Origin of the sequence: Streptomyces sp. NPDC013157 (assembly GCF_042899865.1) — a bacterium.
Lineage (GTDB): Bacteria > Actinomycetota > Actinomycetes > Streptomycetales > Streptomycetaceae > Streptomyces.
The window spans coordinates 1-110,922 of sequence record NZ_JBIBAK010000026.1 but is presented as its reverse complement, the minus strand read 5'-3'; the positions used below and the strand labels follow the sequence as shown (position 1 = coordinate 110,922).

105 protein-coding genes, 2 tRNA genes, 1 pseudogene and 1 riboswitch (1 of these 109 only partly in view) are annotated in these 110,922 nt (G+C 70.8%); of the genes and pseudogenes, 52 read left to right on the top strand and 56 right to left on the bottom strand.

The annotated features are described in order from the left end of the window. Nucleotides 1-391, bottom strand: the 5' portion of a protein-coding gene (locus ACFY6U_RS48245; RefSeq protein ID WP_390048975.1) for a DoxX family protein. The gene continues 143 nt to the left of window position 1, outside the view; the window shows 391 of its 534 coding nt (coding positions 1-391); it begins with the start codon at nt 389-391; the stop codon falls past the left edge of the window. 588 nt (nt 392-979) lie between these two features. Then, complete coding sequence (locus ACFY6U_RS48240; RefSeq protein WP_390048928.1) at nt 980-2,032, bottom strand: Ku protein; 1,053 nt, start codon at nt 2,030-2,032, stop codon at nt 980-982. A gap of 51 nt (nt 2,033-2,083) precedes the next feature. Here ACFY6U_RS48240 and ligD point away from each other — a divergent pair, with 51 nt between their 5' ends. Next, nucleotides 2,084-2,965, top strand: a complete 882-nt coding sequence (gene ligD, locus ACFY6U_RS48235; protein WP_390048926.1) for a non-homologous end-joining DNA ligase — start codon at nt 2,084-2,086, stop codon at nt 2,963-2,965. 15 nt (nt 2,966-2,980) lie between these two features. Here the strand turns inward: ligD and ACFY6U_RS48230 are convergent, their stop codons facing one another. Next, on the bottom strand, nt 2,981-3,784 hold the full coding sequence (locus tag ACFY6U_RS48230) for a nuclease-related domain-containing protein (RefSeq protein ID WP_390048924.1): 804 nt from the start codon (nt 3,782-3,784) through the stop codon (nt 2,981-2,983). Between the two features lie 101 nt (nt 3,785-3,885). On the opposite strand from ACFY6U_RS48230, the gene ACFY6U_RS48225 reads away from it, so the two are divergent. The 7 genes from ACFY6U_RS48225 to ACFY6U_RS48195 all read left to right on the top strand — a co-directional run bounded on the left by ACFY6U_RS48225 (nt 3,886) and on the right by ACFY6U_RS48195 (nt 10,894). Beyond that, complete coding sequence (locus tag ACFY6U_RS48225) at nt 3,886-4,392, top strand: protein phosphatase (protein ID WP_390048922.1); 507 nt, start codon at nt 3,886-3,888, stop codon at nt 4,390-4,392. Between the two features lie 116 nt (nt 4,393-4,508). Then, the gene (locus tag ACFY6U_RS48220; protein ID WP_390048920.1) at nt 4,509-5,231 is read left to right on the top strand and encodes a hypothetical protein; all 723 of its coding nucleotides are present in this window, start codon (nt 4,509-4,511) and stop codon (nt 5,229-5,231) included. Continuing rightward, a complete protein-coding gene (locus ACFY6U_RS48215) occupies nt 5,228-6,457 on the top strand; it encodes an ATP-binding protein (protein ID WP_390048918.1) in 1,230 nt (409 codons plus the stop codon). Before ACFY6U_RS48220 ends, ACFY6U_RS48215 begins: the two co-directional genes overlap by 4 nt. Nucleotides 6,458-6,707: 250 nt before the next feature. Further along, nucleotides 6,708-6,959: a hypothetical protein gene (locus tag ACFY6U_RS48210; RefSeq protein WP_390048916.1), complete on the top strand. Its 252-nt coding sequence runs from the start codon at nt 6,708-6,710 to the stop codon at nt 6,957-6,959. A gap of 43 nt (nt 6,960-7,002) precedes the next feature. Continuing rightward, entirely contained in the window at nt 7,003-8,364 is a 1,362-nt protein-coding gene (locus ACFY6U_RS48205) for an FtsW/RodA/SpoVE family cell cycle protein (RefSeq protein WP_390048914.1), read from the top strand. Between the two features lie 29 nt (nt 8,365-8,393). Continuing rightward, the gene (locus ACFY6U_RS48200; RefSeq protein WP_390048973.1) at nt 8,394-9,851 is read left to right on the top strand and encodes a penicillin-binding transpeptidase domain-containing protein; all 1,458 of its coding nucleotides are present in this window, start codon (nt 8,394-8,396) and stop codon (nt 9,849-9,851) included. A 104-nt stretch (nt 9,852-9,955) separates the two neighbouring features. Further along, nucleotides 9,956-10,894 (top strand): diiron oxygenase, encoded by a 939-nt coding sequence (locus tag ACFY6U_RS48195; RefSeq protein ID WP_089098794.1) that lies wholly within the window; start codon nt 9,956-9,958, stop codon nt 10,892-10,894. Nucleotides 10,895-11,012: 118 nt separating this feature from the next. Here the strand turns inward: ACFY6U_RS48195 and ACFY6U_RS48190 are convergent, their stop codons facing one another. Together ACFY6U_RS48190 and ACFY6U_RS48185 are read right to left on the bottom strand one after the other, a co-directional pair. After that, the gene (locus ACFY6U_RS48190) at nt 11,013-11,840 is read right to left on the bottom strand and encodes a transposase (protein ID WP_390048912.1); all 828 of its coding nucleotides are present in this window, start codon (nt 11,838-11,840) and stop codon (nt 11,013-11,015) included. Nucleotides 11,841-11,917: 77 nt separating this feature from the next. Next, a complete protein-coding gene (locus tag ACFY6U_RS48185; protein ID WP_390048971.1) occupies nt 11,918-12,880 on the bottom strand; it encodes a zinc-binding dehydrogenase in 963 nt (320 codons plus the stop codon). 94 nt (nt 12,881-12,974) lie between these two features. Here ACFY6U_RS48185 and ACFY6U_RS48180 point away from each other — a divergent pair, with 94 nt between their 5' ends. Beyond that, entirely contained in the window at nt 12,975-13,607 is a 633-nt protein-coding gene (locus ACFY6U_RS48180) for a TetR/AcrR family transcriptional regulator (RefSeq protein WP_390048910.1), read from the top strand. A gap of 61 nt (nt 13,608-13,668) precedes the next feature. Here the strand turns inward: ACFY6U_RS48180 and ACFY6U_RS48175 are convergent, their stop codons facing one another. From ACFY6U_RS48175 to ACFY6U_RS48140, 8 genes are all read right to left on the bottom strand, one after another. After that, on the bottom strand, nt 13,669-14,811 hold the full coding sequence (locus ACFY6U_RS48175; protein ID WP_390048908.1) for an NlpC/P60 family protein: 1,143 nt from the start codon (nt 14,809-14,811) through the stop codon (nt 13,669-13,671). Between the two features lie 112 nt (nt 14,812-14,923). Further along, nucleotides 14,924-15,223: a hypothetical protein gene (locus ACFY6U_RS48170; protein ID WP_390048906.1), complete on the bottom strand. Its 300-nt coding sequence runs from the start codon at nt 15,221-15,223 to the stop codon at nt 14,924-14,926. Between the two features lie 10 nt (nt 15,224-15,233). Next, nucleotides 15,234-15,887, bottom strand: a complete 654-nt coding sequence (locus ACFY6U_RS48165; RefSeq protein ID WP_390048905.1) for a TetR/AcrR family transcriptional regulator — start codon at nt 15,885-15,887, stop codon at nt 15,234-15,236. A 210-nt stretch (nt 15,888-16,097) separates the two neighbouring features. Beyond that, the gene (locus ACFY6U_RS48160; RefSeq protein ID WP_390048903.1) at nt 16,098-17,354 is read right to left on the bottom strand and encodes a styrene monooxygenase/indole monooxygenase family protein; all 1,257 of its coding nucleotides are present in this window, start codon (nt 17,352-17,354) and stop codon (nt 16,098-16,100) included. Between the two features lie 42 nt (nt 17,355-17,396). Beyond that, nucleotides 17,397-18,032, bottom strand: coding sequence for an ATP/GTP-binding protein (locus ACFY6U_RS48155; protein WP_390048901.1), 636 nt, complete (start codon nt 18,030-18,032; stop codon nt 17,397-17,399). Next, entirely contained in the window at nt 18,013-18,435 is a 423-nt protein-coding gene (locus ACFY6U_RS48150; protein ID WP_390048899.1) for a DUF742 domain-containing protein, read from the bottom strand. Before ACFY6U_RS48150 ends, ACFY6U_RS48155 begins: the two co-directional genes overlap by 20 nt. Then, nucleotides 18,432-18,935: a roadblock/LC7 domain-containing protein gene (locus ACFY6U_RS48145; RefSeq protein WP_390048897.1), complete on the bottom strand. Its 504-nt coding sequence runs from the start codon at nt 18,933-18,935 to the stop codon at nt 18,432-18,434. The genes ACFY6U_RS48150 and ACFY6U_RS48145 overlap by 4 nt, the downstream gene beginning before the upstream one ends. Continuing rightward, nucleotides 18,932-22,000: a nitrate- and nitrite sensing domain-containing protein gene (locus ACFY6U_RS48140; protein ID WP_390048895.1), complete on the bottom strand. Its 3,069-nt coding sequence runs from the start codon at nt 21,998-22,000 to the stop codon at nt 18,932-18,934. The genes ACFY6U_RS48145 and ACFY6U_RS48140 overlap by 4 nt, the downstream gene beginning before the upstream one ends. A 405-nt stretch (nt 22,001-22,405) precedes the next feature. Between ACFY6U_RS48140 and ACFY6U_RS48135 the strand changes: the two genes are divergently transcribed. Continuing rightward, complete coding sequence (locus tag ACFY6U_RS48135) at nt 22,406-23,194, top strand: hypothetical protein (protein WP_390048893.1); 789 nt, start codon at nt 22,406-22,408, stop codon at nt 23,192-23,194. Nucleotides 23,195-23,230: 36 nt separating this feature from the next. On the opposite strand, the gene ACFY6U_RS48130 is transcribed toward ACFY6U_RS48135, so the two are convergent. After that, entirely contained in the window at nt 23,231-23,722 is a 492-nt protein-coding gene (locus ACFY6U_RS48130) for a MarR family transcriptional regulator (RefSeq protein WP_351502617.1), read from the bottom strand. A gap of 276 nt (nt 23,723-23,998) precedes the next feature. Between ACFY6U_RS48130 and ACFY6U_RS48125 the strand changes: the two genes are divergently transcribed. Then, the gene (locus ACFY6U_RS48125) at nt 23,999-24,814 is read left to right on the top strand and encodes a lysozyme (protein ID WP_390048891.1); all 816 of its coding nucleotides are present in this window, start codon (nt 23,999-24,001) and stop codon (nt 24,812-24,814) included. Between the two features lie 159 nt (nt 24,815-24,973). On the opposite strand, the gene lon is transcribed toward ACFY6U_RS48125, so the two are convergent. Then, nucleotides 24,974-27,394, bottom strand: a complete 2,421-nt coding sequence (lon, locus tag ACFY6U_RS48120; RefSeq protein ID WP_390048889.1) for an endopeptidase La — start codon at nt 27,392-27,394, stop codon at nt 24,974-24,976. A 172-nt stretch (nt 27,395-27,566) separates the two neighbouring features. On the opposite strand from lon, the gene ACFY6U_RS48115 reads away from it, so the two are divergent. From ACFY6U_RS48115 to ACFY6U_RS48105, 3 genes and pseudogenes are all read left to right on the top strand, one after another. Further along, nucleotides 27,567-28,370, top strand: coding sequence for a GNAT family N-acetyltransferase (locus ACFY6U_RS48115; RefSeq protein ID WP_390048887.1), 804 nt, complete (start codon nt 27,567-27,569; stop codon nt 28,368-28,370). A gap of 280 nt (nt 28,371-28,650) precedes the next feature. After that, nucleotides 28,651-29,232 (top strand): annotated as a pseudogene (locus tag ACFY6U_RS48110) (sulfatase-like hydrolase/transferase); the annotation flags it as partial. Continuing rightward, nucleotides 29,184-30,140, top strand: coding sequence for a sulfatase-like hydrolase/transferase (locus ACFY6U_RS48105; protein ID WP_390048885.1), 957 nt, complete (start codon nt 29,184-29,186; stop codon nt 30,138-30,140). The pseudogene ACFY6U_RS48110 and the gene ACFY6U_RS48105, both read left to right, overlap by 49 nt. A 4-nt stretch (nt 30,141-30,144) precedes the next feature. Here the strand turns inward: ACFY6U_RS48105 and ACFY6U_RS48100 are convergent, their stop codons facing one another. Beyond that, nucleotides 30,145-30,924: a rhomboid-like protein gene (locus tag ACFY6U_RS48100; protein WP_390048883.1), complete on the bottom strand. Its 780-nt coding sequence runs from the start codon at nt 30,922-30,924 to the stop codon at nt 30,145-30,147. Between the two features lie 254 nt (nt 30,925-31,178). Here ACFY6U_RS48100 and ACFY6U_RS48095 point away from each other — a divergent pair, with 254 nt between their 5' ends. From ACFY6U_RS48095 to ACFY6U_RS48075, 5 genes are all read left to right on the top strand, one after another. After that, entirely contained in the window at nt 31,179-31,868 is a 690-nt protein-coding gene (locus ACFY6U_RS48095) for a spermidine synthase (RefSeq protein WP_390048881.1), read from the top strand. A 110-nt stretch (nt 31,869-31,978) separates the two neighbouring features. Beyond that, nucleotides 31,979-32,719 (top strand): response regulator transcription factor, encoded by a 741-nt coding sequence (locus tag ACFY6U_RS48090; protein WP_351502809.1) that lies wholly within the window; start codon nt 31,979-31,981, stop codon nt 32,717-32,719. Next, nucleotides 32,716-33,825, top strand: coding sequence for an ATP-binding protein (locus tag ACFY6U_RS48085; RefSeq protein WP_390048879.1), 1,110 nt, complete (start codon nt 32,716-32,718; stop codon nt 33,823-33,825). Before ACFY6U_RS48090 ends, ACFY6U_RS48085 begins: the two co-directional genes overlap by 4 nt. 326 nt (nt 33,826-34,151) lie before the next feature. Beyond that, on the top strand, nt 34,152-37,976 hold the full coding sequence (locus ACFY6U_RS48080; protein ID WP_390048877.1) for a multifunctional oxoglutarate decarboxylase/oxoglutarate dehydrogenase thiamine pyrophosphate-binding subunit/dihydrolipoyllysine-residue succinyltransferase subunit: 3,825 nt from the start codon (nt 34,152-34,154) through the stop codon (nt 37,974-37,976). 161 nt (nt 37,977-38,137) lie between these two features. Continuing rightward, nucleotides 38,138-38,317, top strand: coding sequence for a DUF6104 family protein (locus tag ACFY6U_RS48075; protein WP_023586593.1), 180 nt, complete (start codon nt 38,138-38,140; stop codon nt 38,315-38,317). A 23-nt stretch (nt 38,318-38,340) separates the two neighbouring features. Here the strand turns inward: ACFY6U_RS48075 and ACFY6U_RS48070 are convergent, their stop codons facing one another. After that, entirely contained in the window at nt 38,341-38,565 is a 225-nt protein-coding gene (locus ACFY6U_RS48070) for a hypothetical protein (protein WP_390048876.1), read from the bottom strand. Nucleotides 38,566-38,779: 214 nt separating this feature from the next. On the opposite strand from ACFY6U_RS48070, the gene ACFY6U_RS48065 reads away from it, so the two are divergent. Further along, nucleotides 38,780-39,694 (top strand): DUF4097 domain-containing protein, encoded by a 915-nt coding sequence (locus ACFY6U_RS48065; protein ID WP_390048875.1) that lies wholly within the window; start codon nt 38,780-38,782, stop codon nt 39,692-39,694. A gap of 1 nt (nt 39,695) precedes the next feature. After that, nucleotides 39,696-40,775 (top strand): helix-turn-helix transcriptional regulator, encoded by a 1,080-nt coding sequence (locus ACFY6U_RS48060; RefSeq protein ID WP_390048874.1) that lies wholly within the window; start codon nt 39,696-39,698, stop codon nt 40,773-40,775. Between the two features lie 22 nt (nt 40,776-40,797). Here the strand turns inward: ACFY6U_RS48060 and ACFY6U_RS48055 are convergent, their stop codons facing one another. Continuing rightward, a complete protein-coding gene (locus ACFY6U_RS48055; RefSeq protein WP_390048872.1) occupies nt 40,798-41,763 on the bottom strand; it encodes a zinc-binding dehydrogenase in 966 nt (321 codons plus the stop codon). A gap of 290 nt (nt 41,764-42,053) precedes the next feature. Next, nucleotides 42,054-43,286: an NADP-dependent malic enzyme gene (locus ACFY6U_RS48050; protein WP_351500706.1), complete on the bottom strand. Its 1,233-nt coding sequence runs from the start codon at nt 43,284-43,286 to the stop codon at nt 42,054-42,056. Between the two features lie 583 nt (nt 43,287-43,869). Here ACFY6U_RS48050 and ACFY6U_RS48045 point away from each other — a divergent pair. The 3 genes from ACFY6U_RS48045 to ACFY6U_RS48035 are packed head-to-tail and all read left to right on the top strand — an operon-like array spanning nt 43,870 to nt 46,586. Further along, the gene (locus ACFY6U_RS48045) at nt 43,870-44,829 is read left to right on the top strand and encodes an ABC transporter substrate-binding protein (protein ID WP_390048870.1); all 960 of its coding nucleotides are present in this window, start codon (nt 43,870-43,872) and stop codon (nt 44,827-44,829) included. A 30-nt stretch (nt 44,830-44,859) separates the two neighbouring features. Then, nucleotides 44,860-45,789: an amino acid ABC transporter permease gene (locus ACFY6U_RS48040; RefSeq protein WP_390048869.1), complete on the top strand. Its 930-nt coding sequence runs from the start codon at nt 44,860-44,862 to the stop codon at nt 45,787-45,789. Continuing rightward, the gene (locus tag ACFY6U_RS48035) at nt 45,786-46,586 is read left to right on the top strand and encodes an amino acid ABC transporter ATP-binding protein (RefSeq protein WP_351500700.1); all 801 of its coding nucleotides are present in this window, start codon (nt 45,786-45,788) and stop codon (nt 46,584-46,586) included. The genes ACFY6U_RS48040 and ACFY6U_RS48035 overlap by 4 nt, the downstream gene beginning before the upstream one ends. A 63-nt stretch (nt 46,587-46,649) precedes the next feature. On the opposite strand, the gene ACFY6U_RS48030 is transcribed toward ACFY6U_RS48035, so the two are convergent. Then, nucleotides 46,650-47,420 (bottom strand): class I SAM-dependent methyltransferase, encoded by a 771-nt coding sequence (locus tag ACFY6U_RS48030; protein ID WP_390048866.1) that lies wholly within the window; start codon nt 47,418-47,420, stop codon nt 46,650-46,652. 100 nt (nt 47,421-47,520) lie between these two features. Here ACFY6U_RS48030 and ACFY6U_RS48025 point away from each other — a divergent pair, with 100 nt between their 5' ends. Then, nucleotides 47,521-48,168 (top strand): CGNR zinc finger domain-containing protein, encoded by a 648-nt coding sequence (locus tag ACFY6U_RS48025; protein WP_351500697.1) that lies wholly within the window; start codon nt 47,521-47,523, stop codon nt 48,166-48,168. Here ACFY6U_RS48025 and sodX read toward each other — a convergent pair. Next, complete coding sequence (gene sodX / locus ACFY6U_RS48020) at nt 48,054-48,506, bottom strand: nickel-type superoxide dismutase maturation protease (protein ID WP_390048969.1); 453 nt, start codon at nt 48,504-48,506, stop codon at nt 48,054-48,056. The genes ACFY6U_RS48025 and sodX overlap by 115 nt on opposite strands. A 145-nt stretch (nt 48,507-48,651) precedes the next feature. Between sodX and sodN the strand changes: the two genes are divergently transcribed. After that, on the top strand, nt 48,652-49,047 hold the full coding sequence (gene sodN / locus ACFY6U_RS48015; RefSeq protein ID WP_020130742.1) for a superoxide dismutase, Ni: 396 nt from the start codon (nt 48,652-48,654) through the stop codon (nt 49,045-49,047). 111 nt (nt 49,048-49,158) lie between these two features. Here sodN and ACFY6U_RS48010 read toward each other — a convergent pair whose 3' ends face one another. The 4 genes from ACFY6U_RS48010 to ACFY6U_RS47995 form a co-directional block, all read right to left on the bottom strand. Next, nucleotides 49,159-49,638 (bottom strand): GNAT family N-acetyltransferase, encoded by a 480-nt coding sequence (locus ACFY6U_RS48010; RefSeq protein ID WP_390048864.1) that lies wholly within the window; start codon nt 49,636-49,638, stop codon nt 49,159-49,161. 242 nt (nt 49,639-49,880) lie between these two features. Next, nucleotides 49,881-50,786 carry a polyphosphate kinase 2 gene (ppk2, locus tag ACFY6U_RS48005; RefSeq protein WP_390048862.1) on the bottom strand — a complete coding sequence of 302 codons (906 nt, stop codon included), beginning with the start codon at nt 50,784-50,786 and terminating at the stop codon, nt 49,881-49,883. Between the two features lie 36 nt (nt 50,787-50,822). Beyond that, entirely contained in the window at nt 50,823-51,053 is a 231-nt protein-coding gene (locus ACFY6U_RS48000) for a hypothetical protein (protein WP_390048860.1), read from the bottom strand. A gap of 25 nt (nt 51,054-51,078) precedes the next feature. Further along, nucleotides 51,079-52,233 carry an anion permease gene (locus ACFY6U_RS47995; RefSeq protein WP_390048858.1) on the bottom strand — a complete coding sequence of 385 codons (1,155 nt, stop codon included), beginning with the start codon at nt 52,231-52,233 and terminating at the stop codon, nt 51,079-51,081. A gap of 154 nt (nt 52,234-52,387) precedes the next feature. Here ACFY6U_RS47995 and ACFY6U_RS47990 point away from each other — a divergent pair, with 154 nt between their 5' ends. The 3 genes from ACFY6U_RS47990 to ACFY6U_RS47980 all read left to right on the top strand — a co-directional run bounded on the left by ACFY6U_RS47990 (nt 52,388) and on the right by ACFY6U_RS47980 (nt 53,984). After that, nucleotides 52,388-52,741 carry a helix-turn-helix transcriptional regulator gene (locus ACFY6U_RS47990; RefSeq protein ID WP_351500719.1) on the top strand — a complete coding sequence of 118 codons (354 nt, stop codon included), beginning with the start codon at nt 52,388-52,390 and terminating at the stop codon, nt 52,739-52,741. 65 nt (nt 52,742-52,806) lie between these two features. Further along, nucleotides 52,807-53,217: a VOC family protein gene (locus tag ACFY6U_RS47985; RefSeq protein WP_390048967.1), complete on the top strand. Its 411-nt coding sequence runs from the start codon at nt 52,807-52,809 to the stop codon at nt 53,215-53,217. 26 nt (nt 53,218-53,243) lie between these two features. Then, on the top strand, nt 53,244-53,984 hold the full coding sequence (locus ACFY6U_RS47980; protein ID WP_390048856.1) for a VOC family protein: 741 nt from the start codon (nt 53,244-53,246) through the stop codon (nt 53,982-53,984). A 23-nt stretch (nt 53,985-54,007) separates the two neighbouring features. Here ACFY6U_RS47980 and ACFY6U_RS47975 read toward each other — a convergent pair whose 3' ends face one another. From ACFY6U_RS47975 to ACFY6U_RS47960, 4 genes are all read right to left on the bottom strand, one after another. After that, nucleotides 54,008-54,355 (bottom strand): DUF952 domain-containing protein, encoded by a 348-nt coding sequence (locus ACFY6U_RS47975; protein WP_390048855.1) that lies wholly within the window; start codon nt 54,353-54,355, stop codon nt 54,008-54,010. Nucleotides 54,356-54,364: 9 nt separating this feature from the next. After that, nucleotides 54,365-54,574, bottom strand: coding sequence for a hypothetical protein (locus tag ACFY6U_RS47970; RefSeq protein ID WP_390048853.1), 210 nt, complete (start codon nt 54,572-54,574; stop codon nt 54,365-54,367). A gap of 199 nt (nt 54,575-54,773) precedes the next feature. Continuing rightward, nucleotides 54,774-55,874, bottom strand: a complete 1,101-nt coding sequence (locus ACFY6U_RS47965; protein WP_390048851.1) for a family 2 encapsulin nanocompartment cargo protein polyprenyl transferase — start codon at nt 55,872-55,874, stop codon at nt 54,774-54,776. A gap of 113 nt (nt 55,875-55,987) precedes the next feature. Further along, the gene (locus ACFY6U_RS47960) at nt 55,988-57,394 is read right to left on the bottom strand and encodes a family 2B encapsulin nanocompartment shell protein (RefSeq protein WP_390048849.1); all 1,407 of its coding nucleotides are present in this window, start codon (nt 57,392-57,394) and stop codon (nt 55,988-55,990) included. Between the two features lie 300 nt (nt 57,395-57,694). Between ACFY6U_RS47960 and ACFY6U_RS47955 the strand changes: the two genes are divergently transcribed. Both ACFY6U_RS47955 and ACFY6U_RS47950 read left to right on the top strand, forming a co-directional pair. Next, on the top strand, nt 57,695-58,285 hold the full coding sequence (locus ACFY6U_RS47955) for an N-acetylmuramoyl-L-alanine amidase (protein WP_390048847.1): 591 nt from the start codon (nt 57,695-57,697) through the stop codon (nt 58,283-58,285). A gap of 33 nt (nt 58,286-58,318) precedes the next feature. Continuing rightward, on the top strand, nt 58,319-59,200 hold the full coding sequence (locus ACFY6U_RS47950; RefSeq protein ID WP_390048845.1) for a 1-aminocyclopropane-1-carboxylate deaminase/D-cysteine desulfhydrase: 882 nt from the start codon (nt 58,319-58,321) through the stop codon (nt 59,198-59,200). A 55-nt stretch (nt 59,201-59,255) separates the two neighbouring features. Here ACFY6U_RS47950 and ACFY6U_RS47945 read toward each other — a convergent pair whose 3' ends face one another. Then, nucleotides 59,256-60,851, bottom strand: coding sequence for a Na+/H+ antiporter (locus tag ACFY6U_RS47945; RefSeq protein ID WP_390048844.1), 1,596 nt, complete (start codon nt 60,849-60,851; stop codon nt 59,256-59,258). Nucleotides 60,852-60,912: 61 nt separating this feature from the next. On the opposite strand from ACFY6U_RS47945, the gene ACFY6U_RS47940 reads away from it, so the two are divergent. The 3 genes from ACFY6U_RS47940 (at nt 60,913) to ACFY6U_RS47930 (ending at nt 62,950) form a co-directional block, all read left to right on the top strand. After that, nucleotides 60,913-61,173 carry a UBP-type zinc finger domain-containing protein gene (locus ACFY6U_RS47940; RefSeq protein ID WP_351502256.1) on the top strand — a complete coding sequence of 87 codons (261 nt, stop codon included), beginning with the start codon at nt 60,913-60,915 and terminating at the stop codon, nt 61,171-61,173. A gap of 272 nt (nt 61,174-61,445) precedes the next feature. Next, the gene (locus tag ACFY6U_RS47935) at nt 61,446-61,859 is read left to right on the top strand and encodes an anti-sigma regulatory factor (RefSeq protein WP_004925829.1); all 414 of its coding nucleotides are present in this window, start codon (nt 61,446-61,448) and stop codon (nt 61,857-61,859) included. Between the two features lie 17 nt (nt 61,860-61,876). Beyond that, on the top strand, nt 61,877-62,950 hold the full coding sequence (locus ACFY6U_RS47930) for an RNA polymerase sigma factor SigF (protein WP_390048842.1): 1,074 nt from the start codon (nt 61,877-61,879) through the stop codon (nt 62,948-62,950). A gap of 58 nt (nt 62,951-63,008) precedes the next feature. Here ACFY6U_RS47930 and ACFY6U_RS47925 read toward each other — a convergent pair whose 3' ends face one another. Then, the gene (locus tag ACFY6U_RS47925) at nt 63,009-63,449 is read right to left on the bottom strand and encodes a hypothetical protein (RefSeq protein WP_390048840.1); all 441 of its coding nucleotides are present in this window, start codon (nt 63,447-63,449) and stop codon (nt 63,009-63,011) included. A 116-nt stretch (nt 63,450-63,565) separates the two neighbouring features. On the opposite strand from ACFY6U_RS47925, the gene ACFY6U_RS47920 reads away from it, so the two are divergent. Both ACFY6U_RS47920 and ACFY6U_RS47915 read left to right on the top strand, forming a co-directional pair. Next, nucleotides 63,566-64,534 (top strand): diacylglycerol/lipid kinase family protein, encoded by a 969-nt coding sequence (locus tag ACFY6U_RS47920; protein WP_390048838.1) that lies wholly within the window; start codon nt 63,566-63,568, stop codon nt 64,532-64,534. A gap of 320 nt (nt 64,535-64,854) precedes the next feature. Further along, entirely contained in the window at nt 64,855-65,112 is a 258-nt protein-coding gene (locus ACFY6U_RS47915; protein ID WP_010353616.1) for a WhiB family transcriptional regulator, read from the top strand. 204 nt (nt 65,113-65,316) lie between these two features. Here the strand turns inward: ACFY6U_RS47915 and ACFY6U_RS47910 are convergent, their stop codons facing one another. Continuing rightward, entirely contained in the window at nt 65,317-66,783 is a 1,467-nt protein-coding gene (locus ACFY6U_RS47910) for a sensor histidine kinase (protein WP_390048965.1), read from the bottom strand. 641 nt (nt 66,784-67,424) lie between these two features. On the opposite strand from ACFY6U_RS47910, the gene nagB reads away from it, so the two are divergent. Next, nucleotides 67,425-68,210, top strand: a complete 786-nt coding sequence (nagB, locus tag ACFY6U_RS47905) for a glucosamine-6-phosphate deaminase (protein WP_390048836.1) — start codon at nt 67,425-67,427, stop codon at nt 68,208-68,210. A gap of 100 nt (nt 68,211-68,310) precedes the next feature. Here nagB and ACFY6U_RS47900 read toward each other — a convergent pair whose 3' ends face one another. From ACFY6U_RS47900 to ACFY6U_RS47885, 4 genes are all read right to left on the bottom strand, one after another. Continuing rightward, complete coding sequence (locus tag ACFY6U_RS47900) at nt 68,311-69,801, bottom strand: glycoside hydrolase family 3 protein (RefSeq protein WP_390048834.1); 1,491 nt, start codon at nt 69,799-69,801, stop codon at nt 68,311-68,313. Nucleotides 69,802-69,810: 9 nt separating this feature from the next. Beyond that, on the bottom strand, nt 69,811-70,653 hold the full coding sequence (locus tag ACFY6U_RS47895; RefSeq protein WP_351489561.1) for a carbohydrate ABC transporter permease: 843 nt from the start codon (nt 70,651-70,653) through the stop codon (nt 69,811-69,813). Then, entirely contained in the window at nt 70,650-71,624 is a 975-nt protein-coding gene (locus ACFY6U_RS47890; RefSeq protein WP_390048831.1) for a carbohydrate ABC transporter permease, read from the bottom strand. Before ACFY6U_RS47890 ends, ACFY6U_RS47895 begins: the two co-directional genes overlap by 4 nt. Nucleotides 71,625-71,822: 198 nt before the next feature. Further along, the gene (locus ACFY6U_RS47885; protein WP_390048829.1) at nt 71,823-73,109 is read right to left on the bottom strand and encodes an extracellular solute-binding protein; all 1,287 of its coding nucleotides are present in this window, start codon (nt 73,107-73,109) and stop codon (nt 71,823-71,825) included. A gap of 359 nt (nt 73,110-73,468) precedes the next feature. On the opposite strand from ACFY6U_RS47885, the gene ACFY6U_RS47880 reads away from it, so the two are divergent. The 3 genes from ACFY6U_RS47880 (at nt 73,469) to mctP (ending at nt 76,296) form a co-directional block, all read left to right on the top strand. Then, entirely contained in the window at nt 73,469-74,233 is a 765-nt protein-coding gene (locus ACFY6U_RS47880) for a GntR family transcriptional regulator (RefSeq protein ID WP_093499171.1), read from the top strand. A 174-nt stretch (nt 74,234-74,407) separates the two neighbouring features. Further along, complete coding sequence (locus ACFY6U_RS47875) at nt 74,408-74,689, top strand: DUF3311 domain-containing protein (RefSeq protein ID WP_390048827.1); 282 nt, start codon at nt 74,408-74,410, stop codon at nt 74,687-74,689. After that, nucleotides 74,686-76,296: a monocarboxylate uptake permease MctP gene (gene mctP, locus ACFY6U_RS47870; protein ID WP_390048825.1), complete on the top strand. Its 1,611-nt coding sequence runs from the start codon at nt 74,686-74,688 to the stop codon at nt 76,294-76,296. Before ACFY6U_RS47875 ends, mctP begins: the two co-directional genes overlap by 4 nt. Nucleotides 76,297-76,407: 111 nt before the next feature. On the opposite strand, the gene ACFY6U_RS47865 is transcribed toward mctP, so the two are convergent. Beyond that, a complete protein-coding gene (locus ACFY6U_RS47865) occupies nt 76,408-79,962 on the bottom strand; it encodes an ATP-binding protein (protein ID WP_390048824.1) in 3,555 nt (1,184 codons plus the stop codon). Between the two features lie 165 nt (nt 79,963-80,127). Here ACFY6U_RS47865 and ACFY6U_RS47860 point away from each other — a divergent pair, with 165 nt between their 5' ends. The 3 genes from ACFY6U_RS47860 to ACFY6U_RS47850 all read left to right on the top strand — a co-directional run bounded on the left by ACFY6U_RS47860 (nt 80,128) and on the right by ACFY6U_RS47850 (nt 84,316). Beyond that, a complete protein-coding gene (locus tag ACFY6U_RS47860; RefSeq protein WP_390048823.1) occupies nt 80,128-80,634 on the top strand; it encodes a GNAT family N-acetyltransferase in 507 nt (168 codons plus the stop codon). A 17-nt stretch (nt 80,635-80,651) separates the two neighbouring features. Further along, nucleotides 80,652-80,812: riboswitch (cobalamin riboswitch) on the top strand. A gap of 121 nt (nt 80,813-80,933) precedes the next feature. Beyond that, complete coding sequence (locus ACFY6U_RS47855; RefSeq protein ID WP_390048822.1) at nt 80,934-83,309, top strand: ribonucleoside-diphosphate reductase subunit alpha; 2,376 nt, start codon at nt 80,934-80,936, stop codon at nt 83,307-83,309. Next, on the top strand, nt 83,309-84,316 hold the full coding sequence (locus tag ACFY6U_RS47850; protein ID WP_390048820.1) for a ribonucleotide-diphosphate reductase subunit beta: 1,008 nt from the start codon (nt 83,309-83,311) through the stop codon (nt 84,314-84,316). Before ACFY6U_RS47855 ends, ACFY6U_RS47850 begins: the two co-directional genes overlap by 1 nt. Here ACFY6U_RS47850 and ACFY6U_RS47845 read toward each other — a convergent pair. Then, nucleotides 84,229-84,471: a hypothetical protein gene (locus tag ACFY6U_RS47845; protein WP_351489583.1), complete on the bottom strand. Its 243-nt coding sequence runs from the start codon at nt 84,469-84,471 to the stop codon at nt 84,229-84,231. The two genes, ACFY6U_RS47850 and ACFY6U_RS47845, sit on opposite strands and share 88 nt — an antisense overlap. A gap of 93 nt (nt 84,472-84,564) precedes the next feature. On the opposite strand from ACFY6U_RS47845, the gene ACFY6U_RS47840 reads away from it, so the two are divergent. Then, the gene (locus tag ACFY6U_RS47840; RefSeq protein WP_390048818.1) at nt 84,565-85,530 is read left to right on the top strand and encodes a helix-turn-helix domain-containing protein; all 966 of its coding nucleotides are present in this window, start codon (nt 84,565-84,567) and stop codon (nt 85,528-85,530) included. 39 nt (nt 85,531-85,569) lie between these two features. On the opposite strand, the gene ACFY6U_RS47835 is transcribed toward ACFY6U_RS47840, so the two are convergent. From ACFY6U_RS47835 to ACFY6U_RS47790, 10 genes are all read right to left on the bottom strand, one after another. After that, a complete protein-coding gene (locus tag ACFY6U_RS47835) occupies nt 85,570-86,949 on the bottom strand; it encodes a cytochrome P450 (protein WP_390048816.1) in 1,380 nt (459 codons plus the stop codon). After that, nucleotides 86,946-88,031, bottom strand: a complete 1,086-nt coding sequence (gene cyc1, locus ACFY6U_RS47830; protein WP_390048814.1) for an epi-isozizaene synthase — start codon at nt 88,029-88,031, stop codon at nt 86,946-86,948. Before cyc1 ends, ACFY6U_RS47835 begins: the two co-directional genes overlap by 4 nt. 298 nt (nt 88,032-88,329) lie before the next feature. Next, nucleotides 88,330-88,980 carry a peptide deformylase gene (def, locus tag ACFY6U_RS47825; RefSeq protein WP_390048812.1) on the bottom strand — a complete coding sequence of 217 codons (651 nt, stop codon included), beginning with the start codon at nt 88,978-88,980 and terminating at the stop codon, nt 88,330-88,332. A 128-nt stretch (nt 88,981-89,108) separates the two neighbouring features. Beyond that, a complete protein-coding gene (locus ACFY6U_RS47820) occupies nt 89,109-90,089 on the bottom strand; it encodes a hypothetical protein (protein ID WP_351489718.1) in 981 nt (326 codons plus the stop codon). A gap of 114 nt (nt 90,090-90,203) precedes the next feature. Continuing rightward, nucleotides 90,204-91,415 (bottom strand): HD-GYP domain-containing protein, encoded by a 1,212-nt coding sequence (locus tag ACFY6U_RS47815; RefSeq protein ID WP_390048963.1) that lies wholly within the window; start codon nt 91,413-91,415, stop codon nt 90,204-90,206. Nucleotides 91,416-91,531: 116 nt separating this feature from the next. Continuing rightward, nucleotides 91,532-92,869: an HD-GYP domain-containing protein gene (locus tag ACFY6U_RS47810; RefSeq protein ID WP_390048810.1), complete on the bottom strand. Its 1,338-nt coding sequence runs from the start codon at nt 92,867-92,869 to the stop codon at nt 91,532-91,534. A gap of 153 nt (nt 92,870-93,022) precedes the next feature. Next, the gene (rsrA, locus tag ACFY6U_RS47805; protein WP_390048808.1) at nt 93,023-93,349 is read right to left on the bottom strand and encodes a mycothiol system anti-sigma-R factor; all 327 of its coding nucleotides are present in this window, start codon (nt 93,347-93,349) and stop codon (nt 93,023-93,025) included. Continuing rightward, nucleotides 93,346-94,029, bottom strand: a complete 684-nt coding sequence (gene sigR / locus ACFY6U_RS47800; protein ID WP_189267612.1) for an RNA polymerase sigma factor SigR — start codon at nt 94,027-94,029, stop codon at nt 93,346-93,348. The genes rsrA and sigR overlap by 4 nt, the downstream gene beginning before the upstream one ends. A 256-nt stretch (nt 94,030-94,285) precedes the next feature. Then, the gene (locus tag ACFY6U_RS47795) at nt 94,286-94,912 is read right to left on the bottom strand and encodes an alpha/beta family hydrolase (RefSeq protein ID WP_390048961.1); all 627 of its coding nucleotides are present in this window, start codon (nt 94,910-94,912) and stop codon (nt 94,286-94,288) included. Nucleotides 94,913-94,927: 15 nt separating this feature from the next. After that, a complete protein-coding gene (locus ACFY6U_RS47790) occupies nt 94,928-95,743 on the bottom strand; it encodes an SOS response-associated peptidase (RefSeq protein WP_390048806.1) in 816 nt (271 codons plus the stop codon). Nucleotides 95,744-95,848: 105 nt separating this feature from the next. On the opposite strand from ACFY6U_RS47790, the gene ACFY6U_RS47785 reads away from it, so the two are divergent. The 4 genes from ACFY6U_RS47785 to ACFY6U_RS47770 all read left to right on the top strand — a co-directional run bounded on the left by ACFY6U_RS47785 (nt 95,849) and on the right by ACFY6U_RS47770 (nt 99,479). Beyond that, the gene (locus tag ACFY6U_RS47785) at nt 95,849-96,571 is read left to right on the top strand and encodes a M50 family metallopeptidase (protein ID WP_390048804.1); all 723 of its coding nucleotides are present in this window, start codon (nt 95,849-95,851) and stop codon (nt 96,569-96,571) included. A gap of 157 nt (nt 96,572-96,728) precedes the next feature. Continuing rightward, a complete protein-coding gene (gene aroA / locus ACFY6U_RS47780; RefSeq protein ID WP_390048802.1) occupies nt 96,729-98,057 on the top strand; it encodes a 3-phosphoshikimate 1-carboxyvinyltransferase in 1,329 nt (442 codons plus the stop codon). An 11-nt stretch (nt 98,058-98,068) separates the two neighbouring features. Continuing rightward, complete coding sequence (rsgA, locus tag ACFY6U_RS47775; RefSeq protein ID WP_390048800.1) at nt 98,069-99,079, top strand: ribosome small subunit-dependent GTPase A; 1,011 nt, start codon at nt 98,069-98,071, stop codon at nt 99,077-99,079. Nucleotides 99,080-99,155: 76 nt separating this feature from the next. Continuing rightward, the gene (locus ACFY6U_RS47770) at nt 99,156-99,479 is read left to right on the top strand and encodes a multidrug efflux SMR transporter (protein WP_093499187.1); all 324 of its coding nucleotides are present in this window, start codon (nt 99,156-99,158) and stop codon (nt 99,477-99,479) included. Nucleotides 99,480-99,561: 82 nt separating this feature from the next. On the opposite strand, the gene ACFY6U_RS47765 is transcribed toward ACFY6U_RS47770, so the two are convergent. Further along, nucleotides 99,562-100,170 (bottom strand): TetR/AcrR family transcriptional regulator, encoded by a 609-nt coding sequence (locus ACFY6U_RS47765; RefSeq protein WP_390048960.1) that lies wholly within the window; start codon nt 100,168-100,170, stop codon nt 99,562-99,564. A gap of 219 nt (nt 100,171-100,389) precedes the next feature. Here ACFY6U_RS47765 and hisN point away from each other — a divergent pair, with 219 nt between their 5' ends. From hisN to ACFY6U_RS47750, 3 genes are all read left to right on the top strand, one after another. Then, a complete protein-coding gene (hisN, locus tag ACFY6U_RS47760; RefSeq protein ID WP_390048798.1) occupies nt 100,390-101,190 on the top strand; it encodes a histidinol-phosphatase in 801 nt (266 codons plus the stop codon). A 192-nt stretch (nt 101,191-101,382) separates the two neighbouring features. Further along, complete coding sequence (locus tag ACFY6U_RS47755) at nt 101,383-101,775, top strand: cyclic nucleotide-binding/CBS domain-containing protein (RefSeq protein ID WP_294008774.1); 393 nt, start codon at nt 101,383-101,385, stop codon at nt 101,773-101,775. 207 nt (nt 101,776-101,982) lie between these two features. Further along, the gene (locus ACFY6U_RS47750; protein ID WP_351489614.1) at nt 101,983-102,402 is read left to right on the top strand and encodes a Fur family transcriptional regulator; all 420 of its coding nucleotides are present in this window, start codon (nt 101,983-101,985) and stop codon (nt 102,400-102,402) included. Nucleotides 102,403-102,538: 136 nt separating this feature from the next. On the opposite strand, the gene ACFY6U_RS47745 is transcribed toward ACFY6U_RS47750, so the two are convergent. The 4 genes from ACFY6U_RS47745 to ACFY6U_RS47730 form a co-directional block, all read right to left on the bottom strand. After that, nucleotides 102,539-102,612 (bottom strand) — tRNA-Met (locus ACFY6U_RS47745). Between the two features lie 84 nt (nt 102,613-102,696). Next, nucleotides 102,697-104,541, bottom strand: coding sequence for a sel1 repeat family protein (locus ACFY6U_RS47740; protein ID WP_390048795.1), 1,845 nt, complete (start codon nt 104,539-104,541; stop codon nt 102,697-102,699). A 271-nt stretch (nt 104,542-104,812) separates the two neighbouring features. Next, a tRNA-Met gene (locus tag ACFY6U_RS47735) sits at nt 104,813-104,886 on the bottom strand. A gap of 55 nt (nt 104,887-104,941) precedes the next feature. Continuing rightward, entirely contained in the window at nt 104,942-107,911 is a 2,970-nt protein-coding gene (locus ACFY6U_RS47730) for a UPF0182 family protein (RefSeq protein ID WP_390048959.1), read from the bottom strand. Nucleotides 107,912-108,098: 187 nt separating this feature from the next. On the opposite strand from ACFY6U_RS47730, the gene ACFY6U_RS47725 reads away from it, so the two are divergent. Then, entirely contained in the window at nt 108,099-108,641 is a 543-nt protein-coding gene (locus ACFY6U_RS47725) for a PPA1309 family protein (RefSeq protein WP_390048793.1), read from the top strand. Nucleotides 108,642-108,711: 70 nt separating this feature from the next. On the opposite strand, the gene ACFY6U_RS47720 is transcribed toward ACFY6U_RS47725, so the two are convergent. The 3 genes from ACFY6U_RS47720 to ACFY6U_RS47710 form a co-directional block, all read right to left on the bottom strand. Continuing rightward, a complete protein-coding gene (locus tag ACFY6U_RS47720) occupies nt 108,712-109,809 on the bottom strand; it encodes a PDZ domain-containing protein (protein ID WP_390048791.1) in 1,098 nt (365 codons plus the stop codon). A 70-nt stretch (nt 109,810-109,879) separates the two neighbouring features. Beyond that, the gene (locus tag ACFY6U_RS47715) at nt 109,880-110,044 is read right to left on the bottom strand and encodes a hypothetical protein (protein ID WP_390048789.1); all 165 of its coding nucleotides are present in this window, start codon (nt 110,042-110,044) and stop codon (nt 109,880-109,882) included. A 117-nt stretch (nt 110,045-110,161) separates the two neighbouring features. Continuing rightward, on the bottom strand, nt 110,162-110,623 hold the full coding sequence (locus tag ACFY6U_RS47710) for a molybdenum cofactor biosynthesis protein MoaE (protein WP_390048957.1): 462 nt from the start codon (nt 110,621-110,623) through the stop codon (nt 110,162-110,164). Nucleotides 110,624-110,922 lie beyond the last annotated feature (299 nt).

Here is a 110,922-nt window from a genome sequence, read left to right as displayed (position 1 = left end):
CACAGATGGAGACGCTGTACTCGACTCCGCCGTTCTGGATCCACAGGCCGTGGGCGCCGCTCACGGTCGCCATGGCGTTGATCATCACGCCGACGACGGCCGCGGCCGCGAACGGGGTGAGCAGGCCGACCGCCAGGCCGAGGCCGCCGCAGAGTTCGGAGAGACCGCCGATCACGGCGAAGACCTTGCCCGGGTGGTAGCCGAGGGCGTCGAAGCCTCTGCCGGTGGCCGCCAGGCCCGGCCCCCCGAAGATGCCGAACAGCTTCTGCGCACCGTGGCCGGCCAGCAGCAGGCCGAAGGTCAGCCTGATCAGCAGCAGTCCGCCCTCCGCGGCGGACAGCCCGGTCAGCGCACCGGCGGCACGCGTCCCACCCTGCGGGCCCGAGGTGATCCCGGCCGCCGTATCGGTGGGCCGGCCGGCCTGCACGGAGGCGCGCAGCTGGGTGAGTGACGGGGCGTGGGTTCGGCCGAGGGGGTGGAAATGCAGTGCACGCATGGCAACGCCTTCACGAGCGGGGACAACCTGACTGCCCGCCGTGGAGCGGGCCTCCCCCCGTCCTCCAGCATGGCGCCACGCCTGCGACATATCTACGCAATTATCAGGATATGCGCTATTGCGAGTGATGATAACCGGCCGGTCGACGGGCCCATGGCCACACACCCGGCGGGCATGACGCCGATCGGAGACAGATGCGGGCCGACGCGGGGCTGGTGGGGGCTGGTCGCAGATTCTCCCCCAGCCGTCGGCCGGGGTACCCAGCGCCTCTGAAGGGGCGCTCCAGCCGGCGCTTCTTCTCAGCCGCGGGCAGCCGTGCCGCAGGAGCGGCGCGCATGGGTGTGGGCGGCACCACCCGACAAGCGTCGGCCAGGACATGGCGCGGGGGCCGAGCGGCGGCACGCATGAGCGCGGTGACCGCCCGTCAGGGAACCGAGCGCGTACCGGACACCACGCGGGCCCGTGGCCCGCGATACCGCGTTTTCATGCGGAGCGTCTGCGGGATGAAGCCGTCTTCTTGGCAGCCGTCTTCTTGGCAGCCGTCTTCTTCGCCGGTGTCTTCTTGGCCGCGGACTTGGCGGACGCGGACTTCGTGGCCGCCGCCTTCTTCGTCGCCGCCCTGCCCTCCGCCGCCTTGCCCTCCGCCTTCTTCTTCGCCGCCGTCTTCTTCGCCGTGGACCGCTTCGCCGTCGTGCTCTTCGCCCCGGACGCGGACTTCTTGCCCTGCAGCGAGGTGACCTCCGCCTCCTCGGCCCCCTCCCCTCTGGACTCCTTCGCCGCCCGCACGCTCTTCTCCAGGGCCGCCATCAGGTCGAGGACCTTGCCGCCCTTCGCCGGTTCGGGGGCCTCGGGCGGGGTCTCGCCGGCCGCCTTGGCGGCGATGACCTCCTCCAGCGCCTCCCGGTACTCGTCGTGCAGGTCCTCCAGGTCGACCTCGCCGAGGGTGGCCATCAGGGCGTCCGCGAGGTCGAGTTCCTTGTCGCGGACGGTGACGTCGGCGTCGGGGGCGACCCCCTCCGGCGCGCGGACCTCGTCCGGCCAGAGCAGGCCGTGCATGGCGATGGCCTCGCCGACCACCCGCAGCATGCCAAGGCGCTCGCGGCCGCGCAGCGCGTACTTCGCGATGGCCACCTTGTTGCTGCGCTTGAGGGCTTCGCGCAGCAGGGTGTACGGCTTGGCGGCCGGAGCCCCCGAGGCCGCCAGGTAGTACGCCGCCTCCATCTGGAGCGGGTCGATCCGGTCGGCCGGGACGAACGCGACGATGTCGATGGTGCGGGCGGTGGGGATGGGCAGGTGGGACAGGTCCTCGTCGGTGATCGGGACGATCGTGCCGTCGGCGTCCTCGTACCCCTTGCCGATCTCCGACTGGGTGACCTCGCGGTCCTCCAGCTCGCAGAACTTGCGGTAGCGGATGCGGCCGTTGTCCTCGGTGTGGACCTGGCGGAAGGAGATCGAGTGGCTCTCCGTGGCGTTCACCAGCTTGATCGGGATGCTGACGAGCCCGAAGGAGATCGCGCCGTTCCAGATGGATCGCACGTGCGGCTTCCCTCCGTCCGATGACCGGGATTTGTATGAGATTGTCATCGTATGACGCCGATCACAGAGGTGGACGGGCGGAGGGTCGCGCTCAGCAACCTGGAGAAGGTGCTGTATCCGGCGACCGGGTTCACCAAGGGCGAGCTGCTGCACTACTACGCGACGGCGTCCGGGGTCCTGCTGCCGCACCTGCGGGACCGGCCGGTCTCGTTCCTCCGGTACCCGGACGGCCCCGACGGGCAGGTGTTCTTCGCCAAGAACGTGCCGCCGGGTACGCCCGAGTGGGTCACGACCGCCGAGGTGCGCCGGTCGGAGGGGGCGGCCCGGATGGTGCTGGTGCAGGACCTCGCGAGTCTGATGTGGGCGGCGAACCTGGTCGCCGAGTTCCACACGCACCAGTGGCTGGTGGGGACGCCGGACGAGGCCGACCGGATCGTCTTCGACCTGGACCCCGGTGCGCCGGCGACGGTGGTGCACTGCTGTGAGGTCGCGCTGTGGCTGCGGGAGCGGCTGGCGGCGGACGGGATCGAGGCGTACGCCAAGACGGCCGGGTCGAAGGGGCTGCACCTGCTGGCGGCGGTGCGCGGGGCGTCCAGCGAGCGGGTGAGCGAGTACGCGAAGGGGCTGGCGGTGGAGGCCGAGCGGGCGATGCCCAGGCTGGTGGTGCACCGGATGACGCGGAGTCTGCGCGCGGGGAAGGTGTTCGTGGACTGGAGCCAGAACGCGGGGCGGAAGACGACGGCCACGCCGTACACGGTGCGGGCGCGGCGGGAGCCGACGGTGTCGGCGCCGGTCACGTGGGAGGAGGTCGAACAGTGCCGGGCGGCGGGCCAGCTGGTGTTCCGGGCGGGGGACATCGCGCCGCGCGTCCAGGACCACGGGGACCTGCTGGCCCCGCTGCTGGACGCGGGGCGCGCGGCGACGCTGCCCTGAGGGCCCCCGAGGGGCCTACACCCTCCCCCACGTGTTCCGGTCCCGCGCCATCGCGTGCAGGGCCTCCACGTCCGCCGGCTTGAGGACGCCGCCCAGGCGGGAGAGGGTGTCCAGGTCCCGGTCGCGGAGGATGTGGACCTCGCGCGGCGGGGCGGTCAGCGTGACGTCCGCCGGTTCGGTCAGGGCCAGGACCGGGCGGACCTCGGCCGTGAGGGCGTACGAGGCCCGGTCGGCGTCCGCCCGCAGGCGGCGCAGGAGCGGCCGGGGGTCACGCCGACCCAGTGTGATCATCGGGTCGGCGACCAGGACCTTCTGCTTCCGGGCGTAGAGGGAGTGCACGCAGAACAGGCCGCCCGGCCCGATCAGCAGGTGGTGCAGGCGGTCGCCGCCGGGCAGCGGGACGGAGTGCAGGGCGTGCCAGCCGGCGCCGTCCAGGCGGTCCAGGGCGTCGCCGACGGTCTGTTCCGCGGTCAGGGCGCGGCGGCGCGGGTCGGGGCGCAGGCGGTGGGCCGGGCCGGGGTCCCGGTCGAGGGCGACCAGCAGCGCCTCGCCGGGGCGGTTGGGGGCGAGGTCGTCGTCGGGATGCAGGCTCAGCCGGGCCAGCTCGGCGGGAGTGGGCACGGGCGGCGGGCCGATCGTGACCGGGCCGGTCAGGAACGGCCTCAGGGTCTCCAGTACATCGTCCCGCCGCTCCTCGCTGAGCAGGTTGACCCGGCCCGCCTCCCGGTCGTACCAGGCGATGTTCCGTCCGTCCGTGAGGCATACGTACAGTCGCTCCTGGCCGTGCCGCCAGGCCGGCACGACGCGCAGTCCGCTCATTGCGTCATCACCCCTCGACCATGGGAACAGGCGGGGTGCTCCAGGGGCAAGAACCCCGCTACCTTTGACAGGGGTTGGCGCGCGCAGCGGGGAGGCGCCGGGTGCGGATCCGTGGGGAGCAGTACGACGTACCGGCTCCGGACAGTCCTTGGAGCGAGGTGCTGCCCGGGTTGTGGATGGGCGGTCACGAGTTCCGGGCGCGTTCGGGGCAGCTGGAGGCTGCCGTGGTGCGGGACGAGTTCGATCTCGTGCAGAGCCTGCTCAGGATACCCGGACACGGTCCGGCCGACGGGGTCGAGCACCATGTGTGGCCGATACCGGACGGGCCGCTGGACGGCACCCAGCTCGCCGGGGTGATGCGGCTCGCGCGGGCGGCCAGCGAGGCGCTGGACGCGGGGCGGTCGGTGCTGGTTCGCTGCTACAGCGGGTACAACCGGTCGGGGCTCGTGGTCGCGCAGGCGCTGGTGCACCAGGGGCGTACGGCCGAGGAGGCGATCCGGCTGGTACGGGCCCGGCGCTCGCCCTGGGCGCTGCACAACGAACTGTTCGTGGCCTACCTGAGGGCCGGCCTGTCCACCGCCCGTCTCCTGGAGGACCTCGCCGAGTAGCCTCTCCCGTGCACCGGCGGCCCCAGGCGCAAAAAGGACTTCCCTGCAAAACCGCGAATAAGGTGTACGGGGCCTCCGCACCCATCGACCACCGACCCCGCCGAGCCAGGAGCAGCGTGCCAGCCCGTCGTCCCGTCCGCACCGCCGTGACCGCGGTCGCCGTCGCCCTGCTGGCGCTGACCGCGGCCGGCTGCGGCGACTCCGGCGGGCTGCGCGGGGCCGGGGCGGCACCGACCGCGGTCAGTCCCGCGAAGCTCTGGCCCGACCTGAGGCCGGCGTCCAGCCCGGCCTGGCCCTACGACGAGGGCAGCACGGAGACCGTGAAGGGGATCACGGTTCCCGGCGGCGACATCCGCCGGGTGGATCCGGTGGCCGTCGTACGGGCGGAGATCGCCTCGGACCCGGCGGACTACGGGTCCAAGGGGGTGTACCACGAGACGGCGGAGCGGCTGCAGGAGTGCTCGGCGGGCGGCGGTGGGGCGCGCTGTCCGCTGCTGAAGCCGTACTACCGGGACCTCACCGGGGACGGGCGGGACGAGCTGACGCTCGGCTTCCGGCTGTATCCGACGAACCAGACCGCGCTGCGCGTGTACACCGTCGAGAAGAACCGGCTCGAACAGGTCCTCGACGACGACGACGCGATCATCGGCGTCGAGCTGGCCGGGCGGACGGTGATCGTACGGTCGCCGGCCGGGATCAGCGGGTACGAGTACCGGACGACCTGGGCGTGGGACCCGGAGCGGAAGGCGATGGTGTTCACCCGGGACGAGTTCCTGCGCACCGGCAAGGGGCACCACACCCGCAGACCTGCGCCCTCGGCCTCGGCGGGCACGCGATGAGACTCCCCCGCTGGGCCGGGACGCTGGCGGCGAAGTCGGCCGCGTTCATCACGGTGATGTGCTGTGCGCTGGCCGCGCTGCTCGGCGTCCTGGTGCATGTGTCGGTCACCGACCAGACCGTCGCCCAGGCCCGCGACCAGGCGCTGACCCGGCTCGCGGAGGCGAGGGCCGCGTACGAGGCGGGGGATGCGCTGCCGCGGGGCGCCCGCGTCGACCCGCGGGGACTGCCGGCGCAGCTGCGGGCGCTGGCGCTGGCCGGGGACCGCGGCACGATGGTCGCCCGGGACGACGGTCGGCCCACGATGTGGGCGGCGGGCCCGGCCGACCGTCACCGGGCGCTCGCGGTGGCCGTCGACTACTCCCAGCAGGCCCGCACCATCGCCGGCCTGGACAGCTCCATCCTCTGGTCGTCGGCGCTGGCCATCGGGGCGACGCTGCTGGTCGGGGCGTTCGCGGTGACCCGGGTGACCCGGCGGCTGCACGGCACCGCGCAGGTGGCCCGGCGGATCAGCGCCGGGGACCTGGACGCCCGCGTGCACGATCCCCGTACCAAGGACCCGACCCGCCCGCAGGACGAGGTGGCCGCCGTCGCCGCCGCGCTGGACGGGATGGCCGCGTCGCTGCAGAGCAAGCTGCTGAGCGAGCAGCGGTTCACGGCCGACGTGGCGCACGAGCTGCGGACGCCGCTGACGGGGCTGCACGCGGCGGCGGAACTGCTGCCTCCGGGACGGCCGACGGAGCTGGTGCAGGACCGGGTGGCGGCGCTGCGCACGCTCACCGAGGACCTGCTGGAGATCTCCCGCCTCGACGCGGGCCGGGAACGGCTGGAGACCGACGCGGAGGCGTTGGGCACGCTGGCCGAGCGGGTGGTGCGGGCGTCCGGGACGGAGACCGAGGTGAAGGTCGTACGGGACGTGTGGGTCGAGACCGACCGGCGGCGGCTGGAACGGGTGCTGGGGAACCTGGTCGCCAACGCGCACCGGCACGGGCGGGGGCCCGTGGTGCTGACCGTGGAGGGGAAGGAGGTCACCGTGCGGGATCACGGGGACGGCTACCCCGACTACCTGGTGGCCCACGGCCCGCAGCGGTTCCGGACGGAGGGCGGCGCCAGGGGGCACGGGCTGGGGCTGACGATCGCGGTGGGGCAGGCGGAGGTGCTGGGCGCGCGACTGTCGTTCGCCAACGCGATCGGCGGCGGGGCGGTGGCGACGTTGACGCTCCCGTAGGGGGGTGAGCGGTGGGTTGCGCGGCGGCGGGTGGTGCGTGGCTGGTCGCGCAGTTCCCCGCGCCCCTGAAGGGGCGCTGGGGGTACCCCCGGCCGAAGGTTGGGGGGAACTGCGCGAGCAACCCCCACCGGCCGGCACATGCATCGCTCCCCTCGGCCCCCCTTCGGCTCACTGCAAAGGGCGCCCCCCCTCCGACCCCTCCTAGCGTGGCGAATAGCCAGGTCCGCACCGATCGCCCGCCGGAGGCACCATGTTCCCCCGCCGCACCCTCATAGCCGTCACCGCCGCCCTCGTCACCCTCTGCGGCACCGCGCCCGCGCTCGCCGACGACGGCTGGGCCGGCGCCGACCCGGTGACCGGCCAGTTCGTCGATCCCGACGACGGCCGCCTCGACGGCGTCGGCAACACCGGCGGCACCGGCGGCACCGTTGGCAACGACGACTTCGACTTCCTCGGCCCCGGCGGCCCGGACGACCCCGGCCGTACGCCACGCGGGCACTGACCCGCAGAACACTCAACTCACACTATTTGGGTAAGTTCCGGGCATGACCAAGGCCGGAACCACCCTGGCGGCGACCGCGACCCCCACCTCCGCCGTACGTCTCCCCCGGCGCCGTGGCATCGAACTCTCCCTGATCGTGCTGGCCGTCCTGCTCTCCATGTACGGCTACTGCGCGGTCGGCCTGGCAAAGACCGGCACCGTCCCGCCCGGCGCCGCCGGTTACGGCGCCGGCCTCGGGATCCTCGCGCTCGTCGCCCATCTCGCCGTACGCTTCCGCGCCCCGTACGCCGACCCGCTGCCGCTCCCGATCGGCGTGCTGCTCAACGGACTGGGCCTGGTCCTGATCTACCGGCTTGACCTGCAGACCCCCGGCGACCGCGCGGCCCCCGCCCAGCTCGTCTGGTCCACCCTGGGCGTCGGCCTGTTCATCATGGTCGTGCTGATGCTCCGCGACCACCGCGTGCTCCAGCGCTACGCGTACGTCTGCGTCGCCGCCGCGCTCGTCCTGCTGCTCCTGCCGATCCTCTTCCCGGCCGTCAACGGAGCCCGGATCTGGGTCAGGGCCGCCGGATTCTCCATCCAGCCCAGCGAGTTCGCGAAGGTGCTGCTCGCGGTGTTCTTCGCCGCGTACCTGGCGGCCAACCGCAACACGCTCGCGTACGCGGGCCGCCGGCTGTGGTTCATGCAGTTCCCCACCGGGCGGGTGCTCGGCCCGATCGTCACCATCTGGCTGGTGAGCGTCGGCGTCCTGATCCTCGAACGCGACCTCGGCACCTCGCTGCTCTTCTTCGGCCTCTTCGTCGTCATGCTGTACGTCGCCACCGGGCGCACCGGCTGGATCGCCGTCGGCCTGCTGCTCGCCGTCTTCGGCGCGGTCGCCGTCGGCCGTCTGGAACCGCACGTGCACGGCCGTATCGAGGACTGGCTGCACCCGTTCGCCTCGATCGACGCGGGCCAGGGGCCGAACCAACTCGCCCAGTCGCTCTTCGCGTTCGCGGCCGGCGGGGTCCTCGGCACCGGACTGGGGCTCGGCCACTCCGTCCTCATCGGCTTCGCCGCCAAGTCGGACTTCATCCTGGCCACCGCGGGCGAGGAACTCGGCCTCGCCGGACTCTCCGCGATCTTCCTCCTCTACGGCCTGCTCGTCGAGCGCGGCTACCGGGCCGGCCTCGCCCTGCGCGACCCCTTCGGCCGGCTCCTCGCGGTCGGGCTCGCCTCGATCCTCGCGCTCCAGGTGTTCGTGATCGCGGGCGGGGTGACCGGGCTGATCCCGCTGACCGGCATGGCGATGCCGTTCCTCGCCCAGGGCGGCTCCTCGGTCGTCACCAACTGGGCGATCGTGGCCCTGCTGATCCGGGTGAGCGACTCGGCCCGCCGCCACTACGACGGACAGGTGGCCCCATGAGCACCGGGCATGACCGCCGGCGGGGCGGCATGGCCAGGTACGTCCGGCGGGCCCGCGCCCTCTGCGCCCTGCTGCTGTTCGCCCTCCTCGTCAACGCGGCCCGCGTCCAGGTCGTGAAGGCCCGGGAGTACGACGACAACCCCGCCAACCGCCGCAACTCGATCGCCCGTTACGGCCTCCCCCGCGGCGACATCCTGGTCGGCGGCGCGCCGGTCACCGGCTCCCGGGACAGCGGGGAGCAGCTGCGCTACGAACGCACCTATCCGCAGGGCCCGTTGTACGCCCCGGTCACCGGCTTCGCCTCTCAGCTGTACGGCACCACGTTCCTGGAGCACGCCGAGGACGGGGTGCTCTCCGGGACCGACCCGCTGCTGTCGCCGCTCCCGCTGTGGAACGACACCGGGCGGGCGGTGAACCCGGGCGGAAACGTCGTCACGACCCTGAACCGGTACGCCCAGGAGGCCGCCTTCCGGGGACTCGGCTCGCGCAAGGGCGCGGTCGCCGCGATCGAACCGGCGACCGGCCGGATCCTCGCCCTGGTCTCCACCCCGTCGTACGACCCCTCCGAACTGTCCGGCAACGGCGAGGCGGTGACCTCGGCCTGGGCGCGGCTGAACGACGACCCGGAGAAGCCGATGCTCAACCGGGCGGTGCGGCAGACGTATCCGCCGGGCTCGACCTTCAAGGTGGTCACGGCGGCCGCCGCCCTGGACGCGGGCGTGGTCACCGACCTGGACGCGCCGACCGACTCCCCCGACCCCTACCGGCTGCCGGGCACCACGACCCGGCTGACCAACGAGGGCGACGGCTGCGCGGACGCCTCGCTGCGGGCGGCCTTCGAGTGGTCCTGCAACACGGTCTTCGCGAAGCTGGGCGTGGACGTGGGGGCGGCGAGCATGACGGCGACGGCCCGGGCGTTCGGCTTCAACGACACCCGGTTGCGCATCCCGTTCACCGCCGCGCCGAGCACCTTCGACACGAGCGTGGACAAGGCACAGCTGGCCCTGTCCTCGATCGGGCAGTACAACACCCGGGCCACGCCGCTGCAGATGGCGATGGTCGCGGCGGCGGTGGCCGACGGGGGGCTGGCGCACCCGCCGTACCTGGTGGAGCGGACCGTGCGGCGGACCGGCGAGACGGTCGGCACGGGCGGTGCGGGGCCGGTCCGGCAGGTGATGAGTGCCGCGACGGCCGTGCGCATGAAGGAACTCATGGTGGACGTGGTCGAGGAGGGCACCGGCACGAACGCGGCGATCCGCGGCGCCACGGTCGGCGGCAAGACCGGCACCGCGCAGCACGGCATCGGCAACTCCGGGGTGCCGTACGCCTGGTTCGTGTCCTGGGCGCAGGCGGACGACGACCTGGAGCCGAAGGTCGCGGTGGCGGTGGTGGTCGAGGACGCGGCAGCCGACCGCGGGGAGATCAGCGGCGGCGGCGACGCGGCGCCGATCGCCCGGTCGGTGATGCGGGCGGTGCTCGGGTTCTGAGACGCGGAGTCAGCAAGTCGTGCGCGGGGGATTGACCGTCTTGCTGACAAGCGGTCTCATAAGAGTGGACGACGACTACCCCCGGGTAACGAGGTGAGGGAGCCATGACGACCCTGACGGAAGCCGACGCGGTCGACGGACTGCGGGACGCGCTCGGCCTGCTCAAGGATCGCGAGCAGGTGGCCGAACGGCTGCTCGTCTCCTCCGCGAAGCACTCCTTCGACCCGGACAAGGAGCTGGACTGGGACGCGCCCTTCGAGGAGGGCAAGTGGTTCTGGCCGCCGGAGCTGGTGTCGCTGTACGGCACGCCGATGTGGCAGCGGATGAGCGAGGAACAGCGGATCCTGCTCTCCCAGCACGAGGCCGCCGCGCTGGCCTCGCTGGGGATCTGGTTCGAGCTGATCCTGATGCAGCTGCTGGTCCGGCACATCTACGACAAGGCGGCGACGAGCGCGCACGTGCGTTACGCGCTGACCGAGATCGAGGACGAGTGCCGGCACTCGAAGATGTTCGCGCGGCTGATAGCGCGCGGTGACGCGCCCTGGTACCCGGTGAGCCGCGCCCACCAGAACCTGGGCCGCCTCTTCAAGACGATCTCCACGACCCCCGGGTCCTTCACGGCCACCCTGCTCGGCGAGGAGGTCCTCGACTGGATGCAGCGGCTGACCTTCCCGGACGAGCGGGTCCAGCCGCTCGTCCGCGGGGTCACGCGGATCCACGTGGTCGAGGAGGCCCGGCACGTGCGGTACGCCCGCGAGGAGCTGCGCCGGCAGATGGTGACGGCGCCACGGTGGTCGCAGGAGTTCACGCGGGTCACCTCCGGTGAGTTCGCACGGGTGTTCTCGGTCGCCTTCGTGAATCCGGAGGTCTACACGAACGTGGGGCTGGACCGGCGGGAGGCCGTGGCACAGGTGCGGGCGAGTGGGCATCGGCGGGAGGTCATGCAGACCGGCGCGAAGCGGCTGACCGACTTCCTGGACGACATCGGGGTTCTCCGGGGGGCTGGGCGGCGGTTGTGGAAGAGCTCGGGGCTGCTGGCTTGAGTTTCGGGTGCGGGTGGGTGAGGGCTGGTCGCGCAGTTCCCCGCGCCCCTTCAGGTGGGTGTCCGCACCGCATGCCGAGACAGCCCCACGCCTTGCCTAGATGATCTATTCCAAGGGGTTAGTGGTCGTAGGCGGTCAGTGAGCGTAGGACGGGCTGTCTGGTGTGGTCGTTGTGCCAGATCGCGGCGGCAAGCGCGAGGATGCGCTGCATGACGCGGGCGATGACACCGCCGGGTGTGCGCCCTCGGTGCTGTTCGAGATCGAGTTGGCCCTTGAAGGTCTCGTTGACCGACTCGATGCCCTGCCGCAACGGCCTGAAAAGGGGTGCTTCGGGCCGTTCCGGCTCGCCTTTGCGGGCGGGCCGCAGCAGCCGGATGTCCTGCTCGGCCAGTTCGTGTTCGAAACCCCGGCCGAAGTAGTTCTTGTCTCCGATCAGCGTCTGGCCGGGCCGCGCGGTGACAAGCTCCGGTTCGGCGGCGAGAAGGTCCAGCAGGGTCTCGCACTCGTCGGCCTTGGCCCCGGTCAGGGAGAAGGCGACGGGCAGGCTCTGGAGGGTGCACACCAGGTGCAGTCGCAGGCCCCAGAGAAAGCGGCTGTGGCTGGCGCAGTAGCCGTACTCGGCCCCTACGGAGGTGTCGGCGGCCGGCGGTCGGATGACGCGCCGCAGCAGACCGGCGGCCTTTCGCAGCCGCTTGTTGCAGTCGGGTTGCTTGGGCAGGTACGGGAACAGATGTCGCAGGTGGGAGCGGGCGTGCCGGAGCCACCTGGCCTCGGAGGTGAAGCCGGGCATGGCCTGCATCATCGCCAGGGTCACCAGCTCGGCGTCGCTGAGCTGCGGCGCAATGCCCACGGCCGGCCGCCATGGCCCGAACTGCGGCGAACCCTTCAGCAGATCATCGGTCCTCACGTGGAGCGCGGTCGCGAGGGAGTCCAACTCTGTCTTCACGCACCGACGTTGGACTCCCTCGCGTCGACTGAGCAGGGGGCGTGGCAACGTGGCAATCCCGGCGTGGATACCTTCGACTACGGTGTCAGCACGATCCTGCCGAAGACCTCGCCCGCGTCCATTTTCTGGTGCGCCAGCACGGCTGCGTCCAGCGGCAGCACCTCGTGCACCACTGTTTCGATCTCGCCCCGGCTCGCTGCGGCGAACTGCTCGCTCCGCACGGCACGCCGTTCGGCTGCGGTGACGGTGGCTGCGCTGAAAGCGGCGAAGGACATCGACTTCTGGAACGCCGCCATGATCTTCGTGCCGAAGTCCGCCGGTGGCTGGCCGGCGACAGCGCCCACGGCCACCATGCGGCCGTTCGGGTTGAGCCGGTCGAAGAACGACGGCATGTCCTTGCCGGCCACCACGTCGATGATGACGTCATAGCCCGCGGGAGACGGTTCCCCTCCGTCGCCGGAGCGGTCCAGCACGTGGGTCGCGCCGAGGCGTCGCAGTTGCTCGCCGCGCTCGGCCGAGGAAGTGGTGACCGCCACTGCGGCGGCGGCGCCGCGAGCAGCGAGTTGCACTGTCATGATCCCGATGCTGCCGGCCGCACCACGCACCAGAACCGTCTCCCCGGGAGCGAAGTGGGCGTGGCGGAGCCCGAAGTGGGCCACCACGCCGGAGCTGCCGAGTGTCACCGCATCGACTGCGGACAGGTTCACGGGCAGGGGAACGATCTCCTCGACCGGCGCGAGGGCCTGTTCGACGTAGCCTCCGCCGGTGCCGGTGAAGGCCCACACCCGCCCGCCGATCCACGACGCGTCGACGCCGTCACCGACCGCGGTCACGGTACCCGCCACCTCGCTGCCCGGGATGTGGCCCTCCTTGAAGCCGTAGGCGGCCAGAGCCCCGCTTCTGATCACGGTGTCGACACCACCGACGCCCACCGCCTCGGTGGCTATCAGTACCTGCCCGGCAGCAGGTGCGGGTACCGGCAGGCCGACAACAGCCAGACCGTCAGGACTTCCGAACGTCTGGATCGAGATTGCCTTCAATGTGGTCTCCAGGTTCTCGAACAGCTCAAGCACGAGAGCTTCTACGTCTCGGACGGTAACGGACGCCCCCGTCCGCTTAGGTAAAGTGAGAGTGGTGACCGACCGTTTGCCTCATACGTTGCGTTCCGACGCGCTGGACAACCGCGAACGCATCCTCGACGCGGCCCGAGCGCTGTTCTCCACCGATGGCCTGGACGTGCCGATGCGGGAGGTCGCGCGGCGTGCCGGGGTGGGACCTGCCACCTTGTACCGTCGCTTCCCGACCAAGCAGATGCTGGTCGCCGAGGCCTTCGCGGACCAGCTGAATGCATGTCGCGCCATTGTCGACGAGGGGTGCGCCGATCCTGATCCGTGGCGTGGCCTGTGCCTGGTGATCGAGAGGATCTGTGAGCTGCACGCACGCGATCGGGGATTCACCGAGGCCTTCCTGTCGACCTACCCAGAGGTGAAGGATGTCGCCGCAGGCCGTGAGTACACGGTGAAAGCAGTCGCCGAACTGGCTCAGCGAGCCAAGGAAGCGGGGCACCTGCGGTCCGACTTCGTCCTGGACGACCTGATTCTCATACTCATGGCCAACAAGGGGATCCACGCCACATCGACCGCCAGCCAGGTCAAGGCCTCCCGACGCTTCGCAGGGTTGGCGATCCAGGCGTTCGAAGCCTGTCCTCAGCACGCACCACTACCACCAGCGGCACGGCTGGCATCCGCAGCACCGGACAGCACCTGACCGTGGTCGAGCGGTATTTACGCTCGACGCACGAACCACTGAACCCCTTGGAATAGATCATCTAGGTAGAAGTCGGCGCCGTCGGCGGCAATGTCCCGAAGCCGTCGTCCGGGCCCTCTGTCGCCGTCTTCGGGATCGCCGGGGGCGTGTAGGAGGCCAGGGAGGCCGCCTTCGGATCGGGGCGTACCGCGCCCAGGATCGGGTTGGCGGCGATCGGGGAGACCTTGATCTTCGCGCCGGGGCGGGGGGCCTGGACCACCTTGCCGCCGCCGAGGTAGAGGGCCACGTGGGTGGCCTCGGGGAAGTAGACGACCAGGTCGCCGGGGCGCAGGCGGTTCAGGGGGACGTGGGGCAGGTCGGCCCACTGCTCCTGGCTGGTACGCGGGATCGGGGTGCCGGCGTGGCCCCAGGCCTGGGAGGTCAGGCCCGAGCAGTCGTACGACACCGGGCCCGCCGCTCCCCACTGGTACGGCTTGCCCAGCTGCTGCACGGCGTAGCGCACCGCGCGGTCGCCGGCCGGGGAGGGGGGCGGCGTGGCGGTGCCCAGGGCGCCGGACGCGGTGAGCTTGCGCTGGGCGTCCGCCGTCTTCTCCTTCTCCAGGTCGGCGACCGCGGTGAGCTGGTCGGGGGTGAGGGACACCAGCATGCGCTCCACGTCCAAGAGGCGGGTGCGGACCTCGTCACGCTGCTTCTTCTGCTTCTCGGCGAGGGCGAGCTGGGTGTCGAGCGCCGCGCGGGCCCGGCGGGCCAGGCCGGCCCGGTTGCGCTCGTCGTCGGTCAGCCGGCCCACCGTCTTCGCCCGCTCGCGCGCCAGCTCGCCGATGACATGCCCCTCGTCGAGCGCGTGCTGCGGGTCGCGGGCGAGCAGCAGCCGTACGTACGGGGAGATCGCGCTGCTGTTCTGGTACTGCTGCCGGGCCAGCCGGCCCGCCTCGGTCCTGCTGGTGTGCAGGGAGCGCCGGGCGATGGCCAGCTCGCCGTCCAGGCGGGTCACCTCGGCCCGCTGCCGCTGCAGCCGTTCCGCCGTCGCGTTGTAGGTCTCGGTGGCCTGTTCGGTCTGCCGGTACGCCTGCTGGAGGTCCGTCAGCAGCCCGGCGACCGGTTGCGCCGGGTCGGGTGCGGCGAGGGCGGGCAACGGCGCGAGGACGGCCTGGGCCGCCGCCACCGCGGCCGTACAGGCCAGACGCAGGAACCTTCCTGACACGTCATCACCTCCGATGCGGGACGGTCTCTCCGTTCCACATCGCGATGATCACGTGATTATCAGATGTGTATGCGTGGTCCGCGCGGCGGGTGCGCCGTTCGGCCCAGCCGTGTCACCCGCCGGTGTCGTCGGACCTCCCGGCCGGGTCCTGCTTCGACCACGGCCACTTCGGCCCGCCGCCGGCCCCCTTGCCCATCGGGTCGTACTCGTACTTCCAGCCCTGGGACAGGCCCAAGCGCTTGCTCTGCCCCCGGGACACCCGGCGGTAGACCAGGACGGTGGGCGGGCCGCCCGCCGGGTCCGGGACCGGGATGCGGTACGTCTTCGGGGGGTGGCCGGTCATGCCGAGCAGCACGGGCAGCACCCGCCCGTCCATGGGGCCGCCCTCGAAGGGGGTGTCCTGACTCTTCACGACACCAGTTTCAGCCATCCGCCGCGAGGGCGTCGACGAGGGCCGCGGTCTGCGGGTCGCGGCGCGCGGTCACGCTGAGCACGGCGACGAACTGGTCCACCAGCCAGTCCCGCAACTCCTCCACGGGCGGCTGCTTGTCCTCGTCGAGCCAGATGAGGGAGGCCGCCTCGACGGCGGTGATCCACATCCGGACGGTCATCCGCAGCCGGGGGCCGGGGTCGGCGATGTCCAGGTGGCTGAGAATGTGCTGCGCGGCGGCCCGTCGTACGCCGTCCACGATCGCCGTCGTCCGCGAGGTCTCCACCACGCTGCCGCCCTGGAGCAGGGCGCTGAAGCCGGCGTCGTGCTGGTCGACGAAGGCGAGGTAGCGGTCGAGGGCGCGGGCGAGCCGGGGCAGGAGGGGGCCCTCACGGGGCTCGTCGAAGCAGTGTTCGAGTTCCTCGGCGGCCGACCTGAGGGCGGCCTCGTAGAGCTGCTGCTTGCCGCCGGGGAAGTAGCGGTACACCAGCGGGCGGGAGACCCCGGCCGCCTCCGCCACGTCGTCGAGCGACACCTCCTCCGGCGCGCGGTGCGCGAAGAGGGAGAGGGCCGCGTCGAGCAGCTGGCTGCGCCGCTCCTCGACGGACAGTCTGCGGTAGGCGGGGGTGGCGGCCTGGGGGGTCATGTGTGCAGGGTATGTGTTCCGCCGATGGTGCCGCGATGGGGTGGTGGTCGGGTGCGGCGCCGCCGTGGCTGGTCGCGCAGTTCCCCGCGCCCCTTCGGGGGCGCGTTGCCGCAGCGCCCCGCCAGGGGCGCTGGGGGTACCCCCGGCCGAAGGCTGGGGGAGGAACTGCGCGAGCAGGCACCGCGCACCCGCGGCCGAGAACCTACCTGCTCAGGCGGCGCCCGCCACCGAGGCCAGGTACGCCTCCGTCTTCTCCGGCTCGTAGAAGAAGTTCTCGAAGTCGGCGGGGTCGTTGAAGGCGTTGGCGAAGCGGTCGGCGACCGGCTGGAGCTGGCCCGCCGCGCCGATCAGGTTGAGGATGTGCTCCGGCGGGGGCGCCAGCATGGCGTTCGTCCACTTAGTGACGTGCTGGGCCGTGTTCCAGTAGCGGTCGAACGTCTCCTGCATCCAGGTCTCGTCGAACTCCTTCTCGCCCTGTTCGAGGATCGAGGCGAGGTAGGAGGCCGCGCACTTGGAGGCGGAGTTGGAGCCCTGGCCGGTGATCGGGTCGTTGGCGACGACGACGTCCGCGACGCCGAGGACCAGGCCGCCGCCGGGGAGGCGGCCGATCGGGTTGCGGACGGTGGGGGCGTAGCGGCCGGCGAGGGTGCCGCCGGCGTCGGTCAGTTCGACCTTGGTGGCCCGCGCGTACTCCCAGGGCGTGTACCGCTCCATGAGTTCCAGGGTCAGGGAGAGGTGCTCCGAGGGGTCCTTGACGCCGTTGAAGACGTCCAGCGGACCGCCGGGTATGCCCTCCCAGAAGAGGATGTCGGCGGGTCCGGAGGTGGTCAGGGTCGGCATGACGAAGAGCTCGCCGACGCCGGGGACCAGGTTGCAGCGGACCGCGTAGAAGTCCGGGTGCTCGGGCCGGGGGCCGAGGCCGTGGACGTAGGCGACGGCGAGCGCGCGCTGCGGCTCGCTGTACGGCGAGAGGGAGGCGTCGCGGCCGAACATCTGGACCAGTTCGCCCTTGCCCGCCGAGACCAGCACCAGGTCGTAGGTGCGGGCGAAGTAGTCGAGGTCGCCGACCGCCGCGCCGTGGATGACCAGCTGGCCGCCGCGCTGTGCGAAGGTCTCCATCCAGCCGGCCATCTTGACCCGCTGGTCGACCGACTGCGCGTACCCGTCGAGCCTGCCCACCCAGTCGATGGCACGGGCCGCGGGGCCCTCGCCCCAGGAGCCGGGGGCCGCGACCGAGACGCCGAGTCCTTCGATCTTCGGGGCCTGGGACTCCCAGAAGTTCAGCTGGAGATCGCGCTCGTGCTGCAGTGCCGTGTGGAACATGCACTGCGTCGACATGACCCGGCCGGAGCGGATCTCGTCCGCGGTCCGGTTCGACATCAGGGTGACCTCGTAGCCGTTGGACTGGAGGCCGAGGGCGAGCTGGAGACCGGCCTGGCCGGCCCCCACGACGAGTATCTTCCGCATGCGGTGGTGGCTCCTAAGGGTTCAGAAGATCTACCCGGGGTGCTACTCGGGGGTTTCGTCCAGCGCGTGGGCGACCAGGGACAGCAGCGTCTCGATGGCCGAGACCCGACGGCGGGCGTCCATGATCATTACAGGTATGTGCGGAGGGATCGTCAATGCCTCGCGCACGTCCTCGGGTTCGAAGCGCTCACTGCCGTCGAAGTGGTTGACCGCGACGACGTACGGCAGTCCGCAGCTCTCGAAGTAGTCCAGCGCCGGGAAGCAGTCCTTCAGGCGCCGGGTGTCGGCGAGGACGACGGCGCCGATCGCGCCGCGCACCAGGTCGTCCCACATGAACCAGAACCGCTGCTGGCCCGGCGTGCCGAACAGGTAGAGCACCAGGTCGTCGTCGAGCGTGATGCGGCCGAAGTCCATGGCCACGGTGGTGGTCAGCTTGCCGGGCGTGGCGGTGAGGTCGTCGGTCTCCTCGCTCGCCTCGGTCATCAGCGCCTCGGTCTGCAGGGGCGTGATCTCCGAGACGGCGGTGACCAGCGTGGTCTTGCCGACGCCGAAACCGCCCGCGACGACAATCTTCGTCGCGATGGGGGCCCGGCTGCGGTCCGTCTGCCAGGACCGCGGCTGCTCCTCCTCGTCGAGGAGCGGGTTGACGCCGGTGGCGTCAGAGACGGCGTAGTCCACTCAGCACCCTTTCCAGCAGAGCGCGGTCCGGACGGCCGACGCCGTGTCCGGTACCGGTTCCGTACACACGGATCTTTCCCTGGTCCGCGAGGTCGCTGAGCAGGACCCGGACCACGCCGAGCGGCATCTTCAGCAGCGCGGCGATCTCGGCCACCGTGCGCATGCGGCGGCACAGTTCGACGATGGCCTGCATCTCGGGCATCACCCGGGTGCTGAGGGAACCATTCGTCAGTTCCTTGCGCTCCGCCGGGGCCTCGAGCGCGGCCACGAACGTCTCCACGAGGAGGACGTGGCCGAAGCGGGTACGGCCGCCGGTGAGCGAGTAGGGGCGGACGCGGGCGGGTTTGCGGTCGCCGCCGCGTACCGGGAGGTTCTGCCTGCGGTTCTTCGGCGCGCTGCTCATCGGCCGCTCCTCGTCGCGTCGGCCTCTAGGGACTTGCGTAGCTCGGTGCGGAGTTCGGGGGTGAGGACGTGGCCGGCGCGGCCGACGAACAGTGCCATGTGATAGGCCACCACGCTCATGTCGCACTCCGCGCTGCCGTGCACCCCCAGCAGCGAGCCGTCGCTGATCGACATCACGAAGAGGCTGCCCTCCTCCATCGCGACCATCGTGTGCTTGACCGGGCCGAAGTCCATCAGCCGGGCGGCGCCGATGGTGAGGCTGCCGATGCCCGAGACGATGGTGGCGAGGTCGGCGGCGGAGCCGCGGGGGCCCTTGCGTTTCTCGGCCTGTGCCTCGCGGGCCGCCTGGTTCCGGCTGGTGTCCGAGGAGAGCAGGAGCAGGCCGTCGGAGGAGACCACCGCGACCGACTGGATCCCGGGCACCTCCTCGACGAGGTTGCTCAGCAGCCAGTGCAGGTTGCGGGCCTCACTGCTCAGTCCGAAGGTACTGGGCGCGGTCAACTGCTTGCCTCCTCGACTGTGCCCCCCGTGGCTTCTTCGGATACGGCTGTTCCGGGTACGGCTCGTACGCTGCTCGGCACCTGGTTCTGGCCGGTCTGCTCGGCGATCTCCGCCTCGACGTCACGCCGTCCCGCGTCGGCGCCCCTGCGGAAGCCGCCGAGCCTGCGGCGGAGGGCGTCCGCGTCGACGCCGGTGCCGCGCTGGCGGGGCGGTGGGGCGGGAGCGGTGATCTTGGGGGTGCGCTTGGGGAGGCCCTTGCTGGTGACCTCGTCCTCGGCGGCGCCGTCGTCCTCGGCCTCGGCGGTCGCGGGCAGGGGCAGCGGGCGGGAGTGCTCTTCGGCTGCGCCGAAGTCGTTCCCACCCGCACCACCTGTGCCGGCGGCCAGGTCGGGTGCGGGTGGCCCCGGTGGGGCGTACTCGCCGTCGGCGGCCGCGGGTTGCGGACGCGCGTGGTTGTCGGCGTCCACCGACTGCGGCCTGGGCCAGTCGTCGTCCTCGACCCGCCGACGCCGCGGCCGGTCCTCGTCCTCGGGACCCAGCGACCCGGGCCAGTCGTCACCCTCGACCCGCCGGCGCCGCGGCCGGATCTCGGCGTCGGCGGGGTGCGGCCGCTGCTCGGCAGCACCGGCCTGCGTCCGCTCCTCGCCGGGAACGGTCCGTGGCTGCGGCTCGGTCTCCTCGTTCGGCTCGGGATCCTGTTCCGTGAGCGGGACCAGCAGTTCCATCGTGGTCTCGGCGAAGGTCTCCGCCGGTGCCTTCGGTCGTACCGTCGGCTCCGGGTCCTGGGCCTTCGGCGCCGGCGCCTGCTCGTGGGCGGGCTGTTCGTCGGCCTCGCGTACCGCCTTCTCCGCCAGCGTCACCAGGGGGTCGCCGGACGTCGAACGCCCGTACAGGACGTTGGAGTTGACCTCCGCGGCCGCGCCGGGGAGGGAGAAGGCCTGGGTGCCGCCGGGAGCCGTCGTGGCCTGCGGAACCGACGTCGCCGGAGCCGCGGCCAGCAGCGGCTGGGGCAGGACCACGACCGCCGCCACCCCGCCCTGCTTCTGCTCGCGGAGCTGGACGCGGACGCCGTGCCGGTGGGCCAGCCGGGCCACCACGTAGAGACCGAGGCCGAGACCGTCCTCGCCCTCCTGGTCGTAGGGCGACTCGGGGTCGAACTCGGCGAGGCGGCCGTTGAGGCGGACCATGCGGTCGGCGGTCATGCCGATGCCCTCGTCCTGGACGGAGAGCATGACCTCGCCGCTCTCCAGCAGCCAGCCGGAGATCTCGACGGGGACGTCGGGCGGGGAGGACGCGGTGGCGTTCTCCATGAGTTCGGCGAGGAGGTGGGAGAGGTCGTCGGCGGCGAAGCCGGCCACGTGCGCGTGCGGCGGGAGGGAGGCGATCCGGACCCGCTCGTAGCGCTCGATCTCGCTGACCGCCGCCCGGACCACGTCCACCAGCGGGATCGGGCCCGCGTGCTGCTGGACGTGTTCGGTGCCGGCGAGGACCAGGAGGTTCTCGCTGTGACGGCGCATGACCGTGGCGAAGTGGTCGAGCTTGAAGAGGGTCGACAGGCGGTCGGGGTCCTGTTCGCGCTCCTCCAGGGTCTCGATCACGGCCAGCTGGCGCTCCACCAGGCCTAGCGTGCGCAGCGCGAGGTTGACGAAGGTGGAGCCGATGCTGGTGCGCAGCCGCTCCAGCTGGGCCGCGGCGTCGGTGACCTCGGCGCGCAGCTCCTCACGGGCGTCGGCCATCTTCTGGCGCTGGCCGACCAGGTGCTTGCGGTCGGTCTCCAGGGTGGCGATGCGGTCGTAGAGCTCCGTGGCGTGCGCGTGCAGGGCGTTGACGGAGCGGACGACCTGGGCGAACTCGTCGTTGCGGCCGGTGAAGGCGATCGGTTCCTCGGCGCGCGGGTCCTCGGCCCCGGCGAGCCGGGCCGAGCCCCGGCGGAGCACGGAGAGGGGGCGGGTGAGGGTGCGGGCCATGGCCGTGGCGATGCCGACCGCGACCAGCATCAGGGCGCCGATCACCGCGACGCGGATCTCCAGCGCGGTCACGTCGTCGTCGCGGAGCGCCGCGAGGTCCTTGGTGCGGTGGTCGTAGAGGGCCGACTCCACGCCCCGCATCAGGTCGACCCGGGCGGACAGCGCCGCGTCCAGCTTCTTGGTGCCGGTGGAGAGGTCGTCGTCGGAGAAGGTCGGCTGGTCGGTGAGGGCGGCCAGGTACTTGTCGGCGTCGTTGACGTCACCGCCGGTGACCGTGGAGTCGTACGAGTCGACGGCCGCCTTGGGCGCCGTGTCGCGGAAGTCGGCGAGGGCCGCGTCGGCGCGCAGCCTGGCCTGCTGGGCCGCCGCGGTGAGCGCGTCGCGCTGCTTCCTGTCGGCCTCGGAGGTGGTGGTGCTGGTGACGGGCAGACCGGTGAGGGGGCTGATCGTGGTCTGGGTGGTGCTGGGGATGTTCAGGGCGGCCAGCAGGAGGCCTCTGGCCGCCGCGGACTGCTGGACGGCGGAGTCCAGTTCGGCGAGCGCGTAGGCGCCGGAGCCGGCCCTGGGGGGCATCTGCTCGGCCAGTTGCTCCGCGAGCCGGTGCAGTTCGGTGATGGTCGCCGAGTACGCCTGGTGCGCTTCGAGGGCCGTGCTCTTGCCGGTGAGGGCGGAGCGGCGGACGGCGGCGATGCCGTCCAGGCCGGTGCGCAGCCAGCCGGGGGCGTCGGGGTCCGCGCGCAGGTCCTCGACCTGGCGGTCGACGCGGGCGCTGCGGTCCTCGGAGGGGGCCTTGGACTTGGGGCGGCCGGCCGCGATGTAGGAGGTGACCTCGTCGCGCTCGTCGGCGAGCGAGTTGGCGAGGGCCAGCGCGTCCTGGGTGCGGCCGGACAGGGTCACCAGGTCCTGGGAGTCGCTCAGCTGCCCGGAGGCGGTGAGCAGGGCGGGCGCTCCGGCGCCCGCGATCGCCGCGGCGACCACGGCCACGGCCACGATCAGCCGGGTGCGGACGTGCTTGGGGCGGCCGGTGCCGACGGGGGCCGCGGCGCCCGTTTCGGAGGCCGTCTTCTTGCCTGTGCGCCGAGGCCGCGTCTTCTGCACCGGTGCTCGCATTCCTGAACTCGTGTACCCAAGGGTCGGGTGGCACCCCGTCATGATTCCCGGCGTTCGGTGCCAAGTGGTGCACGCACCCGATGCGTGCGCCTGCATTTCGGTCCCCGACCCTCCCAGCGCCGGTAGGCAGTGGTCTCACATCACCCCACCCGCCACCCGAAGGAGTGAACATCGGACAGGAGTTGGCGGGCAAGTTCCGGCGGACCCTGCGGGGTCCTTTTCCGGCTGGCGGGTTGGACGCGGACGGCAGGCTTTGACAGGATTCGCCACCGCAGCTTCCCGGAGTGCGCCATTCCACCCCAAAACAGGCGGCTGACCTGCGGGACCGCATCAATTCCGGGGTGGTTGCCAGCCTTTGGTGAAGCCTGTGGAGGGGTCGTGCAGACTGGCCGAATGCATACTGAGGTCGTTTCGGAACCCGGCGCCCCCGACCGCCCCAACGAGGACTTCGCCGCTGTCGGACTTCCCGCCTCGGGGCAGGGGGGTTGTGTGATCGTCCTGGACGGGGTGACCCCGCCCAGGGACGGGACCGGGTGTCTGCATTCCGTCCCCTGGTTCACCGCGCGGCTGGGCGGCGCACTGACCGAACTGACCGTTTCGCGAGGAGATCTGACGCTGCGGGAGATACTCGAACAGGCGATCGCCCGCACGGCCGCGGCACATGGTGACACCTGTGACCTTTCTCACCCGCGTACCCCTCAGGCGACGGTCGTGCTGAGCCGCTGGTCCGCGGAGACCGTGGAGTTCCTCGTCCTGTCCGACTCCGCGTTGCTCCTGAGGTCACCCGACGGCACGGTCACCCCGGTCCTGGACGACCGGCTCGACCGGGTGCCGCGCGCCTCGCTGGCCTCGGACGCGATCGCCGACGCGACGGTCCGCAACAAGGAGGGCGGCTTCTTCACGGCCGCCGCCGACCCCTCGGTGGCGGCCCGCGCGGTCACCGGGACCGTGCCCCGCGCCGAGGTCCGCGCGCTGGCCGCCCTCACCGACGGGGCGACCCGCTGGACGGAGAAGTTCCGGGAGGGCGACTGGAGCGCCCTCCTCGACGTCGTGCGCAAGGAGGGTGCGCGGGCGCTGGTCGGCCGGGTGCGGGAGCTGGAGGCGGCCGACCGGGAGGAGCGGGTGTTCCTGCGGCGGAGCAAGACGCACGACGACGCGACGGTGGTGTACGCCGAGCTGTGACGCCCCCGGTGGCCGCCCGTGGCGGCCTGATGCCGGCTACTTCTCCATGACGCCGTTCAACTGGCTCAGCAGCCGGGCCAGTTCCGCGACCTCGGTGCGGTCCCAGTGGGCGAGCTGGCGGACGTAGCGGCCCCGGCGGGCCTCGCGCACCGTGCCGACCCGGCGCCTGCCCTCGTCGGTGAGGGCGACCAGCCAGGCCCGCCCGTCGGCCGGGTCGGGCTCCCGGGCGATCAGGCCGAGCTCCTCCAGGGCGCGCAGCTGGCGGGACATGGTGGCCTTGCCGACGCCGACGTAGGCGGCCAGTTCGGTGGCGCGCTGGCCGCCGCACTCGTCGAGCCGTACGAGCAGCCCGTACGCGGCGGACTCCAGGTCGGGGTGGACCTCCCGGGCCATCTCGCCCTGGCTGGCCCGGGCGCGGCGCAGCAGCACCGTCAACTCGCGCTCCAGGGCCAGGAACTCCTGGTCGGCACCGCTCGGCGTCAACCCGGTGGCGGCGCGCTGTTCGTCGCCCTTTTCGTCCTCGTGCACGTCAGCACCCCTGATCGGTTTCGCAGTCCTGAAAGTTTCCGTCAAGCCCCGTCATCGCCGCAGCTCGCCAAGTATTCCGCAGGCGTAGACCAACGGCAGCCTCCGGATCCCCTTCCCCGGGGTCCGGCCCGTGCGTAGCGTCTGCACCCAGGCCATTGCTGGCATGCCCACGCCATTGAGCCGCGTCGAGCCGTGTGACACTGCGTCGTGTCGCGCCGCGCGGAACGACCGCCTCTGGCATACCTGGGACCTCACCTCACCCCACGGAGGCACGTCATGCCCGTGCACAGACCCGCCCCCACACTCCTGACCGGCCTGCTGGTGCTGCTGCTCGCAGCACTCGCCCCGGTCCCCGCCCACGCCGACGCGTCCGGCCCGGCCGTCCCGGCCCGCGGCTCGGCGTACATGGGAATGGGCGTCCTGGCCCACGACGGCCGGAGCGGCACGCCCAAGACCGACCTCGCCACCCAGACCGAAGGCGTCGACGTCGCCAGCTACCAGGGCGACGTCTCCTGGTCGACCCTGCTGGGCAGCGGGGTCAGATGGGCGTATTCCAAGGCGACGGAAGGCACGTACTACACCAACCCCTACTTCGCCAAGCAGTACAACGGCTCCTACGACGTCGGCATGATCCGCGGCGCCTACCACTTCGCGACCCCGGACACCGCGGGCGGCGCCGCCCAGGCCGACTACTTCGTCGACCACGGCGGCGGCTGGTCCAAGGACGGCCGGACCCTTCCCGGCGTCCTCGACATCGAGTGGAACCCGTACGGCGCGGCCTGCTACGGCAAGTCCAAGAGCGGGATGGTCACCTGGATCACCGACTTCCTGAACCGGTACAAGGCCCGCACCGGCCGCGCCGCGGTCATCTACACGGCGACCAGCTGGTGGAGCGACTGCACCGGCAACTACGGCGGTTTCGGCTCCGCCAACCCGCTGTGGATCGCCCGGTACGCCTCGGAGGTGGGCACGCTGCCGGCCGGCTGGTCGACGTACACGATGTGGCAGTACACGTCGACCGGGCCGTCGGTCGGGGACCACGACAAGTTCAACGGGGCCCTGGACCGGGTGGTGGCACTGGCCAACGGCTGAGCAAGCGCCCCGAAGGGGCGTGGGGCTGTTGTCGATGTGCGGCTCCGCCGCGTGGGCGCGACCGGCCACGACGGCGCCGCGGACGAACAACGGCGCACAGCGCGAAGGCCCGGGCCCCTCACGGGAACCCGGGCCTTCTTCTGCATCCGGCAGCGTCCGTCACGCCGCTACCGGAACCTCCGGCGCCGCGCCGTTCGTGGCGGGCGCGAGCGCCAGCTCCAGGACCTGGCGGACGTCGGTCACGGCGTGGACGTCGAGCTTGTCCAGCACCTCGGCCGGGACGTCGTCCAGGTCGGCCTCGTTGCGCTTCGGGATGATGACGGTCGTCACCCCGGCACGCTGGGCGGCGAGCAGCTTCTGCTTCACGCCGCCGATGGGCAGCACCCGGCCGGTCAGCGAGACCTCGCCGGTCATCGCCACGTCCGTGCGGACCAGCCGCCCGGAGAGCAGCGACGCGAGGGCCGTCGTCATCGTGACGCCGGCGCTCGGGCCGTCCTTGGGGACCGCGCCCGCCGGGAAGTGGATGTGCACGCCCCGGTCCTTCAGGTCGCCGACCGGGAGTTCCAGTTCGGCACCGTGCGAGCGGAGGAAGGACAGGGCGATCTGCGCCGACTCCTTCATCACGTCACCCAGCTGACCGGTGAGGGTCAGACCCGCCGCGCCCGTCTCCGGGTCGGCCAGGGAGGCTTCGACGAAGAGCACGTCGCCACCGGCGCCGGTGACCGCGAGGCCCGTCGCCACGCCCGGGACCGCCGTGCGGCGCTCGGCCGGGTCCTGGGCGGACTCGGGCACGTGGTGCGGCCGGCCGATCAGGGCGCGCAGGTCCTCGTCCCTGATCGTGAACGGCAGCTCCCGCTCGCCCAGTTCGTGCTGCGCCGCGACCTTGCGGAGCAGCCGGGCGATCGAGCGCTCCAGGGTGCGCACGCCCGCCTCGCGGGTGTACTCGCCGGCGAGCTTGCGCAGCGCGCTCTCGTCGAGGATCACCTCGTCCTTGGCGAGCCCCGCCCGCTCCAGCTGGCGCGGGAGCAGGTGGTCACGGGCGATGACGACCTTCTCGTCCTCGGTGTAGCCGTCCAGGCGGACCAGCTCCATGCGGTCGAGCAGGGCCTCCGGGATCGCCTCCAGGACGTTGGCGGTGGCGAGGAAGACGACGTCGGACAGGTCGAGTTCGACTTCCAGGTAGTGGTCGCGGAAGGTGTGGTTCTGCGCCGGGTCGAGGACTTCGAGCAGGGCAGCGGCCGGGTCGCCCCGGAAGTCGGACCCCACCTTGTCGATCTCGTCCAGCAGGACGACCGGGTTCATCGAACCGGCCTCCTTGATGGCCCGCACGATCCGGCCGGGCAGCGCGCCGACGTACGTACGGCGGTGACCGCGGATCTCGGCCTCGTCCCGGACGCCGCCGAGGGCGACCCGGACGAACTTGCGGCCCATCGCGTGCGCGACCGACTCACCGAGCGAGGTCTTGCCGACACCGGGCGGGCCGACCAGGGCCAGCACGGCACCGCCACGGCGCCCGCCGATGACTCCGAGCCCCCGGTCGCTACGGCGCTTGCGCACCGCCAGGTACTCGGTGATCCGCTCCTTCACGTCCTCCAGACCGGCGTGCTCGGCGTCCAGGACCGCCTTGGCGCCCTGGATGTCGTAGGCGTCCTCGGTCCGCTCGTTCCACGGCAGTTCGAGGACGGTGTCCAGCCAGGTGCGGATCCACGAGCCCTCGGGCGACTGGTCGCTGGACCGCTCCAGCTTGTCGACCTCCTTGAGGGCGGCCTCGCGGACCTTCTCCGGCAGGTCGGCGGCCTCCACCCGGGCGCGGTAGTCGTCGGACTCCTCGCCGTCCTTGGCGGCGTCGCCGTTCAGCTCGCGCAGCTCCTTGCGGACCGCCTCCAGCTGACGGCGGAGCAGGAACTCGCGCTGCTGCTTGTCGACGCCCTCCTGGACGTCCTTGGCGATGGTCTCCGCCACGTCCTGCTCGGCGAGGTGGTCGCGGAGCTGCTGGGTGGCCAGCTTCAGGCGGGCGACCGCGTCGACGGTCTCCAGGAGCTCGATCTTCTGCTCGGTGGTCAGGAAGGGCGAGTAACCGGAGTTGTCCGCGAGCTGGGAGACGTCGTCGATGGCCTGCACCCGGTCCACGACCTGCCAGGCGCCGCGCTTGCGCAGCCAGGCGGTGGCGAGGGCCTTGTACTCCTTGACCAGTTCGGTGACATGACCGGGCACCGGGTCCGGGACGTTCTCGTCGATGCGGGTGCCCTCCACCCACAGGGCCGCCCCCGGGCCGGTGGTGCCGGCGCCGATGCGCACCCGGTAGCGGCCGCGGATCAGCGCGCCCGGGTCGCCGTCGGCCAGGCGGCCGACCTGCTCCACGGTGCCGAGCACACCGGTGCTCGGGTAGGTCCCGTCGACCCGCGGCACCAGCAGCACCCTGGGCTTGCCGGGCTCGGTACGGGCGGCGGCCTGCGCGGCCTCCACGGCGGCGCGTACATCAGGGTCCTTCAGGTCCAGCGGGACCACCATCCCGGGCAGCACAACCTCGCCGTCGAGCGGCAGCACAGGGAGGGTGAGTGATGCGGACGTCGAAGCCATGATCTCCCCTTCGGCAGTCAACTTGAGCTATGTCGACTCAATGTTTGCGAGCCCAGAAATGTTCCCATGCATATGTTCGCTCTGAGCGATCAACTGCCGACCTGGCCGAACACGGTCCCACGCCCGTAAAAACAGTTGATCCGAGCGGGCTCATTCCCCGTACGGTCGGCCGATGACCGACACCGACCTCACCGCGGCCCTGCTGGCTGCCTACGACGCCCAGATGCGCGCCGTCCAGCCCGTCCCCGCCCCCGGGATCACGTACGAGCACGACGGTCCCGCCCTCCGTGTGGTGGGCCAGCACCGCGGCTTCGTGACCGGGCCGCGCGACTGGGGCGGCGTGCGCGGCCTTGAACTGGACGCGCTGATCGCCCGGCAGCGGGACTTCTTCGCGGCGCGCGGCGAGGCGGTGGAGTGGAAGACGCGCGGGCACGACGACCCGGCGGACCTCCCCGACCGGCTGCGTGCGGCGGGCTTCGTGCCCGAACCACGTGAGACGGTCGTGATCGCCCTGGTCGAGGACCTGGCCGTGGCCGCACCCGCCCTGCCCCCGGGCGTGACCCTGCGCCGGGTCACCGCCGATGCGGACCTGGACCGGATCGCCGCGCTGGAGACGGCGGTGTGGGGCGAGGACATGGCGTGGATCGCCGGCTACCTGAGGGGCCGGCTCACGGTCGCCCCCGACGACAACGAGGTGTACGTCGCCGAGGCCGCCGGAGAGGTCGTCTCGGCGGCCTGGATCGCCTTCCGCCCCGGCACGGACTTCGCCATGCTGCTGGGTGGCTCCACCCTGGCCGAGTGGCGCGGCAGGGGCGTCTACCGCGCGCTGGTGGCCCTGCGAGCGACCCGCGCGGCAGCCCGGAACGTCCCCTACCTCCTCGTGGAGGCCTCGTCCGCCAGCGCTCCGGTCCTCCAGCGCCTGGGCTTCACAGCGATCACGACCACCACCCCGTACATCTGGACCCCGGCCGACTGAAACGAGCCCCAAAGGGGCGCGGGGAACTGCGCGAGCAACCACGACGCCTCCGCACCCGGCAACCGACCGCCATCCACAACGGCGCATCGCCCCGCCCGGTCCGGCACCGCCGGACGACGCCGTCGGGGCTGAGCACCGTTGCGGCGGGAAATGAGGGTGCTCACCGCCACGACTCCGCAAGGCCCTCGCTGCACCACCGCAACGCAACTCACAGGAAAGGCCCCGAAACTGCCGGCGGACGCACAGCAAATGGCGGCGCGCACCGGGGCGGGGGGGACACATGAGTGAGAAACAGTCGACGCCCAAGCGGCCGGCACGGCGCGCCGTGCTCACCGGCGCCGCCGTCGTCGCGGCCGGCGCCGCCGTCCCGTTGGCCCTGCGCGCCGTCGGCGACGACGGCGCCGGCACCCCCGCCCCCGCCCGCACCGCCTCCGCGGCCCCCGCCGCAAGCCGTCCCCCGGCCTCCCCCCTCCCCCGCACCGATCCCCGCCCGAACATCCTCCTCGTCCTCACCGACGACCAGCCCAAGGAGACGGACTGGGCGGTCCGCCGTACCGCCGACTGGCTGGGCGGGCAGGGCGTCACCTTCGCGCGGGCGCACGCCAACACCCCGCTCTGCGCGCCCTCCAGGTCCACGATCATGTCGGGGCGGTACGCGCACCACCACGGCGTCCTCGACACCCGCCACCCCTACCACCTCGACCAGCACACCACCGTCCAGCGCCAGTTGCGTGCGGCCGGCTACCGCACCGGCCTGTTCGGCAAGTACCTCAACTACTGGCACACCGGCGACAACCCGCCGCACTTCGACGAGTGGCTGCTCCAGGAACCGGTGGCGTACTACGACGGCCACTACAACGACAACGGCACGGTCCGGAACATCCCCGGCTACAACACCCACGTCATCAGGGACCGTGCCCTCGCTTCATCGACAGGTCCCGGACCGACACCCGGCCGTGGTTCGCGTACGTCGCCACCCGCAGCGCGCACGAACTCAACATCCCGGAGCGGAGGTACGCGCACGCGCGCGTGCCGGAGTGGCCCGGCCGGCCCTCCGTGTACGAGGGCGACAAGAGCGACAAGCCGCCGTTCCTGCAGAAGGCGAAGCACACGTACGCCCAGGGGAAGGCGCTGCGCGGGCGCCAGTTGCGCACCCTGCTGTCGGTGGACGACGCGATGCGGGACTTCCGGGACGAGCTGCGCGCGCTGGGCCGGTTGGAGAACACCCTCGTGCTGTTCACCAGCGACCACGGGCTGTGCTGGGCGGACCACGGCTGGCTGCGCAAGTCGGTGCCGTACCGGCCGAGCCTGGAGGTGCCGTTCTGGCTGTCCTGGCCCGCGCGGGGGCTGGGCGAGGGCACCGTCGACGACCGGCTCACCGGCCATGTCGACATCGCCCCGACCCTCCTGGACGCGGCCGGCGTCACCCCGGACACCCCGCACGACGGCCACTCGCTCCTGGACACCCGCAACGACCGCGACCGCCTCCTCGCCGAGTGGTGGTGGAACCGGCAGGACCAGGAGCCGATCCACACCTGGGCCACCCACATCGGCAGGTCCACGCAGTACACCGAGTACTACCGCACACGCCTCGACGGGCAGGGCCTGCCCACGCAGGGCGACGGCAAAGTGCTCTTCCGCGAGTTCTACGACCTGGCAGCCGACCCGTACCAGCTCACCAACCGCCTGCACGGCGCCACCGCAGAGCAGGAGAAGGCCCTGGGAGTACCGGAGTCGGCGAAGGCGCTGGCGGCGGCGCGGCGCGCCTGAACCCTCAGGCCGGGACGGCGACGGCCGGACCCCGCTCCCGGTACCAGCGTCGTACGACGGGCCAGAGCGCCGCCCCGATGCCCAGCGCGATCAGGTGGCCCCAGTTGGTCATCGGGTCCTCGAAGGCGATGAGGTCCTCGATGAGGTCGTAGCCCACCAGGGCGAGCAGCGGCCAGCGCAGCCAGGGGGCGAGGAGGCCGGAGAGCGCGCCGATGCTGGCGGCCACGCCGAAGCTGATGCCGTAGTCGAGGCGGTGCAGGGAGGTGGTGGGGAGGTGGCCGGCCAGGACCGCGAGGCCGACCGGGACCTCGGTCGCGAGGGTGGCCAGGACATGGCCCGTCAGGAAGACGACGATCGCGCGGGCGCCTCCTATCCGCCGCTCCAGCGCGGTCAGGACGAGCGCGAAGGCCAGCGCGAACGGCGACAGCAGCCCGCCCGCGACCCACAGCGCGCTGGCCAGCAGGACGAAGACGGGGGTGCGCAGCAGGTGGGCGACGTCGGTGCTGGAGTCCTGGTAGACCGCGTACAGGAGGCGGGGACTGGCGCAGCTCGCGAAGAGCGAGGTGAGGGCCAGGATCGCCGTGTAGGTGAAGGTGACCGGGGTGCCGGTGGGGGTGGGAAGGAGCCGCCAGGCGCGCAGTCGGAGGGCGGTGCGCGGGTGCCCCGGGGCGGGTGCCGCGAGCGGGCCGCGCTGGCGGGGCACGCCGTCGAGGAGGACGGCGACGTCCCCGGCCGGAAGGGGCTCGGGCGTGGGCGTCGATGCGGCCCTCGCGGTCCGTTCCACGGTGAGGCGCTCCTTCCGTTTCACCCCACCCTTCGCCGTCCCACGAGCCGCTGTCTATGACCGAGGCCACCCACGGAACGATTCAAAGGATTTTCTGAAGAACCAAGAGGGGTCAGAAGGAACCATACGAGCCGCTTCCCGGCGGCCATGGGCGCGAAGCGCCGGGCGGCCCCTCGAACGGGTGACACCCGTGCGGCTGCCCGACACCCGTAATTCGGGTGGCCGCAAAGCCCTGTTGGGGCAGGATGGCCACCATGACGACCTCGGCCTCCATGCCCGACAGCCGCCCTGTGGTCCTGGACCGGCGCGACGGGCCGTACGGCGAGGTGGTGCTGCGCAGACACGGCGGGCTCCTGCAGATCATCGCCAACGGCTGCTTCCTGATGGACACCTCCGACGGACGCTCGGAGCGGTTGCTGGTGGACGCCGCGCGCCAGGCGCTGGACGGACGGAGCGATCCCGCGGTGCTGATCGGCGGGCTGGGCGTCGGGTTCTCGCTCGCCCATGCCGCGCAGGACCCCCGCTGGGGACGGATCACGGTCGTGGAGCGGGAGGCGGCGGTCGTCGACTGGCACCGGGACGGTCCGCTCTCCGCGCTCTCCGCCCGCGCGTTCGCCGATCCGCGCACGGTGGTCGTCGAGAGTGATCTCGTGACTTACGTCAATGAGACATCGGACACGTTCGACGCGCTGTGCCTGGACATCGACAACGGCCCCGACTGGACCGTCGACAAGGCCAACGAGGGGCTCTACTCACCGGCCGGACTCGCAAGCTGCGCAAGGGTGTTGAGACCGGGCGGGGTACTGGCCGTATGGTCGGCGCAGCCCTCTTCGGAATTCGAGGGAACCTTGTGGAATGCCGGTTTCCAGCGGGTGCGTACCGAAGAGATCCCGGTTGCCCGGGGCGTTCCGGACGTCGTTCACCTTGCCGTCCGCCCTGGATAGCGAGTGCGCCTCCTGTCCCCGTAATGTGCATCCCTGACGCGGATCATTCAAGCGTCAATCGCAGTCATGGGATCACCCCACTGGTTCCGGAAAGCACACAGGGGCGGGCGATGGAGCAGACACACACCTCCCACAACGGCGCGGCGACGGCGACCCAGGGCGCCCAGCGCCGGGTTCTGGTCGTCGAGGACGACCCCACGATCGTCGACGCCATCGCGGTCCGACTGCGCGCCGAGGGGTTCCTCGTGCAAACAGCGGGCGACGGCCCGGCGGCCGTCGACACCGCCGAGGCCTGGCAGCCCGACCTGCTGATCCTCGACATCATGCTGCCCGGCTTCGACGGTCTGGAGGTCTGCCGGCGCGTGCAGGCCGCCCGCCCGGTACCGGTACTCATGCTCACCGCGCGGGACGACGAGACCGACATGCTGGTCGGCCTAGGGGTCGGCGCCGACGACTACATGACCAAGCCGTTCTCCATGCGGGAGCTGGCGGCTCGCGTACACGTGCTGCTGCGGCGGGTGGAGCGGGCGGCCATCGCGGCCTCCACGCCCCGCTCCGGCATCCTGCGCCTCGGCGAGCTGGAGATCGACCACGCGCAGCGCCGGGTCCGGGTGCGCAGCGAGGACGTTCACCTCACCCCCACCGAGTTCGACCTCCTCGTGTGCCTGGCGAACACCCCGCGCGCGGTGCTCTCCCGTGAGCAGCTGCTCGCCGAGGTGTGGGACTGGGCGGACGCCTCCGGCACCCGCACGGTCGACAGCCACATCAAGGCGCTGCGCCGGAAGATCGGCGCCGAGCGGATCCGCACTGTGCACGGTGTGGGCTACGCGCTGGAGACACCGACGCCATGAGCGGCGGGCCGACCGGACCGAGAGGCCCCGGGGAGGAGCCCTGGGGCGGTGTACGCCCGTTCTCGATCAAGACCAAGCTCGGCGCCCTGGTCGTCGTCTCGGTCCTGATCACCACCGGTCTGTCGATCGTCGCCGTGCACACCAAGACCGAGCTGCGCTTCATCACGGTCTTCTCGATGATCGCCACACTCCTGATAACGCAGTTCGTGGCGCATTCGCTCACCGCGCCGCTGGACGACATGAACGCGGTGGCCCGGTCGATATCGCAGGGCGACTACACGCGCCGGGTGCGCGAGAACCGCCGGGACGAGCTGGGCGACCTGGCCGAGACGATCAACGTCATGGCCGACGAGCTGGAGGCCCAGGACCGCCAGCGCAAGGAGCTGGTCGCCAACGTGTCGCACGAGCTGCGCACGCCCATCGCGGGACTGCGGGCCGTCCTGGAGAACGTCGTCGACGGGATCGCCGAGCCGGACACCGAGACGATGCGCACGGCCCTCAAGCAGACCGAGCGCCTCGGACGGCTCGTGGAGACCCTCCTGGACCTGTCCCGGCTCGACAACGGCGTGGTGCCGCTGCGGCAGCGCCGGTTCGAGGTGTGGCCGTACCTCTCGGGCGTGCTGAAGGAGGCCAACATGGTCGCCGGGGCACGCGGGGGCATGGCCTCGGGCTCCGGGAACCACACGCGTACGGACGTCCATCTGCACCTGGACGTCTCGCCGCCCGAGCTGACCGCGCACGCCGACCCGGAGCGCATCCACCAGGTCGTGGCCAACCTCATCGACAACGCGGTCAAGCACAGCCCGGCGCACGGCCGGGTGACCGTGAAGGCGCGGCGCGGGCCGCAGCCGGAGTCGCTGGAGCTGGAGATCCTGGACGAGGGTCCCGGCATTCCGCGCTCGGAGTGGCACCGCGTCTTCGAGCGCTTCAACCGCGGCGCCGTACGGCGGCCGCACGGTCCGGGCAGCGACGGCGGCACCGGGCTGGGCCTGGCGATCGCCCGGTGGGCGGTGGATCTGCACGGCGGCCGGATCGGTGTGGCCGAATCCGACCGGGGCTGCAGGATTATCGTCACTCTCCCGGGACTTTCATCCGTGCCAAGTTGACGTAAAGTTCGATCCGGAGCCTCAAGATCCACCTGGCGTCGGCACGGCCGTCCGCGCAGCCGGACACGTGTGATCAGGTGCGGCCCCCGCGCACGTCGCGCGGGGGTTCGGTGTGAGGTGATCGCCGGCGTGGCGGAGCCATGCCTGGTTCAGTCCTTTCGCAGCGCAACCACGCTTGTTTCCCGCCATATCAAGCCCTGAAACACAGTTTTCGATGTGACTTACGCGACGATGAACCGGCCCGACCTGACCTTCGCGGTCTTGGAGGCGTAGCCTTTATTCCCGCTGTCCATAACCTTGTGAAGCGGAAGAGGGCGGTTGCCGCCGTGTCGCCACAGTCCCCCAGTAACTCGAGCATCTCGACCGACGCAGACCAAGCGGGCAAGAACCCCGCAGCCGCGTTCGGACCGAACGAGTGGCTCGTCGACGAGATCTATCAGCAGTACCTCCAGGACCCGAATTCGGTAGACCGAGCCTGGTGGGACTTCTTCGCCGACTACAAGCCGGGGGCGCCCGCCGCCTCGGCTCCGGCGGGTACCGCGGCCGCGGGGGCCGCGGGCACCACCTCCACGACACCCGCGCCGGCCCAGCCGGCGGCTCCGGCTCCGGCCGCTCCCGCCGCCCAGGCGCCCGCCGCGCCCGCACAGGCCGCCCCGGCCGCGCCTGCCGCTCCGAAGGCCGCAGCGCCCGCCCCGGCGCCCGCGAAGCCCGCCGCCGCTCCGGCCCCGGCCGCCGCGAAGCCGGCCGCCGCCAAGGCCGCCGCGCCCGCCGCCGAGGCCCCGGAGGGTCCCGAGCTGGTCACGCTGCGTGGTCCCGCCGCGGCCGTCGCGAAGAACATGAACGCCTCGCTGGAGCTGCCGACGGCCACCTCGGTCCGCGCGGTCCCGGTGAAGCTGCTCTTCGACAACCGGATCGTCATCAACAACCACCTGAAGCGCGCCCGGGGCGGGAAGATCTCCTTCACGCACCTGATCGGCTTCGCGATGGTCCAGGCCATCAAGGCCATGCCGTCGATGAACCACTCGTTCGGCGAGAAGGACGGCAAGCCGACCCTGGTCAAGCCGCCGCACGTCAACCTCGGCCTGGCCATCGACCTGGTGAAGCCCAACGGCGACCGCCAGCTCGTCGTCGCGGCCATCAAGAAGGCCGAGACCCTGAACTTCTTCGAGTTCTGGCAGGCCTACGAGGACATCGTCCGTCGCGCCCGCGACAACAAGCTGACGATGGACGACTTCACCGGCGTCACGGTCTCCCTGACCAACCCCGGCGGCCTCGGCACCGTCCACTCGGTCCCGCGCCTGATGCCCGGCCAGTCGGTCATCATGGGCGTCGGCTCCATGGACTACCCGGCCGAGTTCCAGGGCACCAGCCAGGACACCCTGAACAAGCTCGGCATCTCGAAGGTCATGACGCTCACGTCGACCTACGACCACCGGGTCATCCAGGGCGCCGCCTCCGGCGAGTTCCTGCGCTCCGTCGCGAACCTCCTCCTCGGCGAGAACGGCTTCTACGACGACATCTTCGAGGCCCTGCGCATCCCCTACGAGCCGGTCCGCTGGCTCCGGGACATCGACGCCAGCCACGACGACGACGTCACCAAGGCCGCCCGCGTCTTCGAGCTGATCCACTCCTACCGGGTCCGCGGCCACGTCATGGCCGACACCGACCCGCTGGAGTACAAGCAGCGCAAGCACCCCGACCTGGACATCACCGAGCACGGCCTCACCCTGTGGGACCTGGAGCGCGACTTCGCGGTCGGCGGCTTCGCCGGCAAGTCGATGATGAAGCTGCGCGACATCCTCGGCGTGCTGCGCGACTCGTACTGCCGCACCACTGGCATCGAGTTCATGCACATCCAGGACCCGAAGCAGCGCAAGTGGATCCAGGACCGCGTGGAGCGCCCGCACTCCAAGATGGAGCGCGAGGAGCAGCTGCGGATCCTGCGCCGCCTGAACGCGGCGGAGGCCTTCGAGACCTTCCTGCAGACCAAGTACGTCGGCCAGAAGCGCTTCTCCCTGGAGGGCGGCGAGTCCGTCATCCCGCTGCTCGACGCGGTCCTGGACTCGGCCGCCGAGTCCCGCCTCGACGAGGTCGTCATCGGCATGGCCCACCGCGGCCGCCTGAACGTCCTCGCCAACATCGTCGGCAAGTCGTACGCGCAGATCTTCCGCGAGTTCGAGGGCAACCTCGACCCGAAGTCGATGCACGGCTCCGGCGACGTGAAGTACCACCTGGGCGCCGAGGGCACCTTCACCGGCCTGGACGGCGAGCAGATCAAGGTCTCGCTGGCCGCCAACCCGTCCCACCTGGAGACGGTCGACCCGGTCATCGAGGGCATCGCCCGCGCCAAGCAGGACATCATCAACAAGGGCGGCACGGACTTCACGGTCCTGCCGGTCGCGCTGCACGGCGACGCGGCCTTCGCGGGCCAGGGCGTGGTGGCCGAGACCCTGAACATGTCGCAGCTGCGCGGCTACCGCACCGGCGGCACGGTCCACATCGTCATCAACAACCAGGTCGGCTTCACCGCGGCCCCGGAGTCCTCGCGTTCCTCGATGTACGCGACGGACGTGGCCCGCATGATCGAGGCCCCGATCTTCCACGTGAACGGCGACGACCCGGAGGCGGTCGTGCGCGTCGCGCGCCTGGCCTTCGAGTTCCGCCAGGCGTTCAACAAGGACGTGGTGATCGACCTCATCTGCTACCGCCGCCGCGGTCACAACGAGTCGGACAACCCGGCCTTCACCCAGCCGCTGATGTACGACCTGATCGACAAGAAGCGCTCGGTGCGCAAGCTCTACACCGAGTCCCTGATCGGTCGCGGCGACATCACCCTGGAAGAGGCCGAGCAGGCCCTGCAGGACTACCAGGGCCAGCTGGAGAAGGTCTTCACGGAGGTCCGCGAGGCCACCGCGCAGCCGGCCGCCGCACCCGCCCAGGAGCCGCAGGACGGCTTCCCGGTCGCCGTGCCGACCGCGATCTCCACGGAGGTCGTCAAGCGCATCGCCGAGTCCCAGGTCAACATCCCGGACTACTTCACCGTCCACCCGCGTCTGCTGCCGCAGCTGCAGCGCCGGGCGGCGATGATCGAGGACGGCACGATCGACTGGGGCATGGGCGAGACCCTGGCCATCGGCTCGCTGCTGATGGAGGGCACCCCGGTGCGCCTGTCCGGCCAGGACTCCCAGCGCGGCACCTTCGGCCAGCGCCACGCGGTCCTGATCGACCGGGAGACGGGCGCGGACTACACCCCGCTCCTCTACCTGTCCGAGGACCAGGCCCGGTACAACGTCTACAACTCGCTGCTCTCCGAATACGCGGTGATGGGCTTCGAGTACGGCTACTCGCTGGCCCGTCCGGACGCGCTGGTGATGTGGGAGGCGCAGTTCGGTGACTTCACCAACGGCGCCCAGTCGGTCATCGACGAGTACATCTCGGCGGCGGAGCAGAAGTGGGGCCAGACCAGTGGCGTCACCCTCCTCCTCCCGCACGGCTACGAGGGCCAGGGCCCGGACCACTCCTCGGCCCGTATCGAGCGCTTCCTGCAGCTCTGCGCCCAGAACAACATGACGGTCGCGATGCCGACCCTCCCGTCGAACTACTTCCACCTCCTGCGGTGGCAGGTGCACAACCCGCACCACAAGCCGCTGGTCGTCTTCACCCCGAAGTCGATGCTGCGCCTCAAGGCGGCGGCCTCGAAGGCGGAGGAGTTCACGAGCGGGCAGTTCCGCCCGGTCATCGGCGACGACTCGGTGGACCCGAACGCGGTCCGCAAGGTCGTGTTCTGCACCGGCAAGGTCTACTACGACCTGGAGGCCGAGCGGCAGAAGCGCGGCGTCACGGACACCGCGATCATCCGCCTCGAGCGCCTGTACCCGCTGCCGGGTGCGGAGCTCCAGGCCGAGGTCAACAAGTACCCGAACGCCGAGAAGTACCTGTGGACCCAGGAGGAGCCGGCGAACCAGGGTGCCTGGCCGTTCATCGCGCTCAACCTGATCGACCACCTGGACCTGGCGGTCGGCGCCGACGTCCCGGCCGGCGAGCGCCTGCGCCGCATCTCGCGCCCGCACTCCTCGTCCCCGGCGGTGGGTTCGGCCAAGCGCCACCAGGCCGAGCAGGAGCAGCTGGTGCGTGAGGTCTTCGAGGCGTAGGCCTGCGGAGCACCCTGCGCAGGGGTCCGGTTCCCGGTTGCGGGGGCCGGACCCTTCGGCGTTCGCTCCCCGGGGCCGGGCCGGCCACCTCTGCCGTCCGCCTAGGCTGGTAGACGCCCACCACCGGGCACCCACACATGCAGGCAGCAGGAGAGCACCCCATGTACTTCACCGACCGAGGCATCGAGGAACTGGAGAAGCGGCGCGGCGAGGAAGAGGTCACCTTCGAGTGGCTCGCGGAACAGCTCCGCACGTTCGTCGACCTGAACCCCGACTTCGAGGTCCCGGTGGAGCGCCTGGCGACGTGGCTGGCCCGGCTGGACGACGAGGACGAGGAGTAGGCGAGCACCCCGTCACGGGGACTTCAGTCCCGCGGAAACACCGTCTCGTACGACAGTTCCAACGCCCCGTGCGCCATCAGCACCGCCCCTACGGCGGCCCACCCCACGCTGCGCCGCCGCATCCCCCACGCGGCGGCCGGCAGGCCCACCGCCACCTCGGCCAGGGCCAGCCGGCGGGCCCTCGGCACGCCTTCCGCGCTCTGTGACCCGGACGGCCGGGAGACGGCTCTGGATTCATCCGTCGACATGGACACACGGTAAGCAATTCGTCCGCTTACCGCACGATATGTGACCAATTCGGCCCCCCGTCGAGGGTCAACACCGCACCCAACCGACCACACTCACGTGCCTTGACTTCCGACGCCCGCGATATATCGTGTTTCATGGAAGACGCGATATGGCGCGAGCCGTGCGATCGCGTTCGCGTCCAGCCGTCGTGTCCGGCCCGAGGAGGTCCGCACCATGCCCAAGTCCGAGTGGTCCGTCGCCGAGCCCGAGAAGCTCGACTTCGACACCCCCGTCAGCGACCTGCACGTCCGCATCGTCAACGGAACAGTCAACGTCGTGGGCACCGACGAGGGTTCCACCCGCCTGGAGGTCTCCCGGATCGAGGGCCCGCCCCTGATCGTCACGCACGAGGGCGGCACCCTCACGGTGGCCTACGAGGACCTGCCCTGGAAGGGTTTCCTCAAGTGGCTCGACCGCAAGGGCTGGCGGCGCAGCGCGGTGGTCTCCCTGGCCGTCCCGGCAAACACCCGCGTGGAGGTGGGCGTGGTCGGCGCGACGGCCGTCGTCTCCGGGATCACCGGCACCTCGGTGGTCAAGGGCGTCACCGGCGACACCACCCTGGTCGGCCTCTCCGGCGAGGTCCGCGCGGACACGGTCTCAGGGAACCTGGAGGCCCAGGCCGTCACCGGCGACCTGCGGTTCAACTCCGTCTCCGGCGACCTGACCGTCGTCGAGGGATCGGGCTCCGCCGTGCGCGCCGACTCGGTCAGCGGCTCCATGATCATCGACCTGGACCCGGACGGTCCGACCGACGTCCGGCTGACCAGCGTCTCCGGCGAGATCGCCATCCGGCTGCCGCACCCGGCCGACGCCGAGGTCGAGGCCAACACCGCGAGCGGCACGATCTCCAACGCCTTCGACGGACTGCGGGTGCACGGCCAGTGGGGCGCCCACAAGATCACCGGCCGCCTCGGCGCGGGCACCGGCAAGCTCCGCGCCACCACGGTCTCCGGCTCCATCGCCCTGCTGCGCCGCCCGCCCAAGGAGGACGACGACGAGCGGGCGGCCTGGGAGGCCGAGCCACCCGCGGGTCCGGCAGAACCGACCGACGCCCCGGCCGACGGCACGACCGACAAGAAGGTGCTCTGACATGCCTCCCGTCTTCGCCCACGGCCGTCTCCGCCTCTACCTCCTCAAGCTCCTGGACGAGGCCCCGCGCCACGGCTACGAGGTGATCAGGCTGCTGGAAGAGCGCTTCCAGGGCCTCTACGCCCCCTCGGCGGGCACCGTCTACCCCCGCCTCGCCAAGCTGGAGGCCGAGGGCCTGGTCACGCACACCACCGAGGGCGGCCGCAAGGTCTACGCCATCACGGACGCCGGCCGCGCCGAACTGGCCGACCGCAGTGGCGAGTTGGCCGACCTGGAGCTGGAGATCCGCGAGTCGGTGGCCGAACTGGCCGCCGAGATAAGGGCCGACGTGCGCGGCGCGGCCGGTGACCTGCGCCGCGAGGTGCGCGAGGCCGCCTCCGAGGCCCGGCACGGCGCGGGCCCGGGGGCCGGGGAGTACGGCGACCTCGGCGACAAGGAGTCGTGGCGGGCCGCCAAGGAGGAGATGCGCCGGGTCAAGCAGGAGTGGAAGGAGCAGGCCCGCCGCGCCAAGGACGAGAGCCGCCGCGCCCGTGACGAGGCCCAGCGGGCCCGCCGGCAGGCCCAGGAGGCCCAGGCCCAGGCGCGGGCCCAGGCCCAGGAGGAGATGCAGCGCATCGCCCGCCGGGTGCAGGAGCACGTCCAGGACCACTTCGCGCGCGGCGACTGGCCGACGGGGGTCCGCGAGGGCCTCACCGAACTCGCCAAGGAGTTCGGCGACTTCGGAAAGGACTACGGCAAGAACTTCGGCAAGGGCTTCGGCACCCGCACCGAGCCGGATCCCGGCACCGGCCCGAACCTGCGCAAGCCGGCACCGGCGCCGTCGTCCGCGGCGGCCCCGGAGTACTCGCAGACCCCGGAGGACTTCCCGGCGCAGTACGTCCCCGCGTGGGCGCACGGCGACGAGACCGACACCGGCGACGCGGCCCGCGACCTCGACCGGCTTCTGGACCGTTTCCGGGACGACATCCGCGACGCGGCCCGTGACCACGGGGTCACCCCCGACCAGCTCCGCGAGGCCCGCCGCCACCTCTCTGCGGCGGCGGCCCGCATAGGAGCGCTGCTGGACACCCCGAAACCCTGAGGCCCGGCCGCCCCTCCCCGGGTCAGGAGTTGGTCAGCACGATCTTCCCGAACTGGTCACCGGACTCCAGCCGTTCGAAGCCCTCACGGGCGCGGTCGAGCGGGAGCAGCTCGTCGATGACGGGACGTACCCCGGTGGCGGCGCAGAAGGCGAGCAGGTCCTCCAGCTCGTCCTTGGTGCCCATGGTCGAGCCCACGACCTTCAGCTCCAGGAAGAAGATCCGGGTCAGCTCGGCGTGCGAGGGGCGGTCGCCGCTGGTGGCGCCGGAGATGACGATGGTGCCGCCGGGCCGCAGCGACTTCACCGAGTGGGACCAGGTGGCGGCGCCGACGGTCTCGATGACGGCGTCCACGCGCTGTGGCAGCCGGGCCCCCGGCTCCACCGCCTCGACGGCACCGAGTTCCAGGGCCCGCTTCCGCTTGGCCTCGTCGCGGCTGGTGGCGAAGACCCGCAGCCCCGCGGCCCTGCCGAGCACGATCGCGGCCGTGGCGACACCGCCGCCCGCGCCCTGCACGAGGACCGAGTCCCCGGGCCGCACGCCCGCGTTCGTGAAGAGCATCCGATAGGCCGTCAGCCAGGCGGTCGGCAGGCAGGCGGCCTCGGCGAACGACAGTTCCCTGGGCTTCGGCAGGATGTTCCAGGTGGGCACGGCGACCTGCTCGGCGAAGGTGCCCTGGTAACGCTCGGTGAGGATGGAGCGGGGCTCGTCCGGCCCGACCCCGTGGCCGCTCTGCCCGATCACGGAGTGCAGGACGACCTCGTTGCCGTCCTCGTCGACGCCGGCGGCGTCACAGCCGAGGATCATCGGCAGCCGGCCCTCGGGAAGACCGACGCCGCGCAGGGACCAGAGATCGTGGTGGTTGAGGGAGGCGGCCCGAACGTCGACGGTACTCCAGCCGGGCCGGGCCACAGGGGCGGGGCGCTCCCCCAACTCAAGGCCGGAGAGCGGCTGGTCGCGGTCGATTCGGGCGGCGTAGACGGCGAACATAAGGCCGACGATAGGTTCCCGGCGCCGGTCGCGAAACCGGGGGCCGTTGTGACACATCCCCTCTTGCGCCCCGTAGGAGGCGCTGGGGTACCCCCAGCCGAGGGCTGGGGGAGGAACTGCGCGCCCAGCACCCACCCACCAGCACCCGACGACGGCCCCGACAGCCCCCGTGCGGGGGCCTGGGGGCGGCAGCCCCCAGCACAACGGTCACCTCGTAAGCACCCGATCGGGTCGGCGGGTGGGCAAAGAAATGGCCCCGCCCAAGGAGAGCGAGGCCATTCGGCGCAACGTCAGCGGCGGGCAACCCCCTCCGCCCGCGCCGCCGCGGCCACCGCCGCGGTCACCGCAGGCGCAACCCGCTCGTCGAAGGGAGACGGGATGACGTAGTCGGCGGCAAGATCGTCGCCGACGACCGCCGCCAGCGCCTCCGCCGCCGCGATCTTCATCCCCTCGGTGATCCGGGAGGCCCGCACCTGGAGCGCGCCCGCGAAGATGCCGGGGAACGCCAGCACGTTGTTGATCTGGTTCGGGAAGTCCGACCGCCCGGTCGCCACGACCGCCGCGTACTTGTGGGCGACGTCGGGGTGCACCTCGGGGTTCGGGTTGGCCATGGCGAACACGAACGCACCCTCGGCCATCGAGGCGACGGCCTCCTCCGGGACCGTACCGCCGGAGACGCCGATGAAGACGTCGGCGCCGGCCAGCGCGTCCTCCAGGGTGCCCTTGAGCCCGGCCTTGTTGGTGAACCCGGCGACCTGCCGCTTGACCTCGGTGAGGTCCTCGCGGTCGGCCGAGATGATGCCCTTGCGGTCGGCGAGGGCGACGTCCCCGATGCCGGCCTCGACCAGCATCTTGGCGATGGCGACCCCGGCCGCGCCGGCGCCCGAGATGACCGCCCGGAGCTGCCCGATCTCCCGTCCGCTGAGCCGCGCGGCGTTCCGCAGGGCCGCCAGCGTGACGACGGCCGTACCGTGCTGGTCGTCGTGGAAGACCGGGATGTCGACCCGCTCCTGGAGCTTGCGCTCGATCTCGAAGCACCGCGGTGCCGAGATGTCCTCCAGGTTGATCCCGCCGAAGGACGGCGCGAGCCGGACGACGGTCTCCACGATCTCGTCGACGTCGGTGCAGGCCAGGGCGATGGGGACCGCGTCCACACCGCCGAACTGCTTGAAGAGGATCGCCTTGCCCTCCATCACGGGGAGGGAGGCCTCGGGACCGATGTCCCCGAGGCCGAGCACGGCCGTACCGTCGGTGACGACGGCCACGACGGACGACTTCCACGTGTAGTCGTTGACCAGCTCGGGCTGTTCCGCGATCGCGGTGCACACGCGCGCGACTCCGGGCGTGTACGCGAGGGAAAGGTCGTCCTTGTCACGGAGCGGCACGGTGGCCTGCACGGCCATCTTGCCGCCGCGGTGCAGCGCGAACGCCGGATCGAAGGAATCGAGGGGCTCGGCCCCGCCGTCCTGGTCCGTACTGCCCGACGCGCTGTCGCTGCGAGGATTGACGATCTCCGCTGCCACTTGTCTTACCCCTTAGGTATGCATGGTTTGAGGGTCGGCCACTCCCGGTGAGGGAGTGGGCGGGCACCGCGCAGGGCCCGATCACTGATACGTACGAGTGGCACGTACGAGCACCTGCGCGACGGGCGCGCCGCACACGCGCCCTGAGCCCCGGATGAGGGGTGTAAAGAACCTTCTTACCGGACGGACAGCGCTCACGACGAGTCGAATAGGCGCAAGGTCACATCACGGATGTCGTAGACAGCCGACAGATGAGCGGCTGGGTGACCGGCAGAAGATCACGGGGTGCAGCCCGAGATGAACCGGCGGTGAACCGAAGATCTTCCGGCCAGAAGGTCGGATTCCCGCAGATGTGCGGGGCGGCGGGTCGAGGAGGGACCGGCCTGACGCGTCACGGGGGTCACCCGTTATCCGATTTTGACATGGTGACACGTCTGCTTGGAGCAATCCCAATGGCAGGATGCCGTAAACCCACGAGGTCGCGACACCCGAAGGTGTGTGTTTCCGTCGACCCATCGGCATACCGACATATCAGACATGTCGGTATATCGGCTTGTCCTACCCACTGCCGGAGGAACCCACCATGACCGCAGGCTCCACCCGTCGTACCACCGCCTCGCGCTCCCAGATTGCCGCGTTCGGTGCGATCGCGGTCGCAGGCGCCCTGATCCTCACCGGCTGCGGTGACCAGACGGACAAGGGCGGCGACGGCGGCTCCTCCTCGTCGTCCTCGGCCCCGCTGGCGAGCAAGCTGCCGGACGACATCCGCAAGGCCGGTGTGATCAAGGTGGGCTCGGACATCGCCTACCCGCCGGTCGAGTACATGGAGAACGGCAAGGCCGTCGGTGTCGACCCGGACATCGCGGACGCGCTGGGCAAGCAGCTGGGCGTGAAGTTCGAGTTCCAGAACGGCAAGTTCGACAACCTGATCGTGGGCCTGCAGGCCAACCGCTTCAACGTGATCATGTCGGCGATGAACGACACCAAGGACCGCCAGAACGGCATCGACTCCGACACCGGCAAGAAGGTCGGCAGCGGCGTCGACTTCGTCGACTACTTCACCGCCGGCACCTCGATCCTGGTCCAGAAGGGCAACCCGAAGGGCATCAAGTCCCTGGACGACCTGTGCGGCAAGGTCGTGGCCCTGCAGAAGGGCACCACGTCCGAGGGCATCGCCAAGGCGCAGAGCGAGAAGTGTACGAAGGACGGCAACAAGGCCATCGACCTCCAGACCTTCGACACCGACCCCGAGGCGCTGCTCCGGCTGAAGCAGGGCGCCTCCGTCGCCGACCTGAACGACTTCCCGGTGGCCGCCTACAACGCCAAGACCTCCGGCGGCGGCAACGACTTCGAGGTCGTCGGCGAGCAGATCGAGGCCGGCCCGTACGGCATCGCGGTCAGCAAGGAGAACACCCAGCTGCGCGACGCGCTCCAGGCCGCCATGGCCGCCATCATCAAGAGCGGCGACTACCAGAAGATCCTGGAGAAGTGGAACGTCACGCAGGGCGCGGTCACCGAGGCCAAGACCAACGGCGGCTCCTGAGCACCCGGGCACGACTGAAGGGCCGTCACTGTGACTGACACGGTCGACAAGACTCCGGCGCCGTCCGTGCCGCCGGAGCAGATCAAGGCCATCCCGGTGCGCCACTACGGGCGATGGGTGTCCGGCGTCGTGGTCATCGCCCTCGTGGTGCTGATCGGGATCGCCTTCTCCAACGCGAAGATCAACTACAGCGTCATCCCCGACTACCTCTTCGACCAGGGCATCGTCTCGGGCGCCTGGACCACGCTCTACATCTCGGTGCTGGCCATGGTGCTCGGCGTCGCGCTCGGCGTGATCCTCGCGGTGATGCGGCTGTCGTCGAACCCGGTCACCAGCACGGTCTCCTGGTTCTACATCTGGTTCTTCCGCGGCACCCCGGTCCTGGTACAGCTGTTGCTCTGGTACAACATCGCGCTCGTCTTCCCCATCCTGAACCTGGGGTTCTACAAGGACGAGATGAACCAGGTGATGACGCCGGTCCTCACCGCCCTGCTGGGGCTCGGCCTGAACGAGGCCGCGTACATGTCGGAGATCGTCCGCGCCGGCATCCAGTCGGTCGACGAGGGGCAGACCGAGGCCTCGCACGCGCTGGGCATGACCCAGGGCCAGACGCTGCGCCGGGTGATCCTGCCGCAGGCGATGCGGGTGATCATCCCGCCGACCGGCAACGAGTTCATCAACATGCTGAAGACCTCGTCGCTGGCCTACGCGGTCCAGCTCCCCGAGCTGATCAAGAAGGCCACGGACATCTCCAGCACCTCGCTGGCGGTGGTCGAGATGTACTTCGTCGCGTGCATCTGGTACCTGTTCCTGACCACGATCTTCAGCATCGTCCAGTACTACATCGAACGCCGTTACGCCCGGGGCTCCTCGCGCAACCTCCCGCCCACCCCGCTGCAGCGGCTGCGGAAGAATCTGTCCCAGTGGGGTTCGTTCCGTCGCCCGGAGGTGGCCCGATGAGCTCTCTCGCCAAGGACATCACCCCGCCGAGCAGCGGCGCCCCGATGGTCAAGGCCGAGGGCGTGCACAAGTCGTTCGGGCTGTCGCACATCCTCAAGGGCATCGACCTGGAGGTGCTGCCCCGCGAGGTGTTCTGCCTGATCGGCCCGTCCGGTTCCGGCAAGTCCACGTTCCTGCGGTGCATCAACCACCTCGAGAAGATCAGCGCCGGCCGGCTGTACGTCGACGGCCACCTGGTCGGCTACCGCCAGCACGGCGACAAGCTCTACGAGCTGAAGGAGAAGGAGGTCGCGGCGCAGCGGCGGGACATCGGCATGGTGTTCCAGCGCTTCAACCTCTTCCCGCACATGACGGCCCTGGAGAACGTCATGGAGGCGCCGGTCCAGGTCAAGCGCGAGTCGAAGGCGTCGGCCCGGGAGCGGGCGCAGCGCCTGCTCGACCGGGTCGGTCTCGGCGACCGCACCGGGCACTACCCGGCGCAGCTCTCCGGCGGCCAGCAGCAGCGCGTCGCGATCGCCCGCGCGCTCGCCATGCAGCCGAAGCTGATGCTCTTCGACGAGCCGACCTCCGCGCTCGACCCGGAGCTGGTCGGCGAGGTCCTGGACGTGATGCGGGACCTGGCCGAGGACGGCATGACGATGATCGTCGTCACGCACGAGATGGGCTTCGCCCGCGAGGTCGGCGACAGCCTGGTCTTCATGGACGACGGCGTGGTGGTCGAGTCCGGCCACCCGCGCGACGTCCTGGGCAACCCTCAGCACGACCGGACGAAGTCGTTCCTGTCGAAGGTGCTGTAGCGGTACGGCGGCATGACGCGAAAGGGGCGGTACGAGGTCGCTCGTACCGCCCCTTCGGTCTGCCTACTTGAGGGCGAGCAACAGCGTGTCCGACGGCGAGCACCACACCGCCCGCGCCTCCCCGAACCCCTTCTCGCGCAGCACGCGCGCGTGCCACGCGGCCGAGGGCACGTCGCCGTCCGCGTGCTCCCCGTAGATCTCGAACCGCCGGGCGGTGGGCCCGGCCAGCACCGGGTCCTGCGCCGCCAGCTGCCACCACTCGGCCCAGTCCAGCGCCCCCGCCGCCTTGGCCTGATCCATACCCCGATGCCGCTGCTCCCGTTCCGCGGCGTTGATCCGGGGCGTGCTGTCGTCGATCATGTGGTCCGCGTTCATGAAGACACCGCCGTCGCGGACGAGTTCCGCGACCTGACCGTAGAGGGCCGCGAGGGGTTCGCTGTGCAGCCAGTGCAGGGCCGTGGCGGTCAGGACGGCGTCGTACGAGTCGTACGGCAGCCGCGCGGTCCACTCCGGGTCCGTGAGGTCGGCGGTGACGAGCGTGACCCGGTCGTCGCCCGCGAAGGTGCCCTCGGCGATGGCGAGGAGGGCCGGGTCGAGGTCGACCCCGGTGCTCGCCGCGTCCGGGAAGCGGGCGAGCAGCCGGGCGGTGATGCTGCCGGTGCCGCACGCGAGGTCGAGGACCCGGGGTGCCGTACCGACCAGCGCCTCCACCATGTCGAGCATGATCCGGAACCGCTCCTCGCGGTCCGGCATGTACCACTCCTGCTGCCGGTCCCAGCTCTCCTGCCAGGCCCCCCAGTCGGCCCCGGTCGTGGTCGTCGGCGCGTCCGTCATGGCAACCCTCCACCGCACAAGTCCCGTAATACCCTGGAAGCACGACCGTCTGTTACCCGACCGCACGACCGACCATAGAGTGCCCGCGTAAGGACTACAAGTGGAACTGGCCTATTACTCGGATTACGCCGTCCGGCTCGTCAACAGCGAGGAGCCGGCCCGGGGCAAGGACTCACTGACCTCGGTCGAGGCCGTCCGCGACCTGTTCGGCGGCAACCGGCAGGCCGCCCGGCGCGCCACCGAGGCCGACCTCACCCGCTTCCGCTCGGTCCGGGCCCGGCTGCGCGCGGTCTTCGAAGCGGCCGACAAGGGCGAGGAGACCCTCGCGGTGGACCTGCTGAACTCACTCCTGCTGGAGTTCCCGGTGAGCCCGCAGATCTCCGGGCACGACTTCCGGGACGAGGACGGCCGTCCGCTGTGGCACATGCACCTGGCGGACCACCCGTCCAACGCCACCGCCGGCTACACCGCGATCGCGGCGATGGGCCTGGCCTTCCACCTCACCGAGTACGGCGTCGACCGCCTCGGCCTGTGCGAGGCGGCGCCGTGCCGCAACGCCTACCTCGACACCTCGACCAACCGCTCCCGGCGCTACTGCTCGGACCGCTGCGCGACCCGCGCCAACGTGGCCGCCTACCGGGCCCGCAAACGCCTGGAGGCGGAACGCCCCGACCGGCCCGCGCGGTCGGCCAGCACCGGCCTGGCGGCCGAGAGCGCCCAGCGCACCAGCGCCAGCGGCGAGCGCTGACCGGCCCGCAACGGCCGCCAGCGGAACAGGGCCCGGCCGAGGATCAGCTCCTCCGGCACGGTCCCGTAGTCCGTACTGTCCCCGCCCGCGTACGCGTTGTCCCCGAGCACCCACCAGCCGCCCTCGCGCAGCTCCACGGCCCGCTTGACGACCAGCAGGTCCTGCTGGAAAGGGTGACGCAGGACGACGACGTCACCGGCCCGCACCCGCGCCCCGTACCGCACCAGGAGCTGATCCCCCTGGTACAGCGTGGGCACCATGGACGGGCCGGTCACCTCGGCCACTCCGAAGAGCGCGGCGCCCCTCCCCCGCTCGGTCTCCTGCGACAGCTCCGGCATCCCCGGCACCTCCCCGGTCCGTTCCTCCACCAGTCTCAGTCTGACCCTGGACTTTTGTCCTAAGCCCATGGGGGCACTCGCGAAATCAGGCTTCCCAGGGAGTAATGTCCCACCTGAGAAGACGATCACGAGGAAGGAATGCTCCATGCTTTCCCGCCTGTTTGCCCCCAAGGTCAAGGTCAGCGCGCACTGCGACCTGCCCTGCGGTGTGTACGACCCGGCCCAGGCCCGCATCGAGGCGGAGTCGGTGAAGGCCGTGCAGGAGAAGATGGCCGCCAACGACGACCCGCACTTCCAGGCGCGCGCCACCGTCATCAAGGAGCAGCGTGCCGAGCTTGCCAAGCACCACGTCTCGGTGCTCTGGAGCGACTACTTCAAGCCCCCGCACTTCGAGAAGTACCCCCAGCTGCACCAGCTGGTGAACGACACCCTGAAGGCCCTGTCCGCCGCCAAGGCGTCCACGGACCCGAAGACCGGCGAGAAGGCCCTGGAGCTCATCGCCGAGATCGACAAGATCTTCTGGGAGACCAAGAAGGCCTGACCCGCACCCTTACCGGTTGCCAAGGCCTTCATGGACCGCATCCGGCCCGACGGACCGCCGATCACGGTGTTCCGGAGGGTCCGGGTGCGGTCTTTTTTCGCCGGCGACGGCCTACGACGCGGCGGCCAGCTCCTTGAGCGGCTCACCGGTCAGCCGGCAGATCCGCCACTCGTCCAGGAACTCCGCCCCGAGCGACCGGTAGAAGCCGATCGCCGGCTCGTTCCAGGCCAGCACCCACCACTCGAAGCGCTCGAAGCCGCTGCGCAGGCAGAGCGCGGCGAGGGCGGCGAGCAGCGCCCGGCCGTGACCGCCGCCGCGAGCGTCGGGACGTACGTAGAGGTCCTCCAGCTGCATGCCCCGGGTTCCGGTCCAGGTCGAGAAGCGCGGGAACCAGAGCGCGTAGCCCACGAGTCCCCCCGTGGTCTCGTCCTCGGCCACCAGCGCGTAGGCCGCCGGGTGGGGACCGAACAGCGCCTCACGGAGCTGCTCCCCGGTGGCCCGGGCCTGCTCCACGGCCCGTTCGTACGCGGCGAGTTCGCGGATCATGGCACGGATCTCGGGGACGTCGTTCTCGGTGGCGGCGCGGATCATGCAAGGGATCATCGGTCACCGGGCCGAACCATGTCCATCCGGTCACGCCCGCTCCCCCGGCGTCGCGCCTGCCGCGTACGGCCGTTCGCGAGCGCAATCCCGATCATGAACTCCGCCACGGGTGAGCCGGCCGGCTCCGACGGGCCGGTTTTCCGCCAAGTCGGCGGGCCCGCACGGGGGTTGCGGGCGGCACGCGGAAGGGCCGGTCGGAGGTCCGACCGGCCCCTGGCACGCGACGGGCGCTACTGCCCGCCGTGGTCGTCGTCCTCGCCCGCCTCCAGCAGGCCGGCCGCCGCACCCACGATCCGCGGGTCCGGGCTGCCGACGACCTCCTCGTCCTTGTCGGCGTAGTCGAAGCGGGCCAGCACGCTGCGCATGGCCTCGACCCGGGCCCGCTTCTTGTCGTTGCTCTTCACCACGGTCCAGGGGGCGTACTCGGTGTCCGTCTCGCGGAACATCGCGACCTTCGCGGCCGTGTAGGTGTCCCAGAGATCCAGCGAGGCCAGATCCATCGGGCTGAGCTTCCACTGCCGTACCGGGTCGACCTGGCGGATGGTGAAGCGGGTCCGCTGCTCGCTCTGCGAGACCGAGAACCAGAACTTCACCAGGTCCACCCCGTCGTCCACCAGCATCCGCTCGAACAGCGGGGCCTGGCGCATGAAGCGCCGGTACTGGTCGTCCGAGCAGAAGCCCATGACCCGCTCGACGCCGGCCCGGTTGTACCAGGAACGGTCGAACATCACGATCTCGCCGGCGGTCGGCAGGTGCTCGACGTAGCGCTGGAAGTACCACTGACCGCTCTCGCGCTCCGTGGGCTTCTCCAGGGCCACCACCCGCGCGCCACGGGGGTTCAGGTGCTCCGTGAAGCGCTTGATGGTGCCGCCCTTGCCGGCCGCGTCCCGGCCCTCGAAGACGATGACGATCCGGCGTCCCGTCTCCTTGATCCAGGTCTGCAGCTTCAGCAGCTCGATCTGCTGGAGCCGCTTGTGCCACTCGTACTCCTTGCGCTCCATGCGCTGCGCGTACGGGTAGTTCTCCCGCCAGGTGTCGATCGGGGATCCGTCCGGGCGGATGAGTACGGGGTCGTCCGGGTCGCTGTAGTCGACCTTCAGGTCGGCCAGGTCGGACAGCAGGTCCGGCGTCGTCATCCAGTCCTCCTCAGCGGCTTGGTGGGTGTCCGTGGATCAGTGGAACTGCGGCACGATCAGGTAGATGCTGTACGCCACCACCGCCACGCAGGCGAGGAAGCACAGCCCTGCCTGCGCGACACCGACGGCGCTGGTGCCGCCCTGCTCCTTGGCTCCCTCGTGGCGGGCGAGCCCGAGGACGCCGAGGGCGAAGACGACCACCACTGCGAATGTAACTCCGATGCTCACCGCGGTGACCTGGCCGAGTGCGGTCCAGTCGATGTTCATGGGAACTCCCTCACTCTGGCAGAACTCAGGCGGCGGTGCCGACGTGGGACGGGGGCGTGGTGCGGATGGCGACCTCGTGGCCGTCGTTCACGTTCTTGGCGTCGATCGGGTTGCGGCGCGACAGCACGACGATGCCGGCCGCGAGCGCGGCACCGACCAGCGCGACCACGACCGTGCCGAAGTTGCCGCCGTGCTTGACCGCGTACGCGGAGATGCCGCCGACCAGCGCGGCGCAGGGCAGCGTGATCACCCAGGCGGCCACCATGCGGCCGGCGACGCCCCAGCGGACCTCGGCGAGCCGTCGGCCGACGCCCGCGCCGAGGATGGAACCGGAGGCGACCTGCGTGGTGGACAGCGCGAAGCCCATGTGGGCGGAGGTGAGGATGACGGCCGTGGAGGCGGTCTCCGCCGCGAAGCCCTGCGGGGACTGGATCTCGGTCAGGCCCTTGCCCATGGTGCGGATGATCCGCCAGCCGCCGATGTAGGTGCCGAGGGCGATGGCGAGACCGGCGGTGAAGATGACCCAGACCGGCGGGCCGGCGTCGGCCGGGAGGGCGCCGACGGAGATCAGGGTCAGGGTGATGATGCCCATGGTCTTCTGGGCGTCGTTGGTGCCGTGCGCGAGCGAGACCAGCGAGGCCGAGCCGATCTGCCCGAGCCGGAACCCCTTGCTCACGGAGTCCGCGCGGCCGCGGGCGGTCAGCTTGTAGGCGCAGTACGTCGCGATCAGCGCGGCGACGCCCGCCACCACCGGCGAGGCGAACGCCGGGATGATGATCTTCTCGACGACTTTGTCGAAGTTGACCGCGCCGGAGCCCGCGCCGACCAGCACGGCTCCGATCAGCCCGCCGAACAGGGCGTGCGAGGAACTGGACGGCAGCCCGACCAGCCACGTCATCAGATTCCACAGGATCGCCCCGACCAGACCGGCGAAGATCATCGCCGGGGTCACCTTGGCGTCGTTCACGATGCCGCCGGAGATCGTCTTGGCGACCTCCGTGGAGAGGAAGGCTCCGACCAGGTTCAGTACGCCGCTGATCAGAACCGCTGTCTTCGGTTTGAGCGCGCCGGTCGCGATGGACGTGGCCATCGCGTTCGCCGTGTCGTGAAACCCGTTGGTGAAGTCGAACGCAAGAGCGGTGACGATCACGACCGCCACGAGGAACGTGATGTGGTCCATTCCTTTATGCAAACAAGCGCGGGCCAATTACGCGAGAACCGGAGGGAAACTCACGTCCAAGAACAAAGCCCCACTGTGTGTGCGATGTGCATGCCATGCTGGACGGGTGACCCTCCTGGAGGACCTAAGGCGGCTGCGCCGGGCGCGCGACCGCATGGACCGCGAGTACGCCGAGCCGCTCGACATGGCCGAACTCGCCCGTACCGCCCTCATGTCCCCCGGTCACTTCCAGCGCAGTTTCCGCAAGGCCTTCGGGGAGACGCCGTACAGCTACCTCATGACCCGGCGGGTCGAGCGGGCCAAGGCGCTGCTGCGCCGGGGCGACCTGACTGTGACCGAGGTGTGCATGGCGGTCGGCTGTACGTCGCTGGGGTCCTTCAGCTCGCGGTTCACCGAGCTGGTCGGGGAGACGCCGAGCTCGTACCGGGCGCGGGACCACGAGGAGAGCACGGTCATCCCGTCCTGCGTGGCCCGTACGTTCACCCGGCCGCGCCGCCGACCGTACTGACCTCGCCGGTCCGACCGCACGCGCCTGCGAGCGTTTCCTCCTAGCCTGACCTCATGGACGTGAAGATGGATGTAAAACTCGCGCAGTGTTTCATCGCCGTCGACGACCACGACAAGGCGCTGGCCTTCTACCGTGACGTTCTCGGCCTGGAGGTCCACAACGACGTGGAGTTCGAGGGGATGCGGTGGGTGACCGTCGGGTCGCCGCAGCAGCCGGGCGTGGAGATCGTGCTGGAGCCGCCGGGCGCCAACCCGGACGCCTCCCCCGCCGACCGGCAGGCCATGGCCGAACTGCTCGCCAAGGGCATGCTGCGCGGGGTGATCTTCTCCACCACCGACTGCGACGCCCTGTACGAGCGGGTGCGGGAGTACGGCGGTGATGTGATCCAGGAGCCCATGGACCAGCACTGGGGCGTGCGGGACTGCGCGTTCCGGGACCCGGCGGGGAACCTGCTGCGCTTCACGGAGCGCCGGTGACCGATTAGCGCACTTACGATCACCTTATGAGCATCCGCTGGACGTACGCCTTCGCCGACCGCCCCGCCGCGCACCTCGCCACCGCCCAGGCGTTCTGGACCGCTGTCACCGGCACCTTCCTCTCCGCGCCCCGAGGCGGGAACGACGAGTTCGTGACGCTGCTGCCGAGCTCGGGGGTCGACGCCTGCGTCAAGCTCCAGGGCGTCGAGTCGGGCCCCGGCGGAGCCCACCTGGACCTCTGCGTCGAGGACGTGCCGGGGCTCGTGAAGCGGGCCAGGGAACTCGGCGCCGAGCCGGTCGCCGAGCACGACGGGTGGGCCGTCCTGCGCTCGCCGGCCGGGCAGTCGTGGTGCGCCGTGCCCTGGCACGGGGAGTCGGTACGGCCGCCGGTCGTGGCGGGCAGCCGGCTCGACCAGGTCAGCCTGGACATCCCACCGTCCGCGTACGAGGCGGAGACCGCGTTCTGGGCGGAGCTGACCGGCTGGGAGCTGCTGACCGGTGCGTTGCCGGAGTTCCGGGTGCTCAGGCAGCCGGCCGGCCTGCCGGTACGGATCCTGCTCCAGCGGCTGGACGACGAACAGCCCGCCGCCGCCCACCTCGACCTGGCCTGCGCGGACATCCCTGCGACCCGCGCCCGGCACGAGGAACTCGGCGCCGTGCACGTGGCAGACGGACGCCACTGGACGGTGATGCGCGACCCTGCGGGCGGCGTCTACTGCCTCACCGGCCGCGACCCGGAGACCGGCGGCCTACCGGGCCGAGGCTAGAGGCTGGGGCTGAGGGGTGGGGGCTAGGCGGCCGGGGGCCCGGCCCAGGGCTCCACGTCCACCACGGCCGTGGCCGGTATCGGTCCGTACACGTGCGGGAACTCCTCGCCGCCCGGCTCCGGGGCCTCCCACTTCACCGGGACGCCGACCCGGGCCGGATCCACGACCAGCACCACCAGTTCGTCCGGGCCGTCGTAGGAGCCGTACAGGAAGGCCGCGATGCGCGGGAGTTGGTCGCGGGTGGAGCAGTGGATGAAGCCCTCCTCCTGGAGGGTGCGGCCGCGGGTGGACAGCTCGTAGCGGCCGCGCGCGCGGGCCTCTTCCCAGAGAGAGCGTTCGGTGATGTGCAGGATGTTCGGGAGTGCGGTCATGCGCTCACGCTACGGTCCCCGCCCGGCGGCCCCGGGCGGCGGGGGCCCGGGTGGTGACGCCTCCTGCGGGCCGGGCGGCCCGGTGTGCTCGCCGCAGTGGGGGTTGCGGCAGGGGCCGGGGCCCCAGACCGGAACCCAGGCACCCAGCGTCTTGCGCCGCCCCACCACACGCTCGACGGGCTGTCCGCAGACGGGACAGACCTGTTCCTGGCTGTCCATGCCCCCAGCGTAGGCCTGGCCCGGCAGCCGCGCCCGTCGCCCGTCGCCCGTCGCCCGTCGCCCGTCGCCGAGCAGGAAACGCCACGGCGGGAATCGGCGAGCCCCGCACACCGTGGGGATGTGCGGGACCCGTCGGGCCGGAGCCCCCGGGGAGCCGTGCGGGGTCAGGAGCCGCGCGGTCCCGGGGGCTCCGGGGTCTTCACCTGCTGCGCCGGGTCACGAACTCGGCGAGCGCGAGCAGGCCGCCGGCCGCCTCCGGGCCGGGCACGGCACGGGCGAGCTCCTGCATCGCCCGGGCCATCCGGTCGGCCGCCTCGGACTGCGCCCAGTCCCGGCCGCCCGCCCGCTCCACGGCCAGCGCGGTCCGCGCGATCTCGTCGACGTCGGCCCGCTCATGGGGTTCGGCGTACAGCGCGGCGAGGTCGGCGGCGGCCGGGGTGCCGGAGGTGAGGGCCGCGACGACCGGCAGGGACTTCTTGCGGGCCGCCAGGTCCGCGCCGGCCGGCTTGCCGGTGCGCCGGGGGTCACCCCATATCCCGATGACGTCGTCGATCAGCTGGAAGGCCAGCCCGGCCTGGCGGCCGAAGCCGTCGAGCGCCGCCACCTCCGCGGCTCCCGCCCCCGCGTACAGCGCGCCCAGGGCGCAGGCGCAGCCGAGCAGCGCCCCGGTCTTGGCCTCGGCCATGGCGAGCACCTCGTCGAGAGTGACCTCGTCGGGTGCCCGGTCCTCCATGGCCGTGTCCGCGTGTTGTCCCGCGCACAGTTCGAGGACGCAGTCCGCGAGCCGGGCGGCGGCCGCCGCGGACGCCGGGTGCGGGTCCTCGGCGAGCACCCGGAAGGCCAGCGTCTGGAGGGCGTCCCCGGCGAGGATCGCGTCCGCGTCGCCGAACACGGTCCACGCGGTGGGCCGGTGCCTGCGGGAGGTGTCCCGGTCCATGACGTCGTCGTGCAGCAGGGTGAAGTTGTGCACCAGCTCCACGGCGGCCGCGGCCCGTAGGGCGGCCGCGCGGGCCGCCGGCCCGCCGAGCGCGTCGGCGGCGGCGAGGACCAGCGCGGGCCGGATGGCCTTCCCCGCGTTGCCGTCCGCCGGGGTGCCGTCCGCGTGCTCCCAGCCGAAGTGGTAACGCGCGATCCGCCGCATCGAACCGGGCAACGACGCCACGGCGGTGCGCAGTTCGGGGTCGACGGACGCCCGGACACGCTCCAGTACGGCGGCGGCCTCTGCCCCGTCGACCGACTCCGACCCCCCCGGCGGCAGCTGCGTGGCGCGCTGCTGCCGCTCCGTCACGAACTCGGCCATGGCCTCCCCCTCGCGGAGTGCGCGTACGGTGGCGTCTCCGCACCGCCTCGGCACGTACCCCGAGGATGTACCCGCCCCGGAGGGCGGGAACACGGCCACCAAGTGCGGAAACGTCACCTCCAGCGGCCGATCTCGACGTTCTCCAGCACACCGAGGGCGTCCGGGACCAGCACGGCGGCCGAGTAGTAGGCCGTGACCAGGTAGCTGATGACGGCCTGCTCGTTGATGCCCATGAAGCGGACCGAGAGGCTCGGCTCGATCTCGTCGGGGATCCCGGCCTGCCGCAGTCCGATGACGCCCTGGTTGTCCTCGCCGGTACGCATGGCGATGATCGAGGTGGTCCGGGCCTCGGTGACCGGGATCTTGTTGCAGGGGTAGATCGGGACCCCGCGCCAGGTCGGGATGCGGTTGCCGCCGATCTCGACGGTCTCCGGGACCAGTCCGCGCTTGTTGAGCTCACGGCCGAAGGCGGCGATCGCGCGCGGGTGGGCGAGGAAGAGCTTGGTGCCCCGCCGGCGGCTGAGCAGCTCGTCCATGTCGTCCGGGCTGGGCACGCCGTCGTGCGGCTGCAGCCGCTGGTCGTACTGGCAGTTGCTGAGCAGGCCGAACTCCCGGTTGTTGATGAGCTCGTGCTCCTGGCGCTCCTTCAACGCCTCGACGGTGAGCCGCAACTGGTGCTCGGTCTGGTTCATCGGCTGGTTGTAGAGGTCGGCCACGCGGGTGTGGATGCGCAGCACGGTCTGGGCGATGCTCAGCTCGTACTCACGCGGCCGGGCCTCGTAGTCGACGAAGGTGTGCGGGATGTCGGGCTCGCCGCTGTGGCCGGCCGCGAGGGCGACCTCCTTCTCGCCGTACTTGTTGGTGCGCTGCTCGGGGATCGCGCGCAGCTGCTGAAGGTGCTCGCGCAGTGAGTCGGCCCGCTCGGCGACCTGCTCGAAGTCCTGCCGGGACAGGGTCAGCACGGTGCAGGCCGTGTCCGCGCGGGCGGTGTACTCCCAGATGGCGTCCGGGTCGATCAGACCCTGCTCGCCGAAGTAGGCGCCGTCGGCGAGGACACCGAGGACCGCGTCGTCGCCGTAGGGGCCGGTGCCGATCTTCTCGACGCGGCCGTGGGCCAGCAGGTGGACCTCGTCCGTCCCGTTGCCGAACGAGGCGATGACCTCGCCCGGGGCGAAGTCGCGCTGGCGGCAGCGCTGGGCCAGCTCGGCCAGCACCTCCTCGTCCTCGTACGACCGCAGGACGGGCAGCTCGCCCAGCTCCGCGGGGATGACCTCGACACGGTCGCCGGTCTTCAGGAAGGTGATACGGCCGTCGCCGACCGTGTAGGTGAGCCGCCGGTTCACCCGGTACGTGCCGCCCTGGACATCGACCCAGGGCAGCGTCCGCAGCAGCCAGCGGGAGCTGATCTCCTGCATCTGGGGCGCGGACTTGGTCGTGGTGGCCAGGTTCCGCGCTGCCGCTGTGTCCAGAGACTGCTGCGGCTTGCCCTGATCCGTGCGGACCTCTTCGCCTACCGACATAAGGAAATGCCCTCCCATACCTGCGCGGGCGCCGAACTGCCCACGCATCGGTCTCACGGGCCACCCTGTCATCACGGAGCGTGCCGGGACCATTACCCGAAAGAGCGGGAATAGATCATCGCACTACTGGGCATGCCGACATATCTCCTCTTCTACCACTCCTCGATATGGCGACTTGTCCGGATTGACTCGCACGAGATCCGAACAAGCCCGAACAGGGGTGGCCCGGTAAGCCCGACTTCGGTAGAAAGCCCGGAAGACCTGGAAGATCCGGTTGGTTCAGATGCGAAGGAGGCGGTCATGGCCCCACCCATGTCCGCGGACGCCTTCCTCGACGCGTTGCGGGACGAGGGCGTCACGGTCGTCGAGGCCGGCGACTGGAGAGACCACAACCGGAACCACAAGGGCCCCTGGGGCCCCGTGCACGGCGTGATGATCCACCACACGGTGACCCAGGGCACCGAACCCACGGTCCGGATCTGCCGCGACGGCCACCCCGACCTCCCCGGCCCGCTGTGCCACGGCGTCATCACCAAGGACGGCACGGTCCATCTCGTCGGCTACGGCCGCGCCAACCACGCGGGGCCGGGCGACGACGACGTGCTGCGCGCGGTGATCGCCGAGAAGGGGCTGCCCCCGGACAACGAGGCGAACACCGACGGCAACCGGCACTTCTACGGCTTCGAGTGCGAGAACCTGGGCGACGGCGAGGACCCCTGGCCCGAGGCCCAGCTGGAGGCGATCGAGAAGGTGGCCGCGGCGGTGTGCCGGCGGCACGGCTGGTCGGAGCGGTCGGTGATCGGGCACCTGGAGTGGCAGCCGGGAAAGGTGGACCCGCGCGGTTTCCCGATGTCCTGGCTGCGCGAGCGCGTCGGGGAGCGGCTGAGGTGAGCCCGCACCGGTACCCCGGGCGACAATGACGACGTGACCAGCGCCGACATACTCGCCCCCCGGCTCCCCTCCCCGCTGCAGGAGGTTACCGACGACCGCTTCGCCCGGCACGGCGTCCGTCTCCTCCTCAAGCGGGACGACCTGATCCACCCGGAGCTGATCGGCAACAAGTGGCGCAAGCTGGTCCCGAACATCGAGGCGGCGGCCGGCCGGCCCGTCCTCACCTTCGGCGGGGCCTACTCCAACCACCTGCGCGCTACGGCCGCCGCGGGCCGTCTCCTCGGCTTTCCGTCGGTGGGCGTGGTGCGGGGCGAGGAGCTGGCCACCCGGCCGCTCAATCCGTCGCTGGCGCGGTGTGCGGCCGACGGGATGCGGCTGCACTTCGTCGACAGGTCGACGTACCGCCGCAAGGCCGAGCCGGAGGTGCTGGCCGGTCTGCTGCGGGCGGCGGGGGCCGAGGACGCGTACGTGGTGCCGGAGGGCGGCAGCAACGCGGCCGCGGTACGCGGCTGCCGGGCGCTCGGCGCGGAGCTGCGGGGGCGGGCCGACGTGGTGGCGATCGCCTGCGGGACCGGGGGCACGCTGGCCGGGCTGGCCGCCGGACTGGGGACCGGCCAGCGGGCGTTGGGGGTACCGGCACTGAGGGGCGGGTTCCTGGAGGGCGAGACGGTGCGGTTGCAGGCGGAGGCGTTCGGGGGGCGGCGCGGCCGGTGGTCGCTCGACGAGCGGTTCCACTTCGGCGGGTACGGGCGTACGACACCGGAACTCGACGCCTTCGCGGAGGACTTCGAGGAACGGCACGGGGTGCGGGTGGAGCGGCTGTATGTCGCCAAGTTGCTGTACGGACTTGTCGAGCTGGCGCGGGAGGGCGGCCTGGGGCGGGACGTGGCCGTGGCGGCGGTGCTGACAGCCTGACAGGCGGCGGTGCCGACGTCCTGATCGAGCCGGTCCGCGGACCGCGTTCCGGATGTCACTCGGCCTCCCGGTACGCCGCCGCCTCCTCCAGGTCCAGCCGACGCAGCAGGGTGCGCAGCATCTCGTCGTCGATGTAGCGGTGGTCTCGGAGCCGGACGAAGACCGCGCGCTCGGCGCTGATCATCTCGCGGGAGAGGCGGCGGTAGGTGTCGTCGACCGACTCGCCGGTGACCGGGTTGGTCTGGCCCAGGCGTTCCCAGACGGCGTTGCGGCGGCGCTCCAGGACCGTGCGGAGGCGGTCGGCCAGCGGTGGCGGGAGTTGGTTGCGGTCGTCGGAGAGGAGTTCTTCGAGGCGGGCCTCGGCCGCGCGGGAGGCCTGGGCCTGGGCGTTCGCCTCGGCGAGGGTCTCGGCCTGGGCGTCGCGGGCGGGGAACTTCATCAGTCGGATCAGCGGGGCCAGACTCAGGCCCTGCACCACGAGGGTGCCGATGACCGTCGTGAAGGTCAGGAACAGGATCAGGTTGCGCTGCGGGAAGGGGGCGCCGCCGTGCACGGTGAGCGGGATCGAGAAGGCGATGGCCAGCGAGACCACGCCCCGCATGGCCGCCCAGGCGGTGACCGCCGGACTTCTCCAGGTGGGGTTGTCCTCCCGCTCCCGGATCCGCCGGGAGAGCAGCCGCGGCAGGAACGCCGCCGGGTATATCCACGCGAACCGGGCCGCCACCACGACCAGGAAGAGGGCGAACGCGTACCAGGCGGCGTCGATGCCCTCGTACGCGCCGAGGCCCTTGAGGACGACCGGCAGCTGCAGTCCGATCAGCGCGAAGACCGCCGACTCCAGCAGGAAGGCCACCATGCGCCATACGGCCTCCTCCTGGAGGCGGGTGGCGAAGTCGACCTCCCAGGCACGGTGGCCGAGGTAGAGGGCGACCACGACGACCGCCAGCACGCCGGAGGCGTGGAACTGCTCGGCGACGCTGTACGCGACGAACGGGATCAGCAGCGACAGCGTGTTCTGGAGCAGGGGCTCCTTCAGATGCAGGCGCAGCCAGTGGATCGGCACCATCAGCACCACGCCGACGATCACACCGCCGAACGCGGCCAGGAGGAACTCCCCGATGCCGTGGGCCCAGGAGGCACCCTCCCCGATGGCGGCCGCGACGGCCACGCGGTAGGCGGTGATCGCCGTGGCGTCGTTCAGCAGGGACTCGCCCTGCAGGATGGTGGTGAGCCGGGACGGCAGCCCCACCCGGCGGGCGATCGCGGCGGCCGCGACCGCGTCCGTGGGCGCCACGACCGCGCCCAGCGCGAGCGCCGCGGGCAACGGCAGCCCCGGCACGATCACGTAGGCGGCCCAGCCGACGACGAACGTCGCGAAGAGCACGTACCCCACCGAGAGCAGCGCCACCGGCCGCATGTTCGCCCGCAGGTCGAGGTACGAGCTCTCGGTGCCCTCCTTGTACAGCAGCGGGGGCAGCACCAGCGGCAGCACGATGTCCGGGTCGAGGGTGTAGTCGGGGACCCCGGGCACGTACGACACCACCAGGCCGACCGCGACCAGCAGCAGCGGCGCCGGCACCGGAGTGCGCCGGGCCGCACCGGCGATCGCGGCGCTCCCCGCCACCAGCAACAGCAGTGGCATCACGTCCATGGTCTTCGCCCGCCCTCTTTTTCCGCGCGGCCACCCGCACGCCCGTCGTAATCTGGCAATCATGAAACAGTGCACGCACCGCGACGCGCTGCCGCACCCGGAACCCGAGCCACGTAACGAGACCTGCCCGGAGTGTCTCGCCAAGGGCTGGCACCCGGTGCAGCTGCGGCTCTGTCTGACCTGTGGCCATGTCGCCTGCTGCGACTCGTCGCCCGGAAGACATGCGACGAGCCACCACGAATCGTCCGGTCACCCGATAATGCGGACGTTCGAGCCCGGCGAGGACTGGCGCTGGTGCTTCGTCGACCACGTGCTCGTGTGACACTGCACTACAGCCGCTGAAGACGACAACGGCGACGGTTCGACGGCTCGACGTCGGGGTACGTCAACCCGGCGCGCGCTCTTCCCGATTGAGCAAGACAGACCTCTAGACACGGAGCGTATCCACAGGTTTACTGTGAGTGACGCCAGGGGGTTGGGGTCCCGGGGACAGAAAAGTTCGGAGCGCGGTAGCGTCACCGCTGAACCACGTAGTGCGTTACCCCGGGGGGCGACCCTCGGCCCCGAAATGCTTGTACCACCATGGAGGTGAGGGTGTCCCAGATCGCAGGCGAGCCCGCGACCCAGGACTTCGTGGAAGTCCGGCTGCCGGCTGCGGGTGCCTACCTGTCGGTGCTGCGCACGGCCACGGCCGGTCTCGCCGCCCGCTTGGACTTCACCCTGGACGAGATCGAGGATCTGCGCATCGCGGTCGACGAGGCCTGCGCGATCCTGCTCCAGCAGGCCGTTCCCGGCTCGGTGCTCAGCTGTGTCTTCCGCCTCGTCGACGACTCGCTGGAGGTCACGGTCTCCGCTCCGACCACGGACGGCCACGCCCCCTCGCGCGACACTTTCGCCTGGACCGTGCTCTCGGCCCTGGCGGGCAAGGTCTCGTCGGCCGTCGACGAGGACAAGACCGTGTCGATCAGCCTCTACAAACAGCGCGGCGCGGGACCCGGGCCGGCGTGAGGAACGGGGACGGGCCGGTGCGGGACGAAGAGCGCGGCACACGGGAGCTGCCGGCCGGGGGCGAAGGCCCCGGGACCGGCTCCCGCCGCATGGCTGACGGCATCGACGGCATCCCGGAACAGGCCAGGCCGCACCCGGAGGACCCCTCCGCGCAGGCCGGTCTGGAGGGTGCCGTGCAGAGCGCGCCCCAGGAAGGGCGGAACGGGGTCGCGGCCCCGCACCGAGCCGGGGCGAAGGCTCGCGGAAGGGCGACGGGCGGGACGATGAGCGAGCACGAGCGATACGCCGAGGACGAGGCGCTGGCCGCGGAGGTAGTGCAGGCGACCCGGCACGAGCCTCAGGACCGCAGCGGCGCGCGCGCCCTGTTCGTCGAGCTGCGCGGGCTCAAGGAGGGCAGCGCCGAGTACGCGGAGCTGCGCAATCGGCTGGTCCGGATGCATCTGCCGCTCGTGGAGCACCTCGCCCGCCGGTTCCGCAACCGCGGCGAGCCGCTGGACGACCTCACCCAGGTCGCCACCATCGGCCTGATCAAGTCGGTCGACCGGTTCGACCCGGACCGGGGCGTGGAGTTCTCGACGTACGCCACCCCGACCGTGGTCGGCGAGATCAAGCGCCACTTCCGCGACAAGGGCTGGGCCGTCCGCGTCCCGCGCCGCCTCCAGGAGCTGCGCCTCGCGCTCACCACCGCCACGGCGGAGCTGTCCCAGCAGCACGGCCGCTCCCCCACGGTGCACGAGCTGGCCGAGAAGCTCGCGATCTCGGAGGAGGAGGTCCTGGAGGGCCTGGAGTCGGCCAACGCCTACTCCACGCTGTCCCTGGACGTCCCCGACACCGACGACGAGTCGCCCGCGGTCGCCGACACCCTCGGCGCGGAGGACGAGGCCCTGGAGGGCGTCGAGTACCGCGAGTCCCTCAAGCCCCTCCTGGAAGACCTCCCGCCCCGCGAGAAGCGGATCCTTCTCCTCCGCTTCTTCGGCAACATGACCCAGTCCCAGATCGCCCAGGAGGTCGGCATCAGCCAGATGCACGTCTCACGGCTGCTGGCGAGGACTCTGGCCCAGCTGCGGGAGAAGTTGCTCGTCGAGGAGTAAAGCCCCCGAAGGGGCGCTGGGGGAGGAACTGCGCGGACAGCCCCCACCGCCCCGCAGATCAGCTACTGCGCCCGGGCCCCTTGATCCCAAGGGCCTGGGTGGTAGCGGAGTTCACCAGCAGCACCAGCGAGGCCACAGCCACCACGGCGAGAACAATTCCCACCGGAATCGCCACACTGTCGGCCTGCAGCAGGTTGTACGCCACCGGCAACGCCATGATCTGCGTGATCACCGCCGGCCCCCGGCTCCAGCTCTTCCGCCGCAGCAGCCCCCGCGCGGCGATCAGCGGCAGCAGCGCCAGCACGATCACGGTGACACCCCCGGTGATCGCCTGGCCCCGGTCGTCCGGATCCCCGGTGAACCCGAGCACGGCCAGCCACACCCCGCCGACCAACAGGGCGAGCCCTTCCAGCCCGACCAGCGCGGCAGCGTACGTCAGCCGCGGCGGACGGGGCGACGCGGTTCCGTCGGTCTTCTCAGCCGTAGGTGCTTCACTCACCCCAGCAGGGTAGCCCTCGGCTGACACACGTAAGTGTTGAGGCTCACGCCCCTATCTCTTACCGGATCCCTAACTCGGTCTGGGATCGGTACTTTCCAGTAGGTACGCTGCAATCCATGCGTGCACTTCTCGTGGTCAATCCGGCGGCAACCACCACAAGCGCACGTAGGCGCGATGTCCTCATCCACGCGCTCGCGAGCGAAGTGAAGCTGGAGGCGGTCACCACCGAGTACCGCGGCCACGCCCGTGACCTCGCGCGGCTCGCGGCGGAGAGCGACGACATCGACCTCGTCGTGGCACTCGGCGGCGACGGCACGGTCAACGAGGTGGTCAACGGTCTGCTCCACAATGGACCTCACCCGGACCGGCTTCCCGGCCTCGCCGTGGTCCCCGGCGGCTCCACCAACGTCTTCGCCCGCGCCCTCGGCCTGCCCAACGACCCGGTCGAGGCCACCGGCGACCTGCTGGACGCACTGCGCGAGAAACGCGAGCGCTTCGTCGGCCTCGGCCTGACCGCCGGCACGCCCGGCACCGAGGACGAGGCGGTCCCGGCCCGCTGGTTCACCTTCAACGCGGGACTCGGCTTCGACGCGGGTGTGGTCGGCCGGGTCGAGCAGCAGCGCGAACTCGGTAAGAAATCCACGCACGCGCTGTACGTTCGTCAGGTCGTCAGGCAATTCCTCGGTGAACAGCACCGCCGGCACGGAACGATCACTCTGGAGCGGGCCGGCGCCGACCCGATCAATGATCTTGTCGTGGCGATAGTCTGCAACACCTCGCCCTGGACGTATCTCGGCAATCGCCCGATGTACACGTCACCTAAGGCCTCGTTCGATAAGGGCATCGACGTCCTCGGTCTCAGCCGCCTCTCGACCGCCGCCGCTGCCCGGTATGGCACACAGTTGCTCACTTCGTCCCCCGAGCGCGGCCCCCACGGCAAGCATGCGGTCTCACTGCACGACCTGGACCAGTTCACCTTGCATTCGAAGGTGCCCCTCCCCCTCCAGATGGACGGCGACCACCTAGGACTGCGTACGAGCGTGACGTTCACAGGCGTACGCAGTGCACTGCGTGTGATTGTGTGAGCGGAACGGGCTAAAGTCCTTTCACTCGAACGTTTAGGCCAGGATCCACCCCATGGAAGTACGGCTGTGACCCAGTCGACACCGAGGAATCAAAAAAAACTTTCCGGAAGGGGTTGTATCCGTCGCTGAGGTTTGCGAGGCTCTACGTGGCGGTCGGGACAGCCCGCAACACCGGCGTCCACTGATCACCGGAATCCCACTTCAACTCACAGGACCCCTGCCAGGGAACCTGGCGGTCGGCCCTTCACTTGTTGAGGGATTCGTGAAAGCGTTCACATTCACAAGCAACGTGCATGTAATACCAAGGAGAGGTAGCAGCCATGGACTGGCGTCACAACGCCGTTTGCCGCGAGGAAGACCCCGAGCTCTTCTTCCCCATCGGCAACACTGGTCCTGCGCTGCTGCAGATCGAGGAAGCCAAGGCCGTCTGCCGGCGCTGCCCCGTTATGGATCAGTGTCTGCAGTGGGCGCTCGAGTCCGGTCAGGACTCCGGCGTCTGGGGTGGTCTCAGCGAGGACGAGCGTCGCGCGATGAAGCGCCGTGCCGCCCGCAACCGGGCCCGTCAGGCCACCGCCTGACAGTCCCACCCCTGGTGACAGCCTGAGCTTGGCGGCGCGTACAGCGAGTACGCATCTCCCGCCCCCGAGCCGCAGCGCGCAGTACCCCCGATGCGCTTAGCAGTAAGAGCAGCAACGAGCGAGCAGCCCCGGACCCACCAGGTCCGGGGCTCTTTGCTGTGCCCGAACACCCCGTGCCGCGCCCGAACACCCCGCCGGCGCGGCCTACTTCTGCGGGCGCACCGGCACGTCGAGGATCACCCGGGTCCCGCGCTCCGGCGCCGGCACCATGTCGAACGTGCCGCCCAACTCGCCCTCCACCAGCGTCCGTACGATCTGCAGGCCGAGGTTGCCGGAGCGGTGCGGGTCGAAGCCCTCGGGCAGGCCGACGCCGTCGTCCTGGACGGTGACGAGCAGCCGGGCCTCCTTGGTGGTACCGCCGCGGACCGCCGTGACCTCGACGGTGCCGGTGTCGCCCTCGCGGAAGCCGTGTTCGAGGGCGTTCTGCAGGACTTCGGTGAGCACCATCGACAGCGGGGTGGCGACCTCGGCGTCGAGTATCCCGAAGCGGCCGGTGCGCCGGCCGGTGACCTTCCCGGGCGAGATCTCGGCGACCATCGCGAGCACCCGGTCCGCGATCTCGTCGAACTCGACGCGCTCGTCCAGGTTCTGGGACAGCGTCTCATGCACGATGGCGATCGAGCCGACCCGTCGTACGGCCTCCTCCAGGGCCTCCCGGCCGCTTTCCGAGTCGATGCGCCGGGCCTGCAGGCGCAGCAGCGCGGCGACCGTCTGCAGATTGTTCTTCACCCGGTGGTGGATCTCCCGGATGGTGGCGTCCTTGGTGATCAACTCCCGCTCGCGGCGCCGCAGTTCGGTGACGTCGCGGAGCAGCACCAGCGACCCGATGCGGGTGCCCTTGGGCTTGAGCGGGATCGCCCGGAACTGGATGACGCCGTCCTCGGACTCGATCTCGAACTCGCGCGGCGCCCAGCCGCTGGCGAGTTTGGCGAGCGCCTCGTCCACCGGGCCCTTGGTCGGGGCGAGTTCGGCCGTGGTCTGGCCGAGATGGTGGCCGAGCAGGTCGGCGGCGAGGCCGAGGCGGTGGTAGGCGGAGAGGGCGTTCGGGGAGGCGTACTGGACGATGCCGTCGCCGTCCACCCGGATCAGGCCGTCGCCGACCCGCGGCGAGGCGTCCATGTCGACCTGCTGGTTCGGGAAGGGAAACGATCCGGCAGCGATCATCTGCGCGAGGTCGGAAGCGCTCTGGAGGTAGGTGAGCTCCAGGCGGCTCGGGGTGCGCACGGTCAGCAGGTTGGTGTTGCGGGCGATGACCCCGAGGACCCGGCCCTCGCGCCGCACCGGGATGGACTCGACCCGAACGGGGACCTCCTCGCGCCACTCCGGGTCGCCCTCGCGGACGATCCGGCCCTCGTCCAGGGCGATGTCCAGCATGGGCCGGCGACCGCGCGGGACCAGGTGGCCGACCATGTCGTCCTGGTAGGAGGTGGGGCCGGTGTTGGGGCGCATCTGCGCCACCGAGACGTACCGGGTGCCGTCCCGCGTGGGGACCCACAGGACCAGGTCGGCGAAGGAGAGGTCGGAGAGCAGCTGCCACTCCGAGACCAGCAGATGGAGCCACTCGAGGTCGGAGTCGTCGAGGGCGGTGTGCTGGCGGACCAGTTCGTTCATGGAGGGCACGTCTGTGAGCGTACCTGGCGGTATGTGGATGGCCGAAAACCGGCGGGTACGGCGGGACGGGCGGGCCCGGAGACACCCGCGGGCCGCGGCGCCTGAGAGGGACCCTCAACCCTCCCGGCACCGCAGCCCGGAGCAGCAACGGCCGTGGGGTGTGCGGTCCCGGTCGGCCGGTGGTGAGGAGCCGGGGCAGTCAGGGCAGAGAGCTCCGGTTCCTCGGTCCGCCTTCCTGTGCGGGGAAGACGGAAGAGTGTGGCTGTGCCGTACGGCTGACGCCGTACTCGTTCAGCCCTCGTACGCAATTGTGGACTAGACCACGGTGTGTGTCCATGCGTTGGAGACTGTTCACAGTTGATGCGATCGCAGCGTAGCCCGCCGGGGGCGGCCGTGGGGCCGGATCTCCGGGGCAATTTCCGGCGGCCCGGCGAGGCGCGGCCCACTGTTGCGGAAATTTTCCTCAATTCACCCCATCTGACGTATTCACGTAACCTCGCCCTTGTCCCCTTTCTCTGCACTTTCCCTGCACCCGACCTCCGGCGACAGGGGTCGGTTCTGTTAGATTGATCCCATCAGATTGGTCTAAACCACATAGACCTTCCAGACCCTCCAGCCCTCTTGAGAACGGCAGGCCCAGCGTGGAAGTTGTCATCGTTCCGGACGCCGCCGCGGGCGGCGAGCTGATCGCCGAGGCCATGGCTCAGCTGCTCCGGCACAAGCCGGCCGCGCTGCTCGGGGTGGCCACGGGCTCGACCCCGCTCCCCATCTACCAGGCGCTCACCGCCAAGGTCCGCGCCGGTGCCGTGGACGCCTCGCGGGCGCGCATAGCCCAGCTCGACGAGTACGTGGGGCTGCCGGCCGACCATCCGGAGTCGTACCGGTCGGTGCTGCGACGCGAGGTGCTGGAGCCGCTCGGGATCGGGATGGACGCGTTCCTCGGCCCCGACGGCGCGGCCGAGGACGTACAGGCCGCCTGCGAGGCGTACGACGCGGAGCTGGCGACGGCGGGCGGCGTGGACCTGCAGCTGCTCGGGATCGGGACCGACGGGCACATCGGGTTCAACGAACCGTGTTCCTCGCTGGCCTCGCGGACCCGGATCAAGACGCTGACCGAGCAGACCCGGGTCGACAACGCGCGGTTCTTCGACGGGGACATCACGCAGGTGCCGCACCACGTCATCACCCAGGGGATCGGGACGATCCTGGAGGCACGGCATCTGGTGCTGCTGGCCACGGGTGAGGGGAAGGCCGACGCGGTCGCGGCGACGGTGGAGGGGCCGATCGCGGCGGTGTGCCCGGCGTCGGCGCTGCAGTTGCACCGGCACGCCACGGTGGTGATCGACGAGGCCGCCGCGTCCAAGCTGAAGTTCGCGGACTACTTCCGGTACACCTATGTGAACAAGCCGGACTGGCAGGGGATTTAGCGGTCCCGTCTGCCGGGTCCGGTTCGATGCGGGCTGACCGTGGGTGGTGGGTCGCTCGCGCAGTTCCCCGCGCCCCTCGGGGCGCGGGGCGCGGGGTGCATCACGCCGTCGCGCCCGCGATGACCTCGGCTGCCGCCACTCCGCACACCCTCGCCGCGCCGTGCGTCGCGATGTACAGGGCGCCGCGGGGCGCGGACTGCGGTACGCCCATCTCCACCACGATCGTGTCGGGGCGGGCCTTGAGCAGGGCGTCCAGGGCAGCGGTCATCCAGGGGTGACGGTGTTCGTCCCGGACCACCGCGACGATACGGCGCTCCCCCGCCGCCACGATCGCCGCACGGCCCGCGTCCTCACCCGCGAAGCTGCCGGTCTCGGTGCCGGGCACGAGCCGGGTCAGTTCGGCGGACACACCCCACGGGGTCTCCGTGCCCACGGCGATGTTGGTCTCGGGCGTGAGGGAGGCGACGAAGAGCGGTTCGGCCGGGGGCGTGTACGGGTCGACGCGCGTCACATGAAGCGCGCGGCGGGCGGCGACGAGGCCGATGTCGGTGAGGACCGGGTCCGGCTGGGCCACTTCGGTCGTGGCCGTCCAGGTCGAAAGTGCCCGCACCCGCTGCGCCGCCTCCGCCAGGCGCTCCTCGGGGAGCTCGCCGGATCGGACCGCCGCGACCAGGGCGTCGCGCAGCCGTCGTACCGTCTCGTCGTCCGAGAGGCCCCCGCCCACGCAGATCGCGTCGGCGCCGGCGGCGAGCGCCAGGACGGTGCCGTGTTCGATGCCGTAGGTCCCGGCGATGGCCTGCATCTCGATGCCGTCGGTGACGATCAGGCCGTCGTAGCCGAGTTCGCCGCGCAGGAGCTCGGTGAGCACGCGGTGGGACAGCGTGCCGGGCCGGGTCCGGTCCAGGGCGGGGACCAGGATGTGCGCGCTCATCACGGCGCGGGTGCCGGCGGCGATGGCGGCGCGGAAGGGCGCCAGTTCGCGGGCGTGCAGGACCTCGGCGGTCGCGTCGATGCGGGGCATGGCCAGGTGGGAGTCGACGGCGGTGTCGCCATGGCCCGGGAAGTGCTTCGTGCAGGCCGCCACCCCGGCCGCCTGGAGGCCGGTGACGTAGGCCGCCGTGTGCCGGGCGACCAGGTCCTGGTCGGCGCCGAAGGAACGGACGCCGATGACCGGGTTGGCGGAGTTGGAGTTCACGTCGGCGACCGGGGCCCAGCTGAAGTTGACCCCGCAGGCGGCGAGGCGGCGGCCCAGTTCGAGGGCGACCTGCCGGGTCAGCTCCGGGTCGTCGACGGCGCCGAGGGCGTGGTTGCCGGGGAAGGAGGAACCGGTGCGCACCTCCAGGCGGGTGACGTCACCGCCCTCCTCGTCGATCGCCACCAGGACGTCGTCCCGCTCGGCGCGCAGCTGGGCGGTGAGGGCCGAGAGCTGCTCGGCCGAGATGATGTTGCGGCCGAACACGCCCACGGAGGCCAGGCCCTCGCCGAGCCGGCGCAGCAGCCAGTCGGGGGCGGTGGTGCCGGTGAAGCCCGGCTGGAGGACCGTCAGCGCGTCGCGCGTGAGTGTGTCCGTACCGCTGGCGAATGTCGTCATCGGATGGGGTTATCCCTTCACGGCGCCCGCGGTGAGACCCGCGGCCATCTTGCGCTGGACAAGGAGGAACAGGACGACGATCGGCACGGCGAGCATGGTGGCGCCGGCCATCATCGGGGCGTATTCGGTGCCGTGCTGCGTGGTGAAGTTGGCCAGCCAGACGGTCGCCGTCTGGTGGTCCTGGCTGAGCAGCATCAGGGCGTAGAGGTACTCGTTCCAGGCCTGGATGAAGCCGTAGACCGAGGTGGCGACCAGGCCGGGGGCGAGCAGCGGGAAGACCACCCGGACGAAGGCGCCGGTGCGGGAGCAGCCGTCGACCATGGCGGCCTCCTCCAGCTCCTTCGGGATGTTGACGATGAAGCCGCGCAGCGTCCACACCGTGAACGGCAGGATGAAGGTCAGGTAGGTGATGATCAGGCCGCTGAGCTTGTCGTACTGGTCCAGGTCGTTGAGGAGCAGGAAGACCGGGATGATCATGGCGACCAGCGGGATCATCTGGACCGCGAGGATGCCGACGATCACGATCTTGCGGCCGCGGAAGGCGAACCGGGAGATGGCCAGGGCGGCCAGCAGTCCGACGACCATGCCGATCACCACGACGGAGAGGGACACGATGAGGCTGCGGCCGACCGGGCCCCAGAAGTCGGCGATGTCCAGCGCGCGGCTGAAGTTGGACAGGGTGATGCCGGTGGGCAGCAGGCTCGGGTCCGGGTCGATGGCGTCCTTCGCCGGCTTGAACGCCGTGTTCAGCATCCAGTAGACGGGGAAGCCCGCGATGACGAAGACGAGGAGGCCGAGGAGGTTCCAGCCGGCCTTCGACTTCCGGTGGCCGGGGGTGGCGGCGGTGCTCATTCGACCTCTCCGATCTTCAGCATCTGGCGCATGTACACGGCGACGACGCCGAGCAGGAGGAGCACGGTGAGCAGGGCGATCGCGGAGCCCTGCCCGTAGTCGTTGACCACGAAGGCGCGGTCGTAGGACCAGGTGGTCAGCAGCTGGAACTCGGCCTCGGGGTGGCCGCCGCGCATCACGAAGACCTGCGGGAAGACGCCCATGTCCCAGATGACCGAGAGGGTCGTGAGCATCACGATGACCGGCTTGAGGATGGGCAGCGTGACGTAGCGGAAGACGCCCCAGGGGCCGGCGCCGTCGAGGCGGGCGGCCTCCTCCAGCTCCTTGGGGACCTGGGTGAGTCCGGCGCTGAGCGTGATGACCACGAAGGGGACCGCTCCCCAGACCACCAGCAGCATGATCACCGCGAGCCCCTCGGGCCCGCTGGCGAACCAGTTGTGGCCGACCATCTCGACCCCGGGGAGCTTGCTGAGCAGGGCGTTGAGGATGCCGTAGTCGGAGTCGAAGAGCCACTTGAAGACCGTGGTGGCGACGATGACCGGCATGCCCCAGCTGGCCACCAGCGCGATGTTGACCAGCGTCTTCACCCAGCCGGAGACGCGTTGCAGCAGCAGGGCGACGAGCATGCCGACGACCATGGTGAAGATGACGCAGCCGGCCGCGAAGACGATCGTGCGCAGCACGACCTGCCAGAACTCGCTGTCGCCGAGGACCTTGGAGAAGTTCCCGAACCCGACCCACTCGGCCGGCTTGAACCCCCACAGCTGGGTCTGCCCGAACTGCTGGAAGGAGAGGGTGACCAGCCGGTAGAGGGGATAGCCGAGGACTAGCGCCAGGATCAGCAGGCAGGGGGCGAGCAGCAGCCAGGGAACGGCGGGCCCGCCCGAGCGCCGGTTCGCACGTGGTCTCTGCGGGGAGTCCGGTGGCGGTGCCGGCACCTTGGCGGGTGTGGTCGTATCAACGGCACTCATCGTGCGCTCCTCAAACAGATCGAGAGAGGCCGCCAGCCGTGCGCCCCTCGGGGCGCGCTTCGCGCGCCTTGAGGGGCGCGGGGAACTGCGCGACCAGCCGCGACGAACCGGCACCAACCCACCAACCCGTCGCGGCACCTTCTGACATCCCCCTCGGCCGGACCTGACCCCCCGTCGGCCAGGCCCGGCCGCAGGCCGTTACGGGGTGTTGATGACCTTGTCGATCGCCGCGTCGGCCTCCTTGGCCGCCGCCTCGACGCTCTCCTTGCCGGTGCCGATGTTCTGCAGCATCGTCTGGAGCACCTGGGCCTTCTCGACCTGGCCCCAGCCCGGCGCCATCGGCACGAACCAGTTGGACTCGGCCGCCTCGGCCGGCACCGCGGTCGCCGGGTCGTTCTTCAGCGTGGCGAGGTCGGTCTTGTTGTTCGGCAGGTTGCCCTTGGCCATCAGGCCCTTCTGACCGGAGGGACCGGTGAACGCGTTGATCCACTCGGCGGCGACGGTCTGCGCCTTGGACTTCACCGGGATGGCGAGGTCGGAGCCGCCCAGGAAGACCGGCATGTTCTTGCCGGACGGGCCGGGCATCACGAAGTTGACGAGGTTGTTCTTCAGCTTGCCGCCGGTCTTGTCGTTCTTCGGGTCGGCCGCGGTCGCGCCCTCCCAGGCGGCACCGAAGATCATGGCCGACTTGCCCTGGCCGTAGACGATGTAGCGGTCGGACTCGTCCTTGGTCTTGTCACCGTGCATGTACTTGTCGATGACGTTCTTGAACTCGGTGAGGCCCTTGACGGACTCGGCCGACTCAAGATTGCCCTGCCACTTGCCGCCGTTCTCCACGGCGATCGAGCCACCGGCGTCGTAGACGAAGGACATGGCCGCGTACCAGTCACGGGTGGGCTGGTACCAGGCGCTGAACTTGTCGCCTTCCTTCTTCTGGATCTTGTCCAGGTCGGCGGTCAGCTCGGTGTAGGTCTTCGGCGTGGTCTTGATGCCGGCCGAGGCGGCGATGTCCTTGCGCCAGTTGGCGACACGGCCGCCGGCGTAGTACGGCACGCCGTAGGTCTTGCCCTGGTAGGTGACGGAGGCCTTGAGGCCGTCGAGCCACTGGTCGGAGCTGGTGAACTGGGAGGCGTCGACGGGGGCGAAGGCGCCCTTGACCATGTAGCCGAGCATCTCGGTGTTGCCCATCTCGACCACGTCGGGGGCCTTGTCCGTGGCGAGGACGGCGTCCAGCTTGGTGTTCTTGTCCGGCCAGCCGTAGTACTCGTGCTTGATCTTGATGCCGGGGTGCTTCTTCTGCACGGCGGCGTCGGCGGCCTTGACCAGGTCGGGCCAGTTGTTCTGCGCGTCCACCGTGAGCCAGACGGTCAGCGCCTTGGCGTCCGAGCCCTGGGACTTGTTGTCGTCCTTGTTGTCACTGCCACACGCCGCGACCGAGAAGACCATGCCCGCGATACCAATCGCGGCTATCAGCTTGCGCTTCACGCCACCCTCCTCAGGGATGCCACAAACCCCCCTGCCTCCCCGCACGAGCGTTGGGCCGGGACCTGGACCAATGGTGTAGACCAGTGCGGGAAGCTTGGCCCAGACCACCAGGCCTGTCAAGGGTGGCCGAATAGGCTCCGACCAGCCGTTATGCGACCTACATATGCAGGAACCTTTAAGTAAGAAACCCTCGAAAACCCAGGGCGCGGACGAGACAATTCCGGTAGACCACTCTCTCGGTGGACTAGACCAACAGCGCCCGCGACGGTATACAGAGGGGATCACGCAGCGTGCAGGGCGAATCCCGGTACGCTGCCGTGCCACGAGGCGAGCCGCGTCAATAGCCGGGAAGGCGGAGCATGAGCACCGACGTCAGCAGTGCGGAGAACGAGAGCGGGACAGCCGTCCGTACCGCGCGCGTGCCCAAGTACTACCGCCTGAAGAAGCACCTGCTCGAAATGACCGAGACACAGGCCCCCGGCACCCCGGTCCCGCCCGAGCGCACCCTGGCCGCCGAGTTCGACACCTCCCGCACCACCGTCCGCCAGGCCCTCCAGGAACTGGTCGTCGAGGGCCGGCTCGAGCGCATCCAGGGCAAGGGCACCTTCGTCGCCAAGCCCAAGGTCTCCCAGGCGCTCCAGCTCACCTCCTACACGGAGGACATGCGGGCCCAGGGCCTGGAGCCGACCTCGCAACTGCTGGACATCGGCTACATCACCGCCGACGACCGGCTGGCCGGACTGCTCGACATAACGGCAGGCGGGCGCGTGCTGCGCATCGAGCGGCTGCGCATGGCCAACGGCGAGCCGATGGCGATCGAGACCACGCACCTGAGCGCGAAGCGCTTCCCGGCCCTGCGCCGCTCCCTCGTCAAGTACACGTCCCTGTACACCGCCCTGGCCGAGGTGTACGACGTCCATCTCGCCGAGGCCGAGGAGACCATCGAGACCTCGCTGGCGACCCCGCGCGAGGCCGGTCTGCTCGGCACCGACGTCGGCCTGCCGATGCTGATGCTCTCCCGCCACTCCCTGGACCGCGACGGCCAGCCGGTGGAATGGGTGCGCTCGGTGTACCGCGGCGACCGCTACAAGTTCGTGGCCCGGCTCAAGCGGCCCCAGGACTGAGCACGTTCGCACCCCGCCCCTCCTGACGGCACGTCACCCTTCTCCACGAAATCGACATGCAGATATGCGGATGAGGTCTTCCGCTGACCTTGTGCGTTCGCCATGATTGCCTGCGCATTACACAGGTGAACGACGGTGATCGCCGTGCGGTCAGTGAGGGGACGGAGCCGCGAGATGTCAGATGCGTCCGATGTGACCAAAGCGGCGGTGGTGACGCCCATCCGCGTCGCCATCGCCCTCTGCCTGATAGCGCCCTTCGTGGCGATGCTCTGGGTGGGCTCGTACGCCAAGACGGGCCCGGTGTTCATCGGGATCCCGTTCTTCTACTGGTACCAGATGCTGTGGGTGCTGCTCTCCACCGCGCTCACGATGACCGCCTACCAGCTGTGGCAGCGCGACCAGCGCGACCAGCGCGCCCGCAAGACCGGGACCACGAGCGGGGGTGCGCAGCAGTGAAGGACGGTGTGAACGGCGTCGCACTCGGCGTCTTCATCTTCTTCTTCCTGGCCGTCACGGTCATGGGCTTCCTGGCCGCGCGCTGGCGCAAGGCCGAGAACGAGCACTCCCTCGACGAATGGGGGCTCGGCGGCCGGTCGTTCGGGACCTGGGTCACCTGGTTCCTGCTGGGCGGCGACCTGTACACGGCGTACACCTTCGTCGCCGTACCCGCGGCGATCTACGCGGCGGGGGCGGCCGGCTTCTTCGCGGTGCCGTACACGATCCTGGTCTACCCGCTGATCTTCACGTTCCTGCCGCGCCTGTGGTCGGTCTCGCACAAGCACGGCTATGTGACGACCTCGGACTTCGTGCGCGGCCGCTTCGGCTCCAAGGGCCTCTCCCTCGCCGTCGCCCTCACCGGCATCCTGGCGACGATGCCGTACATCGCGCTCCAACTCGTCGGCATCCAGGCGGTGCTGGACGTGATGGGCGTGGGAGGCGGCGACAACACCAACTGGTTCGTGAAGGACCTCCCGCTCCTCATCGCCTTCGGCGTGCTTGCGGCCTACACCTACTCCTCCGGCCTGCGGGCCCCCGCCCTGATCGCGTTCGTGAAGGACGCGCTGATCTACATCGTCATCGCGGTGGCGATCATCTACATCCCGATCAAGCTGGGCGGCTTCGACGACATCTTCGCCAAGGCGGGTGACAAGTTCACGGCGGCGGGAGCGGGCGGCCTCGTCCCGCCCGCGGCCGGCCAGTGGACGTACGCCACCCTGGCGCTGGGCTCCGCCCTCGCGCTCTTCATGTACCCGCACTCGATCACCGCGACGCTCTCCTCCCGGAGTCGTGACGTGATCCGCCGCAACACCACGATCCTGCCGCTGTACTCCCTGATGCTGGGCCTGCTCGCCCTGCTCGGCTTCATGGCCATCGCGGCCGGCGTCAAGGTCACCAACGGCCAGCTGGCCATCCCCCAGCTGTTCGAGAACATGTTCCCGGACTGGTTCGCGGGCGTGGCGTTCGCGGCGATCGGCATCGGCGCCCTGGTCCCCGCGGCCATCATGTCCATCGCGGCCGCGAACCTCTTCACCCGCAACATCTACCGGGACTTCATCAAGCCGGACGCCACGCCGAAGCAGGAGGCCCAGGTCTCCAAGCTGGTCTCCCTGCTGGTGAAGGTGGGCGCGCTGGTCTTCGTGCTCACCATGGACAAGACGGTCGCCATCAACTTCCAGCTCCTCGGCGGCATCTGGATCCTGCAGACCTTCCCGGCCCTGGTCGGCGGCCTGTTCACCCGCTGGTTCCACCGCTGGGCCCTGCTGGCGGGCTGGGCGGTCGGCATGGTCTACGGCACGGTCGCCGCGTACGGCGTGGCCTCCCCGACCCAGGCGCACTTCGGCGGCTCGTCCAAGGAGATCCCCGGCCTCGGCCAGATCGGCTACATCGGCCTCACCGCCTTCGTGATGAACGTGGCGGTCACGGTGATCCTGACCTTCGCCCTGAAGGCCTTCAAGGCCCCCGAGGGCATCGACGAGACGAATCCCCAGGACTACACGGCGGACGCGGGCGACCCGGGCGTGGAGGTGGAACTCCCGCCGGCTGTCGCAGGGAGCGCCCACTAGAACGCGCCCCAAAGGGGTACGGGGAACTGCGCGAGCAATCACACACAACCCGTAGCGGGCCGCCGAGATCAAGCACCACGGCGGCCCGCTACGGCCATCTCCCCGGCATCGCTACTCCCGCGTCCGCCGGGCCATCTCGTCCCAGAAGCGGTCCAGTTCACGGACCCGCATGCCGACCCAGCGCGGTGTCTTGCGGTGCAGCCCGCGCGGCAGCCAGCGCCGCACGCTGCCGGGCAGCAGAGCCTGCTGCTGACGACAGAACGGCTCGCGGATCTCCCCCCGGGGCAGCCAGCCGCGGGGAGGGTACGGGCAGAGCTGGAACTTGCAGTCGGGCAGACAGGTCATGCCCGGTGCGGGCGGGGTGGACGTGCCGATCCGCAGGCCGGGCCGCAGCGGCTCCCGGTTCGTACGGATGCACGGCGGCAGCGGCATACCGGGCTGCTCCGCGCGGGCCAGGCGCTCCTCGACCCCGTCCGGCTGCCCGTCCCGTTCGATGAGGTTCAGCATGACCAGGACGTCGGCGACGAGCCGCTGGGCACGCGGGTCCAGGGTGCTCCAGCCGACCGACGGCGGGATCCACAGGCTGTGTTTGCGGTAGCCCCCGCCGGTGTCGGCGCGGGCCCCGATGTTGTCGGCCGCGCCCTTCTCGTCGATCCACAGGAACCGCTCCGGCTGTCCGGTCTCCAGGGCGAGAGCCACCAGATCACCGGCTTCGGCGACGAACGGATGCAGACACCGCCGGGGCGTCCCGCCGGACCCTTCGGCCGGCCCCGGCGGCGGGTTCACCGTGCCCGTCATCGACAGCCACCGCCGCACGGTCTGGACCGCGGTGGCCCCGCCGCCGTCGGCGCAGTCCTCGAGTTCCCACAGGCACAGGGCCTGCAACAGGCTGAGCTGGGCGTACCAGCACCGGGACTGTTGCAGCACGGTCTCCGCCTGCCGGATCAGATCGGCGCGCCCGCCGGGGTAGGTCTCCGGATACCGCTGACGCCGGTTGGCCGCGTACTTGAAGCCCTGGGCCAGCGCGGCCTCCAGGGCGAGCGGCAGGTCGGGGGCGCCGTCGGTGAAGTTCGGGTCGAGGTGGCGCAGCCACTTGGTGAGGCGTTCCCGCGCCTCGTCACGGTGGGCCTCGTCGACGGAACCCAGGAGCATCGGGACCATCCAGGCCCGCATCACGAACTCCCGGAACAGGCCGACCCGTTGCTTGCGGTAGCGGTCGTTGAGCTCCTTGCGGTCCTGCTGCAGCCGCCGGACGCGCTCGGTCGACACGGTGCCCGAGAGCGACCTGGCCGACCTCGCACGCCCCATGTCCTTGGCCCACGTCTCGTACTCCCGCCGCTTCCAGGCCTTCAGCTTGTCGAGCCGGTCCTCGTACTCCCGCACCGGGTCGCTGTTCAGACCGACCCGCTCGCGGATCACGGCGAACGCGGCGTTGCCGCCGGCGCCGAACTCCTGCGCGAGGGCCAGGCGGGTGGAGTAGGAGGACTCCTCGATGCCGATCTCGAAGAGCTCCCAGTACAGCGGGGTGGTGTCGACCCGGTCGGACACCTTGCGCAGCGCGGCTCCGAGTTGCTTGAGCAGCCTGCGCTTGGCGTCCCTCAGCGTGCGCCGGTCCCCCTTGAAGGCGGGCCAGCGTGCGCGCACCGCGGCCACGATGTCGCCCAGGTGCCGGGGATCGGCCTCCGCGCTCTCGATCTCCACGGCCGCGGCGTAGAGGTCGAGGGCCTTCGGATCGTCCGTGCGACGGCTCGCGGCGTCGCGCAGCCGCTGGGCGGGAGTGCGGCCCCCGACGGTCGACTGCCGGACCCGGTCGGCGACGCTCTTGCGCACGACGGCCCGGATCCCGCTCCCCGGATCCGGCAGCCCCGCCTCCCGTGCCCGGGACAACAGCACCAGCGCGATGAGCAGTTCCCGGCTGGGACCGGGCGGCTGCAGCGCCTCTTCGACCAGTTGGCCGGCACCCCGCTCCCCCAGCTGGTTCAGCAGCCGGTAGCCGAAGTAGGCCTGGATGATGCTGTGCGGGAACCGGACCCTTCGCTCGGAGCCCTCCACCAGCTTGAGCCTGCCCGCCTGGGCCGCGAGACGGGCGAGGCCGGCCTGGCACTGGTCCAGGTTCCCCGCGCGCAGCCGTCGGCGTTCCTCGTCGCCGAGCCGTTCGCACAGCGCGTCCCAGATCTGCCGCCGGTGCCAGTCGGAGAGGGCGTTGCCGTGTCTGCCGTAGTGGTCGAACGTCCGGTCGGCCCAGACGCGTTCCGCCAGGGCCAGGGCGCGCCGGGCCGGACCCGGGTGCAGGACCTCCGGGTCGAGCAGCTCCGGGAGGCCGACCTCCAGCTTGTCCTGGAGCAGTCCGACACAGGCCAGGGCCGAGACCAGTTCGAGGGCGTCACGGCGCTCCTGCGGGGCCAGCGCGACATCCTCCCGCAGCTTCCCCTCGCACAACGCCTCGGCCCAGCTCTCCATCAGCCACAGCCGCAGGGTGGCCCGGTCGCGGCCGCGGGCGTTCAGGTGATGGGGATCGTGGTGCCGAAGGTCCTGTTCCAGGGCGCCGCGCCGGTGGAGTTCGCGGGCGATCTGGAGGTAGATCGGCGACTCGGTGACCTCCGCCGTCTCCACGATCCAGTCCACCCGGCGCTCGTCGCCCTCCGGTACGCCGGCTTCGACGAAGCGCACCGCCGCCTCCTCGCCGAGCGGTTCCAGTTCGACGATCGCGGCCGAGGTGTTCTCCAGCGGACTGTGCGGCCGGGAGGCGATGACCAGGGGCAGCTTCTCCTCGTGGGCGCGTTCGATGGCCCGGCGGATGATGTTGTCCCGGTTCTGCTGCTGGTGGCCGTCGTCGAGGAGGGCCTCCTCCAGACCGTCGGCGAGGACGACCGGCTTGTCGTCGGCGAGGAGTTGCTGCCAGACCCGGTCGGTCTTGGTGCGCGCCAGGATGCCCTTGGGCGCCTCGTCCGCGAAGCGCCGCCTGGCCAGGAGTTCGAAGTTGAGGTCGGCACCGTCCACCGCGTCGCGGAGCCGGATCGGCACCGGGACGGCGTTCTGGTGGGCCAGGAGTTCGGTGAGCCGTACGAGGACGGCGGTCTTGCCGGCGCCGACGCCGCCGACCAGCAGATAGGGCCGACGCGTGTCGCGCTCCCGCAGCCGTTCGGCGATGACCTGCGCGACCTCGTCCCTGCCCACGATCTCGGCGGTGTCGGGGCCGGCGGTGGGCACCAGCTTGCGGGGATCCCGCAGCGCCTTGGCGAGATAACGCCGTTTGGTCCAGCGGTACCACCAGAACAGGAACAGTGCGGCGGCGACGGAGGCGGCGAGGATCGGACCGACGAACTTGATGACGGTTTCGAAGCCGACGTCGTTGTGCCGCCGCCATCCCTCGAACCAGGTCGTACTGCCGCTGAAGAGGATGTACAGCCCCTCGACGATCCAGGCGAGCAGTGCCAGCACGGCGACGATCCAGATCGCCCTGGTGACGTTGGCGTAGGAGACCCACCGGTGCCACTTCCTGGGACGGGTGGCGCCGCGGTGGGCCTCCATACGGATCGTCAGGGCGTGCCAGCGGCCCACGAGACCGGCTCCGACCCGGTTGCCCGCGCGCCGCAGGCCCAGTGTCGCCATCGGCGCGTCGCGCGGTTGCTCCTTGCCGGGCGGGTGACGGACGACCCTTGTCATGGTGCCTTCTCCTTGCGCGTTCCCGGAGTGGTTCTCGGAACGAAGGGCCCCCGCGGGCACCGGCACCTCCTTCCATGGAAGCACTCCCGGCACAGCCCGCAACCCGGGCGCCCCACCGGGGAAAACGGGAGGTTCCCGCATGCGGGAGTCCGGCAGACTCGCACCATGGACATCACGATCCGGCCCGTGGACCCCACCGAACACGCCGCACTCGGCGAGCTCACCGCCCAGGCCTACCTCCGGGACGGCCTCCTCGACTACGGCGAGGGCGACGCGTACCTGCCCGTGCTGAAGGACGTGGCGAGCAGGGCGGCCGCCGCCGAGGTGCTCGTGGCGGTGGAGGGCGAAAGGCTCCTCGGCGGCGTCACCTTCGTCCCCGGCCCCGGCCCGATCGCCGACATCGCCCGCCCCGGCGAGGCCGAGATCAGGGCGCTCGCGGTCGCACACGAGGCCCGCGGCCGAGGTGCCGGCGAGACTCTCGTCCGCGCCTGCATCGACCGCGCCCGGGCCACGGACGGCTGCACGGCCGTCGTCCTGTCGAGCCAGCGCGCCATGCACACCGCCCACCGGCTCTACGAGCGCCTCGGCTTCGTCCGCACACCGGAGCGCGACTGGAATCCCGTGCCGCACCTGGACGACATCACTCTCCTCACCTACGAGTTGACGCTCTGACACCGCCACGACACAACATCTGGGGGTGGCATCGCGGCCCGGCACCAGATGTATGCTCATGCTCGCTGTCGCCGCAGGGGAATCCGGTGTGAATCCGGAACTGTCCCGCAACGGTGTACTTGTGCATGTTCGTGCACAGGAGTCAGTCCGAGGACCTGCCGACAGCACGCCCAGCCACCCGGTTCGGGCGTTCTGACGTCCGGGCCTCGTGGAGTGGGCCAGGGTCTCGACGCGTGCCCGCGCGCTCGTGCTGCCCCCTGCCCTCCGCCAGGCCCGTGCCCAGCGAGGGAGAGCCCCACGTGACCATCGCGCCAGCCGACCCGGCTTCAGCGACCAGCTCTGCGGAATCCGCGGCGGACGACGGTCCCGGTACCGCGTTGCTGCGGACCCTGACCGAGCTGACCGCCGACCTCCCCGACGCCGACCCCGGCCGGGTCGCCGCCGCCGCGTTGCGGGGGCGGTCCGCGCGGGCCGACGAGTCGGAGTTGCGCGAGCTGGCCACCGAGGCCGCCGCCGGTCTCATCTCCGAGGACCCCGCCTACTCGCGGCTGGCCGCACGTCTGCTCACCGTCTCCATCCGCGCCGAGGCCGCCTCGCAGGGCGTGACGTCCTTCGCCGAGTCCGTGGCGGTGGGCCACCGCGAGGGCCTCGTCGCCGACCGCACCGCCGAGTTCGCCCGGCTGCACGCGGCCCGCCTCGACGCGCTCGTCGACCCGGCCGCGGACGACCGCTTCGGCTACTTCGGCCTCCGTACGCTCCACAGCCGGTACCTGCTCCGGCACCCGATCACCCGCAAGGTCATCGAGACGCCCCAGCACTTCATGCTCCGGGTCGCCGCCGGTCTCGCCGAGGACGACACCGTCAGGTCGGTGGACGAAGTCGCCGCGCTCTACGGGCTGATGAGCCGCCTCGACTACCTCCCGTCCTCCCCCACCCTCTTCAACTCCGGCACCCGGCACCCCCAGATGTCGTCCTGCTACCTCCTCGACTCCCCGAAGGACGAGCTGGACTCGATCTACGACCGCTACCACCAGGTCGCCCGGCTCTCCAAGCACGCCGGCGGCATCGGTCTGTCGTACAGCCGCATCCGCTCGCGCGGGTCGCTCATCCGCGGCACCAACGGGCACTCCAACGGCATCGTGCCGTTCCTGAAGACGCTGGACGCCTCGGTCGCGGCCGTGAACCAGGGCGGCCGGCGCAAGGGCGCCGCCGCGGTCTACCTGGAGACCTGGCACTCCGACATCGAGGAGTTCCTGGAGCTGCGCGACAACACCGGTGAGGACGCCCGCCGCACCCACAACCTGAACCTCGCGCACTGGGTCCCGGACGAGTTCATGCGCCGGGTGAACGCCGACGAGCCGTGGTCGCTCTTCTCCCCCGCCGACGTACCGGAACTCGTCGACCTGTGGGGCGAGGAGTTCGACGCGGCCTACCGCAGGGCCGAGGCGGCGGGGCTGGCGCGCCGGACCATCCCGGCCCGCGACCTGTACGGCCGGATGATGCGGACCCTCGCGCAGACCGGCAACGGCTGGATGACGTTCAAGGACGCGGCCAACCGGACCGCCAACCAGACGGCCACCCCCGGTCATGTCATCCACTCCTCCAACCTCTGCACGGAGATCCTGGAGGTCACGGACGACGGCGAGACGGCCGTCTGCAACCTGGGGTCCGTGAACCTCGGTGCGTTCGTCGACACGACGGCCGGTGACATCGACTGGGAGCGGCTCGACGAGACCGTCCGCACCGCCGTGACCTTCCTCGACCGGGTCGTCGACATCAACTTCTACCCGACCGAGCAGGCCGGCCGGTCCAACGCCAGGTGGCGGCCGGTGGGGCTGGGCGCGATGGGGCTCCAGGACGTCTTCTTCACACTGCGGCTGCCCTTCGACTCCGCCGAGGCGAAGGCCCTCTCCACCCGGATCGCCGAGCGGATCATGCTCGCCGCGTACGAGGCCTCCGCCGACCTCGCCGAGCGCAACGGTCCACTGCCGGCCTGGGAGAAGACCCGCACCGCGCAGGGTGTGCTGCACCCCGACCACTACGGCGTCGAGTTCACCTGGCCGGAGCGCTGGGCGGCGCTGCGCGCGCGGATCGCGACCACGGGCCTGCGCAACAGCCTCCTGCTCGCCATCGCGCCCACCGCGACCATCGCCTCGATCGCGGGCGTGTACGAGTGCATCGAGCCGCAGGTCTCGAACCTCTTCAAGCGCGAGACGCTGTCCGGTGAGTTCCTCCAGGTCAACTCCTACCTGGTGCAGGACCTCAAGGACCTCGGCGTCTGGGACGCCCGCACCCGGGAGGCGCTGCGCGAGGCCAACGGCTCGGTGCAGGACTTCGTCTGGATCCCGCAGGAGGTGCGCGACCTCTACCGCACCGCCTGGGAGATCCCGCAGCGCGGCCTGATCGACATGGCCGCCGCCCGCACCCCGTACCTGGACCAGGCCCAGTCCCTGAACCTCTTCCTGGAGACGCCGACCATCGGCAAGCTCTCCTCGATGTACGCGTACGCCTGGAAGTCGGGCCTGAAGACGACGTACTACCTGCGCTCGCGCCCGGCGACCCGGATCGCCCGCGCCGCCCAGGCCCGAGCCACCGTCCCCGTCCAGCAGGCGGCCCCCGAAGACGCCGTCGCCTGCTCCCTGGAAAACCCCGAGTCCTGCGAGGCCTGCCAGTGATGTCCAGCAAGAACCTTCTCGACCCCGGCTTCGAGCTCACGCTCCGCCCGATGCGCTACCCGGACTTCTACGAGCGCTACCGGGACGCCATCAAGAACACCTGGACCGTGGAGGAGGTCGACCTCCACTCCGACGTCGCCGACCTCGCGAAGCTGTCCCCGATGGAGCAGCACCTGATCGGCCGGCTGGTCGCGTTCTTCGCGACCGGCGACTCGATCGTGGCGAACAACCTGGTGCTGACGCTGTACAAGCACATCAACTCCCCCGAGGCGCGGCTCTATCTGAGCCGGCAGCTGTTCGAGGAGGCCGTGCACGTCCAGTTCTACCTGACGCTCCTGGACACCTACCTCCCCGACCCGGAGGACCGCGCCGCCGCCTTCGCGGCGGTCGAGAACATCCCCTCCATCCGCGAGAAGGCCGAGTTCTGCTTCACGTGGATGGACTCGGTGGAGAATCTGGACCGCCTGGAGTCCAAGGCCGACCGCCGCCGCTTCCTGCTCAACCTGATCTGCTTCGCCGCGTGCATCGAGGGCCTGTTCTTCTACGGCGCCTTCGCGTACGTCTACTGGTTCCGCAGCCGGGGTCTGCTGCACGGTCTCGCCACGGGCACCAACTGGGTGTTCCGTGACGAGACGATGCACATGAGCTTCGCGTTCGACGTCGTGGACACCGTCCGCAAGGAGGAGCCGGAGCTCTTCGACGACGAGCTCCGGCAGCAGGTCACCGACATGCTGCGGGAGGCCGTCGAGGCGGAGCTGCAGTTCGCGCGGGACCTGTGCGGTGACGGCCTGCCCGGCATGAACACCGACTCGATGCGCCAGTACCTGGAGTGCGTCGCCGACCAGCGGCTCGGCCGCCTGGGCTTCGCCCCGGTGTACGGCTCGGAGAACCCGTTCTCCTTCATGGAGCTGCAGGGCGTTCAGGAGCTGACGAACTTCTTCGAGCGCCGCCCGTCCGCGTACCAGGTGGCGGTGGAGGGCACCGTCGACCTGGACGAGGACTTCTGAGGCTGCCGCTCCCCGCGGTCCTCGTGGGCCTCCCTGATCTGCCGGTCGATGCGCCTGTCGCGCAGGACGCCGAGCACGGACGGGAGGGCCATGAGGACCAGGATGCCGAGGACCAGGACCATTCCGACGAGACCTTCGATCTGGTTTCCGTTCATGGACACCACTGTCGCGCCGCAGACTCCTTACCGTGAGTGGCAGCACTGCCACACACCCTCGAATTACTGCCAGCGGCGAGGCACACTGGCAGCATGCTGACGAACGTGGCCACGGTGCTCCTCGACGGTGTGCACCCCTTCGAGCTGGGGGTGGTCTGCGAGGTCTTCGGCCTCGACCGCTCCGACGAGGGGCTGCCGGTGTACGACTTCGCGGTGGTCTCGGCGGAGGGGCCCGCGCTCGGCACCCACGTGCCCGGCCTCACCGTCTCCACGCCGTACGGCCTCGACCGCCTCGAAGAGGCCGATCTGATCGCGGTGCCGGCCTCGGAGGCCAATGTCACCAGGGAGCACCCGCCCGAGCTGCTGGACGCGCTGCGCCGGGCGGTGGACCGGGGCGCCAGGGTGCTCAGCGTCTGCTCCGGCGTCTTCGTGCTCGGCGCGGCCGGGCTGCTCGACGGGCGCCGGTGCGCCGTGCACTGGCGGCACGCGGAGCTGCTGGCCCGCCGGTATCCGCGCACCCGGGTCGAGCCGGACGTGCTGTACGTCGACGAGGACCCGGTGATCACCTCGGCGGGCACCTCGGCCGGTATCGACGCCTGTCTGCACATCGTGCGCAAGGAGCAGGGCCCCGAGGTCGCCCGGAAGATCGCCCGGCGGATGGTGGTGCCCCCGCACCGGGACGGCGGCCAGGCCCAGTACATCGAGCGCCCGCTGCCCGAGGGCCCCTGCGACACGGTCGGCGGGGTGCTGGCCTGGATGACGGAGCACCTCGACGAGGAGGTCACCGTCGAGCAGCTGGCCGCCCGCGCCCTGATGGCCCCGCGCACCTTCGCCCGCCGCTTCCAGCAGGAGACCGGCACCACGCCGTACCGCTGGATCCTGCGGCAACGGGTGCTGCTGGCGCAGGAGTTGCTGGAGGGGACGGACGAGACCATGGACGCCGTCGCGAGCCGGACCGGGTTCGGGACGGCGGCCGCGCTGCGGCACCAGTTCGTGAAGTCGCTGGGTACGACGCCGAACGCCTACCGGCGCGCGTTCCGGGGCCCGCAGGCCGCCTGAGCGCGCGCCGGTATCAGGCGTGACCCGCCGGTGGGCAGGTCACCAGGGCACGGGTGCGAGCAGCAGCCGGTGCGGACGCAGGGTGATGCCCACCCGGGTGGTGTCGTTCGACCCGGGGACCTGTTCGAAGCGGTACTTGGCGCACAGGGCCGCGGTGATCAGGCTGAGCTGGGTCATGGAGAAGTGGTCGCTGGGGCATTTGCGGTTGCCGACGCTGAAGGGGCTCATGGCGTACTTGGGCACGTCCCCCGCCCGCTCCGGCAGCCAGCGGTCCGGGTCGAAGTCGAGGTGCCCGGGGTAGGAGTGCGGGTCGCGCTGGACGGCGTAGGGGCTGTAGACGATGTCGGCCCCGGCCGGAATGCGATAGCCACCGAGTTCGGTGTCGGCCTTGGCCCGCCGCGTCAATATCCATACGGCCGGCCGCAAACGCATCGCCTCGACGACGACATTGTTGGTGTGGGTGAGACGGCGCACGTGCTCAAAACCGACCGGCTGACCGCCCGTCACGGATTCGACCTCGGCCCGTACCTTCCGGGCGTGTTCCGGGTGTTCGGCGAGGACCTGGAGCAGCCACATGATCGTGGAGGCGACTGTTTCGCTGCCGGGGGTGAGTATCGCGACCACCTGGTCGTGGATCTCCTGTTCCCCGATGGGGTCGCCATTCTCGTCCTTCGCCGCGAGCAATGCCGTCAGCAAATCGTCCGGCTTTTGACCAGATGCCCGGCGCTCGGCGACGATCTCGTCGACGAGGAGATGCAAATCGGCCAGCGCCCGGTTGAATTCACGGTTCGCCGGCAGCGGCAGCCGGTACAGCGGGCCGAGTGGTATGACCATCCGCCGGTACATACCGCGGAAGACGCTCGCGAGGTCGACGCTGAGCCGCTCCGCGCGCTCGTCCATGTAGTCGCCGCGCAGCAGGCAGCGGGCGGCGATGCGGACGGCGACCCGGAAGGACTCCGAGGTGCAGTCGACGGTGGAGCCGGGCTGCCAGCGTTCGGTCAGCGCGTGCGCCTCCTCCTCCATGACCGGCCCGTAGGCGGGTATCGCGGAGAGGTTGAACGCGGGCTGGATGGTGCGGCGTTGGCGCCGGTGGCGGGGGCCGTTGGCGGTGGCGACGCCCTCCTTGCCGAGCAGCCCCTCCAGGGACTCCCACAGCGGGCCGGCGATGATGAAGTCGGGGTTCAGGGCGAGGGCGCCGGTGAGCTCCGGGGTGGTGACGGCGTACACCTCCTTGGGGCCGAGCCGGAGGCGGACCATGTCGCCGTGGGCGCGCAGCCGGGTCATGAAGGCCAGCGGGTCGCGGACCAGCCGCCAGCCGTGCCCGAGGATCGGCACCCCACCGCCGGCCAGGGGCGGTTCGCGCAGTTCAGCGTGTTCGGAAGCCTCCGCGGTCGCGGGCTTCACGGACTCGACGGTCATTTCTCACCTGCCGCTTCGTTGTTGACGTACGGGGGCGTGGACCGGTCGTCCCAGCTGTCGACCATGTAACGGCCGGATTCGTGGTGGAACCAGTAGACGGAACTGAACCAGTTCCGCATATTGCCGACGCAGGCCGTGACGGCGCCACCGAGTTCCTTTCCGCGCACGGTGCCGTCGTCGAGTTCCTCGGCGAACCGCAGTGCGGCCCGTTCGGCGGCCAGGAATTCGCTGATGCATTCCTCGACGCGTCGCCTGAGTTCCTCGACCGCCTGCTCCAGACTCATTCCCTCGTGGGTGACGAGACTGATTCCGAGATTGTGGACCTCGTCGCCCGCTATTTCCTTCGGCAGCGAGCAGAGGTCGTTGTACCAGGCGGCGAACTCCTGACTGAGCAGCGCCGCCCGACGGTACGCCGGGTTTTTCCGTACGGCGTCCGGGAGTTCGGTCCCGGCGCTCGGCTCCAGCAGGTCCGTCCATATCCAGTGGGCGAAAGTGAGGCGCCGCAGGGCCAGGTATTCATCGACCCCGGGAACGTGACCCGAGGTGCGGTTGCGGAACTCGCGGTCGTACGCCTCGATCACCTCGTGGAAGTGCCGGGCGAACCGCTGGTTCCAGGTCCCCGGCAGGAACGCGTACAGCCGCGCGATGCTGTCGGCGAACCCGGCCACCAGGGTGTCCGGGTGGTGCAGGTGGTGCAGGGGCGCGTCGAGGGCCGCGTGCAGCCGGAACCGCAGCCGTCGCCAGTCGCCCGGCCTGCCGTGCACGACGTCACGGTCGTGCCGGTCGTCCCAGACGAAGAACCAGGCGCTGTAGTCGCATATCGCCTGGATGACCTCGTCGGACGCGCCCAGGTAGTAGCCCGCCATGAGGTCGGTGTAGCAAAGACCGTCGGCATATTCCCGCACCTTGTCCGCCGGCATCAGCCGCTTTTCCAGCAGCCAGAGGCGGGTCTTCTCCTGTAGCCGTGGCCAATACGGATGCAGTTGCCGGGGAAACTCGGCCTCGATCACCGGGAGGGCGAGTTGCGGTGGAACCGCGACCGCCGTCGGCGTCGATGTGGTGCTGTGTGAGAAAGCATGCACGAACAAACCCCTCTCAGCCGAGCCAGGTGCGCACGCCCCTCCCGCTGTGCCGGGCGTGCGCCGTTGCGTATCCCCGCAGTCCCCATTCAGCACCACAACTGACCGGTCTGGGAACGGATTTGCTTCACTCACTACCCCACAGTGCCGAGAATCTCCCCTTGTGTGACTGATTAAGGTTCGCTAGGGGTGCACAAAGGATCGAATGTACGACGCACAGACGAGCGAGTCCGACCGAACATGACGAACGCCTGGTCGGAGCGGGCCCGACCAGGCGTTGTCACAACTGTCCTTCTGCGTCTCAGTCGTTGGCGACCACGGGGTAGCGGGGCTCGTTCTCGGCCATCTGCCGCAGCGCGTCCTTGCGCTCGCGCTTGGAGAGCCGGTCGATGTACAGGTAGCCGTAGAGGTGGTCGGTCTCGTGCTGCAAACACCGAGCGAAGTAGCCGGTGCCGCGCACCTTGATCGGGTTGCCCTTCTCGTCCTGCCCGGTGACCTCGGCGTAGTCGGGCCGGGCGAGCGGGGCGTAGGCCGTGGGCACCGACAGGCACCCCTCGTTGCTGTCGTCCAGCCGCCGCTTGTCCGCGGGCAGGTCGACCAGCTTCGGGTTGCACACCACACCCACGTGCCGGGCGCCCTCGTCGTCCTGACAGTCGTAGACGAAGACCTTCAGGTCGACGCCGATCTGGTTGGCGGCGAGCCCGACGCCCTCGGCGGTCCGCTGGCTCGCGAACATGTCCGCGACGAGCTGGTCCAGCTCCGCGCCGAACTCGGTGACGTTCTTGCACTCCTTGTGCAGCACCGGGTTCCCGACGACGGTGATGGGCCGCGAGGTCCCCCGCTCACGCCAGGCGTTCTCGCGCTCCTCGGTCCCCTCGGTGTCGACGACGAATCCCTCGTCATCCACGGGGAGCACGCCCGCGTGCTGCTGATCGGTGTCCTGCTGCGCCATGACCGACGTAAGCCTTCCTAGGTAAAACGGGGGTGATGTTGCTGATACAGGGTACGTGGACGCGCCCCTTCAGGGGCGCGGGGAACTGCGCGACAAGCCCCCACCGGCCCGCACCCGACGAACGGCGCTCAGCAAACCTCTTCCAGATCCCGCCAGTCCCTGGAATCCGGGCTGTCCGCAACCCACCCGTCCAGCAACCCCCTCACCAGCGAAGCCGGCGCAGCCACCCCGCACTCCCGCTCCGGCACCCACAGCTGCCCGTCCGTCCGATGCCCGAGCGGCCCCGGATGCCCCGGCTCACTGTGGTCGTGGGGATCGAGATGCACCCCGTCGCCCTCGTCCGACGGCATCCGCGACTCGGAGCACATCCGGCACAGCAACCGCACCGAGGAGGACCAGTCCTCCGCCGCGAACCCGGCATCCCCCGCCAACTGCTCCAGCGCGTCCCGGTCCGCCTCCGTCGCCGCCTCCAGCAGCACCACCCAGGTCGGCACCGGCGACGGCGCCCACAGCTCGATCTCGTCGAAGACGGGGTACGCGTGCCCGGTCGCCGTGGTCCGCTCGCCGTGCGGCACCCCGTCGTGCAGGACGACCTCGCCCCAGCGCCGCCCGGACGAGGGCAGCGGGATGGACTGCACCTCGATGCGGGCGGGGTCCAGCCGCCGCCCCCACACCACCTCGGCCTCCCCCTCCGGGGACAGCCGTACGGCGGCACTGCCCAGGTCCATGCCGTTGGGCTCACCGGACGCCGTGGCGCCGCCCGGCACCCGCAGCCCGTACGCCTGCCAGGCCCGCCGGGCCAGCGGCCAGTCCTGCAGCGCGGTCGCCGCGATGCCCACGTTCCACCAGTCGGGCGCCCCGGTCTCCCGGTCGAGCAGGGCCACCGCGCGCAGGCCGGCCGCCCGCGCCTGCTCCCAGTCGTGCCGGAACTTGTGCAGCAGGGCGAGGTTGAACCAGGACTCCGACAGCCAGGGTTCCAGGTCGGCGGCGCGTGTCAGCAGCTCGCCCGCGTCCTCGTACCGGCCGTCGCCGATCAGCGTGAACGCGCGGTCGGTGGCCTGCCGCCAGGAGGCGGAGGGCCGGTGCCGTCCCTTGCCGAAGATCCTCACGATTCCCGCCTGCCAGTTCCAGTTCCGCACAGTGGGCTGGCTTGTGCCCCCGGACATCACCCTCTCCCTCGCATCCAACCACGTACGACGGGAGCGCCGCTCATTACCCATGGGTTACCCAGCCGCGCGCAAGGTCAGACAGTCTCTGGAGAGCACGCGGGCCAGGGACTCCACAACCTCCGGAGCGTAGTCCCCGGCGGTGGCCAGCCGTAACTCCTCCAGCGCCGTCAGCGGCCCGCCGGGCCCGGAATCCCGGGCCTTCTCCTCGTACGCGTTGACGGCCCGCACGATCCGCGCGGCGACCGGCTGCTCCCGGTAGGGGTCGGCCTGCCGTTCCACGACCACGGCGACCGCCGCGTCCACCCCGGTCTGCCGTACGACGGCGCCGCCGAGCAGGGCTATCCGGCGCTGCTCCGCCGCCGGCAGCCCGGCGGTGGCCCCGGCGGGCACCGGGTCGACGAGGCTGAGCTGGCCGATGTCGTGCATGAGCGCCGCGTACTCCAGGACGGTGAGCTCCGCCCCGGACAGTCCCAGGTCCCGCCCGACGGCCTGGCTCAGCGTGGCGACCCGGCGGGCGTGCCCGGCCGGGGTGTACCCCGCTATCTCGGTGGCGCGGGCGAGGGAGGCGATGGTCTGCCGGTAGGTGGCCCGGACGGCCGCGTACCGGCGCAGGGACAGCTGGGTGAGGAGGAGTGGCAGGCAGAACACGGGCAGCGCCCACAGCCCGACGACGGCGACGGCCAGTGCCATCACGGCCCCGGTGGCGCAGACGGCGGACCCGATGCCGAGCAGCCCGCGCAGCTCGTCCCGCAGCAGCGGCCCGAACGGCCATGCCGTCCGCGAGTGGGCCTGCGCGGCGGCGAGCACGGCGTCGCACAGCGCGGTGAGCACGAGGAGCGCGACGAGCAGCAGGGCGTACGCCGGTCCGTCCCAATGCTCCAACGCGCCCCTGCTGTAGAGGGGTTGGAAGCAGACGGCGGCAAAGCCGACGGTGAGGACGCGGCGGGTGAGGTGGTCGAGGGTGGGCCGCCGCCCGTCGGCTATGTGCGGGACGTTGCCGAGCAGCGAGGCGGCGCAGACGACGGTGACGACCTGGAAGGCCCCGTCGTGCGTGGCGGCCCCGGCATCGGCGCCGAGCAGGGCGTAGGCGAGCGCGCCGGCGGCCCCGAGCGGTGCGGCCTCCCGTACCTCGGCGCCGGTCCACCGGGCCCACTCGCCGACGCCGACGAGCACGCCGTAGGCCAGGGCGGTGCCGCGGTCGTCGAGGCCTTCCCAGAGGGTGCCGGCGAGACAGCCGAGGGCGAGGAGCAGGGCGGCGAGGCGGATGCAGCCGAGCGCGGCGGGGCGGCGGGAGCGGAGGACCGCGGCCGGACCGGCGGCACCGCTGCCGCTGCCGCTGCCACCGGCCGCCGGCCCCGGGGCGAACGCCGGGGCCCCGGACGTCACGGGGCACCTCGTCCGGCGCTTTCGCGGTCACCGCTCGGCGGACCGGAGCGGGCCGGGCCGGGCGGCTCCGCCGGGTCCGGTGACCGGACGTCGGCGGTGACCGCCGGGTGCCAGCCGTGCCTGGCCAGCGCTCGGGTCAGGGCGTCGACGATCCCCGCGTCGAAGTGCCGCCCCGCGCACCGCCGTAACTCCGCCACGGCGGCCGCCACCGGCCGGGCCCTGCTGTAGGAGCGCGTCGACGTCATCGCGTCGAACGCGTCAGCGACGGCCACCACCCGGGCGGACTCCGGGATCTGGCCGCCCGCCAGTCCGTACGGGTAGCCGCTGCCGTCGATGCGCTCGTGGTGGTGGAGGATCGCCGCGCGGGCCTCCCCCAGGAAGGAGATCCCGCGCACCATCTCGTGGCCGTACTCGGGGTGCAGTTCGATGATCCGCCGTTCCTCCGGGGTGAGCGGACCGTCCTTGCGGAGCAGCCGGGTGGGGACGCCCAGCTTCCCCACGTCGTGGAGGATGCCGGCGAAGCGGAGCACCTCCACCCGGTCGTCGTCCATGCCCAGTTCGCGCGCGATCATCACGGAGGCGTGTCCGACCCGCTCGCTGTGCCCGCGGGTGTACCCGTCCTTGATGTCGACGGCCTGGACGAGCGCGCGGATGGTGGCCTGGTGGGCTGCGCGCTCGCGGTGGTACTGGGCGAACACCCACCAGGACACGCACATCGGCAACAGGACGAGCAGAGCTGCGACGGGACCGTAGGGGCTGCGCCAGAGCACGGCCATCATCAGCCCGGCCAGCCCGTGCACCCCGACCGGGGCGAGCGAGCGGGAGAGCAGGCCGCGCCAGGCCCGGCGCACCGGAACCCTCTCGGCAACGGCGAGGATCCCGCCGTCCAGCACGGCGAGAACGGCGCAGAAGGCCAGCACGGCCGCGGCGCAGGGCAGCAGTGCGTACGGGAAGTCGCAGCCCACCACCGAGTCCCGCCCGCCCAGCGCCCAGTGCACGCGCCCCGCGCCCCAGACCGCGAGCGCCAGCTCGGCGGCCCGCCAGGTCCGGCGCAGCGCCTGCGGCCGTTGCTCGGCGCGGGAGAGCAGCGCACCCGGCAGCGGTACGAGCGCGGCGGCCGGCGGTGGCAGCAGGAAGGCACCGGCGAGCAGCACCGGGTAGAAGGTGCCGCCGAGGCGGCGCCGCACGACGTGCTCGCAGGCCGCGTACAGCGCGGAGAGGAGGGCGACGGCCCACCAGGGCGCACGCAGGTCGGGCAGCGGCAGCAGACAGAGCAGGGCGGCGAGGGCGACGCAGGTCACGTACGCGCGTACCCGTACCGGGACCGCCTCCATCTCGCCCCTCCCCCGACCATGCCTGTCCAGGCTCCGGAGCCTAGGGCGGGAGCCGGAGGGTCCGGGGCTTATGACCGGAGGATTAGCACGTTCGGGTGATGGGACACCGGGGCGGGAACGGGCCGGCGCCGCCTGTCGGCGGCGCCGGCGCGGTCAGCTCTCCGGCGTGACCTGTGCGGGCTGGGCGGCCCGGACAGTCGTGACGTCGTGGTCCGGGACGGCCTGGCCGGACCGGATCAGATCCAGCCGCCCCAGTACCTTGGCGCGCAGGTCGGTGGGTACGTCGTCATGCCCGCAGCACCGCTTGACCAGCTTCTTCACGGCCTCCTCCAGCCCGTACTTCTCCAGGCAGGGGGAGCACTCGTCGAAGTGCTGCTTGAACTTGACGCGATCGACGTCAGGCATCTCACTGTCGAGGAACTCGTACAGATGATCGAGTACCTCACTGCAGTCCGTCTCGTGCGGCTCTCCGCAGCTCATGAGCCCGAGCCTTTCGCTTCGTTCGACTCTCCGGCGCCGGCCGGGACGAGCCCGCGCTCCCGCGCGTAGTCCTCCAGCATGCCGCGCAGTTGACGGCGGCCTCGGTGCAGCCGGGACATCACCGTACCGATGGGTGTCCCCATGATGTCCGCGATCTCCTTGTAGGCAAAGCCCTCTACGTCGGCGAGGTAGACGGCGATGCGGAATTCCTCGGGGATCGCCTGCAGCGCTTCCTTCACGTCCGAGTCGGGCAGGTGGTCGAGCGCCTGCGACTCCGCGGAGCGCAAGCCCGTCGACATGTGCGACTCGGCGCGGGCGAGCTGCCAGTCCTCGATCTCCTCCGCCGCGGAGCGCTGGGGTTCGCGCTGCTTCTTGCGGTACGAGTTGATGAAGGTGTTCGTGAGAATGCGGTACAGCCAGGCCTTGAGGTTGGTGCCCTCACGGAACTGATGGAAGGACGCGTACGCCTTGGCGTAGGTCTCCTGCACCAGGTCCTCGGCGTCGGCCGGGTTGCGCGTCATACGCAGCGCGGCCGAATACATCTGGTCGAGGAATTCGAGCGCGTCCCGTTCGAAGCGCGCGGTGCGCTCCGAGGTCGACTCCGCGCTGACGCCCTGGCCCTCGGGCAGCTCCGCCTGGCCGTTGTCGGTCCCTGCGTCGGTACCGGTGACCGGACCCACCTCCTCAAGATCCCGGGCAGGACCAAAACCGATCCCACTCGTCTCGGAGGATAGAACACGACCCGTGCCTGCCGCCGCTCGAATAGGAGCGGTCTTGGCCGCGTGCAGCACCGTCCAGTCCAGGTCAGCGCTGCTGCTTCGGCTCGGGCAGATGGTCGAACCCATGCGGCGGACTTCCTCTCCTTCGGCGTCGGCGCTGGTGTCCCAGCACTTCTGTCCGCCTCAACAGTGGTCCGCCGCGCAACATTCCCGGGCGTCACCCGAGGGACGCGGTCCATGCGACGACCGCGTCCGTGATGATGGTCACTGCCTGTTCCGGCCCGATCTCCGCCTTTTTGGGTACGGCGAACCCGTGATCCCCGTAGGGCACCTCGACGAGTTGGTACTCCCCCTCCGGGAACTCGGCCGGCTTCCCGAACGGGTCGTTCCCGCCCTGCACGACGAGCGTGGGCACCCCGGCCCCGAGCAGTTCCGAGGCCCGCGACTTCTCCGGCTTCCCCGGCGGGTGCAACGGAAAGCTGAGAGCCAGGACGCCGACCGCCCCCAGCTCCGTCGCCGTACGGCAGGCGACCCGGGCCCCGGCGCTGCGCCCGCCGGACACCACCGGCAGCCCCGGCGCGGCGAGCGCGGGCCACACCCCGCGCCAGCCGACGTCGAGCGTCTTCGGCGCGGGCGCGAGCTTCTTCCCGGCGACCCGCCAGGGCTGCTCGACGAGCGCGACGGTCACACCGTGGCCGGGAAGGACCGCGGCGACCGCCTGCAGATCCCGTGCCTCGACGCCCCCGCCCGCCCCATGGCCGACGGCCAGCACCAGCCGCGCCCGCTCCGCCTCGTGCCAGGTGATGCGGGCGTCCCCCGCCTCCGTACCGACGATCTTCGACATAGTCACGCCAGAAGGCTAGAAGAGCGTGCCCTCCTCGGGCCCCTCCAGCTCCTTCAGCAGCTCCGGGCTGTTGTTGCGGACGTTGCTGACGGCCGTGGAGACCGGGTAGGCCCGCATCAGGCCCTCCGGCGGCGGGGCGAGCAGCGAACGCAGGTCCTCGACGTCCGTCCGGGCCGGGTCGAGCCAGGCGTCCCAGCGGTCCGGGGTCAGCATCAGCGGCATCCGGGGGTGGATGTCGTGCAGCGACCGCGGCCCTTCCGCGGGCGCCACGGCCAGCGGCGAGGTCTCCGCCTCCGTGGTGATCACCGAGCACGTCACCCACCAGGCCAGCGGGTGCTCGTCGGGCAGCGTCCGGTCCCGCCAGAACTCGTACAGCCCGGCCATCGCGAACACCGAGCCGTCGGCGGGGAGCACGAAGTACGGCTGCTTGCGCGGCCGCTTCTTCTTCCCCTCGACCTCCAGGTCCCGCTCCTCCGGGGCGGTGACCCACTCGTAGTAGCCGTCGGCGGGCAGGATGCAGCGGCGGGTGGCGAAGGCGCGGCGGTACGACGGCTTCTCGTGCACGGTCTCGGCCCGCGCGTTGATCATCCGGGCGCCGCCCTCGGGCGTCTTGGCCCAGGAGGGCACGAGCCCCCACTTGAGCTTGCGCAGCTGGCGAACCGGACGGGGGTCCCCGGCGTCTTTCACCGGACGGTCGAGGACGGCGTAGACCTCCTTGGTCGGAGCCACGTTGTAGTCGGGCTCCAGGGTCTCCTCGGGCTCCCACTTCTCTATTTCAAAGATTCCTGCGAGATCCTCGGGCCCACGACTGGATGCATACCGTCCGCACATACGTGCAACACTGCCAGGCCCGCCCGTCGCCCGACCACCACCCCCCAACGACGGCGCTACGCGCCGACACCTTTTGGACCGACCAGAGGGAGTAATCACCGCACCATGGAGAGCACCGCCGCCCTCGCGCTGCCCGACCTCTGGGACCGTCTGACGGGTACCCAGTCCGATCCCGATCTGTGGGTGGTGCTCGCGACCCTGGCCGCCGCGGTCGCGGTGGTGGTCCCGCACAACCTGTGGCGGATATCCCGCAACGCCATCACGATCGCCCACGAGGGCGGCCACGGCCTGACCGCCCTGCTCACCGGCCGCCGGCTGACCGGCATCCGGCTGCACTCCGACACCAGCGGCCTCACCCTCAGCCGGGGCAAGCCGCACGGCATCGGCATGATCCTCACGGCGGCGGCCGGCTACACGGCTCCCCCGCTGCTCGGCCTCGGCGGCGCGGCCCTCCTCGGCGCCGGCCGCATCACCCTTCTGCTCTGGCTCGCCACGGCCCTGCTCGTGGTGATGCTGGTGATGATCCGCAACGCGTACGGCGTCCTGACGGTGTTCCTGACGGGCGGCACCTTCCTGCTGGTGTCCTGGCTGGCCGGACCGCAGGTGCAGGCGGCGTTCGCGTACGCGGTGGTGTGGTTCCTCCTGCTGGGCGGAGTCCGCCCGGCCTTCGAACTCCAGGCGAAGCGCTCCCGCGGCGGCGCGGGCGACTCGGACGCGGACCAGCTGTCGAGGCTGACCCATCTCCCGGCGGGCGTATGGCTGTTCCTCTTCCACACGGTGTCCCTGTGCTCGCTGATCGGCGGGGGGCGCTGGCTGCTGGAGGTATGACGCGCCCCGAAGGGGCAGGCGTCAGGGGGCGCGGGGCTGTATTCGATGTGCGGCTCCGCCGCGCGGGCGCGACCAGCCCCCACGGCGCCGCACCCGGCCGACCACCCCAGCCCACCGCCACCGCACCCCGACCCCGGCCGCGCACTAAAGTGACCCCATGGCCGCAAACCCCACCGCACCAACCGCCCTCTGGCCCGCCCCCCACGCGCGCGGAGCCGTCGACGCGACGGTTCACGTGCCCGGGTCCAAGTCGGTCACCAACCGCGCCCTCGTCCTCGCCGCCCTCGCCTCCGAACCCGGCTGGCTGCGCCGCCCCCTCCGTTCCCGCGACACCCTGCTGATGGCCGGCGCCCTGCGCGCGATGGGCGTCGGCATCGACGAGGGCGTGGGCCCCGACGGCTCCGGCGAGGCCTGGCGGGTGCTCCCCGCAGGTTTCCGCGGCCCCGCCACCGTCGACGTCGGCAACGCCGGCACCGTGATGCGGTTCCTCCCGCCCGTCGCCACCCTCGCCGCGGGCGACATCCGCTTCGACGGCGACCCCCGTTCGTACGAACGCCCCCTGCACGGTGTGATCGACGCCCTGCGCGCCCTCGGCGCCCGCATCGACGACGACGGCCGCGGCGCGCTCCCCCTCACCGTCCACGGCAGCGGCGCCCTGGACGGCGGCCCGGTGTCCGTCGACGCCTCGTCCTCCTCCCAGTTCGTGTCGGCCCTCCTCCTGTCCGGCCCGCGCTTCAACCAGGGCGTGGAGGTCCGCCACACCGGCGCGACCCTCCCCTCCCTCCCGCACATCCGCATGACGGTGGACATGCTGCGCGCGGTCGGCGCCCAGGTGGACACCCCCGAGTCGGGCGGCGAGCCGAACGTCTGGCGGGTCACGCCCGGCGCCCTGCTGGGCCGCGACCTGACGGTCGAGCCGGACCTCTCGAACGCCCAGCCCTTCCTCGCCGCGGCCCTGGTGACGGGCGGCAGGGTCGTCATCCCGGACTGGCCGTCCCGGACGACCCAGCCGGGCGACCGGCTGCGCGAGATCTTCACCGAGATGGGCGGTTCCTGCGAACTGACCGAGTACGGCCTGGAGTTCACCGGCTCGGGCCGGATCCACGGCATCGACGTCGACCTGGGTGACGTCGGCGAGCTGACCCCCGGCATCGCGGCGGTCGCCGCCCTCGCGGACACCCCCTCCACCCTGCGCGGGGTCGCCCACCTGCGGCTGCACGAGACGGACCGGCTGGCCGCGCTCACCAAGGAGATCAACGAGCTCGGCGGCGACGTCACCGAGACCGCCGACGGCCTGCGCATCCGCCCGCGCCCGCTGCACGGCGGCGTCTTCCACACCTACGACGACCACCGCATGGCGACGGCCGGCGCGATCATCGGCCTCGCCGTGGCCGACGTACAGATCGAGAACGTGGCGACGACGGCGAAGACCCTGCCGGACTTCCCCGACCTGTGGACCGGGATGCTCGGGAGCGACGGGGCGTAGGGGCGTACACCATGCGCCGCTACGGCAAGCACACCGACGAGGACGACATCCGCGCCCGCCCCAACCGCAAGGGCAACCGGCCGCGGACCAACATCCGCCCCAAGCACGAGGACGCGGCCGAGGGGATGGTCCTCACCGTCGACCGGGGGCGGCTGACCTGTCTGGTCGAGGACCGGACGATCCTGGCGATGAAGGCACGTGAACTGGGCCGCAAGGCGGCGGTGGTCGGTGACCGGGTGGCCCTGGTCGGCGACCTGTCCGGCAAGAAGGACACCCTCGCCCGGATCGTGCGGATCGAGGGCCGCTCGTCCGTGCTCCGGCGCACCGCCGATGACGACGACCCGTTCGAGCGCGTGGTCGTCGCCAACGCCGACCAGCTGGCCATCGTCACCGCCCTGGCCGACCCCGAGCCCCGCCCCCGCCTGATCGACCGCTGCCTGGTGGCGGCCTACGACGGCGGCCTCACCCCCCTGCTGGTCATGACCAAGTCGGACCTGGCCCCGCCGGACAAGCTCCTGGAGCTGTACGGCGACCTGGAGATCCCGTACGTGGTCACGAGCCGCGAGGAGCTGGCGGCGGGGGAAGCCGCCCGCTGGGTCCGGGACCATCTCGACGGCAAGATCACGGCGTTCGTCGGCCACTCGGGCGTCGGCAAGACCACGCTGGTGAACGCCCTGGTCCCGGAGGACCGCCGTCGTACGACCGGTCATGTCAACGCGGTGACCGGACGCGGCCGCCACACCACGACCTCGGCGCTGGCCCTCCCGCTCTCCGGCGACGAGGGGTGGGTCATCGACACCCCGGGCGTGCGCTCCTTCGGCCTGGCCCACATCGACCCGTCCCGCGTGATCCACGCGTTCCCCGACCTGGAGCCCGGCACCGCGGACTGCCCGCGCGCGTGCAGCCACGACGAGCCGGACTGCGCGCTGGACGAGTGGGTCGCCGAGGGTCACGCGGACCCGGCCCGCCTCTACTCGCTGCGGCGGCTGCTGGCGACCCGGGACCGCAAGGAAGGCGACTGACCACCGGGGTGTTTGCCTTGACCGGAGTTCGGTAAGTGCATAATCGCACCGAGCTGGACATACGGGAGGACAGCACATGGCGTGGCTGCTGGTGATCGTGGCCGGGATCCTGGAGACCGGCTTCGCCGTGTGCCTCAAGCTCTCCCACGGCTTCACCCGACTATGGCCGACGATAGCCTTCGCGTCCTTCGCCCTGGGCAGCTTCGGCCTCCTGACCCTGTCCCTGAAGAAACTGGACGTGGGCCCGGCCTACGCGGTCTGGACCGGCATCGGCGCGGCAGGCACGGCGATCTACGGCATGGTCTTCCTGGGCGACCTCGTCTCCACCCTGAAGATCATCTCCATCAGCCTGGTGATCGCGGGCGTGATCGGCCTCCAGCTGTCCGGCTCCGCCCACTGAAGCGCCCCGTCAGGGGCGCGGGGAACTGCGCGATCAACCCCCACCCACCCGCAGCCAATCCACAACCCGCACCACCCCTCCCTCACACGGGTTGCCGATAAAGCGCCCCGCGCACCAACTCCGCCACCCCACCCGCACCCTCCCCCGGCGGCGCCGAGACACACGACAACGCGAGCCGCACCACCAGCTCGCACGACCGGGCCAGCTCACCGTTCCCCTTGCCGGCCCCCGCCCCGGAAAGCACCGCCACCGCCCGGTCCCGCACGATCTGCACGAAGTCCCCGGGCGAAGGCAACGGCCCGTCCGCCCTCCGCTGCGCCGGCACCGCCGAAGAGGACGGCACCGCGGACAGCGTCGGCGACGGCAACCGCTCGCTCCAGCACCCCGTGAGCATCGCCCGTACCAGCACGTTCTCCCGAGCCGCCACCGCCATCCACTCGGCCGTCGCCGTAAGGCGCTCCCGCCCCTCGGCATGGCTCCCCAACGCCCGTTCCACGCCCGCGAGATACCCGTCGGCCTCCCTGCGCACCAGCGCCCGCGCCAGGCCTTCCTTGCTGCCGAACTCGTTGTACAGCGTCTGCCGGGACACCCCGGCCGCCGCCGCCACGTCGACCATCCGCACGGCAGCCCACGGCCGGCGCGCAAGCGCCGCATACGCGGCGTCCAGAAGGGATTCCCGGGCAGCAGGCATCATCGCCTCCCTGGGGCGAGCGACTCTGCGCCCAGATTTGACGCGCACGAATCGACTGTCAAGGGTTCGCGAAGGCACCGGGGGGCGCCCTTCGGCCAACACGCGCGGGCGCGCCACAGGCGTACCGCAGTCCAACAGAGGTCACCGCCCGATCACTTGCCGGTATCGCCCGGCTCCCCTTGTAGCCCCGCGCCCACCCCGGCAGATACCGTTCGTCACATGCCGGACTACCTCGATGACCTGCGTCTCGCCCACGTGCTCGCGGACGCGGCCGACGCCGTGACCATGGACCGCTTCAGGGCCCTCGACCTCAAGGTCGAGACCAAGCCGGACATGACCCCGGTGAGCGAGGCGGACAAGGCCGCCGAGGAACTGATCCGCAGCCAGCTGCAGCGCGCCCGCCCGCGGGACGCGATCCTCGGCGAGGAGTACGGCATCGAGGGCACCGGCCCGCGCCGCTGGGTGGTCGACCCGATCGACGGCACCAAGAACTACGTACGCGGCGTCCCGGTCTGGGCGACCCTGATCTCCCTGACGGAGGCGGCCGAGGGCGGCTACCAGCCGGTTGTCGGCCTGGTCTCCGCCCCCGCGCTCGGCCGCCGCTGGTGGGCCGCGAAGGGCCACGGCGCCTTCACCGGCCGCAGCCTGTCCTCGGCGACCCGCCTGCATGTCTCCAAGGTCTCGAGACTGGCCGACGCGTCCTTCGCGTACTCCTCGCTCAGCGGCTGGGAGGAGCGCGGGCAGCTGAACGGCTTCCTGGACCTCACCCGCGAGGTGTGGCGCACGCGCGCGTACGGCGACTTCTGGCCGTACATGATGGTCGCCGAGGGGTCCGTGGACATCTGCGCCGAGCCGGAGCTGTCCCTGTGGGACATGGCGGCCAACGCGATCGTGGTGACGGAGGCCGGCGGCACCTTCACCGGCCTCGACGGCCGTCCGGGCCCGCACAGCGGCAACGCGGCCGCGTCCAACGGCCTGCTCCACGACGAGCTGCTGTCGTACCTCACCCAGCGTTACTGAAACGGCCTTCTGAGGCACAACGGGCACAAACGGACTCACTACTCCCCTCACATATGAGCGCGTGCGCCCTCAATTGGCTGCACGCACCCCCTTGTTGACCCGCGCTTTACCTGCCACCCTGAGAGAACCCTCACTTGTGCATTTGTGAATCGCTGAACTATCCCGGCGATTTCCCCAGGAGGTGGCACTTTCATGCTCGTCCGTGACGCCATGAGCACGGTGGTCCTCACCGTCGGCCCCGCCCACACCCTCCGCCAGGCAGCCGCCCTGATGTCCGCGCGCCGCGTGGGCGCGGCGATCGTCCACGACCCGGACGCCGGCGGCATCGGGATCCTCACCGAACGCGACATCCTCAACTCCGTGGGCCTCGGCCAGAACCCCGACACGGAACCCATCCACGCCCACACCACCAACGACGTCGTGTTCGCCACCCCGACCTGGACGCTGGAGGAGGCGGCCCGGGCGATGGCCCACGGCGGCTTCCGCCATCTGATCGTCCTGGACGGCGGCGAACCGGCCGGCATCGTCTCGGTCCGCGACATCATCCGCTGCTGGGCCCCGGCCCGCGCACCGGAACCCGTCTAGAGGCTGTCCGGGCACGCCGAACGGGCCGGGGGAGGGCCTGGACCGCGGCCTCCAGCCGCTTGCCGAAGCCTCCGTCGGCCTGACGGTAGTCGCCCTGTCGCTTTGCCGGTCCCGAGCCCATCCCATATTGGACTTAGTCCAAGTCAAGCAGGGTTCCAAAGTCACACCTGTTCGGAAAAAGGGGGCCCTGCTGTTAGGCTGAATGCCATGAGTGACCTTCTGGAACGGCTGCGTGGACGCGGATGGCGGATGACCGCGCAGCGACGCGTCGTAGCCGAGGTACTCGACGGCGAGCACGTCCATCTGACGGCCGACGAGGTGCACGCCAGAGCGGTGGCCAAGCTCCCCGAGATCTCCCGGGCGACCGTCTACAACACGCTGGGTGAGCTGGTCTCGCTCGGCGAGGTCCTCGAGGTCTCGACGGACAAGCGCGCCAAGCGGTACGACCCGAACGCGCACCGGCCGCACCACCACCTGGTCTGCGCCCACTGCGGCTCGATCCGCGACGTCCACCCGACCGGCAACCCGATGGCCGATCTCCCCGCCTCGGAGCGGTTCGGCTTCACGGTCTCCGACGTCGAGGTGACCTACCGCGGCCTGTGCCCGGACTGCGCGGCGGCCGTCTGACGAACGAACGTTCCCGAAGGCCCCGGTGCTCGTGACGAGCGCCGGGGCCTTCGCCGTGCTCCGGCTCGATGAGCGCCGGTCCGGGAAAACACCGAGGGCCGGAGTCCGTTTCCGGACTCCGGCCCTCGGCCTTCAGTAGCGGGGACAGGATTTGAACCTGCGACCTCTGGGTTATGAGCCCAGCGAGCTACCGAGCTGCTCCACCCCGCGTCGATGAACGCAACACTACGTGAGGGACGCGGGCGGAGGCAAATCAATACCGGTCAGCCCTCCTGACCTGCGGGAACGCCCGACCTAGGCCGAGAGCTCCTCCCGCAGGGCGTCCCGGAGCCGCCCCGCCCGCTCGGTCACCTCCGCCGGACCCAGCGCCACCGCCCGGTCGGCCCACCGCTGCCCGACCGCGAGCTCGCCACGACGCGCGTAGACCAGGGCGAGGCGCAACGCCGCCCGTCCGTGCCCCGCGTCGGCGGCCCGCTCCCACCACACGGCCGCCTCCGGCTCGCTGCCTTCCCTGGCCAGCAGCAGCCCGAGGTTGAACGCGCCGTTGCGCGACCCGGCCTCGGCCGCCGTCCGGTACCAGCGCGCCGCCTCCACCACGTCCCCGCGCGCGGCGGCCAGCATCCCGACCCGCACCTGGGCCCGCCGGTGCCCCTGCGTGGCGGCCCGCTCGTACCACTCCTCGCACTCGGTCTTCACGTTCAGGGACGACTCGCCGAGCTCGTGCTCGGACACCGGCGGCCGGCGCGCGTCGAGGACGGCGGCGAGCCGGTAGGCGGCCTCGGCGCTGCCGCCGCCCGCCGCGCACCGCAGGTGGCGCTCGGCGGCGGCCTCGTCGCCCTCGCGGAGCCGGACGATGCCGACCTGCAGGGCGGCCTCGGTGTGCCCGGCGGCGGCCGCCTGCTCGTAGCAGCGCAGCGCGACCCGGTCCTCGCCGCGCCCGGTGTAGAGGATCCCGAGGTTGAACGCGGCGTCCACGCTGCCCGCCTCGGCGGCCTTCGAGAACCACGGCTCGGCGCCGCTCGTGTCGCCGACCTGGAGCAGCAGGACGGCGAGCGCGTTCGCGGCCTCGCGGTGCCCGGCGTACGCGGCCCGCCGGTACCACTGCTCGGCCTGCGCGGTCCGCCCCTGCTCGGCGCAGAGCAGCCCGAGGTTGTACGCCCCGTTGTCGTCGCCGGCGTCCATCGCCGCCCGGTACCAGCGCTCGGCGGTCTGCGTCTCGCCGCGCTCTGCGTGCAGTGCGCCGAGCGCGTTCGCCGCGTTGCCGTCGCCGTCCTGCGCGGCCCGCAGCCACCACACGGCGGCGCTCTCGGTGTCTCCGGCGTCGCGCAGCAGGAAGCCGAGCGCGCAGGCGGCCCGGGCCTCGCCGTCCTTGGCGGAGGTCAGGTACCAGCGCCCGGCCTCCTTGAGCTCGCCGCGCTTCTCCAGGATCGCGCCGAGGTGCAGCGCGGCCCGCCGGTGGCCGCGGGCGGCGGCCTGCCGGTACCACTGCTCGGCCTCGTCGGCCTCGGCGCCCTCCGCGGGCCCGGTCTCCGTGTCGACACCGTTGTCGGACCCGGTCCCGTCCTCGCGCACGGCCGCCCGGCGGTCGAGCGCGCGCGCCAGCCGGTACGCCGCCTCCCGGTGCCCCCGCTCGGCGGCGGCCCGCATCCACTGTCCGGCGTCCGTGTCCCCCCGGTGCTCCAGCAGGTCGGCCAGCGCGTAGGCGCCGAGCGCGTGGCCCTGTTCGGCGGACTGGCGCAGCCAGTACTCGGCGGCGGGTTCGTCGCCGCGTTCGCGGTGGTGGCGGCCCAGCGCGTGGGCGGCGGCCGCGGATCCGGCGACGGCGGCGATCCGCCACCAGCCGGCGGCCTCCTCGGGGTAGCCCCGCTGGTGCAGCAGGACACCGAGGTTGTTGGCGGCGGCCCGGTCACCGGCCGCGGTGGCAGCGCGCAGCCGCGGCTCGGCCCCGTCGAGGTCGCCACGGCGCAGCAGCATGGCGCCGAGCACACTCATCGACTCGACGTCACCGGCCTCGGCCTGGAGCCGGTGACGTGCCTCCTCAGCGGCCTCGGCGGCCTCGTCGCGGGTCGGCTCCTCGCCCGAAGGCTGCACAAATCGCCCTGTCTCGAACAGAGTTGCCTTGTCCCCCATAACGTTCATCGTCGCACCACCTGCAACCTGGGTACACCACGTATACCGCAGACCGTGAGGTCACTTCAGCGTTTTGTCGACATGCCCACAGAACGACAAGTCAAACACACCTCACTCAACTCCCCACAGCGGCACGGCGACCCCATCCACCGGTACATGCGTTCGCCGCCCGTCCGGACACCGGGGGCCGTTCGGCCGGACACCACGAGCGGCCCGGCTGCCGGTCCACGCGCACGCGCGAAGGCCCGGATCCCAAGAGGATCCGGGCCTTCGACTTCAGTAGCGGGGACAGGATTTGAACCTGCGACCTCTGGGTTATGAGCCCAGCGAGCTACCGAGCTGCTCCACCCCGCGCCGTTGTGGTGAAACCGTATCACGGCGCGGGCCGGGCTTGATCACCAGCTCGGGGTCAGCCGCTCGGGCTGGAGCTCCCGCCGGGACTCGGACTGCTGCTGGGGCTTGCACTCGCTCCCGTGCCCGGACTCGGGCTGCTGCTCGCCGTCGCACCGCCACCGGTCCTGTCGGCCTTCGACTGGGCCTCCTCGGCCCGCTTCAGCGCGTCCTGCAGCTCGTCCTGCGCCTTGCCGTACGCCGTCCAGTCGCCCTTCTTCAGGGCCTCCTGGCCCGCCTCGAAGGCCTTCTGGGCGTCGTCCAGCGCCGCTTGCACCGTGGGGTTGCCGGACGACGTCGGTGGCGAGGTCGTCCCGGTGTCCGAGGACCCCGTATCGGAACCGTCCGCACCGAACACCTTGTTGAGCGCCTCGTCGAGGGTGTTCTCGAAGACGGTCTTGCCCTCGTAGGTGACCAACACCTTGCGCAGCAGTGGGTACTTGACCCCGGCACCGCGGACGTAGACCGGCTCCGCATACAGCAGGCCCCCGTCCAGTGGCACGGTCAGCAGATTGCCGTACTCGACCTCGGAGTCGCCGCCCTTGAGGAGTTTGATGGCGGCCGCGATCTCCTGTTCGGAGTTGAACTTGCTCTGGACCTGTTTGGGTCCGTCGACAGTCGTACTGGTCGGCAGTTTCAGGATCCTGATCTTGCCGTAGTCCGTCGAACCGGCCTCGGAGTCGACCGACATGAACGCGCTGAGGTTGTCACGGCCGTTGGGCGTGAACGTCGTCGACAGCGAGAACGTCTGCGCGCTCTGGTCCGGCATCTTCATGCTCAGGTAGTACGGCGGCACCGCGTCGCCCGACTTGTTGGTCGGGTCGTCGGGCACCTGCCACACCTCGCTGCCGGTCAGGAACGTCTGGGCGTCCGTCACGTGGTAGCGGGTGAGCAGTTCGCGCTGCACCTTGAACAGGTCCTGCGGGTACCGGAGATGGGCCATCAGGTCCTGCGAGATGGCGCTCCTGGGCTGCACCGTGCCAGGGAAGGCCTTCATCCAGGTCTTCAGCACCGGGTCCTCGGTGTCCCACTGGTAGAGCTTGACCTCGCCGGTGTACGCGTCGACGGTCGCCTTCACCGAGTTGCGGATGTAGTTGACCTGGTTCTGCTGGGCCACCACCGCGCGCGAGTTGTTGGTCGCGGTCAGCGAGTCGGCGGTGGTGTCGCCGAGGGTCGTCCGGGAGGCGTAGGGATAGCCGTTCGACGTCGTGTAGGCGTCGACGATCCACTGGATACGGCCGTCCACGACCGCCGGGTACGCGTCGCCGTCGATGGTCAGCCAGGGGGCGACCGCCTCGACCCGCTCTTTGGGCGTGCGGTTGTACAGGATCCGCGAGCCCTTGCCGATCGCGCCCGAGTACAGGATCTGCGGCTCGTTGAACGCCACCGCGTACGCGGCGCGGTTGATCGGGCTGGAGAGGCTGACCCCGCTCTTGCCCGCGTAGCTGGTGAGCTTCTCACCGTTGTCGTCGGAGTAGTCGATCTCCTTCTGGGGACCGCCGACGATCGAGTACGTGTTGGTCTTCTCGCCGTAGTAGATGCGCTGCTGGTACGTGCCCAGGTCACCCGTGGACGGCAGGTCGGACTCGGTGAAGACGGGCTGGCCCTGGTCGTCCGCCTCGGTGCCCTTGGCGGCGACCACGCCGTAGCCGTGGGTGTAGCGGAAGTGGTCGTTGATCCAGTTGTTCTTGGGGATGCCGGCCAGGTTCAGTTCGCGCAGGCCGATGACGGTGTCCTGGACCTTGCCGTCCTTGGTGTAGCGGTCCACGTCCAGGTTGGTCGGGAACGCGTAGTAGTTCCGCATCTGCTGGAGCTGCTGGAACGTGGGCGAGACGATGTTCGGGTCCATGATCCGGATGCTCGCCGTGGCGTCGACGTCGTCCCGGAGCTTGGCCTTGTCCGTGGTCGTGCTCGTACCCTTGTACTCGGTCACCTTGGTGTCGTCGATGCCGTACGCCTCGCGGGTCGCCTTGAGGTTCTTCTGGACGTACGGGGCTTCCTTGGCCTGCTCGTTGGGCTGGACCTGGAACTTCTGGACGATCGCCGGGTAGAGGCCGCCGATGAGGATCGCGGAGAGGACCATCAGGCCGAAGCCGATGACGGGCAGCTGCCAGGTGCGCCGCCACAGGGTGGCGAAGAAGAGCAGCGCGCAGATGACGGCGATGCAGAACAGGATGGTCTTGGCGGGCAGGTAGGCGTTCGCGTCGACGTATCTGAGACCGGTCCAGTTGCCGGTGGCCTTGAAGTCGCTGGACTTGACCGCCAGTCCGTAGCGGTCGAGCCAGTAGGCGACCGCCTTGAGGGCGACGAAGAAGCCGAGCAGCACCGACAGATGGCCGGTCGCGGCACCGGTGGCGCGCGCGCCGGGGCTGGTGACGCGCAGCCCGCCGTACAGATAGTGGGTGAGCGCGGCGGCGATCAGGGAGAGGATCGCGGTGGCGAAGCCGAAGCCCAGCAGGAAGCGGTACCAGGGCAGGTCGAAGGCGTAGAAGGAGACGTCGAGGTGGAACTGCGGGTCCTTCTGGTGGAAGGGCACGCCGTTGACCCACATCAGCCAGGTGCGCCACTGGCCGGCCGCGGACGCACCGGCGATCAACCCGACCAGCGCGGTGACCGCGAGCAGCAGCCACCTCTTGTACGGCGCGATGCCCATCCGGTAGCGGTCGAGGCTCTGCTGCTCCATGGACATGGCGCTCAGCGGGGGGCGCAGCCGGTGCGCCAGCCAGATGTTGAAGCCCACCGCGGCCGCCATCAGCAGACCGAAGACGGCGAACAGCCCGATCTTGGTCCACAGGGTGGTGGTGAACACCGAGGAGTAGTGCACCGACCGGTACCAGAGCCAGTCCGTCCAGAAGCCCGCGAACATGGTGAAGGCCATGCCGAGCACGGCAAGGACGCCCAGTGTCAGGAGCAGGGTCCGGACCCGCCGGGACGGACGTCCGGTCGCTCTGATCCGTGGCCCCGTCGGGCCTCCGCCGCGGTCCGGCATCTGGAATGCCAAGGTGCGCACCTCGAAGTTCGCTGTTTGATCCGCTGTTGATCCGCTGTTGTTGCGTCAGGCCCTCTTGTTCGCCGGCCGGACGTGTCCCCCCGTGATCGCGGGGCCACACCTATGCAACTTACTCACGGCTTACTCGGTTCCCGATTCCGGCCATGAACGAGGCAGGATTGTGACCATGTCCAACACTCCCATGGCAGCGAACCCGCTCACCCGGGCCGTGCTCGAGATCGACGAGTACGCCTCCGGCCTCGGCTGGGACCAGCCCGCTCGCCTCTTCGCCCTCGTCGACACCGCGCGGCTGCGCGCCCAGGAACCGGCTCTCGCCGCCCAGCTCGGTCTGGAGGACGAGCCCGCGACCACCGGTCTCACCCCGATCGAGCAGGACGAAGTGCCAACGGACAAGGCGCTGGACGAGTTCCTGGGCACCATCGCCTGGCCGGACGCGGTGGCCGGCTGCGCGCTCACGGTGGAGCGGCTGATGCTGCCGCCGTCCGCCGAGTCCCAGGTCCCCGAGGGGCTGAGCGACGCCAGGCTGGCCACGTGGGTGGCGAGCCACCCCGAGCGCCAGGAGGTCCGGATGACGGTCGCCGTGCTGCGCGACGGCAGCCGCGACTCGGCGGTGCGGCTGCGCGAGAAGGATTCCCCGACGGAGGTACTCACCGGCCCCGACCTGGTCCCGGGCCTGGCGGACGCGCTGAAGGCGACGTTCGAGGACTGAGGCCGCCGCCGGACGGCAGCCGGGGGCGCCCCTCGTCAGGAAGGGCGCCCCCGGCTGCGTGTACGCCCTCTCAGCCCTTGGCGGTGCACTTCGGCAGGGCGCCGGTGTCCCCGCTGCGGATGTCCTTGAGGGCGCCGAGGGCGTCGTCGATGGTCTTCACCTTGACGAGGGTGAGCCCGCTCGGGGTGTCCTTGGCGGCCTCGGCGCAGTTGTCGGCCGGGGTCAGGAAGTACTGGGCGCCCTTGCTGCGCGCCCCGATGGTCTTCATCGAGATGCCGCCGATCGGGCCGACCGTGCCGTCGTCGTCGATCGTGCCGGTACCGGCGACGAACTTGCCGCCGGTGAGGCTGCCCGGGGTGAGCTTGTCGTAGATCCCGAGCGAGAACATCAGGCCCGCGCTCGGTCCGCCGACATCGGCGAGCTTGATGTCGATGGAGAACGGGAACGTGTGATCGGTCCCGGCGGAGATCCCGACGATGGCGCGCTTCTCGCCGCTGTCGTCGGAGGTGGTCGTGGTGACGGTGACCTTCTCGGTCTTGGTGGCCGTCTTGTTCGCCTTCTCGGCGGCGGCCTGCTCCTTGGCCGGCACGACGGTGAAGACCACGTCCTGGCCGGGCTTGTGCTTGGTCACCAGCGTGGCGACATCGGCCGGCTGCTTGACCGCCGTGCCGTCGACGGCCTTGATCACGTCACCGGCGTGCAGCTTGCCCTCGGCCGGCGAGCCCTTGAGGACCGTGGCGACGATCACCCAGGACTTCACCGGCACGTCCAGCTCCTTCAGCGCGGCGACCTTGGCGCTCTCCTGGGACTGGCTGAACTCCTCGGCGTTCTCCTGGGTGGACTGCTGCTCCGTCTTGCCGTCCGGGTAGAGCGTGTCGTGCGGCACGACCTTGTTGTCGTGCGAGAGCCACCCGTAGACGGCCTCGACGAGGTTCATCTTGTAGTCGGCGCTGGTGACCCTCACCGTGGTCATGTTCAGATGCCCGGAGGTCGCGTAGGTCTTGTGACCGGAGATCTGCAGCACCGGCTCGCCGTCGTGGTCCCCGAGCGTGTTCACCGTCGGGCCGGGAGACATCTCCGAGTACGGCACGTTGATGAGCACTCCGGCGCACAGGAGCGCGATCAGCATCAGAGTGGAGGCGAGCATCGTCGCGGTGCGGCGTGGCATGCCAAGACAGTACGGGACGGGTCTGTCAGCGCACCGTCAGGGCCACCCGTCACACGCGCCCCGGCTGCCCTCAGCTGCCGGAGCGGGACTTCTCCATGGCCTCGCGGAAGCGCGCGTACCCGTCGAGTTCAGGCCCGTCGCTGCGCGCTCTCCTGGTCCGGTTGGCCCAGCTGCCCCACAGACCGGCACCGATCGCCGCCACGAGCGGAATCAGCAACCACACGAGCGCCGCCATGCCGACCTCCCAACCCCATGAGCGTCCGCGACTGACTGATCAGCAGATTAATCACCCGTACCGACAACGCTCACGCGGGGGGTACGGTTACGCAAGCGGAGGCCGGACAGGGGCCCGTCAGCAGGCTCCGACCCATTCCTCCGTCCCATCCGAGAACTTCTGGTGCTTCCAGATGGGCACCTCGTGCTTGAGGTCGTCGATCAGCTTTCGACAAGCTTCGAAGGCGTCCCCCCGATGCGGACACGACACACCGACGACCACGGCGAGATCACCCACCCGCAGGTCCCCCACCCGATGCACGGCGGCCAGCGCCCGCACCGGGTACTCGGCGACGATCTTCTCGGCGATCCGCCGCATCTCGTCCTCGGCACTGGGGTGACACGAATACCCGAGCGCGTCCACATCGGCGCCCCCGTCGTGGTTCCGCACCGTACCCACGAACAGCGCGATCCCACCGGCCGCGTCGTCCCCCACGGCCGCGAAGACCTCGTCCACGGAGAGCGCACTCTCCCGAATCCCGATCAGCTTCACGGGATCGACAGCGCCCCGCTCCCCAGGATGATCACTCACAGCAGCCATACCCCCATGGTGCCGCAAGCCCAGGACCACACGGAATACGACCAACACCAGGCACACGCGCGTGTGTCTTCGGAGACTCCTACAGCACTTGAGGACGAAGACCGTCCGGCGTTCGAGGACGAGAGCCGGTCCGCACCCCCACCAGCCCGACCGGCGTTCGAGGACGAGAGCCGGTCCGCACCCCCACCAGCCCGACCGGCGTTCGAGGACGAGAGCCGGTCCGCACCCCCACCAGCCCGTCCGGCGTTTGAGGACGAGGCCGTTCAGGCCGAAGCGGGGGTCCGGGGGCGGCAGCCCCC

What these genes read in the sequence shown, in the direction of transcription:
- ligD (WP_390048926.1), top strand. Translation starts at nt 2,084, where the DNA reads ATGACGCCGATCACAGAGGTGGACGGGCGGAGGGTCGCGCTCAGCAAC.
- ACFY6U_RS48230 (WP_390048924.1), bottom strand. Translation starts at nt 3,784, where the DNA reads ATGAGCGGACTGCGCGTCGTGCCGGCCTGGCGGCACGGCCAGGAGCGA.
- ACFY6U_RS48215 (WP_390048918.1), top strand. Translation starts at nt 5,228, where the DNA reads ATGAGACTCCCCCGCTGGGCCGGGACGCTGGCGGCGAAGTCGGCCGCG.
- ACFY6U_RS48210 (WP_390048916.1), top strand. Translation starts at nt 6,708, where the DNA reads ATGTTCCCCCGCCGCACCCTCATAGCCGTCACCGCCGCCCTCGTCACC.
- ACFY6U_RS48205 (WP_390048914.1), top strand. Translation starts at nt 7,003, where the DNA reads ATGACCAAGGCCGGAACCACCCTGGCGGCGACCGCGACCCCCACCTCC.
- ACFY6U_RS48200 (WP_390048973.1), top strand. Translation starts at nt 8,394, where the DNA reads ATGGCCAGGTACGTCCGGCGGGCCCGCGCCCTCTGCGCCCTGCTGCTG.
- ACFY6U_RS48195 (WP_089098794.1), top strand. Translation starts at nt 9,956, where the DNA reads ATGACGACCCTGACGGAAGCCGACGCGGTCGACGGACTGCGGGACGCG.
- ACFY6U_RS48165 (WP_390048905.1), bottom strand. Translation starts at nt 15,887, where the DNA reads ATGACCCCCCAGGCCGCCACCCCCGCCTACCGCAGACTGTCCGTCGAG.
- ACFY6U_RS48160 (WP_390048903.1), bottom strand. Translation starts at nt 17,354, where the DNA reads ATGCGGAAGATACTCGTCGTGGGGGCCGGCCAGGCCGGTCTCCAGCTC.
- ACFY6U_RS48150 (WP_390048899.1), bottom strand. Translation starts at nt 18,435, where the DNA reads ATGAGCAGCGCGCCGAAGAACCGCAGGCAGAACCTCCCGGTACGCGGC.
- ACFY6U_RS48135 (WP_390048893.1), top strand. Translation starts at nt 22,406, where the DNA reads ATGCATACTGAGGTCGTTTCGGAACCCGGCGCCCCCGACCGCCCCAAC.
- ACFY6U_RS48125 (WP_390048891.1), top strand. Translation starts at nt 23,999, where the DNA reads ATGCCCGTGCACAGACCCGCCCCCACACTCCTGACCGGCCTGCTGGTG.
- lon (WP_390048889.1), bottom strand. Translation starts at nt 27,394, where the DNA reads ATGGCTTCGACGTCCGCATCACTCACCCTCCCTGTGCTGCCGCTCGAC.
- ACFY6U_RS48115 (WP_390048887.1), top strand. Translation starts at nt 27,567, where the DNA reads ATGACCGACACCGACCTCACCGCGGCCCTGCTGGCTGCCTACGACGCC.
- ACFY6U_RS48095 (WP_390048881.1), top strand. Translation starts at nt 31,179, where the DNA reads ATGACGACCTCGGCCTCCATGCCCGACAGCCGCCCTGTGGTCCTGGAC.
- ACFY6U_RS48090 (WP_351502809.1), top strand. Translation starts at nt 31,979, where the DNA reads ATGGAGCAGACACACACCTCCCACAACGGCGCGGCGACGGCGACCCAG.
- ACFY6U_RS48085 (WP_390048879.1), top strand. Translation starts at nt 32,716, where the DNA reads ATGAGCGGCGGGCCGACCGGACCGAGAGGCCCCGGGGAGGAGCCCTGG.
- ACFY6U_RS48075 (WP_023586593.1), top strand. Translation starts at nt 38,138, where the DNA reads ATGTACTTCACCGACCGAGGCATCGAGGAACTGGAGAAGCGGCGCGGC.
- ACFY6U_RS48070 (WP_390048876.1), bottom strand. Translation starts at nt 38,565, where the DNA reads ATGTCGACGGATGAATCCAGAGCCGTCTCCCGGCCGTCCGGGTCACAG.
- ACFY6U_RS48065 (WP_390048875.1), top strand. Translation starts at nt 38,780, where the DNA reads ATGCCCAAGTCCGAGTGGTCCGTCGCCGAGCCCGAGAAGCTCGACTTC.
- ACFY6U_RS48060 (WP_390048874.1), top strand. Translation starts at nt 39,696, where the DNA reads ATGCCTCCCGTCTTCGCCCACGGCCGTCTCCGCCTCTACCTCCTCAAG.
- ACFY6U_RS48055 (WP_390048872.1), bottom strand. Translation starts at nt 41,763, where the DNA reads ATGTTCGCCGTCTACGCCGCCCGAATCGACCGCGACCAGCCGCTCTCC.
- ACFY6U_RS48045 (WP_390048870.1), top strand. Translation starts at nt 43,870, where the DNA reads ATGACCGCAGGCTCCACCCGTCGTACCACCGCCTCGCGCTCCCAGATT.
- ACFY6U_RS48035 (WP_351500700.1), top strand. Translation starts at nt 45,786, where the DNA reads ATGAGCTCTCTCGCCAAGGACATCACCCCGCCGAGCAGCGGCGCCCCG.
- ACFY6U_RS48030 (WP_390048866.1), bottom strand. Translation starts at nt 47,420, where the DNA reads ATGACGGACGCGCCGACGACCACGACCGGGGCCGACTGGGGGGCCTGG.
- sodX (WP_390048969.1), bottom strand. Translation starts at nt 48,506, where the DNA reads ATGCCGGAGCTGTCGCAGGAGACCGAGCGGGGGAGGGGCGCCGCGCTC.
- sodN (WP_020130742.1), top strand. Translation starts at nt 48,652, where the DNA reads ATGCTTTCCCGCCTGTTTGCCCCCAAGGTCAAGGTCAGCGCGCACTGC.
- ACFY6U_RS48010 (WP_390048864.1), bottom strand. Translation starts at nt 49,638, where the DNA reads ATGATCCGCGCCGCCACCGAGAACGACGTCCCCGAGATCCGTGCCATG.
- ppk2 (WP_390048862.1), bottom strand. Translation starts at nt 50,786, where the DNA reads ATGACGACGCCGGACCTGCTGTCCGACCTGGCCGACCTGAAGGTCGAC.
- ACFY6U_RS48000 (WP_390048860.1), bottom strand. Translation starts at nt 51,053, where the DNA reads ATGAACATCGACTGGACCGCACTCGGCCAGGTCACCGCGGTGAGCATC.
- ACFY6U_RS47995 (WP_390048858.1), bottom strand. Translation starts at nt 52,233, where the DNA reads ATGGACCACATCACGTTCCTCGTGGCGGTCGTGATCGTCACCGCTCTT.
- ACFY6U_RS47990 (WP_351500719.1), top strand. Translation starts at nt 52,388, where the DNA reads ATGGACCGCGAGTACGCCGAGCCGCTCGACATGGCCGAACTCGCCCGT.
- ACFY6U_RS47985 (WP_390048967.1), top strand. Translation starts at nt 52,807, where the DNA reads ATGGATGTAAAACTCGCGCAGTGTTTCATCGCCGTCGACGACCACGAC.
- ACFY6U_RS47980 (WP_390048856.1), top strand. Translation starts at nt 53,244, where the DNA reads ATGAGCATCCGCTGGACGTACGCCTTCGCCGACCGCCCCGCCGCGCAC.
- ACFY6U_RS47975 (WP_390048855.1), bottom strand. Translation starts at nt 54,355, where the DNA reads ATGACCGCACTCCCGAACATCCTGCACATCACCGAACGCTCTCTCTGG.
- ACFY6U_RS47970 (WP_390048853.1), bottom strand. Translation starts at nt 54,574, where the DNA reads ATGGACAGCCAGGAACAGGTCTGTCCCGTCTGCGGACAGCCCGTCGAG.
- ACFY6U_RS47965 (WP_390048851.1), bottom strand. Translation starts at nt 55,874, where the DNA reads ATGGCCGAGTTCGTGACGGAGCGGCAGCAGCGCGCCACGCAGCTGCCG.
- ACFY6U_RS47960 (WP_390048849.1), bottom strand. Translation starts at nt 57,394, where the DNA reads ATGTCGGTAGGCGAAGAGGTCCGCACGGATCAGGGCAAGCCGCAGCAG.
- ACFY6U_RS47955 (WP_390048847.1), top strand. Translation starts at nt 57,695, where the DNA reads ATGGCCCCACCCATGTCCGCGGACGCCTTCCTCGACGCGTTGCGGGAC.
- ACFY6U_RS47945 (WP_390048844.1), bottom strand. Translation starts at nt 60,851, where the DNA reads ATGGACGTGATGCCACTGCTGTTGCTGGTGGCGGGGAGCGCCGCGATC.
- ACFY6U_RS47940 (WP_351502256.1), top strand. Translation starts at nt 60,913, where the DNA reads ATGAAACAGTGCACGCACCGCGACGCGCTGCCGCACCCGGAACCCGAG.
- ACFY6U_RS47920 (WP_390048838.1), top strand. Translation starts at nt 63,566, where the DNA reads ATGCGTGCACTTCTCGTGGTCAATCCGGCGGCAACCACCACAAGCGCA.
- ACFY6U_RS47915 (WP_010353616.1), top strand. Translation starts at nt 64,855, where the DNA reads ATGGACTGGCGTCACAACGCCGTTTGCCGCGAGGAAGACCCCGAGCTC.
- ACFY6U_RS47910 (WP_390048965.1), bottom strand. Translation starts at nt 66,783, where the DNA reads ATGAACGAACTGGTCCGCCAGCACACCGCCCTCGACGACTCCGACCTC.
- ACFY6U_RS47900 (WP_390048834.1), bottom strand. Translation starts at nt 69,801, where the DNA reads ATGACGACATTCGCCAGCGGTACGGACACACTCACGCGCGACGCGCTG.
- ACFY6U_RS47895 (WP_351489561.1), bottom strand. Translation starts at nt 70,653, where the DNA reads ATGAGCACCGCCGCCACCCCCGGCCACCGGAAGTCGAAGGCCGGCTGG.
- ACFY6U_RS47890 (WP_390048831.1), bottom strand. Translation starts at nt 71,624, where the DNA reads ATGAGTGCCGTTGATACGACCACACCCGCCAAGGTGCCGGCACCGCCA.
- ACFY6U_RS47880 (WP_093499171.1), top strand. Translation starts at nt 73,469, where the DNA reads ATGAGCACCGACGTCAGCAGTGCGGAGAACGAGAGCGGGACAGCCGTC.
- ACFY6U_RS47875 (WP_390048827.1), top strand. Translation starts at nt 74,408, where the DNA reads ATGTCAGATGCGTCCGATGTGACCAAAGCGGCGGTGGTGACGCCCATC.
- ACFY6U_RS47865 (WP_390048824.1), bottom strand. Translation starts at nt 79,962, where the DNA reads ATGACAAGGGTCGTCCGTCACCCGCCCGGCAAGGAGCAACCGCGCGAC.
- ACFY6U_RS47860 (WP_390048823.1), top strand. Translation starts at nt 80,128, where the DNA reads ATGGACATCACGATCCGGCCCGTGGACCCCACCGAACACGCCGCACTC.
- ACFY6U_RS47850 (WP_390048820.1), top strand. Translation starts at nt 83,309, where the DNA reads ATGTCCAGCAAGAACCTTCTCGACCCCGGCTTCGAGCTCACGCTCCGC.
- ACFY6U_RS47845 (WP_351489583.1), bottom strand. Translation starts at nt 84,471, where the DNA reads ATGAACGGAAACCAGATCGAAGGTCTCGTCGGAATGGTCCTGGTCCTC.
- ACFY6U_RS47840 (WP_390048818.1), top strand. Translation starts at nt 84,565, where the DNA reads ATGCTGACGAACGTGGCCACGGTGCTCCTCGACGGTGTGCACCCCTTC.
- ACFY6U_RS47835 (WP_390048816.1), bottom strand. Translation starts at nt 86,949, where the DNA reads ATGACCGTCGAGTCCGTGAAGCCCGCGACCGCGGAGGCTTCCGAACAC.
- def (WP_390048812.1), bottom strand. Translation starts at nt 88,980, where the DNA reads ATGGCGCAGCAGGACACCGATCAGCAGCACGCGGGCGTGCTCCCCGTG.
- ACFY6U_RS47810 (WP_390048810.1), bottom strand. Translation starts at nt 92,869, where the DNA reads ATGGAGGCGGTCCCGGTACGGGTACGCGCGTACGTGACCTGCGTCGCC.
- rsrA (WP_390048808.1), bottom strand. Translation starts at nt 93,349, where the DNA reads ATGAGCTGCGGAGAGCCGCACGAGACGGACTGCAGTGAGGTACTCGAT.
- ACFY6U_RS47795 (WP_390048961.1), bottom strand. Translation starts at nt 94,912, where the DNA reads ATGTCGAAGATCGTCGGTACGGAGGCGGGGGACGCCCGCATCACCTGG.
- ACFY6U_RS47790 (WP_390048806.1), bottom strand. Translation starts at nt 95,743, where the DNA reads ATGTGCGGACGGTATGCATCCAGTCGTGGGCCCGAGGATCTCGCAGGA.
- ACFY6U_RS47785 (WP_390048804.1), top strand. Translation starts at nt 95,849, where the DNA reads ATGGAGAGCACCGCCGCCCTCGCGCTGCCCGACCTCTGGGACCGTCTG.
- aroA (WP_390048802.1), top strand. Translation starts at nt 96,729, where the DNA reads ATGGCCGCAAACCCCACCGCACCAACCGCCCTCTGGCCCGCCCCCCAC.
- rsgA (WP_390048800.1), top strand. Translation starts at nt 98,069, where the DNA reads ATGCGCCGCTACGGCAAGCACACCGACGAGGACGACATCCGCGCCCGC.
- ACFY6U_RS47770 (WP_093499187.1), top strand. Translation starts at nt 99,156, where the DNA reads ATGGCGTGGCTGCTGGTGATCGTGGCCGGGATCCTGGAGACCGGCTTC.
- ACFY6U_RS47765 (WP_390048960.1), bottom strand. Translation starts at nt 100,170, where the DNA reads ATGCCTGCTGCCCGGGAATCCCTTCTGGACGCCGCGTATGCGGCGCTT.
- hisN (WP_390048798.1), top strand. Translation starts at nt 100,390, where the DNA reads ATGCCGGACTACCTCGATGACCTGCGTCTCGCCCACGTGCTCGCGGAC.
- ACFY6U_RS47755 (WP_294008774.1), top strand. Translation starts at nt 101,383, where the DNA reads ATGCTCGTCCGTGACGCCATGAGCACGGTGGTCCTCACCGTCGGCCCC.
- ACFY6U_RS47750 (WP_351489614.1), top strand. Translation starts at nt 101,983, where the DNA reads ATGAGTGACCTTCTGGAACGGCTGCGTGGACGCGGATGGCGGATGACC.
- ACFY6U_RS47740 (WP_390048795.1), bottom strand. Translation starts at nt 104,541, where the DNA reads ATGAACGTTATGGGGGACAAGGCAACTCTGTTCGAGACAGGGCGATTT.
- ACFY6U_RS47730 (WP_390048959.1), bottom strand. Translation starts at nt 107,911, where the DNA reads ATGCCGGACCGCGGCGGAGGCCCGACGGGGCCACGGATCAGAGCGACC.
- ACFY6U_RS47725 (WP_390048793.1), top strand. Translation starts at nt 108,099, where the DNA reads ATGTCCAACACTCCCATGGCAGCGAACCCGCTCACCCGGGCCGTGCTC.
- ACFY6U_RS47720 (WP_390048791.1), bottom strand. Translation starts at nt 109,809, where the DNA reads ATGCCACGCCGCACCGCGACGATGCTCGCCTCCACTCTGATGCTGATC.
- ACFY6U_RS47715 (WP_390048789.1), bottom strand. Translation starts at nt 110,044, where the DNA reads ATGGCGGCGCTCGTGTGGTTGCTGATTCCGCTCGTGGCGGCGATCGGT.
- ACFY6U_RS47710 (WP_390048957.1), bottom strand. Translation starts at nt 110,623, where the DNA reads ATGGCTGCTGTGAGTGATCATCCTGGGGAGCGGGGCGCTGTCGATCCC.